At 69.2% G+C, this 114,256-nt stretch carries 97 protein-coding genes and 1 pseudogene (1 of these 98 cut by a window edge); 58 read left to right on the top strand and 40 right to left on the bottom strand.

Annotated elements, in window-relative coordinates:
* The 3 genes in view from ACZ6YV_RS18215 to ACZ6YV_RS18205 are tightly spaced (at most 16 nt apart) and all read right to left on the bottom strand, a layout consistent with a single transcriptional unit that may run on beyond the window.
* Window positions 1–1,323, bottom strand: the beginning of a protein-coding gene (locus tag ACZ6YV_RS18215; RefSeq protein ID WP_465510705.1) for a non-ribosomal peptide synthetase/MFS transporter. Its footprint begins 5,460 nt before the window's first position; the window shows 1,323 of its 6,783 coding nt (coding positions 1–1,323); the start codon lies at window positions 1,321–1,323; its stop codon lies beyond the left edge, outside the window.
* A gap of 16 nt (window positions 1,324–1,339) precedes the next feature.
* Window positions 1,340–2,323, bottom strand: coding sequence for an aldo/keto reductase (locus tag ACZ6YV_RS18210; protein WP_465510704.1), 984 nt, complete (start codon window positions 2,321–2,323; stop codon window positions 1,340–1,342).
* A gap of 16 nt (window positions 2,324–2,339) precedes the next feature.
* A complete protein-coding gene (locus ACZ6YV_RS18205) occupies window positions 2,340–5,579 on the bottom strand; it encodes a non-ribosomal peptide synthetase (protein ID WP_465510703.1) in 3,240 nt (1,079 codons plus the stop codon).
* Between the two features lie 126 nt (window positions 5,580–5,705).
* On the opposite strand from ACZ6YV_RS18205, the gene ACZ6YV_RS18200 reads away from it, so the two are divergent.
* The 4 genes from ACZ6YV_RS18200 (at window position 5,706) to ACZ6YV_RS18185 (ending at window position 9,938) form a co-directional block, all read left to right on the top strand.
* Window positions 5,706–6,545, top strand: coding sequence for a hypothetical protein (locus ACZ6YV_RS18200; RefSeq protein WP_465510702.1), 840 nt, complete (start codon window positions 5,706–5,708; stop codon window positions 6,543–6,545).
* A complete protein-coding gene (gene menC, locus ACZ6YV_RS18195; RefSeq protein WP_465510701.1) occupies window positions 6,542–7,654 on the top strand; it encodes an o-succinylbenzoate synthase in 1,113 nt (370 codons plus the stop codon). Before ACZ6YV_RS18200 ends, menC begins: the two co-directional genes overlap by 4 nt.
* Window positions 7,655–7,748: 94 nt before the next feature.
* A complete protein-coding gene (locus ACZ6YV_RS18190; protein ID WP_465510700.1) occupies window positions 7,749–9,044 on the top strand; it encodes a choice-of-anchor B family protein in 1,296 nt (431 codons plus the stop codon).
* A gap of 12 nt (window positions 9,045–9,056) precedes the next feature.
* Window positions 9,057–9,938, top strand: coding sequence for a hypothetical protein (locus ACZ6YV_RS18185; protein WP_465510699.1), 882 nt, complete (start codon window positions 9,057–9,059; stop codon window positions 9,936–9,938).
* Here ACZ6YV_RS18185 and ACZ6YV_RS18180 read toward each other — a convergent pair.
* A complete protein-coding gene (locus tag ACZ6YV_RS18180; protein WP_465510698.1) occupies window positions 9,919–12,600 on the bottom strand; it encodes a beta-N-acetylglucosaminidase domain-containing protein in 2,682 nt (893 codons plus the stop codon). The genes ACZ6YV_RS18185 and ACZ6YV_RS18180 overlap by 20 nt on opposite strands.
* A 404-nt stretch (window positions 12,601–13,004) precedes the next feature.
* Here ACZ6YV_RS18180 and ACZ6YV_RS18175 point away from each other — a divergent pair, with 404 nt between their 5' ends.
* The 4 genes and pseudogenes from ACZ6YV_RS18175 to ACZ6YV_RS18160 all read left to right on the top strand — a co-directional run.
* On the top strand, window positions 13,005–13,616 hold the full coding sequence (locus tag ACZ6YV_RS18175; protein ID WP_465510697.1) for a SecDF P1 head subdomain-containing protein: 612 nt from the start codon (window positions 13,005–13,007) through the stop codon (window positions 13,614–13,616).
* 67 nt (window positions 13,617–13,683) lie between these two features.
* Complete coding sequence (locus ACZ6YV_RS18170; protein ID WP_465510696.1) at window positions 13,684–14,739, top strand: LLM class flavin-dependent oxidoreductase; 1,056 nt, start codon at window positions 13,684–13,686, stop codon at window positions 14,737–14,739.
* 10 nt (window positions 14,740–14,749) lie between these two features.
* The gene (locus tag ACZ6YV_RS18165; protein ID WP_465510731.1) at window positions 14,750–15,202 is read left to right on the top strand and encodes a hypothetical protein; all 453 of its coding nucleotides are present in this window, start codon (window positions 14,750–14,752) and stop codon (window positions 15,200–15,202) included.
* Window positions 15,192–15,245, top strand: a pseudogene (locus ACZ6YV_RS18160) (hypothetical protein); the annotation flags it as partial. The gene ACZ6YV_RS18165 and the pseudogene ACZ6YV_RS18160, both read left to right, overlap by 11 nt.
* A 17-nt stretch (window positions 15,246–15,262) precedes the next feature.
* Here the strand turns inward: ACZ6YV_RS18160 and ACZ6YV_RS18155 are convergent.
* Entirely contained in the window at window positions 15,263–15,406 is a 144-nt protein-coding gene (locus ACZ6YV_RS18155) for a hypothetical protein (RefSeq protein ID WP_465510730.1), read from the bottom strand.
* Here ACZ6YV_RS18155 and ACZ6YV_RS18150 point away from each other — a divergent pair.
* Complete coding sequence (locus tag ACZ6YV_RS18150) at window positions 15,347–15,709, top strand: SRPBCC family protein (RefSeq protein ID WP_465510728.1); 363 nt, start codon at window positions 15,347–15,349, stop codon at window positions 15,707–15,709. The genes ACZ6YV_RS18155 and ACZ6YV_RS18150 overlap by 60 nt on opposite strands.
* Window positions 15,710–15,722: 13 nt before the next feature.
* Here ACZ6YV_RS18150 and ACZ6YV_RS18145 read toward each other — a convergent pair whose 3' ends face one another.
* Window positions 15,723–16,685, bottom strand: coding sequence for a M64 family metallopeptidase (locus ACZ6YV_RS18145; RefSeq protein WP_465510695.1), 963 nt, complete (start codon window positions 16,683–16,685; stop codon window positions 15,723–15,725).
* A 100-nt stretch (window positions 16,686–16,785) separates the two neighbouring features.
* Here ACZ6YV_RS18145 and ACZ6YV_RS18140 point away from each other — a divergent pair, with 100 nt between their 5' ends.
* The 3 genes from ACZ6YV_RS18140 to ACZ6YV_RS18130 all read left to right on the top strand — a co-directional run bounded on the left by ACZ6YV_RS18140 (window position 16,786) and on the right by ACZ6YV_RS18130 (window position 18,873).
* Window positions 16,786–17,760, top strand: a complete 975-nt coding sequence (locus tag ACZ6YV_RS18140) for a LysR family transcriptional regulator (protein ID WP_465510694.1) — start codon at window positions 16,786–16,788, stop codon at window positions 17,758–17,760.
* Between the two features lie 74 nt (window positions 17,761–17,834).
* Window positions 17,835–18,587: a S1 family peptidase gene (locus tag ACZ6YV_RS18135; protein ID WP_465510693.1), complete on the top strand. Its 753-nt coding sequence runs from the start codon at window positions 17,835–17,837 to the stop codon at window positions 18,585–18,587.
* 55 nt (window positions 18,588–18,642) lie between these two features.
* Window positions 18,643–18,873, top strand: coding sequence for a hypothetical protein (locus tag ACZ6YV_RS18130; protein ID WP_465510692.1), 231 nt, complete (start codon window positions 18,643–18,645; stop codon window positions 18,871–18,873).
* Here the strand turns inward: ACZ6YV_RS18130 and ACZ6YV_RS18125 are convergent.
* From ACZ6YV_RS18125 to ACZ6YV_RS18115, 3 genes are all read right to left on the bottom strand, one after another.
* On the bottom strand, window positions 18,863–18,994 hold the full coding sequence (locus ACZ6YV_RS18125; RefSeq protein WP_378246257.1) for a hypothetical protein: 132 nt from the start codon (window positions 18,992–18,994) through the stop codon (window positions 18,863–18,865). The two genes, ACZ6YV_RS18130 and ACZ6YV_RS18125, sit on opposite strands and share 11 nt — an antisense overlap.
* Window positions 18,995–19,224: 230 nt before the next feature.
* Window positions 19,225–20,214: a helix-turn-helix transcriptional regulator gene (locus tag ACZ6YV_RS18120; protein ID WP_465510691.1), complete on the bottom strand. Its 990-nt coding sequence runs from the start codon at window positions 20,212–20,214 to the stop codon at window positions 19,225–19,227.
* Between the two features lie 2 nt (window positions 20,215–20,216).
* Window positions 20,217–20,870 carry a S1 family peptidase gene (locus ACZ6YV_RS18115; RefSeq protein WP_465510690.1) on the bottom strand — a complete coding sequence of 218 codons (654 nt, stop codon included), beginning with the start codon at window positions 20,868–20,870 and terminating at the stop codon, window positions 20,217–20,219.
* Between the two features lie 429 nt (window positions 20,871–21,299).
* Here ACZ6YV_RS18115 and ACZ6YV_RS18110 point away from each other — a divergent pair, with 429 nt between their 5' ends.
* Window positions 21,300–24,995 (top strand): CARDB domain-containing protein, encoded by a 3,696-nt coding sequence (locus ACZ6YV_RS18110; RefSeq protein ID WP_465510689.1) that lies wholly within the window; start codon window positions 21,300–21,302, stop codon window positions 24,993–24,995.
* A gap of 47 nt (window positions 24,996–25,042) precedes the next feature.
* Here the strand turns inward: ACZ6YV_RS18110 and ACZ6YV_RS18105 are convergent, their stop codons facing one another.
* Window positions 25,043–25,603 (bottom strand): TetR/AcrR family transcriptional regulator, encoded by a 561-nt coding sequence (locus ACZ6YV_RS18105; protein WP_465510688.1) that lies wholly within the window; start codon window positions 25,601–25,603, stop codon window positions 25,043–25,045.
* Window positions 25,604–25,700: 97 nt separating this feature from the next.
* On the opposite strand from ACZ6YV_RS18105, the gene ACZ6YV_RS18100 reads away from it, so the two are divergent.
* Together ACZ6YV_RS18100 and ACZ6YV_RS18095 are read left to right on the top strand one after the other, a co-directional pair.
* The gene (locus ACZ6YV_RS18100) at window positions 25,701–26,603 is read left to right on the top strand and encodes an NmrA family NAD(P)-binding protein (protein WP_465510687.1); all 903 of its coding nucleotides are present in this window, start codon (window positions 25,701–25,703) and stop codon (window positions 26,601–26,603) included.
* Between the two features lie 123 nt (window positions 26,604–26,726).
* On the top strand, window positions 26,727–27,659 hold the full coding sequence (locus ACZ6YV_RS18095; RefSeq protein ID WP_465510686.1) for an alpha/beta hydrolase family protein: 933 nt from the start codon (window positions 26,727–26,729) through the stop codon (window positions 27,657–27,659).
* A 44-nt stretch (window positions 27,660–27,703) separates the two neighbouring features.
* On the opposite strand, the gene ACZ6YV_RS18090 is transcribed toward ACZ6YV_RS18095, so the two are convergent.
* The 3 genes from ACZ6YV_RS18090 to ACZ6YV_RS18080 all read right to left on the bottom strand — a co-directional run bounded on the left by ACZ6YV_RS18090 (window position 27,704) and on the right by ACZ6YV_RS18080 (window position 29,567).
* Entirely contained in the window at window positions 27,704–28,621 is a 918-nt protein-coding gene (locus ACZ6YV_RS18090; RefSeq protein WP_465510685.1) for a S66 peptidase family protein, read from the bottom strand.
* Window positions 28,622–28,633: 12 nt separating this feature from the next.
* Window positions 28,634–29,029: an ATP-binding protein gene (locus ACZ6YV_RS18085; protein WP_465510684.1), complete on the bottom strand. Its 396-nt coding sequence runs from the start codon at window positions 29,027–29,029 to the stop codon at window positions 28,634–28,636.
* A gap of 76 nt (window positions 29,030–29,105) precedes the next feature.
* Window positions 29,106–29,567, bottom strand: a complete 462-nt coding sequence (locus ACZ6YV_RS18080) for a Rid family hydrolase (RefSeq protein WP_465510683.1) — start codon at window positions 29,565–29,567, stop codon at window positions 29,106–29,108.
* A 64-nt stretch (window positions 29,568–29,631) separates the two neighbouring features.
* On the opposite strand from ACZ6YV_RS18080, the gene ACZ6YV_RS18075 reads away from it, so the two are divergent.
* Complete coding sequence (locus tag ACZ6YV_RS18075; RefSeq protein ID WP_465510682.1) at window positions 29,632–30,117, top strand: MarR family winged helix-turn-helix transcriptional regulator; 486 nt, start codon at window positions 29,632–29,634, stop codon at window positions 30,115–30,117.
* Between the two features lie 509 nt (window positions 30,118–30,626).
* Window positions 30,627–32,501 carry a Calx-beta domain-containing protein gene (locus ACZ6YV_RS18070; protein ID WP_465510681.1) on the top strand — a complete coding sequence of 625 codons (1,875 nt, stop codon included), beginning with the start codon at window positions 30,627–30,629 and terminating at the stop codon, window positions 32,499–32,501.
* Between the two features lie 49 nt (window positions 32,502–32,550).
* Here ACZ6YV_RS18070 and bla read toward each other — a convergent pair whose 3' ends face one another.
* Window positions 32,551–33,459, bottom strand: a complete 909-nt coding sequence (gene bla, locus ACZ6YV_RS18065; RefSeq protein ID WP_465510727.1) for a class A beta-lactamase — start codon at window positions 33,457–33,459, stop codon at window positions 32,551–32,553.
* A 95-nt stretch (window positions 33,460–33,554) separates the two neighbouring features.
* Between bla and ACZ6YV_RS18060 the strand changes: the two genes are divergently transcribed.
* From ACZ6YV_RS18060 to ACZ6YV_RS18035, 6 genes are all read left to right on the top strand, one after another.
* Entirely contained in the window at window positions 33,555–34,436 is an 882-nt protein-coding gene (locus ACZ6YV_RS18060) for a LysR family transcriptional regulator (protein WP_465510680.1), read from the top strand.
* Window positions 34,433–35,332 (top strand): serine hydrolase, encoded by a 900-nt coding sequence (locus tag ACZ6YV_RS18055; RefSeq protein ID WP_465510679.1) that lies wholly within the window; start codon window positions 34,433–34,435, stop codon window positions 35,330–35,332. Before ACZ6YV_RS18060 ends, ACZ6YV_RS18055 begins: the two co-directional genes overlap by 4 nt.
* 81 nt (window positions 35,333–35,413) lie before the next feature.
* The gene (locus ACZ6YV_RS18050; RefSeq protein ID WP_465510678.1) at window positions 35,414–35,869 is read left to right on the top strand and encodes a flavodoxin family protein; all 456 of its coding nucleotides are present in this window, start codon (window positions 35,414–35,416) and stop codon (window positions 35,867–35,869) included.
* A gap of 185 nt (window positions 35,870–36,054) precedes the next feature.
* On the top strand, window positions 36,055–36,855 hold the full coding sequence (locus ACZ6YV_RS18045; protein ID WP_465510677.1) for a siderophore-interacting protein: 801 nt from the start codon (window positions 36,055–36,057) through the stop codon (window positions 36,853–36,855).
* Between the two features lie 159 nt (window positions 36,856–37,014).
* The gene (locus tag ACZ6YV_RS18040) at window positions 37,015–38,784 is read left to right on the top strand and encodes an alpha/beta hydrolase (protein ID WP_465510676.1); all 1,770 of its coding nucleotides are present in this window, start codon (window positions 37,015–37,017) and stop codon (window positions 38,782–38,784) included.
* 203 nt (window positions 38,785–38,987) lie between these two features.
* Window positions 38,988–39,905, top strand: coding sequence for a helix-turn-helix transcriptional regulator (locus ACZ6YV_RS18035; protein ID WP_465510675.1), 918 nt, complete (start codon window positions 38,988–38,990; stop codon window positions 39,903–39,905).
* Between the two features lie 106 nt (window positions 39,906–40,011).
* On the opposite strand, the gene ACZ6YV_RS18030 is transcribed toward ACZ6YV_RS18035, so the two are convergent.
* Complete coding sequence (locus tag ACZ6YV_RS18030) at window positions 40,012–41,280, bottom strand: PucR-like N-terminal domain-containing protein (protein WP_465510674.1); 1,269 nt, start codon at window positions 41,278–41,280, stop codon at window positions 40,012–40,014.
* Between the two features lie 206 nt (window positions 41,281–41,486).
* On the opposite strand from ACZ6YV_RS18030, the gene ACZ6YV_RS18025 reads away from it, so the two are divergent.
* The 5 genes from ACZ6YV_RS18025 to ACZ6YV_RS18005 all read left to right on the top strand — a co-directional run bounded on the left by ACZ6YV_RS18025 (window position 41,487) and on the right by ACZ6YV_RS18005 (window position 53,844).
* Window positions 41,487–42,908, top strand: coding sequence for an MFS transporter (locus ACZ6YV_RS18025; RefSeq protein WP_465510673.1), 1,422 nt, complete (start codon window positions 41,487–41,489; stop codon window positions 42,906–42,908).
* A gap of 170 nt (window positions 42,909–43,078) precedes the next feature.
* Window positions 43,079–44,839, top strand: a complete 1,761-nt coding sequence (locus ACZ6YV_RS18020) for a fatty acyl-AMP ligase (RefSeq protein WP_465510672.1) — start codon at window positions 43,079–43,081, stop codon at window positions 44,837–44,839.
* Window positions 44,836–51,273, top strand: a complete 6,438-nt coding sequence (locus tag ACZ6YV_RS18015) for an SDR family NAD(P)-dependent oxidoreductase (RefSeq protein ID WP_465510671.1) — start codon at window positions 44,836–44,838, stop codon at window positions 51,271–51,273. The genes ACZ6YV_RS18020 and ACZ6YV_RS18015 overlap by 4 nt, the downstream gene beginning before the upstream one ends.
* Window positions 51,270–52,853 (top strand): acyl-CoA carboxylase subunit beta, encoded by a 1,584-nt coding sequence (locus tag ACZ6YV_RS18010; protein ID WP_465510670.1) that lies wholly within the window; start codon window positions 51,270–51,272, stop codon window positions 52,851–52,853. Before ACZ6YV_RS18015 ends, ACZ6YV_RS18010 begins: the two co-directional genes overlap by 4 nt.
* A gap of 13 nt (window positions 52,854–52,866) precedes the next feature.
* The gene (locus ACZ6YV_RS18005) at window positions 52,867–53,844 is read left to right on the top strand and encodes an alpha/beta hydrolase (RefSeq protein WP_465510669.1); all 978 of its coding nucleotides are present in this window, start codon (window positions 52,867–52,869) and stop codon (window positions 53,842–53,844) included.
* A gap of 542 nt (window positions 53,845–54,386) precedes the next feature.
* On the opposite strand, the gene ACZ6YV_RS18000 is transcribed toward ACZ6YV_RS18005, so the two are convergent.
* From ACZ6YV_RS18000 to ACZ6YV_RS17990, 3 genes are read right to left on the bottom strand one after another with little or no spacing between them, the layout of a single operon-like run.
* Complete coding sequence (locus ACZ6YV_RS18000; protein WP_465510668.1) at window positions 54,387–55,349, bottom strand: pyridoxal-phosphate dependent enzyme; 963 nt, start codon at window positions 55,347–55,349, stop codon at window positions 54,387–54,389.
* Window positions 55,346–55,990 (bottom strand): helix-turn-helix transcriptional regulator, encoded by a 645-nt coding sequence (locus ACZ6YV_RS17995; RefSeq protein WP_465510667.1) that lies wholly within the window; start codon window positions 55,988–55,990, stop codon window positions 55,346–55,348. Before ACZ6YV_RS17995 ends, ACZ6YV_RS18000 begins: the two co-directional genes overlap by 4 nt.
* Window positions 55,983–56,336, bottom strand: coding sequence for a RidA family protein (locus tag ACZ6YV_RS17990; RefSeq protein ID WP_465510666.1), 354 nt, complete (start codon window positions 56,334–56,336; stop codon window positions 55,983–55,985). The genes ACZ6YV_RS17995 and ACZ6YV_RS17990 overlap by 8 nt, the downstream gene beginning before the upstream one ends.
* Window positions 56,337–56,449: 113 nt before the next feature.
* On the opposite strand from ACZ6YV_RS17990, the gene ACZ6YV_RS17985 reads away from it, so the two are divergent.
* Window positions 56,450–57,196: a GntR family transcriptional regulator gene (locus ACZ6YV_RS17985; RefSeq protein WP_465510665.1), complete on the top strand. Its 747-nt coding sequence runs from the start codon at window positions 56,450–56,452 to the stop codon at window positions 57,194–57,196.
* A 48-nt stretch (window positions 57,197–57,244) separates the two neighbouring features.
* Here ACZ6YV_RS17985 and ACZ6YV_RS17980 read toward each other — a convergent pair whose 3' ends face one another.
* Window positions 57,245–58,600 carry an SLC13 family permease gene (locus tag ACZ6YV_RS17980; protein ID WP_465510664.1) on the bottom strand — a complete coding sequence of 452 codons (1,356 nt, stop codon included), beginning with the start codon at window positions 58,598–58,600 and terminating at the stop codon, window positions 57,245–57,247.
* 153 nt (window positions 58,601–58,753) lie between these two features.
* On the opposite strand from ACZ6YV_RS17980, the gene ACZ6YV_RS17975 reads away from it, so the two are divergent.
* From ACZ6YV_RS17975 to ACZ6YV_RS17965, 3 genes are read left to right on the top strand one after another with little or no spacing between them, the layout of a single operon-like run.
* The gene (locus tag ACZ6YV_RS17975) at window positions 58,754–59,920 is read left to right on the top strand and encodes a pyridoxal-phosphate-dependent aminotransferase family protein (RefSeq protein WP_465510663.1); all 1,167 of its coding nucleotides are present in this window, start codon (window positions 58,754–58,756) and stop codon (window positions 59,918–59,920) included.
* Between the two features lie 10 nt (window positions 59,921–59,930).
* The gene (locus tag ACZ6YV_RS17970) at window positions 59,931–62,858 is read left to right on the top strand and encodes an FAD-binding and (Fe-S)-binding domain-containing protein (RefSeq protein ID WP_465510662.1); all 2,928 of its coding nucleotides are present in this window, start codon (window positions 59,931–59,933) and stop codon (window positions 62,856–62,858) included.
* On the top strand, window positions 62,849–63,598 hold the full coding sequence (locus ACZ6YV_RS17965; protein ID WP_465510661.1) for a fumarylacetoacetate hydrolase family protein: 750 nt from the start codon (window positions 62,849–62,851) through the stop codon (window positions 63,596–63,598). Before ACZ6YV_RS17970 ends, ACZ6YV_RS17965 begins: the two co-directional genes overlap by 10 nt.
* Before the next feature lie 34 nt (window positions 63,599–63,632).
* Here the strand turns inward: ACZ6YV_RS17965 and ACZ6YV_RS17960 are convergent, their stop codons facing one another.
* Together ACZ6YV_RS17960 and ACZ6YV_RS17955 are read right to left on the bottom strand one after the other, a co-directional pair.
* Window positions 63,633–65,201 (bottom strand): multicopper oxidase family protein, encoded by a 1,569-nt coding sequence (locus tag ACZ6YV_RS17960; RefSeq protein WP_465510660.1) that lies wholly within the window; start codon window positions 65,199–65,201, stop codon window positions 63,633–63,635.
* Entirely contained in the window at window positions 65,198–65,605 is a 408-nt protein-coding gene (locus tag ACZ6YV_RS17955) for a hypothetical protein (protein ID WP_465510659.1), read from the bottom strand. Before ACZ6YV_RS17955 ends, ACZ6YV_RS17960 begins: the two co-directional genes overlap by 4 nt.
* An 80-nt stretch (window positions 65,606–65,685) precedes the next feature.
* On the opposite strand from ACZ6YV_RS17955, the gene ACZ6YV_RS17950 reads away from it, so the two are divergent.
* Window positions 65,686–66,588: a LysR family transcriptional regulator gene (locus ACZ6YV_RS17950; protein WP_465510658.1), complete on the top strand. Its 903-nt coding sequence runs from the start codon at window positions 65,686–65,688 to the stop codon at window positions 66,586–66,588.
* 24 nt (window positions 66,589–66,612) lie between these two features.
* Here ACZ6YV_RS17950 and ACZ6YV_RS17945 read toward each other — a convergent pair whose 3' ends face one another.
* From ACZ6YV_RS17945 to ACZ6YV_RS17935, 3 genes are all read right to left on the bottom strand, one after another.
* Entirely contained in the window at window positions 66,613–67,707 is a 1,095-nt protein-coding gene (locus tag ACZ6YV_RS17945) for a S1 family peptidase (RefSeq protein WP_465510657.1), read from the bottom strand.
* A 282-nt stretch (window positions 67,708–67,989) separates the two neighbouring features.
* The gene (locus tag ACZ6YV_RS17940; RefSeq protein ID WP_465510656.1) at window positions 67,990–69,135 is read right to left on the bottom strand and encodes a GDSL-type esterase/lipase family protein; all 1,146 of its coding nucleotides are present in this window, start codon (window positions 69,133–69,135) and stop codon (window positions 67,990–67,992) included.
* 8 nt (window positions 69,136–69,143) lie between these two features.
* Window positions 69,144–69,716 carry a TetR/AcrR family transcriptional regulator gene (locus ACZ6YV_RS17935; protein ID WP_465510655.1) on the bottom strand — a complete coding sequence of 191 codons (573 nt, stop codon included), beginning with the start codon at window positions 69,714–69,716 and terminating at the stop codon, window positions 69,144–69,146.
* A 118-nt stretch (window positions 69,717–69,834) separates the two neighbouring features.
* On the opposite strand from ACZ6YV_RS17935, the gene ACZ6YV_RS17930 reads away from it, so the two are divergent.
* The 3 genes from ACZ6YV_RS17930 to ACZ6YV_RS17920 all read left to right on the top strand — a co-directional run bounded on the left by ACZ6YV_RS17930 (window position 69,835) and on the right by ACZ6YV_RS17920 (window position 72,666).
* Window positions 69,835–70,683 (top strand): hypothetical protein, encoded by an 849-nt coding sequence (locus ACZ6YV_RS17930; protein WP_465510654.1) that lies wholly within the window; start codon window positions 69,835–69,837, stop codon window positions 70,681–70,683.
* Between the two features lie 29 nt (window positions 70,684–70,712).
* Window positions 70,713–71,723 carry a hypothetical protein gene (locus ACZ6YV_RS17925; protein WP_465510653.1) on the top strand — a complete coding sequence of 337 codons (1,011 nt, stop codon included), beginning with the start codon at window positions 70,713–70,715 and terminating at the stop codon, window positions 71,721–71,723.
* Window positions 71,724–71,805: 82 nt separating this feature from the next.
* Window positions 71,806–72,666 carry an endonuclease/exonuclease/phosphatase family protein gene (locus ACZ6YV_RS17920; protein WP_465510652.1) on the top strand — a complete coding sequence of 287 codons (861 nt, stop codon included), beginning with the start codon at window positions 71,806–71,808 and terminating at the stop codon, window positions 72,664–72,666.
* Between the two features lie 84 nt (window positions 72,667–72,750).
* Here ACZ6YV_RS17920 and ACZ6YV_RS17915 read toward each other — a convergent pair whose 3' ends face one another.
* Entirely contained in the window at window positions 72,751–73,167 is a 417-nt protein-coding gene (locus ACZ6YV_RS17915) for a Dabb family protein (protein WP_465510651.1), read from the bottom strand.
* Window positions 73,164–74,345, bottom strand: a complete 1,182-nt coding sequence (locus ACZ6YV_RS17910; protein ID WP_465510650.1) for an MFS transporter — start codon at window positions 74,343–74,345, stop codon at window positions 73,164–73,166. Before ACZ6YV_RS17910 ends, ACZ6YV_RS17915 begins: the two co-directional genes overlap by 4 nt.
* 91 nt (window positions 74,346–74,436) lie before the next feature.
* Here ACZ6YV_RS17910 and ACZ6YV_RS17905 point away from each other — a divergent pair, with 91 nt between their 5' ends.
* A complete protein-coding gene (locus ACZ6YV_RS17905) occupies window positions 74,437–75,204 on the top strand; it encodes an EI24 domain-containing protein (RefSeq protein ID WP_465510649.1) in 768 nt (255 codons plus the stop codon).
* A 67-nt stretch (window positions 75,205–75,271) separates the two neighbouring features.
* Here the strand turns inward: ACZ6YV_RS17905 and ACZ6YV_RS17900 are convergent, their stop codons facing one another.
* On the bottom strand, window positions 75,272–78,256 hold the full coding sequence (locus tag ACZ6YV_RS17900; protein WP_465510648.1) for a 3-keto-alpha-glucoside-1,2-lyase-like domain-containing protein: 2,985 nt from the start codon (window positions 78,254–78,256) through the stop codon (window positions 75,272–75,274).
* 144 nt (window positions 78,257–78,400) lie between these two features.
* Between ACZ6YV_RS17900 and ACZ6YV_RS17895 the strand changes: the two genes are divergently transcribed.
* Genes ACZ6YV_RS17895 through ACZ6YV_RS17865 form a run of 7 tightly spaced genes read left to right on the top strand, consistent with a single transcriptional unit; the run spans window position 78,401 to window position 87,442 of the window.
* Window positions 78,401–79,222, top strand: a complete 822-nt coding sequence (locus tag ACZ6YV_RS17895) for an SMI1/KNR4 family protein (protein ID WP_465510647.1) — start codon at window positions 78,401–78,403, stop codon at window positions 79,220–79,222.
* Window positions 79,223–79,250: 28 nt separating this feature from the next.
* Complete coding sequence (locus tag ACZ6YV_RS17890; protein ID WP_465510646.1) at window positions 79,251–80,564, top strand: hypothetical protein; 1,314 nt, start codon at window positions 79,251–79,253, stop codon at window positions 80,562–80,564.
* Window positions 80,561–81,616 (top strand): hypothetical protein, encoded by a 1,056-nt coding sequence (locus ACZ6YV_RS17885; protein ID WP_465510645.1) that lies wholly within the window; start codon window positions 80,561–80,563, stop codon window positions 81,614–81,616. The genes ACZ6YV_RS17890 and ACZ6YV_RS17885 overlap by 4 nt, the downstream gene beginning before the upstream one ends.
* A gap of 1 nt (window position 81,617) precedes the next feature.
* Window positions 81,618–84,650: a hypothetical protein gene (locus ACZ6YV_RS17880; protein WP_465510644.1), complete on the top strand. Its 3,033-nt coding sequence runs from the start codon at window positions 81,618–81,620 to the stop codon at window positions 84,648–84,650.
* A 59-nt stretch (window positions 84,651–84,709) separates the two neighbouring features.
* The gene (locus ACZ6YV_RS17875) at window positions 84,710–85,237 is read left to right on the top strand and encodes a hypothetical protein (RefSeq protein WP_465510643.1); all 528 of its coding nucleotides are present in this window, start codon (window positions 84,710–84,712) and stop codon (window positions 85,235–85,237) included.
* A 10-nt stretch (window positions 85,238–85,247) separates the two neighbouring features.
* A complete protein-coding gene (locus tag ACZ6YV_RS17870) occupies window positions 85,248–86,108 on the top strand; it encodes a DUF3592 domain-containing protein (RefSeq protein WP_465510642.1) in 861 nt (286 codons plus the stop codon).
* A gap of 20 nt (window positions 86,109–86,128) precedes the next feature.
* Window positions 86,129–87,442: an MFS transporter gene (locus ACZ6YV_RS17865; RefSeq protein ID WP_465510641.1), complete on the top strand. Its 1,314-nt coding sequence runs from the start codon at window positions 86,129–86,131 to the stop codon at window positions 87,440–87,442.
* Here ACZ6YV_RS17865 and ACZ6YV_RS17860 read toward each other — a convergent pair.
* Window positions 87,435–88,250 (bottom strand): MBL fold metallo-hydrolase, encoded by an 816-nt coding sequence (locus tag ACZ6YV_RS17860; RefSeq protein ID WP_465510640.1) that lies wholly within the window; start codon window positions 88,248–88,250, stop codon window positions 87,435–87,437. The two genes, ACZ6YV_RS17865 and ACZ6YV_RS17860, sit on opposite strands and share 8 nt — an antisense overlap.
* 84 nt (window positions 88,251–88,334) lie before the next feature.
* On the bottom strand, window positions 88,335–88,931 hold the full coding sequence (locus tag ACZ6YV_RS17855) for a DUF6801 domain-containing protein (RefSeq protein ID WP_465510639.1): 597 nt from the start codon (window positions 88,929–88,931) through the stop codon (window positions 88,335–88,337).
* Between the two features lie 227 nt (window positions 88,932–89,158).
* On the opposite strand from ACZ6YV_RS17855, the gene ACZ6YV_RS17850 reads away from it, so the two are divergent.
* The 3 genes from ACZ6YV_RS17850 to ACZ6YV_RS17840 are packed head-to-tail and all read left to right on the top strand — an operon-like array spanning window position 89,159 to window position 91,451.
* The gene (locus ACZ6YV_RS17850; protein ID WP_465510638.1) at window positions 89,159–89,962 is read left to right on the top strand and encodes an adenylate/guanylate cyclase domain-containing protein; all 804 of its coding nucleotides are present in this window, start codon (window positions 89,159–89,161) and stop codon (window positions 89,960–89,962) included.
* A 57-nt stretch (window positions 89,963–90,019) separates the two neighbouring features.
* The gene (gene zapE / locus ACZ6YV_RS17845) at window positions 90,020–90,874 is read left to right on the top strand and encodes a cell division protein ZapE (RefSeq protein WP_465510637.1); all 855 of its coding nucleotides are present in this window, start codon (window positions 90,020–90,022) and stop codon (window positions 90,872–90,874) included.
* Complete coding sequence (locus tag ACZ6YV_RS17840) at window positions 90,861–91,451, top strand: TetR/AcrR family transcriptional regulator (RefSeq protein WP_465510636.1); 591 nt, start codon at window positions 90,861–90,863, stop codon at window positions 91,449–91,451. Before zapE ends, ACZ6YV_RS17840 begins: the two co-directional genes overlap by 14 nt.
* On the opposite strand, the gene ACZ6YV_RS17835 is transcribed toward ACZ6YV_RS17840, so the two are convergent.
* Together ACZ6YV_RS17835 and ACZ6YV_RS17830 are read right to left on the bottom strand one after the other, a co-directional pair.
* Window positions 91,448–92,845, bottom strand: a complete 1,398-nt coding sequence (locus tag ACZ6YV_RS17835) for a Gfo/Idh/MocA family protein (protein WP_465510635.1) — start codon at window positions 92,843–92,845, stop codon at window positions 91,448–91,450. The genes ACZ6YV_RS17840 and ACZ6YV_RS17835 overlap by 4 nt on opposite strands.
* A gap of 174 nt (window positions 92,846–93,019) precedes the next feature.
* Window positions 93,020–93,715: a nitroreductase family protein gene (locus ACZ6YV_RS17830; protein WP_465510634.1), complete on the bottom strand. Its 696-nt coding sequence runs from the start codon at window positions 93,713–93,715 to the stop codon at window positions 93,020–93,022.
* 467 nt (window positions 93,716–94,182) lie between these two features.
* On the opposite strand from ACZ6YV_RS17830, the gene ACZ6YV_RS17825 reads away from it, so the two are divergent.
* Window positions 94,183–94,902 carry a S1 family peptidase gene (locus ACZ6YV_RS17825; protein ID WP_378239221.1) on the top strand — a complete coding sequence of 240 codons (720 nt, stop codon included), beginning with the start codon at window positions 94,183–94,185 and terminating at the stop codon, window positions 94,900–94,902.
* Window positions 94,903–95,039: 137 nt separating this feature from the next.
* Entirely contained in the window at window positions 95,040–97,601 is a 2,562-nt protein-coding gene (locus tag ACZ6YV_RS17820) for an ABC transporter substrate-binding protein (protein ID WP_465510633.1), read from the top strand.
* A 20-nt stretch (window positions 97,602–97,621) separates the two neighbouring features.
* On the opposite strand, the gene ACZ6YV_RS17815 is transcribed toward ACZ6YV_RS17820, so the two are convergent.
* Window positions 97,622–98,170, bottom strand: a complete 549-nt coding sequence (locus ACZ6YV_RS17815) for a CGNR zinc finger domain-containing protein (protein WP_465510632.1) — start codon at window positions 98,168–98,170, stop codon at window positions 97,622–97,624.
* A 64-nt stretch (window positions 98,171–98,234) separates the two neighbouring features.
* On the opposite strand from ACZ6YV_RS17815, the gene ACZ6YV_RS17810 reads away from it, so the two are divergent.
* The 6 genes from ACZ6YV_RS17810 (at window position 98,235) to ACZ6YV_RS17785 (ending at window position 106,089) form a co-directional block, all read left to right on the top strand.
* Complete coding sequence (locus ACZ6YV_RS17810; RefSeq protein ID WP_465510631.1) at window positions 98,235–98,873, top strand: haloacid dehalogenase type II; 639 nt, start codon at window positions 98,235–98,237, stop codon at window positions 98,871–98,873.
* 77 nt (window positions 98,874–98,950) lie between these two features.
* On the top strand, window positions 98,951–99,448 hold the full coding sequence (locus ACZ6YV_RS17805) for a hypothetical protein (protein WP_465510630.1): 498 nt from the start codon (window positions 98,951–98,953) through the stop codon (window positions 99,446–99,448).
* Window positions 99,448–100,827, top strand: coding sequence for a hypothetical protein (locus ACZ6YV_RS17800; RefSeq protein WP_465510629.1), 1,380 nt, complete (start codon window positions 99,448–99,450; stop codon window positions 100,825–100,827). Before ACZ6YV_RS17805 ends, ACZ6YV_RS17800 begins: the two co-directional genes overlap by 1 nt.
* Window positions 100,824–102,194, top strand: coding sequence for a VWA domain-containing protein (locus ACZ6YV_RS17795; RefSeq protein ID WP_465510628.1), 1,371 nt, complete (start codon window positions 100,824–100,826; stop codon window positions 102,192–102,194). The genes ACZ6YV_RS17800 and ACZ6YV_RS17795 overlap by 4 nt, the downstream gene beginning before the upstream one ends.
* A 20-nt stretch (window positions 102,195–102,214) precedes the next feature.
* Window positions 102,215–103,327 (top strand): ATP-binding protein, encoded by a 1,113-nt coding sequence (locus ACZ6YV_RS17790; RefSeq protein WP_465510627.1) that lies wholly within the window; start codon window positions 102,215–102,217, stop codon window positions 103,325–103,327.
* Window positions 103,324–106,089: a DUF5682 family protein gene (locus tag ACZ6YV_RS17785; protein ID WP_465510626.1), complete on the top strand. Its 2,766-nt coding sequence runs from the start codon at window positions 103,324–103,326 to the stop codon at window positions 106,087–106,089. The genes ACZ6YV_RS17790 and ACZ6YV_RS17785 overlap by 4 nt, the downstream gene beginning before the upstream one ends.
* A gap of 45 nt (window positions 106,090–106,134) precedes the next feature.
* Here ACZ6YV_RS17785 and ACZ6YV_RS17780 read toward each other — a convergent pair whose 3' ends face one another.
* Window positions 106,135–107,613, bottom strand: a complete 1,479-nt coding sequence (locus tag ACZ6YV_RS17780) for a carotenoid oxygenase family protein (RefSeq protein ID WP_465510625.1) — start codon at window positions 107,611–107,613, stop codon at window positions 106,135–106,137.
* A gap of 83 nt (window positions 107,614–107,696) precedes the next feature.
* Between ACZ6YV_RS17780 and ACZ6YV_RS17775 the strand changes: the two genes are divergently transcribed.
* Window positions 107,697–108,416 carry a TetR/AcrR family transcriptional regulator gene (locus ACZ6YV_RS17775; protein ID WP_465510624.1) on the top strand — a complete coding sequence of 240 codons (720 nt, stop codon included), beginning with the start codon at window positions 107,697–107,699 and terminating at the stop codon, window positions 108,414–108,416.
* On the opposite strand, the gene ACZ6YV_RS17770 is transcribed toward ACZ6YV_RS17775, so the two are convergent.
* The gene (locus tag ACZ6YV_RS17770; RefSeq protein ID WP_465510623.1) at window positions 108,403–109,005 is read right to left on the bottom strand and encodes a TetR/AcrR family transcriptional regulator; all 603 of its coding nucleotides are present in this window, start codon (window positions 109,003–109,005) and stop codon (window positions 108,403–108,405) included. The genes ACZ6YV_RS17775 and ACZ6YV_RS17770 overlap by 14 nt on opposite strands.
* A 25-nt stretch (window positions 109,006–109,030) precedes the next feature.
* Here ACZ6YV_RS17770 and ACZ6YV_RS17765 point away from each other — a divergent pair, with 25 nt between their 5' ends.
* Complete coding sequence (locus ACZ6YV_RS17765) at window positions 109,031–109,660, top strand: alpha/beta fold hydrolase (protein ID WP_465510622.1); 630 nt, start codon at window positions 109,031–109,033, stop codon at window positions 109,658–109,660.
* Here the strand turns inward: ACZ6YV_RS17765 and ACZ6YV_RS17760 are convergent.
* Complete coding sequence (locus ACZ6YV_RS17760; protein ID WP_465510621.1) at window positions 109,644–110,252, bottom strand: TIGR03086 family metal-binding protein; 609 nt, start codon at window positions 110,250–110,252, stop codon at window positions 109,644–109,646. The genes ACZ6YV_RS17765 and ACZ6YV_RS17760 overlap by 17 nt on opposite strands.
* Window positions 110,253–110,322: 70 nt before the next feature.
* Here ACZ6YV_RS17760 and ACZ6YV_RS17755 point away from each other — a divergent pair, with 70 nt between their 5' ends.
* Window positions 110,323–110,751: a MarR family winged helix-turn-helix transcriptional regulator gene (locus tag ACZ6YV_RS17755; RefSeq protein ID WP_378239202.1), complete on the top strand. Its 429-nt coding sequence runs from the start codon at window positions 110,323–110,325 to the stop codon at window positions 110,749–110,751.
* Between the two features lie 3 nt (window positions 110,752–110,754).
* Here ACZ6YV_RS17755 and ACZ6YV_RS17750 read toward each other — a convergent pair whose 3' ends face one another.
* Genes ACZ6YV_RS17750 through ACZ6YV_RS17730 form a run of 5 tightly spaced genes read right to left on the bottom strand, consistent with a single transcriptional unit; the run spans window position 110,755 to window position 114,227 of the window.
* Window positions 110,755–111,192, bottom strand: coding sequence for a hypothetical protein (locus ACZ6YV_RS17750; RefSeq protein ID WP_465510620.1), 438 nt, complete (start codon window positions 111,190–111,192; stop codon window positions 110,755–110,757).
* The gene (locus ACZ6YV_RS17745; protein ID WP_465510619.1) at window positions 111,189–111,794 is read right to left on the bottom strand and encodes a TetR/AcrR family transcriptional regulator; all 606 of its coding nucleotides are present in this window, start codon (window positions 111,792–111,794) and stop codon (window positions 111,189–111,191) included. The genes ACZ6YV_RS17750 and ACZ6YV_RS17745 overlap by 4 nt, the downstream gene beginning before the upstream one ends.
* A gap of 36 nt (window positions 111,795–111,830) precedes the next feature.
* A complete protein-coding gene (locus tag ACZ6YV_RS17740; protein WP_465510618.1) occupies window positions 111,831–112,478 on the bottom strand; it encodes a GIY-YIG domain-containing protein in 648 nt (215 codons plus the stop codon).
* Window positions 112,475–113,098, bottom strand: coding sequence for a YaaA family protein (locus ACZ6YV_RS17735; protein ID WP_465510617.1), 624 nt, complete (start codon window positions 113,096–113,098; stop codon window positions 112,475–112,477). The genes ACZ6YV_RS17740 and ACZ6YV_RS17735 overlap by 4 nt, the downstream gene beginning before the upstream one ends.
* A 13-nt stretch (window positions 113,099–113,111) precedes the next feature.
* On the bottom strand, window positions 113,112–114,227 hold the full coding sequence (locus ACZ6YV_RS17730; protein WP_465510616.1) for a DICT sensory domain-containing protein: 1,116 nt from the start codon (window positions 114,225–114,227) through the stop codon (window positions 113,112–113,114).
* Window positions 114,228–114,256: the final 29 nt, after the last annotated feature.

Raw genomic sequence — 114,256 nt, 5'->3', positions numbered from 1 at the left:
GGGCAGGACGTCGCCCAGTGCGCCCCGCACCGTCGTGAGGTCGGTCGTGTCCGTGATCAGATGCCCGATCAGCCGGGCCCGGCCGGTCCTGTCGTCGACGAGGACGACGGCGTCGGTGATGCCGTCCAGCTCGCGAAGGGCCGCCTCCACCTCCCCGGGCTCCACCCGGTGACCCCGGACCTTGACCTGATCGTCGAGCCGCCCGAGGAACTCCAGCTGCCCGTCCTCGGACCAGCGGACCCGGTCGCCCGTCCGGTACTCGCGGCCCCACTCCGGACTCGTCACGAAACGCTCGGCTGTCAGCTCCGGCCGGTTCAGATAGCCCTCTGCGACGCCGATCCCGCCGATCAGCAGCTCGCCGTCGTCGCCGATCCGGCAGGTCACGCCCGGATGCGGGGTCCCGATCGGCACCACCTCGCCGGACCATTCGGTCACGTCGGTGGCCGTCGCGCCCACCGTGGTCTCGGTCGGCCCGTAGCTGTTGAACAGCCGGGTCGTGCCGCTCACCGCGGCCTGCCACCGGCGGACCGCGTCGGGCCGCGCGGTCTCCCCGCCGATGATCACGCACCGGATGCCCGCCGGAACGCCCGCCTCGCCGCGATCGAGCGCCGCGACCAGCTCGTGCCAGTACGCGGTCGGCAGGTCCAGCACGGTGATCCCGAGCGCGCCGCAGCGTTCGAAGAACAGGTCCGGCCTGCTGATCATGTCGTCGTCGCGCAGGACGAGGGTGGCGCCCCGGATCAGCGTGCTGAAGATCTCCTCGACGCTGGTGTCGAAGCTCAGCGACGCGAACTGCAGGATCCGGTCGCCCTCGGCGAAGGCGAACCTGTCCGCGAAGGCGTCGGTGAAGTCACGCAGCGAGCGGCGGCCGATCAGGACGCCTTTCGGACGGCCCGTCGAACCCGACGTGAAGATGACGTACGCGGGCTCCGTGTGCCGCGAGCCGCCGGACAGTGGGACGACGCCGTCGGCCGTGATCAGCGCGCTGGGCCGCGTCTCCTCGACCATCATGGCCAGCCGCGCCTCCGGATAGACCGGATCCAAGGGCACGTAGCCGGCTCCGGCCCGCAACACCGCGAGCAGGGCCACGATCGCGTCCCGGCCGCGCGGCAGCCGGATCCCGACCAGGTCTCCCGGTCGGACGCCGGCCTCGGCCAGCCTGTCGGCCATCGCGGCGGCCAGGCCGACGAGGGTTTCGTAGTCCAGCTCGCCGTCGGCGTCGGCCAGCGCAGCGGCATGCGGCGTCCGGACGGCTCGGCCCGCCAGGGACGCCCAGACGTCGCCCTCCACTGTGGACAGTGGTGGCTCGTGAGTTCGGGTCACCGGTTCTCCTCGGACTTCACATGGACCAGTGCGTGGGTTTCCGGTCCCAGCGGTGGGCGCGCAACGCGTCGAGCAGCTCTGGCGACAGCGGCGCGGCACCGGAGACCGCGAGGTTCGACCGCACGTGCTCGGGACGGCGCATCCCCGGGATCACCGTGGAGACGGCCTCGTGCCGCAGCACGAAACGCAGCGCCAGTTCCGGCATGGTCATGCCCTCGGGGACCAGTTCCCGGAGCGCGTCGACCCGTTCGACGGTGGGTGGCAGGTTCTCCGGTCCGAAGTAGACGGCACGCCAGTCCTCGGCCGGGAAAGTGGTGCCGGCGTTCAGGGTCCCGGTCAAGGATCCTTCGTCGAACGGGACCCGCGCGATGATCGCGATGTCCTCTTCGAGCGCGCGCGGGAAGAGTTCGTCCTCGGGAGCCTGGTCGAAGACGTTGTAGATGACCTGGATGGCGTCGACCAGCCCGGTGTCGAGGGCGGCGAAGCAGTTCGTCGGCTCCCAGCGGTTGACGCTGATGCCGAAACCGTCGATCAGGCCTTCGTCCTTGAGTCGTGTGACGACCCGCTGCCAGCCGGGTTCGGCGGCCCAGCGGTCCTCCCAGACGTGAAACTGCAGGAGATCGATCCTGTCGACGTCGAGGTTTTCGAGGCTCCGTTTGGTGTATTCGAGGACGTGGTCGACGGGGAAGACGTCTTCGAGCGTGTCCTGCGGCCGCGGCGGCCACTCGCGATTGAGCGGCGGCACCTTGGTGGCGAGCCGCATCTCGGCATCGGGACGGCGGCGGCGCAGTTCGCCGAGCAGGCTTTCGGACTTGCCGCGTCCGTAGACCCAGGCCGTGTCGAAGAAGGTACATCCCAGCTCGACGGCGAGATCGAGGGCATCCGGTGCGATGTCGTAGTTCCACCCGGTGAAGCCGCCGGGACCGCCTCCGATTCCCCACATGCCGTAGCCGACTTCGCCGACCTTCCAGCCGAGCCGTCCCATGGTGCGCTGCCGCATCCGTGTCTCATTTCTCTCAAACACTGGCTGGTTCCTTCGGCCGGGCGGCGGAAGTGGTGAACAGCGCTGGGTTGTCCTGCAAAAGGTTCTCGAGTACCTCGCGGACGGCCGCCTCGTCGGCGGCGCGCCCGTCGGCGCGGTGTTCGATGATCGCCAGCAGCAGGCCCAGTTCGCCGTCACCGGCCGCCGCCGCGGACCGGAGACGCGCGAGGAAACGCAGGCAGGACACGTGATCCGCGCCGACGGTCAGCTCGTCGAACCGCACGGTTCCCGGGCTGTAGACGTGCAGCGCGCGCCCCAGTACCGCCGGATCCTGGACGGCCTCCACGACGGTCCGCGCGACCGTGTCGACAGGGCTGTAGTCCGACCGGATCGCCGCCGCGGGCACCGACCCCAGCCGCTGGAAAGCGGTGAGCAGCAGGTGGGTCAGCGCCGCCGGGTTCGGGACCGCGACGTCGGTCGCGGGCATGACCTCGCCCAGGCGCAGCACCGAAACCGGGAGATCGACGGCGGCGCGCACCAGCCGCTCGCCCGCCCATTTGGACAGGCTGTAGCCGCTCGACGGCGGGGTCACGTCAACGATGTCGACGTCCTCGGTCACCGCGTGCTCGCTGATCAGGGCGTGGTCGTACAGCACGCCGAGCGTCGAGATGTAGTGCAGCGGGATGCCGCCCGCCGCACGGGCGAAGCGGATCACCTCCGCGGTGCCCAGCACGTTGGGCTCGCGGTGCATGCGGTAGTCGTACAACAGGTTGACCAGGGCACCGGCGTGGACGATCAGGTCGCACTCCTCGGCGAGCGAACGCCAGCGCGGCGCCGTCAGCCCGAATCCGGTCCGGGCCAGATCGCCCGCGACCACGGTGATCCGCGCGGCGTGGCGCTCGTGCTCCAGTCGCTGCGCGTCGAGCGCCGCCAGAACCCGTTGCCGCGCATGGGAATCGTCGCGACCGCGGACCAGGCAGCGCACCGTCAGACCGGTGCTTTCGAGCAGTTCGTGCAGCAGCCGTGCCCCCACGAACCCTGTCGCGCCGGTCAGCAGCACCGTGCACGCCGCCCGGTCTCGCTTGTCGCGCAACGGGGTGCGGACCGTGCTGAGGCTGGCGAGGTCGGCGGTGACCAGGTCCGACGAGGCCGGAACGCGGTCTCGCCGCGCGATCAGATCACGCAGGCCGGCCGCCGTCGGATGCTCCGCGAGGTCGCGCACCCCGACGTCCACCCCGAACCGGTCGCTCAGTTCGACCACGGCCGCGACGGCCTGCAGCGAGTTGCCGCCGGTCGCGAAGAAGTCGTCGTCGACCGCGAGATCCGGGCACCGCAGCGCGGTTCGCAACACGGCCAGCACGGGATCGGCGTCCGGGTCCGGCCTTGCTTCGGGCCGTTCGACCAGGCTCGCCAGACGGCGGCGGTCGATCTTGCCCGCCACGGTCAGTGGCAGCTCACCGACGACCACTCCGCGCCGCGGCAGGCTGCCCCGGGGCAACCGGCTTCGCAGATGCGCGAGCACTTCCCGGGAGTTCGCCGTCCCGGTGGTGACGAGCACCAGTTCGCGGTCCACGACGAGCGCGACAGCCCGCAGCACTCCTTCGCAGGACACGGCGGCCGTCTCGATCTCGCCCGGCTCGATCCGTACTCCGCCGATCTTGATCTGGTGGTCGATCCGTCCGCCGAAATGGAACCGGTCTTCGGTGTCGCGGTGTCCGAGGTCGCCGGTGCGGTACATCGGGCCGGACGCGGAAGTGAAGAAACGTTCGGCGGTGCGGCCGGGTTCGCCGTGGTAGCCGGCGCCGACACAGGCGCCGCCGATGACGATCTCGCCGGTCGCGCCCGGCGGCAAGGGCCGTCCGTCGACGTCGACGATGATCGCGACGCAGTTGTCGATCGGCCTCCCCAGCGGCACGATGTCACCGTCGTGAGCCTCCACTTCATGAAAGATCATGCCGATGGAGGCTTCGGACGGGCCGTAGGCATTGCTGATCCGCAGTCCCGGGAGCAGTTCCCGCAGGCGGTGCACGTCTTGCGGGTTGATCTGCTCGCCGCCGACGATGAGGTGACGCAGCGAACGCAGCCTGCCGACCGTGGCGGGCCGTTGCCTCAGCAGGGCCAGCAGCGCGCTCAGTACCGCGGGCACGAAGTCGGTGACGGTCACTTCGTGGGCTTCGATGAGGTCGATCGTGTGCTGCAGGTCGTGATGGTCCCCGGTGGCCGGGACCACCGTCGCGCCGCCGGTGGTCAACGGCCAGAAAAGCTGCCAGAACGCGGAATCGAACGTGTGCCGGGTGTTCTGCAGGACCACTTCGCGGACGGCGGGCTCGCCGAACCAGCGGTCCATGAACGCCAGCCGGTTCGTCAGGCCGCGGTGGAGATTCACCGCGCACAAGGGCGTTCCGGTCGTGCCGGAGGTGTAGACGCCGTAGACGATGTCGTCAGGTCCGGGATCGGGCAGGTCTTCGAGACTTCCGCCCTCGGTGAGGTCGACGAGGATCGCCCGGTCGCGGTGGGCGGCGGGGACGTCCGCGACGTCGGCGCACAGCACGACGGGCGCGTCGAGCAGGTCCAGCACCTGCGCGATCCGCTCCTCGGGCCAGCGGGGATCCACCGGCACGTACCCGATCCCGGCGATCATCGCCGCCGCCCAGGACACCGGCAGTGCGAGACCGTCCGCGACGAGCACCGGGATCAAGGTCCCGCTTTCCATTGCCACGGAACGGATCCGGGTGGCCAGCGCGTCGGCGAGCGAGACGAACCGCTCGTAGGTCAGCGTTCCATCGGCGGCGTACACCGCCACCGTGTCCGGCTTGGCTCGGGCGACCGCGCGGATCCGCGCCGGGACACCGCGATAGGGACCGTGGTCGACCTCGGTCCTGGCGAGCACCGCCGCTTTCGTGGCTTCGGACAGGCCGTCGAGGCTGCCGAGATCCGCCGCCGGATCGGCCAGCACCTCGCCCAGGAGTTCTCCGAGCATCTCCGCGACGGCGGACGCGGCGCGCTCCCACACGTCGCCCGGCGGGCAGCGCAGCTCGATCGACAGCAAGCCGGGGGAGTCGATCCAAGCGTGCGCGACCGGTCCGGCGGCGCCGTCGGAGACGCTGTGGGCGTAGACGGCGACGCCCGTGCGGCCGAACGTCGTGGCGGACAGGACGAGGTCCCGATCCAGACGCCGGGCCACTTCGGCGAGTGCCTGGGCGGCCGCGTCCGTCAACGGGACCTCGGGTCTGCGCGGAGCGTGACGGCGATACTTACCCCATCCGAGGGTCATGTCGCCCAATCAAGTGAGCGCAGGAATCCGTTGCACTGACAGGAGATAACGTTTGCCCGAACTCGATCTGAACGATGATCGCGATGCCTGTTAGGTCACCCTTTCGTTGATCGAAGATGCAGAATCGTGGATCTCAGCGCGCGGACGAGCGCGGCGAAGGCCGCCAAGAAGTCCGGTGTCCGGATAGCGGCACTGGAATCGATGGCGAGTGCGTTCGCCTGCGAGCGGTTCCTGAGCGAGGTGTGGCGGACCGGTCCGGACCATCCGCCGATCGCCGCGGACGTCATCAAGGCGATGGCCGACGCCGGGAGTTACGTGGCGGGCGCGTTCGAGGGGGACCGGCTTCTCGGCGCCTGCGTCGGACTGTGGGGGCCGCCCGGACGCCCGGGGATGCACAGTCACATCGCGGGCGTCGGCTCCGAGGCTCGCGGTCGTGACGTCGGCTTCGCCCTCAAACTGGACCAGCGGGCACACGTCCTCGAGAACGGCGCCGACCGGATCAGCTGGACCTTCGACCCGCTCGTCGCCCGCAACGCCCACTTCAACCTGGGCAAACTCGGTGGCACGGCGGACGAATACCTGACCGACTACTACGGGCCGCTGTCCGACGGGCTGAACAACGAAGACGAGTCGGATCGCCTGATGCTCCGCTGGGATCTGCTCGGCGAGCGGGCCCGGGCCGCGTGCGACGAGGACGCCCGCACCGAATCCGCCGGGCCGGTTCCGGGAGTGCTGCTGGCCATCGAGGACGATCGCCCGGTTTCCCGGCCGTGCGGCGAAGAAACGGTTTTGATCGCGATCCCGCCGGACATCGACCTTCTTCGGACGCGGCAGCCGTCGATCGCGCGGGACTGGCGACTCGCGGTCCGCGAAACCCTGGGTGCGCTGCTGGCCGACGGAGCCCGGCTGACCGGCTTCGACCGAGCCGCTTGCGGCTACGTTCTCACCCGAGGCGAGGGACGATGAAGATCGAGCGCGTCGCACTCCGGCGTATCGCACTGCCGCTGGTCAGCCCGTTCCGTACGTCTCTGGGCATCGAATACGAACGCGTGGCGCTCCTGGTGCAGGTGACCACGCTGGACGCCGAAGGCTGGGGAGAATGCGTCGCGGGGGCCGACGCCAGCTACTCGTCCGAGTACGTCGAGGGGGCCGAAGACGTCCTCCTGCGGCATCTGGTGCCACCGCTGCTGGCGGCCGAGAGCCTGACCGCGCACACCGTGGCGCCGCTCCTCGCCGGGGTCAAAGGTCATCGGATGGCGAAGGCCGCCTTGGAGATGGCCGTGCTGGACGCCGAGCTTCGCGGGCAGGGCCTGTCCTTCGCGGCCGGTCTGGGAGCCGTCGCCGACAGCGTCCCGAGCGGCGTTTCGGTGGGCATCATGGACTCGGTGCCGGAGCTGCTCGACGCCGTCGCGGGCTACCTGGCGCAGGGCTACCGGCGGATCAAGCTCAAGATCGAACCCGGCTGGGACCTCGCGCCGGTGCGGGCGGTCCGCGAGCGTTTCGGTGACGACTTGCTGCTGCAGGTCGACGCGAACGCCGCCTACACGCGCGCGGACACCCGCCACCTGGCCCGCCTCGACGACTTCGAGCTGCTGCTGATCGAGCAACCGCTCGACGAGGAGGACCTGCTCGGCCACGCTGCTCTCGGCCGGAGCCTCCGCACGCCGATCTGCCTCGACGAATCCGTGGTGTCGGCCCGTTCCGCCGCCGACGCCATCGCGCTCGGCGCGTGCCGGATCGTCAACGTCAAACCCGGCCGCGTCGGCGGCTACCTCGAAGCCCGCCGCATCCACGACGTCTGCGCCGCGTCCGGCGTTCCCGTGTGGTGCGGCGGGATGCTCGAAACCGGGCTGGGGCGGGCGGGCAACCTCGCGCTCGCCGCGCTGCCGAACTTCACCCTCCCCGGCGACGTCTCCGCCTCGGACCGGTACTACGAAACCGACATCACCGAACCGTTCGTCCTGCGGGACGGGAACCTGCCCGTGCCGACGGGTCCCGGTCTCGGGGTCGCGCCGATCCCGCACGTGCTGGACGAGGTCACGACGTCGACGAGGGAAGTCCGCGAGCCTTCGTAAAACGGTTAAAAGCCCAAGACCTTCGGAGGGATACGACGGCGGTGGGCGCTCCTATCGTCGGAGATCGATCGAAAACCGGTGAGGAGCGCGTCTGATGAAGCTCGTGCGCATGATGGGGCTGGCCGTGCTGACGGCCTCCGCTCTGGTGTTCTCGATGACGGCGGCGTCCGCGCACGACCCCGAAACGGCGGAGGGGCAGGCAGCGGCCAAGACTTTCATGGCCGACCACGTCCCGGCCGAGCGCCACGCCGTCACCGGCACCGCGGCGGGGGTGCCCTGTGTCAACGGCAAGGCCGACATCTACCCGTGCAAGAACGTCGACCTGCTCAGCGTGCTTCCCCTGTCCGGTCTCGGCGGCGGGAACGGCAACGACATCTGGGGCTGGACCGATCCCGCGTCCGGCAAGGAATACGCCATCGTCGGGCGGACCAACGGCACCGCGTTCGTCGATCTGAGCACACCGACCTCGCCGAAGTTCCTCGGCAACCTGCCGTCCAACGGCGGCAGCAGCTCGTGGCGCGACATGAAGGTGTACAAGAACCACGCGTTCATCGTGGCCGACTTCATCACCGGGCACGGTATGCAGGTGTTCGACCTGACCCGCCTGCGCACGGTCACCACACCGCAGACCTTCACCGCCGACGCGCTGTACAAGGAATTCGGTCCCGCGCACAACATCGCGATCAACGAGGAGACCGGTTTCGCCTACGCGATCGGCTCCAACACCTGCAGCGGCGGACCGCACATCGTCGACATCCGGAACCCGAAGGCCCCGGCCAAAGCGGGCTGCGTGTCGCAGGACGGCTACACCCACGACACCCAATGCGTCGTCTACCGAGGACCGGACACCGCGTACCAGGGCAAGGAGATCTGCTTCAACGCCAACGAAGACACGCTGACCATCGTCGACGTGACCGACAAGGCCAGGCCGGTCCAAATCTCGCGCAAGGGATATTCGGGCGCGCAGTACTCGCACCAGGGCTGGCTGACCGGTGATCAGCGCTACTTCCTGCTCGACGACGAACTGGACGAGTCGCGCGGCACCGACAAGCGCACCAAAACCTACGTCTGGGATCTGGCCAAGCTGTCCGCCCCCGTGCACACCGGCGTCTACAGTTCACCCGCCACCGCGATCGACCACAACCAGTACATCAAGGGCCAGTACTCCTACCAGGCCAACTACCAGGCGGGCCTGCGCATCCTGGACGTCAGCGGCGTCGCTTCGGCGAAACTGTCCGAGGTCGGCTACTTCGACATCTACCCGTCGGGCAACGCGGCGAACTTCAACGGGGCATGGAGCAACTACCCGTACTTCTCCAGCGGCATCGTCATCGTCAACGGCATCGAGCAGGGCTTGGTCGTGGTGAAACCCGCTCTCGCCGGGAAGTGACCGGGACCGATCGTGCGTAAGCCCCGGATCACGGATTGGTTGTTCCTCGCGCTGGCCCTGGTGATCGGAGTGTTCGCGGTGTCCGTGGCACTCCGTCCGACGCCTGGTTCCGCACATTCGGCTCACCAGCAGCCCGTCATGACGGCGGACCTGCTGCCCGCCGCGCACAGCGATGGGCTGTCGGAGGCGGAGAGCGGATACCGGTTCGACCGGGTCACCACACCCGGCAGCCGGGGGTCCGTGGTTCCGGTCGCTTTCCGGATCCTCGGCCCCGACGGGCGGCCGGTCACCCGTTTCTTGGACAACCAGACCAAGCAGATGCACTTCTTCGCCGTGCGCGACGACATGAACGTCTTCCAGCACGTGCATCCGGTGCTGGACGGGGACATCTGGCGCACGAGTCTCGCACTGGCCGACGGTGGCGCCTACCGGATGTTCGCCGAGTTCGTCCCGCTCGACACGAAGGACCCCCGTCATCCGGTGGTGCTCGGTGTCCCGTTTACCGTGCCGGGTGACACCAGCTTCGTCCCGGTGCCCGCTCCCGCCGGGGGCGCCGTGACGAACACGGGCTACCGGGTGGATCGGGCGGACGGAATGGCCTGGATTCCGGTGATGCGGGCGCAGGTTCTCCGCTTCGCCATCCGCGGCCCGGACGGCGCGCCGGTCACCGCTGTCGATCCGCATCTGGGCGCCAACGGGCATATGACCGGTTTCCACACCATGCTGCTGTCGGCGACGCACCTGCATCCGGTGCAGCCGGTCGGTGCGGCGCTGGTGGACGGTGAGCTGACCTTCCACTCCCTGTTCTCGGAGCGTGGCGAGTACCGGTTGTTCCTGGAGTTCTCGCACGGCGGGCGGGTGCACACGGCCGCCGTCACCGTCGCGGTGGGCTGACCGGAACGACCTCGGCGATCTTCGGCGGCGCACCTCCCGGTGCCCAGAGCAGCCGGACGCGATCGGTCACGACGTCAGGGGTGGGCAGTTCCGTGTAGCCGCCCGCCATCCGGCCGATCGTGCGCCAGCCACCCTCCGCGTCCGCGACCTGGACGTCGGCGCCCGCGCCGGCTTCCGCCGCCAGGACGACGACCTTGCCCAGCGGCTTCGGCGCGGCGGCCGCGACGACGAGCGCGTCACCGGGCACTGGCGCCGATGCCGCCGTGTACACCGAATCTGCGTTGTTGTCCGCGGCGGCGGGGAGATTCGAGCCCGCCGGGGTGCCGGTGACCGTGTACTTAGGACTGTCCGGTGTGGACAAAGTGAACTCTCGGACCACGATCCAGAACCCTTGGGCGCCGGTCACGCGCAGCCGGACGAACCGCGCCGAGGCGCCGTCCGGGAGGTCCGCCGAGACCGTCGGCTCGGTGACCGTCTTCACCGTCGTCCACCGCTCGCCGTCGGCGGAGTATTCGAGGACGCCGTTGTGGATGAAGTCGTTCGGACTGGTCGGTTTGCCCATGGTGATGTCCACATGGGACACCCGCTGCGCGGTGCCGAGGTCGACGCCGACGGTGTCGCCGACGCGCGGTGCCCAGTCGCTCCAGTAGTAGGTCTCGGGGTCGCCGTCGACCATCCGGGCGGGCACGTTGTCGGTGTAGGTGCCCATCGAGGTCGTCGGTTGCGGTCGGATCCCGGGCAGCCCGAACCAGCGGTCGGCCGTCGCCAGCGCGCTGTTGAGGAACGGCACACAGACGTCCGTGCAAGTGCTCGGGTTACGCGGCCCCCGCGCGGTCTGGACGCGGATCGCCTGCGCCTTCTTGAGCGCGGTGACGAGTTCCCCGCGTTCCGCCCACGCCTTCGCGCCGTCACCGTCGACCTGCGCGAGCAGCATCTTCACCGCGTGCCTGCCCGCCTGACCGTAGAGGCCGACCTGGTCGAGCCACGGCCCGACCTCGGCGAGGAACTTCGGGTTCGCGGCCATCCCGCGTCGCAGGTCTTCGGGATCGGCGGCCATCGAGGTGAGATAGCGGTCCAGTTTCGCCGCCGCGTCCCACGGGTCCTTCTTCTCCAACGCGGCCCAGAACGCGGCGAGCAGCGGGCGCAGCACCGGTGAGTCCAGATCCGGCTTCCCGGTTTCGAGGCGGACGAGCAGACTCGAATAGTTGTTCTCCGCGAACACCTTCAGCGCCGGCGCGGCGGGACCGCCGAGATCGGCGATGGCGGCGAGCCACGCTTCGTCGGGGTCGTACTTCTCCGGATTCCACAGGAAGTCACCCGAGGTGAATTCGGCGATCTTGGACGCCTCGGCCTGCACCATCGGGTTCGCGGTGATCCCGGACAGGAACTTCGCGACCCCGGGTTCGCGGCCGATGTACGGGCCGAGCAGCAGACGTTCGGTGATGTAGTCGTTGACCGGATAGTTGTCCCAGATCAGGATGTCGTGCCCAAAGACCTCTTTCGCCTGCAGGGCCTGCTTTTCGGTGATCTGCCCGGCGATCACGCCGACGCCCGTCCACTCGATGATCACCGCCTTGTCGAGCTGGGTGCGCAGCGCGGTCTTGTACGGGGAGTCGGCGAGGTCGTAGTACTCGGTCGGGACGGTCTGCAGTCGTTCGACGCCGGGATGCGTGGCGATGAAGTCCTGCTGCACCCGGTTGAGCAGGAACGACTGCGCCGAACCCGCGGCCGCGCCACCGGTGCCGAACTTCGCGGCGTCGGCGTCGCAGTTCCAGCGGGTGTAGGAGATGTCGTCGAGCGGGATCGCGAACGACCGCACGCCGATATCCCACAGGGACTGGAACTTCGCGACCAGTGCGGCCTCGTCCGCGTCCGACGAGTAGCACACCGAAAGACCGGGGGAGAGGGCGTAGGTGAACTCGACGTGGTTCGCGGCGGCGCGGGACACCAGTTGCGAGAGCAGCGCGAGCTGCTCGGGCGGATACTGATCGCGCCAGCGGGCGCGCAGGAACGGGTCGTCCTTGGGGGAATAGACGTACATGTTCTGCTTGGTGCGGCCGTAGAAGTCCAGCTGTGCCAGCCGATCGGCATGCGACCACGGCGCGCCGTAGAAGCCCTCGATCACGCCGCGCAGCGGAGCCGCCGGCCAGTCGCGCATGCTGAACGCGCGGCTCTTGCCGGACGCGAAAAGCTGCCGGAACGACTGTGCGGCGTAGAACGTCCCCGACGTGTCCACTCCGGACAGTGCGACCACCCCGCGATCGGCGGCGAGGACGTATCCGCCGGGGGACAGGCCTTCGGGGCCGTCGACGCGGAGCGCGGCGAGCGCGAGGGCGGTCGCCCTGCTTTCGGTGGGACCACCGACGAAGACGACGAGCCCGCCGTTGCCGCGTTCCCGGTCGACTGCCGCCTGGTCGTTGTCGGTGATCTTGACAAAAGTGCTCGTCCCCGCCGAACGGAGGACCTGCTCCACGACGGCGAGCGCGGACGGATCGGTGTCCGCGCCGACCACCTCGACGACCGTGCGCGGGATGGACACCTCTCCCGGCCGTGGCGTCACCTGCTGAGGCGTCGGCCAGACCCGCGCGAGCGGCGGGGAAGCGGTGGCCGCGCTCGCGGGGGCGGGAACGGCTACCGCCACCGCAGTCACGAGCAGCGTCACCGGAATGAGTCGAAGTACCCATCGGAAGGACATCGGCTGGCCCCCAAACCGTCGAGCGACGACGTTCTGTGAGCAAGGAAACACCCAATGCGATGACGGGGGCTAGGTCGTTCTGGGTGATTTTCCGACAGCGAATGCGTTGGTCGTGAGTGGTGAGTGTCGTTCTAACGCGACTTATCACTCACGAGAACTGGACCGACGCGTCGCCGCCGCTTTGGGCGCCCGAGGTACGTGGGGCGCATGTGGCGATCGCGAAGGTAGTGAAGTAGGTACCGAAGGCACCCCCAACCCCGAATCTCCGCTCACGACCCGCTGAACCCATCGGTCGGCGGGCCGACGCCGTTTCCGCCGGCAGGCGGGGCGTTTCGCTCCCATGAGGACGTCGGACACGTCAGAATGACCTCGTGCGAATCCTCTGTGGTGCGGTCGCCCTGGTCCTGCTCGGCGTCACCGGGTGTCAGTCCGGGGTTTCCGGTCAACCTGAACCCGAAGGCGACAGTTTCGCGGTCAAGGACGGCTCCCGGCTGCGGTTCCGGCCGGTTCTGACCGAACTCCCACCCGGTCCGGCGACAGGCGCGGCGACGAACCGCCAGAGCACGGATCCCGCCGAGCAGCAGGCCGCCGCGGCGGCGCTGGACTGCTCGCCGGGACCGGACCCTTTGGACGGCCGTGACGATCCGGCGCTCCCGTTGGTCGGCTGCGACCGCGTACAGGGCACGAAATACGTGCTGGGCCCGGCGTTCCTCACTGGAGCCGACCTCAGCCGGGCGAACGCTCGGCTCGACGCCCAGACGGGCGGTTCGATCGTGGGTCTCAGCTTCACCGACGCGGGTTCGCGGACGTGGGCCGACTGGACCGCGGGGAACATCGGCAAGCAGGTCGCGATGGTGCTGAAGAGCCGCGTGCTGACCGCGCCGTCGATCCAGGCCGCCATCACCGGCGGGGAAACCCAGATCACCGGCAAGTTCACCCTGCCCGAGGCGCGACAGCTGGCGCGCGACATCGCCGGCGTCTGACCTGAGAGGTGCGGAATACGATCACCGCGCCCGACGTTTGAGCGTTCAACTACTTGAGGAGTTGGACATGGGTTACGAGATCCTGGGCACCCGGCAGGCGCCGACCTTCGGCTTGGACACCTTCGGCGACGTGGAGAACGGCCCGGACGGCCAGCCGGTGAGCCAGGCCGAGGCCATCCGCCAGGTCGTGGCCGAAGGCGTTCTCGCCGATCAGGTGGGCGTGGACTACTTCGGCGTCGGCGAGCACCACCGCGCCGAGATGGCGGTGTCGTCGCCGGACGTCGTCCTGGCGTCGGTCGCCGGTCAGACTGACCGGATCCGGCTGGGCACGGCGGTCACGGTGCTCAGCTCGGACGACCCGGTGCGCGTCTACGAGCGGTTCGCCACGCTGGACGCCGTTTCCCTGGGACGCGCCGAGGTCACGCTCGGCCGGGGTTCGTTCACCGAGTCGTTCCCCCTGTTCGGCTATTCGCTGGACGACTACGAAGCCCTCTTCGCCGAGAAACTCGACCTGTTCACGCATCTGCAGGGGGAGAAGCCGGTCGACTGGTCCGGGACCGTGCGTCCCGCGCTGGAGGGCGCGCAGGCCTACCCGGTCACCGAAGCGGGCAGCCTGCCCGCCTGGGTCGGCGTCGGCGGCACCCCGCAGTCGGTGGTCCGCGCGGCCGCGTACGGTCTGCCGCTGGTGATGGCGGTGATCGGCGGATCTCCGGAGCGCTTCACACCGCTGGCCGACCTGTACCGCCGCGCGCTGAAGGAGGCGGGACACCAGGAGCTGCCGATCTCCATGCACAGCCCCGGCCACATCGCCGAGACCGACGAACTCGCGGTGGCGCAGCACTTCCCGCATCACCAGGCCGCCTTCGCCAAGATCGGCGCCGAACGGGGCTGGGGCCCGATGTCCCGGGCCGACTACGACGGCATGGCCGGGCCGCGCGGCGCGCTGTTCGTCGGCTCACCGGAGACAGTCGCGCAGAAGATCGCCTGGGCGGTACGGACTCTCGGCCTGTCGCGATTCCAGCTCAAGTACGGGGCCGGCGCGCTTCCGCACGAGCAGCGCCTGAACTCGATCCGGCTGTACGGCGAGCAGGTCATCCCTCGGGTGAAGGAGCTGCTCGGCTAGCCTCGAAACCGTGGTGTTCGACTCCGAGCGATTCGACCTTCAGCCGTACACCGGTTTCGACATGTCCCGCTATGTCCGGCGGACGTCTTGCAGCTGGGAGGATTCCGGCTGGGAGTCCCTGCTCGTCCAGCGATTCGACCACGTGCCCGTCGTCGAGGACCTGCGCCTGCCCGCCACGGCGGATCTGCACCTGGTCCTGCCGCTGGCGGGACGCGCGGTGATGGAGACACGCGGCGAAGGCCGGTGGAAACGCCATCACTGGGAGCCGGGGCGGCTCGAACTCGCCGTTCCGGGCAGGCCGGTGTCGCGCCGTTACCGCGGGGGAGAACGACGACCTGTACGCCGAATCCGCGGCCGCCTTCCTCTCCATGCATCTGCTCACCCGGCACGCGCGAAAGCCGGGGCCGCCGGACACGGGCCGGGAGGACAACCGGGTCCGCGCGGCCGTCGCGATGATGCGTGAACGGCTGGCCGATCCGCTCAGCGTCGCCGAAATCGCCGGGGAAGTGCATCTGAGCGTCTATCACTTCATCCGGGTCTTCAAGGAAAGACCGGTGAGACACCACACCGGTACCTCGGCAGGCTCCGGATCGAGGAAGCGCGAAGGCTGCTGCGCGACATCGACTTTCCCGATCGCCCAGATCGCGCGCAGCTGCGGGTTCGCCACTTCTGGAGCCCTGTCGCCGCGATCCGTGCCTTCCGGACCGGCAAGACGGTCACCAAGGAGCGGATCACCGCCCTCGACCCCGAACTCCGGTTCGCCTACGAGGGGGTGGACGTCCCGGTGATGGTCGACTGCCAGGCCGCTGTCGAGCTGTGCGAAACACCCGGCGGCGGGACACGGATCCGTTGGCACGGAACGTATCGCGTAGGCCGGGGCAACGCGTGGATCTTCCAGTGGTATCTCCGCCGCTTCATGCGTGGCATGGCGACCGGGCTCGCCGACAACGCCGGCGGCCCGGCCCGGTGACCATGCCAGGAAATCAGTGCCGGGCAGCGGCTTCGCGGTGGAAGCCGGCGATCATCGCTTCGGTGCTCGGCGGGTTGAAGGGCTGCCCGAGCGTCCGCATGAGCGAGTTCACGCTGGGGCGGTACATCCCGGTCTTGCAGTAGCGGGATCCCTCGAAGGCGCCGACAGTGCCGCCGTCGGGGGAGGGCTTGCCGAGCCAGGTGTGCCACTTGGCCCGGCGGTCCCGCATCTGCGCGGCCGTGAGCGCGGACGCGTTGGGCTCCCGGGGTTCACGGGTTTCGCAGGTGCCGTAGTCGTATTCGTCGGCCAGCCCGCCGATGGAGTGCCCGAGTTCGTGGGCGACGATCTGGCTGGCCTGGATGTTGCCGCCCGAAGAGGTCGCGACGCCGCCGCCCGCTCCGCCGTACTTGGTGGTGTTCGCCAGCATGATGACCTGATCGACGTCCGGGGCGGCCGCGGCGTACTGATTCGCCTTGGTTTCGTTGACGCACAACAGCCGTTCGATACCGCCGCACCAGAAGTACGAGCCCAGCGCGGTGTTGCGCCGCACCCCCTGGGTCGGGTCGTTGGTGACGCCGGACTGGGCGGAGACGACATCGACCTGCCAGAGATTGAACTGTTTGCGATAGCTCTTGTACGGCTCGATCGCGAACAGCGCCGCGATGCTGGAGCGGACGTGCTGCGAGTACGTGCCCAGCTGCGAGGAGGTGTAGCCGTCACCGACGAAGACCAGGTCGAAAGTGGTCTCGCTGGGGCCGTTGGTCTCGATCGGGGTCACCGTGGCGGCGTTCGCGATCAGTTGTGGTGCTGCGGTGCGGTCCGAGGCCGGTCGGCTGACGTCCACCCGGGTGATGGTCCCTCCGGGTTCGAAGGCCTCCATCGACGTCGTGAACCGGGGAGCCGCCGACGCCGTCGCGGGCGTGAATCCGGCGACGAGAACGGCGGTCAGCGCGACCATGAGACATGCGCGTCGCATGCGTACTCCTTGCGGGGAAGGGGAGAAAAGAGGAGTACGAAAAACGATCCCGACTTTCGACGGCTTCCGGCACATCCCAAGTGGCCATAAGGTCCGCGTGATGGACGTCGAGTTACGTCATCTGCGAGTGGTGTGCGCGGTGGCCGACGCGGGCAGCATCACGCGCGCGGCGATCGGCATCGGGAGCAGCCAGCCCGCGCTGACCGCTGCCGTGCAACGGATCGAGCGCGCGTTCGGCGGAACTCTGTTCGTCCGTAGCAGGGACGGGGTCTTCCCCACGGCGTTCGGCGAATGCGTGCTCGTCCGCGCGCGGGCCGTCCTCGCCGCGGCGGACACGCTGCACCGGGACGCGGCGCGCTGGCTGGTGGACGGGGAGGAACGTCCTGTCGCGCTGGGTGGGATCGGCGGTTCGATGGTCGTCGAGCTGGCCGACCGCCTCGGTGATTCCGGCCGGGGGCAAGCGGTTTCGGTGACCACGGAGTTCTCGCCCTTGCGGCTGCTGGATCTCGTGGCAGGCGGGCAACTCGACGCCGCCGTCGTCGCCGACTATCCCGGTCACGTCCTGCCGTCGGCGCCAGGGGTGGCGACGCGGCCACTGGCCACGCAACCGGTGTTCGTGGCGATCGCCGCGGACCATCCGGCCGCCCATCGCGCCGAGATCGACCTCGCCGACCTCGCCGGGGAACGGTGGGTGCTCGGGCCGTCCGACGGTGCGGGCTGGCCGGAGTGCTTCGAAGAAGCCTGCGGGCGGGCGGGATTCCGGCCGCAGGTCGCGCATCGGAGCACGGAACTCCGGCCACTGCAGCGCCTGATCGCCGCGGGCCGGGCGATTTCCCCTTGCCAGGTCACCTTTCCCGCCTCGCCCGGAATCACGATCCGTTGCCTCGCGGGGGATCCGTTGTGGATGCGGTATCTGATCGCCTGGAGCGCCGAAGGAGCCTTCGGCGGGAACAGCGAGGTCTTGATCGCCGCGGCCGAGGCGGCTTACCGGTCCGACACCGACAGCAGCCACACCTATCGGCACTGGCTCGCCCGCCGCGGCGAACCCGTCGACGTCCGTCGTGCCATCGGGTGACACCTGGTCGGGGAATTCCCCTTGTCGGGCGGGGGTCCTAGCCTCGGATCACCTCATCGACGAAGGGTAGAAAATTGCGTCTGCGCGCCCTGCTGGCCGCTGCTGTCCTGACCATCACCACCGCTCCGGTCGCGCTCGCCGCGCCGGACGTCGCCCACGGCACCGATGTCCCACCGGGACAGTTCGGGTTCGTCGCGAAGATCGCGATGACGAAGATCCCTCGCCCGGACGGTTCGACCTACAGCAGTTTCTGCACAGGGGCGCTGATCGCGCCCGGCTGGGTCATCACCACCGGCCACTGCTTCCACGACGCGCACCGCAAGCGGGTCTCGGGCAAGGTGCCGTATCCGACGACCGTGACGTTGGGTCTCGTCGACGAAGCGACCGAATCAGGCGTGGCCCGCAAGGCGACCGAAGTGCAGCAGGCGAAGGAGAACGACGTCGCCCTCATCAGGCTGGACACCCCGGTGACCACGGTTTCGCCGCTGACGGTGAACCGGGCGGTTCCCCAGGTCGGACTGCACCTGACCCTGGCGGGCTGGGGCAGCCTGACCTCGACGAATCCCGCTCCGGCGACGCGGATGCAGCAAGGCACCGTGCAGGTGGCGACGGTGGCCCCGACGACGGTGGGCGTCCGCGGCGCGGCGCCGTCGATCACGACCAGTGCCTGCACGTACGACTCGGGCGCACCGTACTTCGTCCCGGGCGGCAAGAGCGGCGCCTTGGTCTCGCTGGAGGCCACGGGGCCGGATTGCCCGCACGCCGGGGTCGAGACGACGTCCCGCGCGGACGCCATCGCGGACTGGATCGTCACCCAAACGGGGTAGCGGCCCGTTTCGGCCGACGACGGAGCGGGTAGTGGCGTGAGCAGGAGGTACAGCGATGACCAGTGCTGGAATGACCGCCCCTCCGGCGCCACCGAACCCGATGCCGCCGGACCCCGGAGTTCCCGATCCCGGTATCCCCGAGCCGGTGCCGGACCCCGGCAGGCCCGAGCCGCTACCGGACCCCGGGGTGCCCGAGCGGGTCCCCGATCCGGGTCCGGACCGCCCGCTGCCGGAACCCGGAAGCCCGCCGGAAGCTCAGCCCGGTCCGGCCGGGCTCAGAGGGTGAAAGCGAGCCACAGCGCGAGCCAGGCACAGGCCGCGACCGCGACGGCGACCGCGCAAACCCGCAGGCCGGCGGTGGCGATCCGGAGCGACGCGGTGCCGTTGTGCTGTCGGTGATTCCCCATGATGCCGCCCTCCTTTCAAGATCACCTTCCGCTCTTCGCGCGTTCTGCGCAGCGGGGATGAGCTGTCAGGGTGACCCCATCCGAGTGAGGGTGGCAGGAAACAGGCCCGACCGGAGTTTCCGGTTGGGCCTGTTCCATGTCAGTTGGGAGGGCCACGACGCCGTCTTCGGCGACCGAGAGTGTGCAATGACAGTGTGACGTGCCACACATGCGCAACCCGGCCGGCAATGTCAGAGCCAGCTGTTGTGGGCGGCGAAGACCCCCAGCTGGAACCGGCTGGAGACGCCGGCGCGGTCCATCAGGGTTTCGAGATAGCGGAACAGGGTGCGCCTGCTGACCCCGAGTTCGGCGGCGATCTCGTCGTCCTTGCGCCCGGCGGCGAGCAGGATCAGCAGTTCGCGTTCGATCGGCCGGATCGGCTGCTCGGCCGTCCGTCCCTGCCGGTCGAGTGGAAGCGCCGCGGCCCAGGAGGTTTCGAACAACCCTTCCAGCGCGGAGAAAAGGCTGCAAGGGCGCACGATCACGATGGACTGGTTGCGATCGGCCTCCCGGATCGTCAGAGCGATGGTGGCCGCCCGGTCGTCGAAGAGCGTCAGTTTCACCGGGAGCTCGGGCAGTAGCCGTGCCTGCTCACCGGCTCGCAGGCACGGCAGGATGTTCGCGGCGAGGTAGCCGGGATCGCCCATCGACGCTCCACTGTAGACACAGCGGTAGCCGATTCCGCGCCGCAGCTGCTCTTCCTCCAGCAGGTTCCGACGGCCTCCGGTGAAGTAGGGCGGGGAATCGAGACGGCGGACCTGGTGCCGCACCGTGGTCGCGAGGTGCTGGAGCCGGGGGAGAATGGCGTCGCCGGTGACCACTTCGAGCAGATCCTGCGCGTGGGGCATCCCCGAATGTGCTCGCCGGAAGGCGCGGTACGCGGTCTGGACCGCGAGCCGCGCGTCGTGCAGTTCGGCCTGCCGTCGTGTGGTCAGCGCGGCGAGCGCCTCACCGGGGTTCGCGGGGAGGAATTCGGCACCGTCCACTCCGGACGACACCGCCAGCCCCGCGTCCGCCAGTTCCTTCAGTGCCAGATGGACGGTCTCCGCGTCGTCGTCCCGCCAGGCCAGTTCCCCGGCGGTCACGGGCGCGCTTTCGAGCATCCGGCGGTAGATCCGGGCGGCGGTCTCGCCGAGACCCAGTCTGGCCAGCTGCGCGCCGAGCCCGTCCGGGGGAGTCACCGCTAGACGCCCGAAGTGTCGCGGATCCAGGTGCGGTTCGCCACGATGCCGGTGTGCGTCGAGCTGTCCACCTTGTTGCCGGCGATGTGCACGCCGACCTGTTTGCCGCCGACGAAGACCGGTCCGCCCGAGTCGCCGCCATTGGTCAGCCCGTTGCCCCGGCGCGCCTTGATCAGTCCATTCCCGACACTGGTCACCTTCATCTGGGCGACCTTCAGGTAGCGCTGCAGGTCGCCGTCTTCGTTGTAGCCCCAGCCGTAAACGTATTCGGTGTCACCGGTGGCGACGGAAGTACCGAGGGACGCGTACGTCGTGCTGACCGAACGGTCGAGCCGCAGCAGGGCGATGTCGGCACCGCCGGAGGGCGTGTGGATGGCGGCCACTGCGGCGTAGGTTCCGGCCCGGTGGTCGACATCGCCCACACGGACCGAGTATTCGGCGCCGGGTTCGTCGATGCAGTGCCGGGCGGTGAGCACCCAGCGGGCGCTGATGATCGAACCGGAGCACCACTGCGAGCCGTTCTGCTCGATCATGGCCGCCCACGGGCCGGACTGGGCGTATCCACCGTCGATGATGGGGGCCGCGCCGGCGGCGGGCGCGACCGTCATGAGCCCGGCCGCGCACAGCAGTGCGGTGAGGAGACCTCGAATGCGCATGGTGCCTTCCAATGCAGGGAAATACAGAAAAGAAGGGGAAATCGACGGCGTGCCGCTTTCGACCGCGGCGGGATCGCCAGGGGTCGCCCGGCCGGATCCGACGCCGGTTTTCCCATGCTAGGCAAGCGGATACGGCCGTTGATAGCGACTAAAGACGGGAGAAGGCCGCGCCGGGCGGCATGGGACCAGTGCCATCGGCACGGGAGTGCCGATGGCACCGATGTGTCACGGCGGGACCGGAGACGCGACTCAGAGCGGCCAGGCTGCCTTTAAGTGCACGAGCGTGCACTGAAGCCATCGGCCAAGCGCGCTCTGAAAGTAGTCGCAAAATTTCTGAAACATGTCAACTTCTTGCATTCTGTCCACTGGTTGTTGCATGCTCAAACGGCTCTGGCTCCCTCCCCGCTGTCTCAAAGAAGAGAAGACGCCATGACACGTATGCGCCTGTCCCGGATCATCGCCGGTTGCCTGGCCACGGGGCTTTCCGTCGCCGGGCTCTCCCTCGCTTCCGCCGCGAGCGGGCCACCCCCGGGTACCGCCGCCCCACCCGGACAGGCCGCGCTCGCGGAGGTGCCGCTGACCCGGACGGTGTCGGCCAGCAGCGCGCTGCCCGGCTATCCCGTCGCGAACGCCGTCGACGGAAACCAGGACAGCTATTGGGAATCGGTCAACAACGCTTTCCCTCAGTGGATCCAGGCCGACCTCGGGGTGGCCAAATCCCTCTCGCGGATCGTGCTGAAACTGCCGTCGGGCTGGGAGCCCCGCACCCAGACGCTGGCAGTGCGCGGTAGCGCCGACGGCACGGCGTTCACCGACCTCGCCGCCCCGACCGGCTACGCGTTCGCCCCCGGCGCCGACACGGTCACGATCCCGATGACCGCGTCGGCCCGCTATGTGCGGCTGCAGGTCACCGCGAACACGCGATGGCCTGCCGCGCAGCTCTCGGAATTCGAGCTGTACGGACCGGACACCGGCGACACGCAGGCGCCGAGCGCGCCTGCGAATCTCGCGCTGACCGAGCCCGCCGCCGGGCAGGTCCGGCTGACCTGGTCGGCTTCGGTCGACAACGTCGGCGTCACCGGCTACACCGTCTATCGCGACGGCACACCGGTCACCACGATCACCGGCACCTCGTTCACCGAGGCCAGGCCCGCGGGGACGCGAGTCGAGTACTTCGTGCGGGCCAAGGACGCGGCGGGCAACGAATCCGGCGACAGCGACCACGTCGTGCGCTCCGGGACGAGCGCGGGCGCGAACCTGGCGGCGGGCAAGCCGATCGAGGCCACCTCGACGGTCCACTCGTTTGTCGCCGCCAATGCCAACGACAACAACACCGCCACGTACTGGGAATCCGCCGCGGGCTATCCGAACTCGCTGACGGTGAAGCTCGGGGTCGACGCGGAGGTCGACTCGGTCGTGGTGAAGCTCGCCCCGGAGGCCGTCTGGGGTGCGCGGACGCAGAACTTCGAGATCCTCGGCCGCGCGCAGGGCGCCACCGCGTTCACCTCCCTGTCGGCGCGGGCGGACCATCGCTTCGACCCGGCCACGAACCAGAACTCGGTGGTCATCCCGGTCAGCGGACGCGCGTCGGACCTGCGGCTGCAGTTCTTCGCCAACTCCGGCGCTCCTGGTGGCCAGGTCGCGGAGTTTCAGGTCATCGGCACACCGGCGCCGAACCCGGACCTCGTCGTCTCCGGCACGACCTGGACACCGGCGAACCCGACGGAGACCAGTCAGCTCGCCGTGTCCGCCACGGTGAAGAACGCCGGCACCGCGAACGCGGGCGCGACGACCGTGAACGTCAGCCTCGGCGGCACCGTCGTCGGTGAGGCGGCTGTCCCGGCGCTCGCCGCGGGCGCGTCCGCCACGGTGACGGTGAACGCGGGTTCGCGTCCCCAGGGCACGTACAGCGTTGTCGCCTCGGCCGACCCCGCGAACACGGTGGCCGAGCAGAACGAAACCAACAACACGTTCACCTCGCCGACGTCGCTGGTCATCGCACAGTCGCCGGGACCCGACCTCGAAGTCACCGGCATCACCTCCAACCCGCCCAACCCGGCGGTCGGTTCGGCCGTGTCGTTCACCGTCGCGGTGCACAACCGGGGCACGAGCGGCGCGGGCGCTTCGGTGACCCGGCTGGTCGTCGGCGGCGCCACGCTGACCGGCACCACCGGCGCGATCGAAGCGGGCGCCACCGCGAACGTCGCGATCTCGGGCACGTGGACCGCCGCCAACGGGGGCGCGACCCTCTCCGCGACGGCCGACGCGACCGGCACGGTCACGGAGACCAACGAAGCCAACAACAGCCTCTCGCGGGCGATCGTGGTCGGCCGCGGCGCGGCTGTCCCGTACGTCGAGTATGAGGCGGAAAACGCGCAGTACCAAGGACAACTGCTGGAGGCCGACCCGCTGCGCACCTTCGGCCACACGAACTTCGCGACCGAGTCCTCGGGTCGCAAGTCCGTGCGGCTGGCGGACCAGGGCCAGTACGTCGAGTTCACGTCGTCGAACCAGGCGAACTCGATCGTCGTGCGCAACTCCATCCCCGACGCCCCCGGCGGTGGCGGGCAGGACGCGACGATCAGCCTGTACGTCAACGGGACTTTCACGCAGAAGCTGACGCTGTCGTCGAAGCACAGCTGGCTCTACGGCAGCACCGACGACCCCGAAGGCCTGACGAACACCCCGCAGGCCAACGCGCGACGGCTGTTCGACGAGTCGCACGCGCTGCTGTCCCAGTCGTACCCGCCGGGCACGAAGTTCAAGCTGCAGCGGGACAGCGGTGACAACGGGGCGTTCTACGTCGTCGACCTCATCGATCTGGAGCAGGTTGCGCCCGCCACGGAGAAGCCCGCGAACTGCGTGTCGATCACGGAGTACGGCGCGGTGCCGAACGACGGGAACGACGACTCGACCGCGATCCAGCGCGCGGTGACCGACGACCAGAACGGCGTGACCGGCTGCGTCTGGATCCCGGCCGGGCAGTGGCGGCAGGAGAAGAAGATCCTGACCGACGATCCGAACGTGCCCAACGGTGGCGGCCAGTACAACCAGATCGGCATCTCCGACGTGACGATCCGCGGTGCCGGGATGTGGCATTCGCAGCTGTACTCGCAGATCGAGCCGCAGAACGCGGGCGGCATCAACCACCCGCACGAAGGGAACTTCGGCTTCGACATCGACAAGAACACCCAGATCTCCGACATCGCCATCTTCGGTTCCGGCCGGATCCGGGGCGGGGACGGCGGCGCGGAAGGCGGCGTCGGCCTCAACGGCCGGTTCGGGACCGGGACGAAGATCTCGAACGTGTGGATCGAGCACGCCAACGTCGGTGTGTGGGTCGGCCGGGACTACAGCAACCTCCCGGCGCTCTGGGGTCCGGCCGACGGCCTGGAGTTCAGCGGCATGCGCATCCGGAACACCTACGCCGACGGCATCAACTTCACCAACGGCACCAGGAACTCGAAGGTGTCCAACTCGTCGTTCCGCACCACCGGTGACGACTCGCTCGCGGTGTGGGCGAACCAGTACGTGAAGGACACTTCACAGGACATCGCGCACGACAACGTGTTCGCCAACAACACGATCCAGCTTCCGTGGCGTGCCAACGGGATCGCGATCTACGGCGGCTACGGCAACAAGATCGAGAACAACATCGTCCACGACACGATGAACTATCCGGGCATCATGCTGGCGACGGATCACGATCCGCTGCCGTTCTCCGGGCAGACGCTCATCGCGAACAACGCCCTGTACCGCTGCGGCGGGGTGTTCTGGGGCGAGCAGCAGGAGTTCGGCGCGATCACGTTCTTCGCGCAGGGCAAGGACATTCCCGGGGTCGTCCTGCGGGACACGGAGATCCACGACTCGACCTACGACGGCATCCAGTTCAAAACGGGTGGCGGCGTGGTGACGGCGGCCGTCAGAGACGTCAAGATCGACAAGTCGAACAACGGGGCCGGCCTCCTCGCGATGAGCGGCGCCCGCGGCAGCGCGACCTTGACGAACGTGACGATCACGAACTCGGCGGGCGGCGACGTCGTCCGTGAGCCGGGGTCGCAGTTCGTGATCAACGGCGGACCGGTCCCGGCTGTGGTCTCGTCGGGCCGCCGCGGCACGAGGTAACCGCGAGCGCGATCCGGGGCCGGAGCGGGTGACCGCTCCGGCCCCTTTCAAGTCCTGGGGCTCAAGCCCGCCACGGCCAGCCGGAACAGCCTGTCCGCCTGGGCGGCGGGATCCGGGTAGTGCTCGGTCGCCAGGACGATGCCGACGATCAGCGTGATCAGGTCCGCGACGGTGACCTCGGGCGCCACCACTCCGCCCCGCGCGGCCTGCCGCAGAAGCGGTTCTCCGGCTTCTTCGAGGGCGGAGGAGCAGGAGTTCTCGTGCGCGGGATCGGTCTCGTCGTAGGAGAGCGCGGCCGCCAGCCCGCGGGCGGAGACGCAATAGCCGACGACGTCGTCGAGCCAGGTCAGGAGCGCCTTCCGGCTGTCGTCCTCGCCGGTCAGTTCGACGGCGCGAGCGCACAGTGCCGCGATCCGTTTCGCGGAGACCGCTTCCAGCAGGGCCCGGCGGGTGGGGAAGTGGCGGCGCACGGTCGCCGAGCCGACGTTGGCGGTGCGGGCGATCTGCTCCAGCGAAGCACCGGAGCCATGGGTCGCGACCTCTTCCTCGGCCACCCCGAGGATGTGCGCGTAGTTGCGCCGCGCGTCGGCGCGCTGGCCGTCCGACATGCCTTCACCTCGATGTTTGCGTAAGTGGCGGGCCCCGCCATATCGTAGCGGACGATAAGTGGCGGGCCCCGCCGCTTTATCGACCGAAGGAGCGATCATGTCCTCAGCACCCGTTTTGGTCACCGGTGCCACCGGCAGGCAGGGCGGTGCGACCGCCCGGGCGCTGCTCGCGGCGGGCGTTCCCGTCCGCGCGCTCGTACGTGACCCAGCGAGGGCGAAGGCCGTCGAAGCGCTCGGCGCCGAACTCGTCGTCGGCGACCTCCACGACCTCGATTCCGTGACCCGGGCGGCCAAGGGCGCCCGCGCCGTCTTCTCGGTGCAGATGCCCGGCATGAGCGCGGAAGGGTTCGACTTCGCCGGGGAGGTGGCTCAAGGCGTCAATCTCATCGAGGGCGCGAAGGCGGCCGGAGTGCCGCAGTTCGTGCACACCTCCGTCTCCGGGGCTGGTCAGCATGTCGAAGCGCCCGGATGGGCCGAAGGCCGCTGGGCTTCGATGGAACCCACCTTGGGAGCCAAAGCCTCGATCCAGGCCCGCCTCCGCGAGGCGGGCTTTCCGCAATGGACACTCCTCAAGCCCGGCTTCTTCATGGAGAACTTCCTGCCCGACATGAAGTTCCTCTTCCCGCGCGGGGTCGAGGGCGGCCTGGTGAGCGTCGTCAAGCCGTCGTCGAGCCTTTCCCTGGCCGCCGTGGACGACATCGGGGCAGCGGCCGCCGCGGCCATCGCCGAACCGGAGCGGTTCTCGGGTGTCGAACTCGAGCTCGCGAGCGATTTCCTGACCATGGCGGAGATCGCCGAGGTCCTTTCGGAGGTGCTGGGTATGCGGCTGGCGGCTCCGGACATGACCGTGGAGCAGGCTGTCGCCGCCGGGATGCCGCCGATGGGCGCTTCGCACGAGTGGCTGAACGTGATCGGCCAGCCGGGACGGCCGCGGTTCGCGCGGGAGCTCGGCATCCCGCTGACCGGTTTCGCGGCCTGGGCGCGGAAACACCTTGCGTAGTGCGTGATCGTTGAGGCATGCGCATCGAGCCTCTGCAGGTTTGACAAAGCGGAACACTGCTCCGTATGTTTGTGGAACAGTGCTCCGCTTAGTGCGGCGCCTTGACACCAGGGAAGGCTCATCATGAGCGCTACCACCCCGACGCCGGTCCTCTCGATCGCTCCGGTGGTCCTGCCGACGCCGGATCGGGCCGTGGACCTGCGACTGCGGATCTCCGCGCCGACGACCGGAAGCGAACTGCCGGTCATCCTGCTGTCGCACGGCCAGGGCCCTTCGAACCACCTCTCGTCGCTGAACGGCTACGCGCCCCTCGTGAACTTCTGGGCGGCGCACGGCTTCGTCGTCATCCAGCCAACCCACCTGAGCTCGCGGACGCTGAACCTGGCTGCCGGCGACCCGGAAGCGCCGCTGTACCAACGATCCCGGGCCGAGGACATGATCCGGATCCTCGACCGGCTAGACGAGATCGAGGACGCCGTTCCCCACCTGCGCGGCAGGCTGGACCGGGGCAAGGTCGCCGTCGCCGGGCATTCGATGGGCGGGCACACCGCGAGCCTCCTGCTGGGCGCGCGCTACACCGACGCCGATGGTGAGGAAGTGGACCTCGCCGAGCCCCGGATCTCCGCCGGTGTGCTGCTCGCCGCACCCGGTCGCGGTGGTGACGCCGTCACCGGATTCGTGGCCGAGAACTACTCCTTCTTCCTCAGCACGGATTTCTCCACGATGACGACGCCCGCGCTCGTCGTCGCCGGGGACAAGGACTCCTCCACGCATCTGACGGTTCGCGGCCCGGAGTGGCACACCGATCCGTACTTCCTTTCGCCGGGCCGCAAGACGCTGCTCACCCTGTTCGATGCGGAGCACGGCCTCGGCGGGATCTCCGGCTACGACGTCGCCGAGACGACGGACGAGAACCTGGAGCGGGTGGCCGAGGTGCAGCGCCTCACGGTGGCCTACTTACGTTCCGCGCTCTATCCCGGGGACGACTCCTGGCAGTCGGCGTGTGACGAACTGGTCTCCGCGCCGGACCCGCTCGGCCAGGTCGAGGCGAAGTAGGTTCAGGCCGTCGAGAAGCGCCGCATGCCTGGCCGGAGTAGGCCTCAGCACACGGCCGGCGCGACGGTGAGAGTTCCGGCGTCCGTGTCCAGGACAGCGGCCGTCCCCAGCGGCAGGGACAGCGGATCAGGGCCGTGCCCGACGTCGATCCCGCCGAGCACCGGGACTCCCAGCGCGCCCAGCCGATCCTCGAAGACGTCGACGAGGGTCCAGCCGCGGTCGGTGTAGTCCTCGAAACCGGGAAAGCGGCCGAGCGCGACACCGCGTACGCCGCGCAGCGCGCCGGATCGGATCAGCTGGGTCAGCTGCCGATCGATCTGCCCGAGGCCGATGGTCCGCTCGGCTTCGAGGAACAGGATGGTGCCTGCCAACGAAGGAAGTCCTGCGCCGACGGCGTGGGAGACGGTGCCGAGGTTGCCGCCGACGAGGTCCCCGGTGGCGATGCCGGGGACCTCGGCCGCGACGGTCATGGCTCGCGGGTCGCGAAGCAGGACGGCGGGTTCGGTGCTCATCAGCAGGCGCCGGGTCGCGGCCGCGGAACGGGCCCCTGCCAGGAAACCGTGGATTCCCGCCAGCCCGCAGTGGTGCCGGAGCGAGAGGTGCAAAGCGGTGATGTCGCTGAAACCGATCACCGGCTTGGGATCGGCCCGGACCGCGGCGAAATCGAGGTCGTCGGCGATGCGGTACGCGCCCGCGCCGCCGCGGGTGGCGAGCACCGCGCGGACGGCGGGATCACGGAACGCGTCGTCGAGATCGGCCAGCCGGTCTTCGTCCCGGCCCGCCATGTACCCCCACCGGTCGAACGCGTGCGCGCCGACTTCGACCTTCAGCCCCCAGCTTTCAAGTACCGCAGTGGTCTCGGCGACGAGCTCGCGGCTCGGAAAGCTGGCGGGGGACACGAGCCGGACGCGATCACCTGGCCGCAGCATCGGTGCCACCAGAGTGTCTCGCGATGCTGCCACTGGATGATCGTGTCAGAGCACCGGGATCTCCGCCCACACCGTTTTGTATCCCGTGCCGGTGTCCACGCCCCATGCGGTGCTGATCGCCTCGACCAGTGCCAGCCCCCGCCCGTGCGGGCTCGTCGGATCCTGTTTGGTCACCCGGCGCGGTCGCAGATGCGGGCGGCGGTCGTCGACCTCGACGCGGACCACGTCGCGGTCCGAAGTGACGGACACCCTGAGTTCGGCGACGCCGTCCGCGTGTTCGTGCGCGTTGGTGACCAGTTCGGTGGTCAGCAGTTCGGTGTCCGCGATGGTGATGCGGCCGACCTCGCTCAGCTGATCCCGGAGCCAGGCCCGGACCTGTCCCAGTGGCGGGGCGCTGCCAGTGGGGAATTCGTATGCTTGCCGTGTTCCCGTAGTACCCACGCGTGTCTCCTTAGCGGGTTTCCCAGCCGGGCCAAGAGCATGGGCGCACTCGGGTAGTACCCAAGGGGCACGGCGTTCACACGCGGGAGTCCCCGGTGATCGCGGTGACCCTGATCTCCACGCGCATCTTCGGCGCGGCGAGGGCGGGGACGCCGATCTCGGTCCAGATCGGCGTACGGTCGCCCATCCGCTCACGGAACTGCTCGACCATGACGCGGTTGTGGGTCTCGCCGATGAAGCCGGGGGATTCCGGGACGTGGTAGGAGTTCACGGAGATGACGTCCCGCCAGGTGGCACCCGCGGCGGCGAGGGTCCGCTCGATGTTCTCGAAGGTCTGGACGATCTCGGCTTCCAGGTCCTCGGGGAAGGTGGGGAAGGGCAGGTCGCTGGCCCAGCCGCCCTGCCCGGAGATCTCGACGCGATCGCCGACGCGCACCGCCTGGCTGTAGCGCGTCTCGGCCTGGAGCCGCTCGCCGTGGCCGGGGGTGGTGAAGAACTGCGGCTGGGTCGTGGTGGTGTTCTCGTTGACTTCATGCATGAAGTCAACGTAGCACGATTTGACTTCACGTGTGAAGTCGCGCGCTTCTCGGTAGGGTTCCGCCATGGCCACTCATGCGACCCCGGACCCGGACGAAGCGCTGTGGCTGACTCCTGCCGAGAAGGAGGCTTGGACCGGACTGGTCTCCCTGGTCCTCCTGCTGCCGGGGCGGCTGGAGTCGCCGCTGCAGCACGACGCCGGGCTGACGCTGTTCGAGTACCTGACCCTCAGCCATATCTCGGACGCTCCGGAGCGACGGCTGCGGATGAGCGAGCTGGCCTACCTCGCCAACGGCTCGCTTTCCCGGCTGTCCAATGTGGTCAAGCGGTTCGAGCAGCGAGGGTGGGTGGAGCGAACGCCTGATCCCGAGGACGGGCGATACACCCTCGCCGTGCTCACCGACAGCGGCTACGAGGTGGTCGTCAAGGCGGCGCCCACGCACGTCCGTTCGGTGCGGGAGCTCGTCCTCGACCCGTTGAACGCGGAGGACCAGCAGGACCTGGCCCGCATCGCCGCCAAACTGCGGACGCGGCCCGTCGACCTGGCCTAACCGGCGTGCGGTCCCGGCCCTCGTGAATGGTAACGACGGTTAGAACCACCCTTGCCACTCACGAGGCTGGTGATCCCGGTCCGGATCCTCCGTTGATCAAGGTCGTTTCACTCGGCCCTGCGGCCGACAAACGAGCGGTGAGGTTCCGGATGTTGAATGATCTCGCCACGGTCTCGGCCGCCCGTGGCGTTGCGACATTCGGTGCGTGTTCGGCAAGGAAGATCCGCACGAAATCGCCTTTCCCGCCGTGAACCGATCACGGAAAACGTGGAGATTCCCGGTCTTTCTCACGCTCGTGAGTGAGAGCTGCCGGAGATCTTTCCACTTACCGGCCTAACGCGGACATGGTCCGAGTAGCCCGGATTCGCGGTAACAGCCCGTTGAGCACCTTGACATGCGGCGCTATGGGTGACGTTTCCGCCATTCGCTAACGAAATACGGAATGTTCCGTCTTTCTCAGGAAGCCCACAGGAATTCCGGCTTTCGGCCGGGTCTCGAAAGGGAAATCCATGTCGCGAAGACCACTTCTCGTCGTCATGACCGCCGTCACGGCGATGCTCGCGTCCACCGCGGTCGCCGCCGCGGCCCCACCGGGGGTGGACCCGGCCACGGTCGACCTCACGCTCAACGCGGGGCAGAGCACGGTCGTGACCAAGAACGTGACCACCTCGGCGGTGCCGCCGAATCCCGACCTCGTCCTGCTCGCGGACACCACGGGCAGCATGGGCGGGCCGATCGGCAACGTGCGGTCGAACGCCAACGCCATCACCGGTGACGTGCTCGCCGCGCAGCCGACCGCGCAGTTCGGCGTCGCCGAGTACAAGGACTTCACCGACTCGGTGCCCTTCAAGGTCAACCAGGGCATCACCGGCGATACCGCCGCCGTCCAGGCGGGAATCAACCAGTGGGTCGCCTCGGGCGGCGGGGACACGCCGGAAGCGAACCTGAACGCCCTGTACCAGCTGGCCACCGGCGCGGTCGACTTCCGGCCGGACGGCACCCGCATCATCGCGTGGTTCGGCGACGCGCCGTCGCACGATCCGAGCGGCGGGCACGACCTGGCCCAGACCATCGCGGCACTGCAGACGGCGAAGATCCGCGTGGTCGCCGTCAACGTCGGGGCGCTCGATTCCGGCGGGCAGGCCTCCGCGATCACGTCGGCCACGGGTGGGGTGCTGCTGAACAACGTCCCCGCCGGGCAGGTCTCCCAGGCGATCCTGGACGGCATCAAGTCCATCGAGGTCACGGTGACCCCGAAGGTGACCAGTTGCGACCCGCAGCTCACCGTCACCAACGACCCCGGCAGCGTCAAGGTGACCAGCGGCGACGTCGCCTCGTTCACCGAGACGATCAAGGCTTCGGCCAGTGCCGCTCCCGGCACCTATCACTGTGTCGTCGACTATCAGATCGACGGTGTTTCGCGGGGGTACATCGAGACCACGACAGTGCGCGTGCTCGGGTTGAGCATCAATGACGTGTCGGTCGACGAGGGCTCGGGCGGTGCGCAGGTGCCGGCGACCTTCACGGTGTCGCTGCTCGGCGGCGCCAGCCCGAATCCGGTGACGGTCCAGTACTCGACCGCCAACGGCAGCGCGACCGCGCCCGCCGACTACGCGACGGCGAGCGGGATGGTCACGTTCGCCCCGGGCCAGACGGCCAAACCGGTGACCGTGCTGGTCAACCCGGACACCGTCGACGAGCCGAACGAGACGTTCACGGTGAACCTCTCGGCCCCGTCGGGCGCCGGGCTGGTCGATCCGACCGGGGTCGGCACGATCGTCGACGACGACCGTGACGGCGTCTTCTCCTGCACGGGCACCGCGGCGAACGTCCTCGGCGTGACCGCGGCGCAGGCGAACCCGGCGAACCTGCCGTGTGCCGACGACACCCGCACCGTCGTCGCCGCGACGCTCAACGCGGGCCTGATCAAGGTGGACACCAAGGTGCTCACCGCGTCGACCGATCTCACGCCGGACGACCAGTCGGCGGCTCCGGCCGCGGGCGATCGCGCGCTGGCGTCGGCGAAGATCGACAAGACGGTGATCAGCACGCTCGGGCTGAACATCGAGCTCGGCGTGATCCAGTCGCAGGCCACGGCGACCTGTCAGACGGCACCGGGCGGACTCGCCCCGGTCCTGGCGGGCAGTTCGAACGTCGCTTCGCTGAAGATCAACGGTGAGTCGATCACGGTGGGCTCGGCGCCGTTGACCATTCCACTGGTCATCGGCTCGCTGAAGCTCAACGCCCAGACCGTGGCGAACGGCGTCGTGAAGCAGCAGGCCGTCGCGCTGGACACCGCGCTCGCGAAGATCGTGCTCGCGGAATCCCAGGCCGACGTGCACGGCACCGCCGCGCACCCGGCGGGCAACCCCTGCCGGCGCTGATCCGGTGAAACTCGCCGGGCGGACGGGGGATCCCCGTCCGCCCGGTGGGTCAGGGGAGGACCTTGACGGCGGCCGCGGTGGCTTGCGCGAGCAGCTTGTTGTCGATCTTCGCGTCCTTGTCGGCCCGGTCGGTCAGGACGGAGATGACGATCGGAGCCCGGTTCGGCGGCCATACGACCCCGATGTCGTTGCGCGTTCCGTAGCCCGCCGTGCCGGTCTTGTCGGCGACAGGCCAGCCGGGGACCCCGGCGCGGATGTTCTCGTCGCCGGTGGTGTTGGCGCGCATGATGTCGACCAGGATCTTGCGTTTGTCCTCGGGCAGCGCGTTGCCGAGGGCGAAGGCGCGCAGGCTCACGGCGAGGGCGCGCGGCGTGCTGGTGTCCCGGGGGTCGCCGGGGAAGGTGTCGTTGAGTTCGGGTTCGATCCGGTCGGCGTGGCTGGTGGTGTCGCCGATGCCCCGCAGCACGGCGTTGAGGCCCTCGGGCCCGCCGAGTTCGCGGAAGAGCAGGTTGCCGCCGGTGTTGTCGCTGTACCGGAGGGTCGCGTCGATGACGGCGCGCAGCGGCATGCCCGTCGCGACGTGCTTCTCCGTGACCGGCGAGTTGGAAACCAGGTCCTTCTGGGTGTAGGTCACCGTCCGGTCCAGATCGGCGATCGGCGTTCGCTGCAGGACACCGCCGGCGGTGAACGTCTTGTGCGTCGAGGCGTAGGCGAAGCGTTCGTCGGCGCGGAAGGCGACCTCGCGGCCTGTCGCGGTGTCCACCGCGTACACCCCGAGCCGGGCGCCGAAGGTGCGCTCGAGCTGCTCGAAGTCGGTCGTCGCGACCGAGCTCGCGGACGGTGCGGAGGCGGGCGGCTGCGCGGGAGCCGGGGTGGAACACGCGGCGAGTGACACGACCGAGAGCGCCAGCAGAGTGGCTCGGCCTGTCCACCGGCGAGAAGTGACGGACACGGTGATTCCTTTCAAGATCGTTCGATGTCCGCAGTCTGGCCAGCGCCGGTCATGCTGTCCAAGACACGAATGACCCCTTCCATGCGAATCGTGCATAGTATGTGGTCGTGGACCTGATCGGCAGCTGCCGGGCGTTCGTGAGCGTGAGTGAGGCCGGGACCTTCACCGCGGGAGCCGCGATCGCCCGCATCCCCCAACCGGTGGCGAGCCGCCGGATCGCCGCGCTGGAACGGCACTTCGGCGAGCGGCTGTTCGACCGCTCCACCCGCCGCGCGCGACTCACCCCGTTCGGCCGGGACATGCTGCCGTCGGCGAAACGGCTGGTGACCTTGGCCGACGCCATGGAGCACGACGCGCACCGCGCCAAACTGCGGCCGACGAGGCTCGCGATGCCGGGAACCTGCACCACCCGCGAGCTCGCCGAACTCGACGCGGCGGCGCGGGAGCTGGACGTCTTCCTGGAGTTCCGGCAAGCCCCGCCGCGGGAACGGGCGGAACTCGTGCGCACCCAGGAGGTCCGCGCTGCTCTCACGGTCGTCCCCGCCGAAGAGGGAACGTGGAAGGTCACCCTCGGCTTGGCCGGTGTGGGCAAGCCGCGAGCGGGCGCGTTCCACCTGGAGACGTTGCGGGTCGGCCGGTCCGGCGGCACGCCCCGCCGGGTCTGGATCCAGCCCGAGGACGACGTGCCGCATCTGCGTGACCGCCTGTTCCGGGTTCGCGATTCGGTGGGATTGCGGCCCGCGCAGGTCGCTGTCGCCGATTCGCTCACCGCGGCCGCGGCGGCCGTGTTCGGCTCGGACGATCTGCTGCTGTGCTCGACGGCCCAGGCCGCCGAACTCGGGCTGGCGTGGCGGCCCATCGGTGAGATCCAGCCGGCGCGAGGTTACGAGATCACGGCGGGGCTCGGCGAGGACGCGCAGCGGATCCGGGCACGATTGTGGCCGGACATCGCCCGGTGTCTCGGCGCGGAGGAGACGACATGAACACCGAAACGCTGCTCTCGCGGTTGCGTGCCGAACTGGACGACGGCGGCCTGCGGGGTTCGTTCCTGGTGCGGGATCTGCGGACCGGCTACGAGATCGGCATCGATCCCGAGCTGGAGTTCCCGAGCGCCTCGCTGGTGAAGATCCCGCTCGCCACGGCGACCCTGGAGCGGATCCGCCGGGGCGAACTGGACGGCTCGGCGGCGATCGACGTCCAGCCGGGCCGGGCCACCGCGCCGGGGCCGACCGGGCTGACCCGGTTCCGGCATCCGGCGAGGGTGGCGATCGACGATCTGCTGTACCTCACCATGGCCATCAGCGACGAGACAGCGGCGGACACGCTCTTCGCGCTGACGCCGCCCGCCGAGGTCACCAGGATGACGCGCGAATGGGGCGTTTCCGGGATCACCGCACGGCATCCGGTCGCGGACCTCAGCGACACCCCCGCGGAACGCTTCGACCCCGCCGACGTCCACCTCGCGCACGCGCTCGCGATCAACGCGGGTACCGCCGGGCAAGGCCATCCCGTTCCCCAGCTCGACGTCACGCGCGCGAGCTCCGGTTCGGCCCGCGCGTTCGTGAACCTGCTCGAAGCGCTGTGGAAGCCGTCCAAAGTGGACGGCGAGGTGGCGTCGAGGGTGCGCGAATTCATGGGGCTCAACCTGCTGCGTCAACGGCTGAGTCCCGATTTCGTCTCCGACGCCACGAAATGGTCGTCGAAGACGGGCACCGTGCTGAACATGCGGCACGAGGTCGGGGTGGTCGAACACGCCGACGGCGGGGTCTTCGCGATCGCCGCGCTGACCGGTTCCCGGGTACCCGCGGCGATCCAGCCGGAGGCCGAGGTTCTGATGGCCGGCGTGGCACGGGCGCTGCGCGATCACCTGCGGGCGTGACCGGGGTCACCGCGCCCGTTGTCACGATCTCCGTGTCCGCTCGGTTCTGAAGGGAAAGGACCGGCGAAGTGGAGGATTGGCATGAAGGTCGTCATCGTGTGCGTTTCGGTGTCCCACGGCAACACGGCGCGGATCGCCGAAACCATGGCGGGAGTGCTCGAAGCGCGGGTCGTGAGTCCTGAGGAAATCGACCCGGCCGACCTCGATTCCTGTGACCTCGTGGGGTTCGGTTCGGGGATCTTCAACATGGACTTCCATCCGCGCCTGCGCCGGTTCGTCCGGGAACTGCCGGAGAAGCAACGGCGGAAGGCGTTCGTGTTCACTACGAGCGGGCTGCCCGAGCCGCCGTTCCGGCGCTACACCCGCCGTCTGGCGCGGCTTCTCGGGCGGAAGGGGTTCGACGTCGTGGGTACGTTCTCTTGCCGGGGATTCGACACCTGGGCGCCGTTCAAGCTCGTCGGCGGGATTCGCAAGGACCGTCCTGGGGCGGCGGATTTCGAGGCGGCACAACGGTTCGCCGAGGGAATCGGTGGCTGATCGAGTCCGGCGCGGGTACCGAGGTCACGTCCTGATGGCGCGCCTGCAAACGTGAGCAGTCGTGCCCCTGAATCGAACTTCGCCCAGGTCCGGACGTCGTCCGCACGCCGGTGAAAGCGAGTACCCAAGAACTGAGGAAATGCTCATAATAGTGCTATGAGCTGCGAAAACACGAAGGTAGTGCAGTGATCCCGCGCCTCCGGCTGCCGGCGTCACGCAAGATGATCACGCTCGAAGTGCGAGAGCGTGTCCTCCTGAGCCCGAGCTTCGCGTCGGTCACTCTCGGCGGTCCGGCGCTGAAAGATCTCATCGTCGCGGGAACGGACCAGACGGTGCGGCTTTTCTTCCCTCGCGAGGGACAGTCCCGGCTGCGGATGCCCACCTTGTCGAACGAGGCGTGGATGCCCGAGCTGATGTTGCTGCCCAAATCGGTCCGTCCGTGGGTGCGCACGCTCACCATCCGCCGGGCGAGGCCCGCCGATGAGGAGATCGACATCGAGTTCGCCCTTCACGGGAACTCCCCGATGAGCGATTGGGCGCGCGGAGCAGGGCCAGGGGATCCCGTCGGCATCTTCGACATGGGCACGACCTACCGCCCGCCGGACGACGTCGGCTGGCAGCTCATCGTCGCCGACGAAAGCGCGCTTCCCGCGGCGTTGGCGATTCTCGACGACGCGCCGGAGTCGCTTGTCGCGGAAGTCTTCCTGGAAGTGCCGACCATCGCCGATATCCGGCGACACGACACCACCGAAGGTGTCCGAATCCATTGGCTGAGCCGGGACGATCCGGAACGGCGTCCGGGAACGCTCGCCCTCGAGACGGTCCGCCGGGCCGCGCTGCCGCAGGGGCGGTTCCACACCTGGGTCGCGGGGGAGTCCCGGCTGGCGACGTCGTTGCGACGGCACCTGGTTTCCGAACGGGGTGCGGCGAAGGCGGACATCTCCTTCGCCGGATATTGGCGACACGGCTGGTCCAGCCCCGGCTGACCCCTCGCGGTGTCGAGATCCTGCCATGTCGGGTATCCGCCATCTCCGGGCCGTGTGGGAAAGCTGATCACCGGTCTTTACTTCTCGTACGGACGTCGGGGGCTCCTGTCGAAAGGGATCATGGTGATCAGTAGTACGAGAAAGACGCGGAGAGGCACGGTGGCCGTGGTCGCCGGTGCGTTCCTGGCCTCGGGCCTGGTGCTGGCTCCCGCCGCGGGTGCGGCTCCCGCGGTCAAGGCCGACCCGGACACCGCGGCGCTCGCCGGCGCGCTGACCAAACAGGCCGTCGCCTGGGGCGAGTGCTCGTTCCCCTCGGTCGCTCCGGCGACGGAAGCCGAACTGAAGAAGGTCAAGGGCCTCGCCTGCGCCACCGTCCAGGTGCCGCGTGACTGGCACAACCCGCAGGACGGCAACACCATCGGCGTCCGCGTCTCCAAGACCGCGACCGCCTACCCCGGCACCGGCAGGCAGGGCATCGCGCTGGTCAACCCGGGTGGCCCCGGCGGCGAAGGCCTGCCGTGGGGCGCCGCGATGGCGATGCGCAGCCCCGTGTTGGCCTCGCAGTACGACTTCGTCGGCTTCGACCCTCGCGGCGTCGGCCAGAGCACCCCGCTGACCTGCAGCTACACCGTCCCGGACAGCACGGATCAGAACGTGATCAGCCGGGCGAAGGTCGAAGGCTGCCTGAAGAACCCGCTGACGAAGTTCATCACCACCGAGCAGACCGCGTACGACATGGACTTCATCCGGGTGCTGCTCGGCGAGAAGAAGACCAGCTACGTCGGCTACTCGTACGGCACGTGGCTCGGCACCTGGTACGCGACCACTTTCCCGAGCAAGGCTCACCGGTTCCTGCTCGACTCGTCGACCGACGCGAGCCGCTCGACGCTGGAGAAGACCTGGGACCTGCAGCCGCGCAGCCGTGACCGCCAGTTCCAGGAGGCGCTGCTGCCCTACGTCGCGCGCAACGACGCGAAGTACAAGGCGGGCACCGACCCGCTCGAGATCCGCCGCAACTGGGAGAAGGCGGGCGGCACCCGCGAGTTCGCGGGCATGCTCTACGCCGCCTGGTTCATCATCCCGGCGATGTACGACACCACCCAGTACCCGTCGGCGGCCTCGATGGTGGCCGCGCTGGCGAAGGGACCGGCGCCCACCGGGACCGACGCGGAGAAGCTCGACCAGGTCGTCGCGAAGGCCCTGACCACGCCCGGCCTGACCGACGCGAACAAGGCGTTCCTGACCAAGGCCAAGGGCAACGCGCTGGAGGCCATCGCGAAGAAGGACTCGGTCGAGCGCAAGGCCTCGTACCAGGGCGGCGCCGAGGTCGAGACCTGGGACGCGACGTTCGAGGCGATCCGCTGCCAGGACGGCCAGTGGAACCAGGACCTGCACTACTGGAACTACTGGCAGGCCGACCTGACCGTGAACGCGCCGTTCATCGCGCCGATCATGGCCCAGTCGGGCGCGCCGCTGTGCGCGTTCTGGCCGACCGCCAACGCCAAGCCGGCGCCGGATCAGAAGACGTTCCCGAAACTGATGATCGCGCAGACCGAACTCGACGCGGCCACGCCGTACGAAGGTGGGCTCGCCACCGCGAACGGCCTGCCGGGCGCCAAGATGATCAGCGTCGACAACGAAGGCAGCCACGGGATCTTCCCGTACAACACCGACTGCGTCGACGACCCGATCGTCGCCTACTTCCAGACCGGCCTCATGCCGAAGAAGAAGTTCACCGGTTGCCAAGGCCTGCCCCTGCCGGGTGAGGACAAGACGGTCGAGGTCGGCGGCAACCTCGGGCACGACGGGAAGATCAAGATCAAGATGATCACGCCCCAGGTGCGCAAGGCGAACGAGATCGTCCGCGAGCTGCTCGAAGGCACGGCCACCCCGGCTGCCGACGAGAAGGGTATGCCCGCCAACGCGTAGTCCCCGACAGCGGTGAAACCGAAGCTTCCGCGGGCCGATCCGGCCCGCGGGAGCTCTTCGGCGTGATCTGTGATCCTTTCGTTATCGGTTCAGGCGCACGATCCCGCCGCTTTCCCCCTCAAGACCAGTGAGCGGAAACAGTGATTCCGCAAGACCTGACATCGATGTCAGGTTCAATCCTGGGGTGGGGGAGGAGAAGCGTCATGCTCGCCGAGTCGCGAGGCCTGTCGATGGAGGCCGAGCAGCTGTACCGGGCCATGCTGGACGGGCGCCCGATCACGCCCGGTGTCGAGCTGGCCGAGCTGGAGCGGTTCGGTCTGGTCCGCGCCGGTATGTCCGGGGTCGAGGTGTGCCCGCCGCGCGCCGCGTTGTCGGCGTTCGCCGCGCAGCACGAAGCCGCGGCCGTCCGCGCACGGGAGGCGGCTGAGGTGCTCGGTGCCGCCTACTCCCTGCGGACCGGCCGGGACGCGGACTTCGTCGAAGTACTGCGCAGCCGAGACGAGGTCATCGCCACGTTCGAAGCCATGCAGACCCAGGCGGCCGTCGACATCGTCGCGCTGGACCCCGGGTCCTACATGAGCCCGAAACCCGAGGTGAGCACCGTGCAGCCGGGATCGATGTCGCGCGGCATCGGCTACCGCGTCGTCTACGACTCGTCCGTGCTTCAGGACGACGACGGCTTCGCCCAGGTGCAGTCGAGTATCGCCCTCGGCGAGCAGGCCAGGGTGTTCCCCGGGCTGCCCTTGAAGCTCGTGATCGCCGACAGCAGACGGGCGCTCATCGCTGTCCCGAACTCCGACGCCGGCGACGTGCTGGCCCTGCTGATCCATCCGTCGATGCTGCTGAGCGCGTTGATCGAACTGTTCGGCTCGTTCTGGCGGATGGCCGTGCCCGTGCTGGCGGGCGGCCCGGACGACGCCGAAGCCACACAGGAACCGACCGCCGCCACCCGCCGTCTGCTCGCCCTGCTGAGCGGAGGCCTGACCGACGAGGCGATCGCGCGCGAACTCGGCATCAGCGAACGCACGGTGCTCCGGCGGATCAGCCGCCTTCAGCAACTGCTGGGCGCGCAGACGCGGTTCCAGCTGGGAGCTCAGGCGTCGCGCCAAGGCTGGCTCTGAACGGCCGGGGTCCGGTCCGTGAAGGCCTCCTTGCCTACCTTGAGGGTAGGGAAGGGGGCCTTCACGCACTGCAGGCGACCACCGCGCCCCACGCGGTACCAGCCGCTCACTGATCGTCCGAAGTGGACTCCTCCGGCGGTCGCGTGCCCAGCAGCTGGTGTGCCCGCAACGCCATCTGGATCTCCAGGCGCTGCGCGGGATCCGTGAGGCGGTCACCGAACAGGTCGCTCAGCTGGCTGACCCGATATCGCACCGTCTGCGGGTGGATGCCGAGCGCCTGCGCGATGTCCGGCGTGCTCCCGTTGTGCTCCAGCCAGGCCAGCAACGTCTCCGCCAGCCGGATCTGCTGTTTCACCGTCAACCCGGAGAACGGTGCGAGCACCTTGTTCGACACCTCGTCGAGCAGGAACCGGTCGAGCAGGAGCCAATGGGTGGAGAGGTGGTCCGACGTGCGGGTCACCGCGCGGTCCTCGATCACGCCGCGGCTCACCAGATCGAGGGTGCGTCGGGCCCATCGCAGCGACGTCGCCGCGTCGGCCGGATGGACGCGGGGGCCGGTCGCGGCGCGCCAGCCGGGGAGCCTGCCGTCGAGGCCGCGCAGGTCGCGGCCGGGATCCGGGGTGAGCAAACAGGGTTCGTTGCCCTCCAGGTCGAGCAGGACGTCGTCGGGGACGCGCGGTGCGGGGATCTGGTGTTGTTCGGCGCGCGGGTCGAGGGCTACGACGCAGACCCAGTCCGGCATGTCCCACTTCGCGGCCTTCGCCATCGTCGCGATGGTCGCGGGGGACGACGGGGGAGTGGCGAGCAGCAGTTCGAGCAGCCGTCTCCGGCGTCGTTCGAGGGTGCCTGTCGCGGTCGCCTGCGCGAGGGTGTAGCCCTCCACCGAATGGGAGGAGATCTCGTCCACGTAAGCGAAAATCGCTTCCGCGCCGATGCACAGGACAGCCGGGGGAAGACGGTGCGCCTGGCCGAACTTCGCCACGTAACGCAACGCCGCACCGCCGCCCGCGCGATAGGCCGCTTGCAGCGTGTTCAGGCTTCCGCCGTCGCGATGCACCCGTTTGCCGACCTCGACGAACAACCGGACCCAGTCGTCCGGGGGCGAGCCGAGATCGCCGATGCTGTCGATGCAGCTGACCACAGCCTGCTCGATCGCCCGTACGAGGATCTTGCCGAACTCGCCGTCCAAGGGCTTCGCGTATTCGGGGACGGCCTGCTGGATCTCCTCCAGGATCCGCCGCGCGAGTGGGTCGGCGTGCGGCCGGAAGCGGCGGGCCACCTCGGTGGGCAGCGAGCACCAGAGCCGCTGTGCCTGTCCCGCTCCCCGCGGCTGCGGGACCAGTTGGTTTCCGGAGTTCGTGGCCGTTCTGGTCATGGCTACTCCTTGCCGCACGACGACGTACGCGCACGACATGTACTCACACGGGTGAGGAAGTTGGCAACCGTCGCGGGGAGTTCCTGTCGCGGATGCCAAGGGGCGTGGCGGAAATTGTCATGCGAGTAAGGGGTGCGGTTTCGTGAGTGGTAAGGACGGTTCTGACCGGCTGTTCTGACCGGCATTACCACTCACGAGGATGGAAAATGGAACCGACGCTGATCATGATCGCGCTCGGGGCGTTCGTCACCACCCTCGACAACACCATCGTCGCCGCGGGCGCGCCGTCGATCGCCCGCGACCTCGCCCTCGATCTGCCCACCCTGCAATGGGTGAGTATTGGGTACATGCTCCCGTTCGCCGGGCTGTTGCCGGTGGCCGGCACACTGGTCGACCGCTGGGGGCAGGCCGCGACCCTGCGGGCCGGGTTGCTCGCGTTCGGCGCCGGAGCGGCCGTCGGCGGGCTGGCCACGACGGCGTGGCTCGTCATCGCCGCGCGGGTGCTGCAGGGCGCCGCCGCGGCGTTCCTGGTCCCGGCCCTGCTCAGCCTGCTCCGCACCAATCTCGACGAGCGAAGACGGGCCGTCGGCGCGACGGTCTGGACAGCTTGCCTCGCGGTGGCGCTGGCGCTCGGCCCGACACTCGGCGGCGTGCTCAGCGAGTATCTGGGCTGGAGCTGGATCTTCTTCGTCAATCTCCCGTTCGTGGCGGCGATGCTGCTCCTGCTGCGCAAGGTCGTCACCGGCATCGGGAGCACGGCGGGCCGCGATCCGGCGGCGGGGCGGCCAGCCGTGCTCTCGATGCTGGTGGTGACCGCCGGGATGGTCCTGGTGACCGCCGCCGTGGTGGAACTGGGGGAGGGCCGCGCGCTGCTGCCCGCGGTGCTCGGGCTCGGGGGTGCGGTTCTCGCGATCTGGTTCGTGCTCAGGGAAAGACGCGCGCGCGAACGGCTGGTACCCGGGGAACTGACCGGTCAGCGGGTCTTCACCGGCGCGCTCACCGTGCAGTTGCTGTGGGGACTGGGGGTTTCGGGGGTCTTCTTCTTCACCCCGTTGCTGCATCAGGAATCCCTCGGGCTCGGACCGGTGCTCGCCGGATTGCCGCTGGTCGTGGTGGCTGTCGCGGTCGTCGCCGCGACGCCGCTGGTGCCCTGGGCCGTGCCGCGATTCGGTCCACATCGGACTGTCGCGGCGGGGCTGGCCACGGTGGCCGTCGGGCTGCTGGCGGTCGCCGCGGTCAACCAGGTCCCGGAAATCCTTCCGAGGGTTCCGGGGCTGGTGCTGATCGGGGCCGGGTCGGCCCTGACCACTCCGTTGACCTCGTACGCGCTGGAAATCGTGGCGGATCGGCACGCGGGCACCGCCTCCGGATTGCTCACCGCTTCCCGTGAACTGTCGAGCGCTCTGGGTGTCGCGCTGATCGGGGCCGTGCTGGCGGTGGTGCGCACGGCACGGCTCGACGACGGTGCCGCGTACGCGCTGGCGGAGGGGTACACGGCGGGCCTGCTGACCGCGGCGGGGCTGGAACTCACCGGCGCGCTGCTCGCGCTCCGGTTGCTGAACCCCCGGCGGGGACAAAGTCCGTCCCGAAGTGACAAGCGGGGTGCCCCGTTTCTCTCTTCCCGGTGAGCACGGCCGCACCGCCGTCAGCGTTTCACGATCCTTTCATTGACACTCTTCGCGGATGATCCATACAGTTCCGGACAGATAAAGAACGGTCTCCGGAATGGAATCCGCTTTTCGGCAACGGCGCCGTTCCGCATTCACCCGCTCCTGCTCACGTCGTCAAACGAGGGGCCATGGAAACCATTTCGGAAACGGTCGTCGCCGCCCGCGGTCGGGACGGCGCACCCGCCGGGGAGTCGTTCGCGACCCTGCTGGAGTACTGGGCGCGGAGGCTCGGCGACGAGGTCGCTGTGACCTATCTCGACCATCGCACCGGCGCGGACGGCCGGGCGGTCACCCTGTCCTGGCGCGAACTCGACGATCGGGTCGAGGCTCTCGCCACGCGGCTGGTCACCTTCGCCGCCCCGGGGGAACGGGCGGCGATCCTGGCGCGGCAGTCGACCGACTACGTCGTCGCCTTCCTCGGCGCGATCCGGGCCGGGCTGGTCGCGGTCCCGTTGTTCGCCCCGGATCTCCCCGGGCACGCGGGCAGGCTGGCCGCGGTGCTCGGCGACTGCGCGCCGCGGATCGTGCTCACGACCACCGAGGGAATCGACGCCGTCGCCGGTTTCCTCACCTCGACGGAGATCGAGCGGCCCGCCGTGCTCGCCGTCGACACCTCGACTCCGGTCGCGGCCGGTGAACGTCCCTGGCCGCGACCGGAACCGGACGCGCTGGCGTACCTGCAGTACACGTCCGGTTCCACGCGGACCCCGGCGGGCGTGATGCTGACCCATCGCAACGCGCTCACCAACGCCCGCCAGGCCTGCGACGCCTACGCGATCGAAACCGGGACCACGTCCACCGTCAGCTGGCTGCCGCTCTTCCACGACATGGGCCTGATCCTGGGCATCGGCGCGCCGATGGCCGCCGGCGCGGCCTCGGTCCTGATGGACCCGCTCGCGTTCCTCGAACGTCCGTCGCGCTGGCTGCGCGCCCTCTCGGCCAGCCCCGGCGCGATCAGCGCGGCACCCAATTTCGCCTACGCCTACAGCGCTTCCCGCGTGACCGAGGACGAGAAGAGCTACCTCGAACTGAGCCGGGTCGTCTCGCTGATCAACGGCAGCGAGCCGGTCCTGCCCGCGACCATCGCGAGGTTCCACGACGCCTTCGAGGAGTGCGGACTGCGCCCCGAAGTCCACCGGTCTTCCTACGGGCTGGCCGAGGCCACCGTGCTCGTCTCGGTCACCGAGGCGGGCAAGGCACCGCGGCAGGTCACCTTCGACCGCGAGCGGCTCGCCGCCGGGCTGGCGACACCCGCCCTTCCCGGCGCGGCGTCCACCACGCTCGTCTCCTGCGGTTTTCCCGCCGGGCAGCGGATCCGCATCGCCGATCCGGTCACCGGCGCGCTTGTCGAACCGGGGCGGGTGGGGGAGATCCAGGTGAACGGTCCGAACATCGGTGTGGGCTACTGGGGGCTGCCGAGTGCGTCCGCCGCCGTCTTCGGCCTGCCACCGGTCGATCCGGAGTCCGGCGCGGGCTGGCTGGCGACCGGAGACCTGGGCGTGCGCCACGACGGCGAGCTGTTCATGACCGGCAGGCTGAAGGACCTCGTCATCGTCGACGGCCGCAACCACTACCCGCAGGACATCGAGCAGACCGTGGAGACCCACCCCGCGGTCCGGCCGCATTCCACCGCGGCCTTCGCGATCGAGCTCGAAGACGGTGAAGCGGCCGTCGTCGTGCTCGAACAGGCCAAGGGAGCCGAGGCCGACATCGCCGTGGCGACCGCGGAGATCCGTCGAACGGTCTCGGCCACGCACGGCCTGCGCCCGCACGACGTCGTCTTCCTCGCCCCGGGCGAGGTTCCGCGCACCTCCAGCGGCAAGATCAGCCGCGCCCTGTGCCGGAAGTCCTATGTGGATGGTCTGCTGACCGCGCGGCGGCTCGGATGACCGCGGGGATCCGCGCCTGGCTCATCGCGCGCGTGGCGGAGCGGACAGGGCTGCCCGAGTCCCACGTGGATCCGGATCGTCCTCTGCACGAGAGCGGGCTCTCGTCGCGGGAGTCGATGGAGCTGGCCGCGGATCTGGGCCGGTACCTCGGCCGTCCGCTGGCTCCCACCCTGGTCTGGGAGTTCCCGACGATCACCGCTCTCGCCGACCATCTGTCCACTGTGGAACAGTCCGTGACCGCTGCCGGCGAAGGCCGTGAAGAGGAGCCGATCGCGATCGTCGGCGTCGGCTGCCGTCTGCCCGGCGGCACCGATTCGCCCGAGCAGTACTGGCGCTTCCTGGACGCCGGACGCGACGGTATCCGCGACGTGCCCGAAGGTCGCTGGGAAGGTTCCGACGAGGACTTCGGCCGTGGCGGTTTCCTGGACGACATCGCCGGTTTCGACGCCGAGTTCTTCGGCATCGTGCCGGGCGAGGCCGAGGCGATGGATCCCCAGCAGCGGATGCTGCTCGAAGTCACCTGGGCGGCGCTGGAACACGCCGGGATCCCGCCGTCCACCCTGCGGGGAACCCGGACAGGGGTGTTCGTCGGGCTTTCGGCGGGCGAGTACGGCCACCTGACGATGACCGATCCCGCCACCGTCGACGTCTGGTCCGCCACCGGGGCCGCGACGAGCATCGCCGCCAACCGGCTTTCGTACCTGTTCGACCTGCGCGGGCCCAGTCTCACCCTCGACACGGCCTGTTCGTCTTCGCTGGTGGCGGTGCATCAGGCGATGCAGAGCCTGCGCCGCGGCGAATGCGGGACGGCGTTCGCCGCCGGGGTGAACCTGCTGCTCTCGCCCGCCGTCACCGCGAGCTTCCAGCGGGCCGGGGTGCTGGCGCCGGACGGTCACTGCAAACCGTTCGACGCGGCCGCCGACGGTATCGCCCGCGGTGAGGGCTGCGGTGTGGTCGTGCTCAAACCGCTGAAGGCCGCCCGCCGCGCGGGGGACCGGGTGCTCGCGGTGATCCGCGGCAGCGCGGTGAACTCCGACGGCCGGTCCAACGGCCTCGTCGCGCCCAGTCCCGGAGCGCAGGCCGCCTTGTTGCGTGACGCGTACGCGGCGGCGGGCGTTGAACCGTCCTCTGTGGACTACGTGGAGGCGCACGGGACCGGCACCGCGCTGGGGGATCCGATCGAGGCGGGTGCCCTCGGCGAGGTGCTCGGAGCCGGCCGCGAATCCGCCCGCCCGCTCCTGATCGGCTCGGTGAAGGGGAACCTGGGCCATCTCGAAGGGGCGGCGGGGATCGCCGGGCTGATCAAGGTCGTCCTCGCGATGGTCCACCGGCGGCTGCCGCCGACACCGCACTATCGCGACCCCAGCCCGCACATCGATTTCGCCGGTCTCGGCCTGCGGATGGTCGGCACCGGGGCGGACTGGCCGCGATACTCCGGTGTCGCGCGTGCCGGGATCTCCGCGTTCGGCTTCGGCGGCACCAACGCCCACGTCGTCCTCGAAGAGTGGCCCGCCGCGTCGTTCCCCGCCCGGGAGACGGAAACCGAAGGCCCGCAGGTGTTCGCGCTGTCGGCCCGGTCGCCCGAGGTGCTCCGGGCGCGGGCCGCGGACCTGGCGGACTGGCTCGAAGAGCACCGCACGGTACCGCTGGGCGCTGTCGCCGCCACGCTCGCGCGCAGGCGTGACCATCTGCCGGTCCGGGGCGCGGTGGTCGCCGGGGAACGCGGCCGGGCCGCCGCCGCGCTGCGGGAGATGGCCGCCGTGAGGACCGGGCCCGTGCCCGACGTCGTGTTCGTCTTCTCCGGTTACGGCTCCCAGTGGCCCGGGATGGGCCGTCTCCTGCTGCGCACCGAGCCCGCGTTCCGTGCCGAGGTGGAGGCGCTCGATCCGGTGTTCCGCGCGGAGGCCGGATTCTCCCTGCGCGAGGTGTTCTCCGGCGAGCGTGACCTGCCGGATCTCGGCGAGACTCAGCTCGCGCTGTTCGGCATGCAGCTGGCCCTCGCCGGGCTCTGGCGTGCGCACGGCGTCGTCCCGGCCGCGGTGCTCGGGCATTCGATGGGCGAGGTCGCGGCCGCCGTCGTCGCGGGGGCGCTCGACGTCGCCGACGGCCTGCGCGTGATGGCCACGCGGGCCCGGCTGCTCGCGGAGGTCGACGCGACCGGCGAGGGCGCCATGGCCGTCGTCGAACTGTCGCCCGCCGAACTCGCCGGGCTGGAAACGGAATTCCCCGGGATCACCGTCGCGGTTTACGCCTCGCCGGTCCAGTGCACCGTCAGCGGCGGCGCAGAGCAGGTCGAGGCCCTGGTCTCGCACGTCGAGGGCCTCGGCAGGCTGGCGAGACGGCTGCCTGTCGGGGGTGCCGGGCATTCGGAAGCCGTCGACGCCGTCCTCGGCCGGTTCCGCGCCGAACTCGACGGGCTTTCGCCGCGACCATCCAAGATTCCCTGCTACAGCAGTGTTCTCGACGATCCACAGTGGCCACCGGCGTTCGACGTCGAGTACTGGGCGGCGAACCTGCGCCGTCCGGTGCGGTTCAGCCAGGCACTGGCGGCGGCGACCGCCGACGGGTACGGCGTGTTCGTCGAGATCTCGCCGCATCCGGTGGCGCTGGCCGCGATCGAGCAGAGCACCGGCGCCCTCGCACTTCCGTCGGCGAGCCGCAAGATCGACGAGCGCGCCGCGTTCCTGGGCACGCTCGCCCGGCTCCACACCCTCGGACTGCCGGGCGTGCTCGATGCCCGGGGCCCGCGCCCGGTGCCTGTCGAGCTGCCCGGGCCGCGCTGGCGGCACGAACGGTTCTGGCCGCCGCGCCCGGTCTCCCGGCCCGGATCCGGTGGCGCGCATCCGTTGCTGGGTGTCCACATCGAACAGCCGACCGGCGGGCACCTGTGGAGCGCGGACGTCGGGACGGCGGTGCTGCCTTGGCTCGCCGACCACGCGGCGATGGGGGTCCCGCTGTTCCCCGCCGCCGGCTTCCTCGAACTGGCGCTCGCGGCGGCCAAGGCGGTCCTGCGGCCCGGCGGGCAACTGCGCATCGGCGGTCTCGAACTGCACCGGGTGCTCCCGCTCGCCGCGCACACCGAGGTCACGACCAGCCTGAGCACCGGCTCCGGACTGTCCGAAGTGGACGTCTACGCGAGGTCCGCCGACGGCGGGTGGATCCGGCACGCCACCGCCCGCGTCCGCGACGGGGACACCGCGGTGGTGCCGTTCGGCGCCGTCGCCGGGGACGCCCGTCCGGTCGACCTTTACCAGGTGCTGGCGGGGATGGGGCAGAGTTACGGCCCCGCGTTCCGTGGGCTGAGCGGAGTCCTGGCGGTGCCGGGCAAGGCCTCGGCGTCGATCACCCCGCCCGCCGGTCACCCGGCGTATGTGCTGCACCCGGTGATCGCCGACGCCTGCCTGCACGCGCTGGCCGCGGCCGCCGGGGACGCGCTGCGCGAAGCCGACGGCGTCTTCCTGCCGCTGACCTTGGGCGAGGTCGTCCTCACCGGTGATCCGCGCCGCGGTGTCCGGGTCGACGCGGTGCTCGACTCGCTCGACCCGGCCGGCGACGGCTTGGTCGGCGGTGTGCAGCTGGTCGACGCCGACGACGTCGTCCTGGTCGAGTTCCGCGAGGTCTACTGCCGCCGGTTCCAGCGTTCGGCGCTGCCGGTGCCGATGACGGACCTGCTGTTCGAGACGGTCTGGCGGCAGGCCGCGCTGCCGACGCCGGAACCGGGCCCGCGCGGCTGGGTCGTCCTGCACGACGGCCACGAAGGCACGCCGTGGCTGACGGCGTTGCGTGACAGGCTCACCGAATCCGGGGACGAGCTGGCGACGGCTCCGCTCGGAGACCGCGCCGAGCTGACGGGACTCCTGCGATCCCGCGAGGTGACGGGAGTGCTCGTGTGCGCCGCCACCTCGGGCGTGGCCGACCCGATGCGGGCCGCGCGGGCGGTCGCCACGCTTTCCGGTGTCCTCGCCGAACTGGCCGAAGCGGTGTCCGCCCCACGGTTGTGGCTGGTCAGCGCCGGTGCGTCGGCCATCGAACCCGGTGAGCGTGGCGACCCCGGCCAGGCGTGGCTGCGCGGGCTGGTCCGGGTCCTCGCCTTCGAACATCCCGAACTGAGGGCGAGCCAGGTCGACTTCGACGCCGAGCCCGATCCCGCCCGGCTGTGGGTCGGCAGGCTGGTGGCGGAGATCCGCGCGGACGCGCCGGACGACGAGATCGCCTGGCGCGAGGGCGTCCGGTACACGCGGCTGCTGGCCCGTCCCGAACTCGGCGAACCCCGCCGCGAAACCGTTGTGCGAGAAGGCGCGTACGTGATCACCGGTGGTCTGGGCGGCCTCGGCCTGGTCGCGGCGGACTGGCTGGCCAGGCGTGGCGCGACCAGGCTCGTCCTCTCCGGTCGCCGCGGCGCGACCTCCGAGATCGAACCGACGCTGGCGGACCTGCGTGAACTGGGCGCGGACGTCCGCGTGGTGGCGGGTGACATCGCCGCACCGGGGACAGCCGAGGCGCTGGTCGCGGCGGCCACGGAAGGCGGCCTGCCGATGCGAGGTGTGCTGCACGCGGCCGGTGTGCTGTCCGACGGCGCCGCGATCGCCGTCGAAACCGGCGCTGTCGAGGCCGTTTGGCGGGCGAAAGCGCTGGGAGCGTGGCGGATTCATGAGGCGACGGCCGGACACGACCTCGACTGGTGGCTGACGTACTCGTCGGCGGCCACGCTGTTCGGGTCGCCGGGGCAGGCCGCCTACGCCACCGCGAACGCGTGGGTGGACGCCCTCGTCGCGTGGCGCAGGGCCGCCGGATTGCCGGCGGCGACCATCGGCTGGGGAGCCTGGGGCGAGGCGGGAGCGGCCGTCGGCAGCCGCAACCCGGTACTCGAACCGCTCGGCACGGAGGAGGCCCTGGCGGCGATGGACGCCGTGCTGGGGCGTGACCGGGCGGCGACCGGGATCGCCCGCGTCGACGCCGGGACCGTACTGGCCTTGTTCCCTGGTCTGGCCGCAAGGCCGTTCTTCGAGACCCTGGTACCGAAGGAAGAACCGGACACCGGACAGTCCACTTGGGACGGATTGGACACCTTGAGGGCCGTGCTGCCCGAAGCCGCCCGCGAGATGCTGGCCGACTATCTGGCAGGGCTCGTCGCCGGGATGCTCGGCCTCGCGGCGGACGAGATCGACAGGCAGCTGCCGCTCACCCAACTCGGCTTGGACTCGCTCACCGCCATGCGCGCCAAAGGCGTCGTGGAACGCGATTTCGGCCTGCTACTGCCGATCCCGCTGCTGTTGCGCGGTGCCGGTCTCGCCGAACTCGCCGACCATCTGGCCGACCAGGCCGGGTTCGGCGGGGGAGGCTCGCGACAGCCCGGTCCCAGCGTGGTGGTCGGACCCCGTGATCCGGCCGAACGCTGGGTCGCGCGGCTCTGGCAGGCGGAATTGGACGGCGACGAGCCCGGCGTCCACGACGATTTCTTCGCCGCCGGAGGCGATTCCGATGGCGCGGAAAGGCTGCGGTCGGCGTTCGCGGGCCGGCTCGGCGACGTCCCCGGCAGCGATCGGCTCTTCGCCACACCGACGATCGCCGCGATGGCCGACCTGCTGCGTGACCGGCTCGAGGGGCGCGGGGGTTGCCCGGTCCGGCCGCTGCGCGAAGGCGGCACGGATCCGGTGTTCCTGTTCCATCCGGCGGGCGGGCCGACGAGCGTCTACGACGGGCTCGTCCGCCTGCTGCCGGAGGGCAGGTCCGTCTACGGGCTCGAACGGATCGACGACGAGGACACCGTCGAGGGCAAGGCCGAGTGCTATCTCGAGCTGATCCGCGAAATCCAGCCGCAGGGCCCGTACCGGCTGGGCGGCTGGTCGTTCGGCGGCTGCCTCGCCTACGAGACGGCCCGGCGGCTGACCGCGGCGGGGGCGCGGGTCGATCTCGTGGTCATGATCGACAGCATCCTGCCGCTGCCCGCGCCCGGGATACCGGCGCAGGAGATCCTGCTGGACCGGTTCGACCGGTTCGCCGAACACGTCGAGCAGACCTACGGTGTCCCGCTGGACATCCCGCGCGAAGACCTCGTCCTGCTCGGCGACGACGAACAGATCCGGCTGGTGATCAGCAGGCTGGCCGCGCGGGTGCCCGGGATGGGCCAAGGAGTGCTGCGGCACCAGTACGAGTCCTATGTGGACGCACGGGTGGCCGAACGCTACGCCCCGGAACCGTATGCCGGGCCGGTGCTGCTGGTGCGCGCGCGGGAGCCGCATCCGCTGACCACCACCCTCGACCCGCGTTACCTGCGCACCGACGACGCCCTCGGCTGGGACGCGTTCTGCGCGGATCTGGAGATCGTGCGGGTCCCGGGCGATCACCTGTCGATGATCGACCCGCCGCACGTCGAGGTGGTCGCCGAAGCACTCGCGGCGCGGCTCGCGGCACCGAGGGCGGCGCGGCCATGACCGACGTCCCGTTCGCTCCGACGACGGCGTTCCGCATCGCCGATCTCGCCGCTCGCCAGGATGAAGCCGTCCGCATCGCGGAGAAACGGGCCGTCGACCGGCAGCACACCAAGGGCAAGCTGACCGCGCGCGAACGGGTCGAACTGCTGATGGACCCGGGTTCCTTCGTCGAACTCGACCAGTTCGCCCGGCACCGGTGCGCCGAGTTCGGGATGGACGCCAACCGGCCCTACGGCGACGGCGTGGTGACCGGGCACGGCACCGTCGACGGCAGGCAGATCTGCGTGTTCTCCCAGGACTTCACCGTGTTCGGCGGCAGCATGGGCGAGGTCTTCGGCGAAAAGGTCCTCAAGGTGATGGATCTGGCGATGACGCTGGGCTGCCCGGTGGTCGGGATCAACGATTCCGGCGGCGCCCGGATCCAGGAAGGCGTCGTCTCGCTGGCCTACTACGCCGAACTCGGGCGGCGCAACGCGCTGGCCTCCGGCGTCATCCCGCAGATCTCGCTGATCATGGGACCGTGCGCGGGCGGCGCGGTCTACTCCCCGGCGATCACGGACTTCACGGTGATGGTCGACGAGACCGCGCACATGTTCGTCACCGGGCCGGACGTCGTGCACGCCGTCAGCGGCGAGCGGGTCACCGCCCAGCAGCTCGGCGGCGCCGCGGTGAACAGCGAGATCTCCGGGAACGCCCACCACCGGGCCACCGGCGAACAGGACGCGATCGACTGGGTGCAGACCCTGCTCGGCTACCTGCCGTCCAACAACCTCGACGCCGTCCCGGAATATGCCGACGAGACCGCCCCCGAACTCACCGCCGCCGATCTCGAACTCGACCGCCTGGTACCCGATTCGCTGAACCAGGCCTACGACATGACCGAGGTGCTCTCGCGGCTCGTCGACGACGGCGAGTTCACCGAGGTGCACAGCGCCTTCGCGCGCAACATGATCTGCGCGTTCGGCCGGGTGCAGGGCCGCACCGTCGGCGTCGTGGCCAACCAGCCGCGGCATCAGGCGGGCGTGATCGACATCGACGCCTCGGAGAAGGCAGCCCGGTTCGTGCGGTTCTGCGACGCCTTCAACATCCCGATCCTCACCCTCGCCGACGTCCCCGGCTATCTGCCCGGCGCCGCGCAGGAACGGCACGGGATCATCCGCCGCGGCGCCAAACTGATCTACGCCTACGCCGAGGCCACTGTGCCGAAGGTGACCGTGGTGATCCGCAAGGCCTACGGCGGCGGCTACGCGGTGATGGGGTCGAAGCATCTCGGCGCGGACGTCAACATGGCCTGGCCCACCGCGGAGATCGCGGTGATGGGTGCCGAGGGCGCCGTCCGGGTGCTGCACCGGCGCGAACTGGCCGCGATGCCGCCGGAGCAGCGGTCCGCCGAACGAAGACGGCTCACCGAGGCGTACCGCAAACGGCATTCGAACCCGTACCTCGCCGCGGAACGCGGCTACGTCGACCAGGTCATCGCGCCGTCGCAGACCCGCCTGCAGGTGGCGAGGGCCCTGCGCGCGCTGCGGACCAAACGGCAGACCCTCCCGGCCAAGAAGCACGGCAACATCCCTTTGTGAGCAAGGAGAAGCGATGAACCGAACGCGGCGATGGGGCCTGCTGGTGTTGTCCATGGTCGCTCTGCTCGGCAGCTCGATCCCCGCGGTCGCCGCTCCCGCGCAGGTCACCGCCGACAACGGCGCGAAGGTGGTCGAGGAGACCTGGCTGGACGCGCGGACGGTCGACCTCAAGATCAGCTCGCCCGCGCTCGGCACCACCGGCATGGTCCGCCTGCTGGTCCCGACCGGCTGGTCCGCGCAGCCCGCGCGGACCTGGCCCACGCTGTACCTGCTGCACGGCTGCTGCGAACCGGTCGACTACCGCTCGTGGGACCAGTTCACCGACGTCAAGGCGTTCACCGCGGACAAGGACGCCCTCGTCGTCATGCCGACCGGCGGTCCCGCCGGGATGTACACGAAGTGGTGGAACTTCGGCCTCAAGAGCACTCCGGACTGGGACACCTTCCACACCCTGGAAGTACGGCAGATCGTCGAACGCGGCTACCGGGCCGGCACGCGCCGGGCGATCGCTGGACTGTCGATCGGCGGTTACGGCGCGCTCGCGTATTCGTACAAGCACAGGGGCATGTTCGCCGCGGCGGCGTCCTACAGTGGTGTTCCGCACACGCTGTACCAGGGGATTCCCCTGTTCATCCAAGGGATCCTGGCCCGCGCGGGGATCTTCAACTACCTCGAACTCTGGGGCGACAGTTGGGGAATGCGGCCGCTGTGGTCGGCGAACAACCCGTACGACCACGTCGACGACCTGCGCGGCACGGCGCTCTACCTGTCGTGCGGGAACGGCAAGACCGGCCCGCTCGACCCGCCGGGCCAGTCCGACATCCTCGAACCCCAGGCGCTGGGCGCCTCCGTGAGCTTTACGGATCGGTTGAAGTCCAAAGGGATTCCGGTGACCGTCGACTACTACGGCGACGGGACGCACAGCTGGCCTTACTGGCAGCGGGCGCTGCGTAACTCGTGGCCGGTGCTGGCCAGCGGGCTCGGCCTTTGATCCGGCCCTCGTGAGTGGTACGGACGGTTCTAACCTTCCTTACCACTCACGAGGGCCTGGGCCCCACCACGGTTCGGCATCCTGGTCGCCTGAAGTACGTGAAGGCCCCCTTCATTGCGCCTAGCGCTGTGAAGGGGGCCTTCACGTACTTGGGGGAGGTGTGAAGCCGAGGGAAGGGGGCCTTCACGCGCAGCCGCAGGGACTGCTGTTGCGCGTGGGGCGAGTGTGGCGATCGGCAAGTCCGGACCCGCGATCAATTGCACCAGAATCCAGTAGGTACCTAAGATACTTTTGGCCCTAATCGTCGTTACCACTCACGAGTCACCTTGCTTGGCGTCCTGGGGCACTTACGTACTTGGCGCGAACACGGCCATCGGACCTCTGGCCAAGCGCGAGCGGGTGTCCCCAATGCGGCGTTGGGGACACCGAGCGTCCCCAACGCCACATTGGAGACACCCGCTGCCCAGCCTGGCGGATCCCGAACCCGCGACAGCCTCGTGAGTGGCAAGGACGGTTCTAACGCGCCTTACCACTCACGAGGGTTACTCGGCCGCGATCAGTTCGGCGAAGCGTTCCGGGCTGACGTTCCCGCCGCTGATGATCACCCCGACCCGGCCCGAAACGGGAATCCGGCCGCTGAGCAGCGCGGCGAGACCGGTCGCCCCGCTCGGCTCCATGACGAGCTTCAGCCGCTCGAACGCGAACCGCATCGCGTCCCGGACCTGGTCGTCGGTGACCAGGGCGATCTCGTCGACGAGCCGCTGGTTGATCGAGAAGGTCAGTTCGCCGGGAATGGAAGCGGCCTGGCCGTCGGCGATCGTGCGCGGCACCGGGATCGACACGCGTTCCCCGGCTTCCAGGGAACGCTGGGTGTCGTCACCCTCGGCGGGTTCGACACCGACGACCCGGATGCCGGGCCGCACGGCCTTCGCAGCGGTCGAGCTGCCCGCGATCAGGCCGCCACCGCCGACAGGGACGACCAGGGTGTCCAGGGAATCGGTGTCCTCCAGCAGTTCCAGCGCCGCGGTGCCCTGCCCGGCGATCACGTGCGGGTGTTCGTACGGCGGGATGAGTGCGAGGCCGCGTTCGGCCGCGAGCGCTTCACCGATCGCGACACGGTCGCCGGTGTACCGGTCGTAGGTGACGATCTCGGCGCCGTAGCCCGCGGTGGCGTCCTTTTTGGACTGCGGGGTGTCCTCCGGGATCAGGATGACCGCGCTGCTCCCGAGTTCCCGCGCGGCGAGCGCGACGGCTTGGGCGTGGTTGCCCGAAGAGTAGGCGGCGATGCCCTTGGCCAGCTGCTCCGGCGTGAGCCGGGAAGCGGCGTTGTACGCGCCACGGAACTTGAAAGCCCCGACGCGCTGGAGGTTCTCACACTTGATGAAGACCTCGGCGCCGACGCGGTCGTCGAGGGTGCGGGAACGCACGACCGGGGTCCGGTGCGCGACACCGGCCAGGCGGGCGGCGGCGTCGCGGATGTCGTCGATGGTCACGGCGGCGGTCATGATGCTCCTTGATCACGGATTTCGGAGAGATAGTTGTATGCGGAGGCGCGGGAGATCCCGATCCGGGCCGCGACCTGCGGAACGGCCCGTCGGACGGCGAAGACGCCACGCGCGTGCAGGCTGCGGAACAGGTCGAGACGTTCGTCGCGGCTGAGCGCGGCCCACGGCTTGTTCAGCCGGAGCTGGTGTTCGTCGACGATCGCGTCCACCACCGCGTCGACGTCGTCGCCGAAGGTGGTGGTCGGCGTTTCGGCGGTGGTGCCGACGTCGGCGAGTTCTCCGACCAGGGTTTTGAGCTGGCCCAGAGCGGTGACGTCGAGGTTCACGCACAGCGCGCCGAACACCGAGCCGCCGCCGTCACGCAGCAGCATCGTCGAAGACTTCACGAGCTTCCCGGACGCCGTCCGCGTGACGTAGTTCAGCTGGTCTTCGGCGTCGTCGCCGCGGGCGAGCAGACCCATGCCGATCTCGCTCATCGACCCGCCCACGCTGCGGTCGGTGACCGAGCCGGCGATCGCCACCACCGACTGTTCCGGGCGCCGGAAGTCGTGCACCACGACCTCGCAGAACGAGCCGAGCGTCGCCGCGATGCCGTCGGCGACCGGGGCGAGCGCGTCGAGGATCGCGTCCTGCTCAGACATCGCGTACTCGGGCGAGAGCCTCGACTTCGACGACGCCGCCGTAGGGCAGCGACGCGACTCCGACGCAGGTGCGGGCGGGCCGAGGCTCGGAGAAGAACGCTTCGTAGACGCGGTTGAGGCCGTCGCGGTCGGTGATGTCGGTCAGGTAGACGACGACCTTCACCACGTCGGCGCGGCTCGCGCCCACCGAGTTCAGCGCGGCGTCGAGATTGGCGAAGGCCCGCGGGCATTCGGCGTCGAATCCGCCGGGTACCAGTGCTCCGGTCTCGGTCACGCCGAGCCGTCCGGAGACGGAAACCAGATCGCCGCTGCGGAAGGCCGGGGGATACGGATGCTCGTTGGTCACAAGACTGACCGTATAAGCGTTGGACTAAAAGTCCAAGCGGAGGAGAAGTGACATACCGCTCACGCGGGAAGTACGTGACTGATATACCGTATACAGAAAGGAAGGGGGCCTGGATGACCACGAGTTCCGCAGGAGCCGTGCAGTACGAGGACGGCCGGATCATCGTGCCGCCGAGCATGGCCGACCTGGCCACGCAGGCGCTGCGCGCGATGATACTTTCCGGCGAGCTCCCGCCCGGCACGCGTTTGGTCGAGGCCAAGCTCACCGAGCGGCTCGGGGTGTCCCGCCCGCCGTTGCGCGAAGCGTTGCAGGTCCTGGCGTTCGAAGGGCTCGTCGTGCCCCATCCGCGGCGCGGGGTCATCGTCCGTCCCCTGACCCGCCACGACGTCTACGAGATCATCACCTTGCGCGAAGAGCTCGAAGCCTTCGCCGTCCGGATCGGGATCCCGGTCCGCTCGCCGGAGCGGCTGCAAGCCTGCCGGAACGCCTTGGCCGCTTTCGAGCAAGCGGGCCTCGACGGCGACGAAGGCGTCTTCACTCAGCGCAAGTACGACTTCCATCAGTCGATCGTCGCGCTGGCCGGACATGAGCGCGTCACCGAGGCGTATCGCGCGCTTTCGCTGCAGATGCAGCTGTGCATGGCGCTCAACCGCAGCGCTCGCCGCGACGCGGAATCGTTGCTGCAGAACGTCGAGCGGCATCGCGAACTGCTCACGATCATCGAGGGCGGCGATCCCGAAGCGGTGCTGAAGGCGCTGGCCGATCACGGTCACAGCAGCTTCCTCGACGAGGTGGTGGACCAGCTCGACGGCGGCACTCCCGACTCCGAGCGCTGGCTCGCCGAACGCCGGGGCCGATAGCTGAAGGGCGCTTTCCTCGCATCTCATGCGGGGAAAGCGCCCTTCAGCTCAGCCCCAGCCGGGCAGGATGAACAGCAGCCAGGTCGTGACGGGCGCGATCACGCACATGCTGAAGCCCCAGATCATCAAGCCGCGGAACACCTTGTCGTTCTGACCGGCCGGCGCGTTGGCCACGACCAGGGCACCGCTGGTCGAGAACGGCGACGAGTCGACGACCGAAGACGAGATCGCCAGCGCGATGATCATGCTGACCGCGCCGACCTCGCCCGCCAGCAGGAACGGCACGGCCAGGGGGATGAGCGCGCCGAGGATCCCGGTCGTGGACGCGAACGCCGAGACCACCGCGCCGATCGCGCAGATCAGGATCGCGGCCAGCAGGGGCGAGCCGATCTGCGTCACGAGGTTGCCCAGCCAGTCGATCGTGCCGACCCGCTCCATCAGTGACACGAAAGTGACGATCCCGCAGATCAACAGCACGGTCGGCCACGCCACCTCGCCGACGGCCGCCTTCGCCGACCCCGGCGAGACCAGCGACAGCACCGTCGCCACGGTCAGCGCGGTGAAGCCGACGTCGAGCTTGAACACCAGCGCGCCCACCGCGAGCGCCGCCAGTCCGATCAGGGTGAACACGTGGTCGCGGGTGAGCGGAAGGCGCTCCTCGGGCTCGTCGGTTCCGCCGCTGGAAGGCGTGGCTTCGCCGGGATCATCGGTGATCGTCGCGCCCGCCGACGAACCGCTCACCGCCAGCGCGGGCTGCGCCGCCACGGCGGTCACCCGGGTCTTGGCGGCCGATGACCGGCGGATCAGTTCGCGGCCGCCGAAGAGGAAGAACACCACGATGCTCAGCACCAGGTTGAAGGCGAAGGAAGACACGAACAGCAGCCCCGGATTGCTCGGCAGGTTGTCGCGGGCGACGACGCCGTTGACGATGCTGCCGAAGATGCTGATGGGGGAGAAGCCGCCCGCGCTGGCGCCGTTGATGATCAGCAGGCCCATCAGCATCGGGTTGATCGAGTAGCGGCGGGCGAAACCCATGCCGATCGGGGCGATGATCGCCACCGCCGCCGGCACCACCGCGCCGACCGCGGTCAGCGTCGCGGTGACCACGAACATCACCCAGGGGATCAGGGCGATCCGCCCGCCGACGGCGCGCACCACCAGGTGCACGAGCCGGTCGACCGTGCCGTTGCCTTTGGCTATCGCGAACAGCAACGTCACCCCGACCAGGATGACGAAGAGATCTCCGGGAAAGCCCGAGACGATGTCGTCGGTGCTTTCCCCGACGAACGCCGTGCCGATCACGAAAGCCGCGACGAACGCCAGCGCTCCCATGTGGACGGGGAGCACGGTCGCGATCAGGAACACGAGGGCGAGCGCCACGACTGTGACGAGTTGTATGGACATCTGAATCCTCTGCGGTCGGCGCTGACACATCCAGGGACTTGAAGTTGTTTCCGGGTACCCCCTCGACGGAGTTCGGTACACGGTATACCTTTCAAGCAGCGAGACCAAGGTTTCGCTCTGTGGAACATCTCGAAGCCGAGCGTGGAGGCGCACATGACATACGCGGCCGGACGTCACTTCCTGCAGATCCCGGGCCCGACGAACGTCCCGGACGTGGTGCTCCGGGCGATGTCGGCGGCCACCATCGACCACCGCGGGCCCGAGTTCCAAGAGCTGGCGAGCGGGCTGCTGCGCGACATCAAGCCCGTTTTCGGCACCACGAACCCGGTGGTCATCTACCCCGCCACCGGGACCGGCGCGTGGGAGGCGGCCCTGACCAACACCCTCAGCCCGGGCGACACCGTGCTGGCCTTCGAGACCGGTCACTTCGCCACGTTGTGGCAGGAGATGTCGCGGGGTCTCGGGCTGCGCGTCGACTTCGTGGCGGGGGACTGGCGGCACGGCGCGGACCCCGAGGTGGTCGCCGAAAAGCTCGCCGCGGACACCGCGCATCGGATCAAGGCCGTCTGCGTGGTCCACAACGAGACCTCCACCGGCGTCACCAGCCGCGTGCCGGAGATCCGCGCCGCGATCGACGCCACCGGGCATCCCGCGCTGCTGCTGGTCGACACGATCTCGTCGCTGGGTTCGATCGACTACCGGCACGACGAATGGGGTGTCGACGTCACCGTCGCGGGCTCGCAGAAAGGCCTCATGCTCCCGCCGGGCATGAGTTTCAACGCGATCAGCGACAAGGCCCTCGACGCCGCCAAGACGGCCTGCCTGCCGAAGGTCTTCTGGGACTGGGGCCCGATGCTCGCCGCGAACGCGCGCGGATTCTTCCCCTACACCCCCAACACCAACCTCATGTACGGGCTGAGGGAAGCCTTGCGCCTGCTCTACGAAGAGGGTCTCGAGAACGTCTTCGCGCGCCATGCCAGGCATGCCGCCGCCACGCGAGCCGCCGTGCGCGGCTGGGGGCTGGAGGTCCTCTGCCAGGACGAGCGTGAGCATTCCGGCGCGCTGACCGCTGTCCTCGTGCCCGAAGGCGTCGACGCCGACAAGGTCCGCGCGATCATCCTCGACCGGTTCGACATGTCCTTGGGCGCGGGACTGGGCAAACTCGCCGGGAAGATCTTCCGCATCGGGCATCTCGGCGCGTTCAACGACCTCACGCTCGCCGGAACCCTCGCCGGAGTCCAAATGGGACTCACGCTCGCCGGTGTCCCCGCCGATCCACGCGGGCTGCAGGACGCCCTCGAACACCTGCAGAACGACTGAGGGCCCGCCGATGACCACCGAACTGACCCGCACCAGCCCGCTCGAAGACGCGCTGGACGCGCGGATCAAGGGGGAAGTCGCCTTCGACGACTACACGCGACATCTCTTCTCCCGCGACGCGAGCATGTATTCGATCATGCCGCTGGGTGTCGTGTTCCCCCTCGACCACGAGGACGTCGCCGCCGCCGTCGCCACCGCGGCGGAGTTCGGCGTGCCCGTCGTCCCGCGAGGAGCGGGCACCAGCCTGGCCGGGCAGACCGTCGGCCCCGGCCTGGTGCTCGACCTGTCCCGCCATATGAACCGGATCATCGACCTCGATCCGGTCGCGCGCACCGCCGTCGTCGAACCCGGCGTCGTCCAGGACCAGCTGAACAAGGCGGCGGCCGCGCACGGGCTGATGTTCGGGCCCGACACCTCCACCAGCAACCGCGCCACCATCGGCGGTATGGCGGGCAACAACTCGGCGGGTTCCGGTTCGCTGACCTTCGGGATGACCATCGACCACATCCGCGCGCTGGACGTCGTCCTCGCCGATGGTTCCACCGCCCGGCTGGAGCCGGTGAGCGAGACCGAACGCGTGCGCCGCGCCGAGGCGGACACCCTCGAAGGCCGCATCTACCGCGAACTCCCCGCGCTCGTCACCGCGCACGAGGACGTCATCGCCAAGGGGATGCCGGTGTTCTGGCGTCGTGCCTGCGGCTACCGGCTCGACCGCCTCGCCGGGTACGGCGACGACAATCCCTTCGACCTGGCCAAATTCGTCGTCGGCGCGGAAGGCACCCTCGTGCTGGCCACCCGGATCGAAGTCGACCTGGTGCCCAAGCCGAAGAAGACCGTCTACGCGGTCGGGCATTTCGAGACGACGCACGGCGCGATCTCGGCCACGCTCGACGCGCTCAGCTGCGGGCCGCATCAGGTCGAAATGATGGACAAGACCATCCTCGACCTGTCGCGGCAGAAGATCGAGTACGCCGACTTGGGTAACCATCTCATCGGAGATCCGGCGGCATTGCTGTTCGTCTCCTTCTCCGGCGACGACGAGGCGGTACTGGCGGCCAAACTCGACGAGGTCGCCGCGCTCTGGGACCGCAATGGACACGGCTATCACACGCTCAAGCTGGTCACGGCCGCCGAGCAGGCGGCGCTGCTCAAGGTGCGCAAGTCCAGTCTCGGGCTGCTGATGGCCGCCGGCGAAGGCACCAAGCGGCCGCTGGCGTTCATCGAGGACACCGCCGTCGCCCCCGAGCACCTCGCCGACTACACCGCGCGGTTCAAGGAGATCCTCGACGAGCACCATCTCGAAGCCGGGTTCTACGGCCACTGTTCGGTCGGCTGCCTGCACATCCGGCCGTTCGTCGACCTCACCGATCCGGCGCAGGTCGACACGATGCGCGTGGTCGCGGAGAAGATCAAGGACCTCGTGGCCGAATTCGGCGGCGTGAACTCGTCCGAACACGGGGACGGGTTGGCCCGCTCGGAGTTCAACCGCGAGATCTTCGGCGACGAACTGTACGAAGCCATGCGCCAGGTCAAAAACCTGTTCGACCCGGCGGGCACGATGAACCCCGGCAAGATCGTCGACGCGCCTTCGATGACCGAGAACCTGCGCGACCGCGATGCCCTGCCGCCCGCGCCGCCGTTGCGGACCATGCTGTCTTTCGAGGTCATCGGCGGGGGCGGGATGCGCGACGCCGCCGACCGCTGCATGAACATCGGGTTGTGCCGCAAGACGACCGGCGGCGTGATGTGCCCGTCCTATCAGGTCACCCTGCAGGAGGAGCACTCCACGCGGGGCCGCGCGAACGCTCTTGTCAAGGCGCTCTCCGAGCCGGATCCGAAGGCCGCGCTCGGCGGGGAGCGGCTCAACGAAATCCTCGATCTGTGCCTGATGTGCAAGGCCTGCAAGAGCGAATGCCCGATGAGTGTCGACATGGCCTCGCTCAAGGCCGAAACCCTGCACCAGCACCACGAGGAACACGGCACGCCGCTGCGGTCGCGGATCTTCGGCTCGATCCGGGCCCTCAACCGGCTGGGTTCGGCCACCGCGCCGCTGTCCAATGTGCCCGGCCGGATCGGGGTGCTCCGCAAACTCATGGAACGGGCCGTCGGGATCAAGGCCGAACGGCCGCTGCCGAAGTTCGTGCGGGACAACCTCGTGCGCTGGAACCGCCGCCGTACCGCGGTGCCGGGAACGGCGGGCACGGTGAACTGGCTGGCGGATTCCTTCACCACCTTCACCGAACCGCAGATCGGCAAGGCGGCCATCGAGCTGCTCGAAAGCGCGGGCTGGGCGGTGGAACTCGCTTCCGGTGGCTGCTGCGGGCGGTCGAGCCTGTCCAAGGGCCTGCTCGACGATGCCAAGAAGAAGGCGACCGGACTGGTCACTTCCTTGGCCCGTGACACCGAACCGGGATCGCCGATCGTCGGGTGCGAGCCGTCGTGCGTGTTCACCCTGCGGGACGAGACGCTGGCGCTGCTGCCGGAGCTTCCCGAGGCGCAGCAGATCAAAGAGCGGGTCCGCCAGGTCGAGGAACTACTCGTCGAGGCCATCGACGACGGCAGGCTGAAACTCCCGGAGCGATCCTGGCTCAGCGGGCGGCGAGTGGTCTTCCACGGCCACTGTCACCAGAAGGCGGAGGTCGGCACCGCGGCCACCATGGCGCTCCTGCGCCGGATCCCGGGGCTGGAGGTCGCCGAGATCGACTCCGGCTGCTGTGGGATGGCGGGCTCGTTCGGCTTCGAGGCCGAACACTACGAAACCTCGATGGCCGTCGGTCGCGACAGGCTTTTCCCAGCCCTGGAACAGGAACCTGACGAAACACTGGTCGCCGCCACCGGGGTTTCATGCCGCCAGCAGATCTTCCACGGCGCGGGCCGGACCGCGTGGCATCCGCTCGAACTCGTCCGCGAAGCGCTGGGTGGCTCGACATGCGCCTGATCCGCTTCGACGTCGAGGGAACCGCCCGGACGGGATGCGTCGACGGTGATCTCGTGCTTGCCTACGACCCGGTCACCGGGCCCGGCGAGGTCGTCGGCCCGCTGTCCGGTGTCCGGCTGCTCGCGCCGTGCGATCCGCGCACGATCGTCTGCGTGGGCAGTAACTATCCCTGTCAGCTAAAGGAAAAGGGTCGCCCCTGGCCGGAGCGGCCCGCCCTGTTCCTCAAGGCGCCCAACGCCGTCACCGGTCCCGGGCAGCCGATCCTGCATCCGCCCGAGGTCGAACGCCTGGAGTACGAAGGGGAACTGGCCGTCGTCATCGGCAGGACCGCGCGGAACGTGAGCGTCGAGGACGCTTTGGCGCACGTTCTCGGCTACACCTGCGCCAACGATGTCACCGCGCACGACTGGCGGTCCGACGGACAGTGGGCGCGGGCCAAGAGCACCGACACGTTCCTGCCGCTCGGCCCTTGGATCACCACCGACATCGAGAACGGAGACCTCGAGGTGACCACCCGGATCAACGATCGGACCGTCCAGCGGTCCACCACCGGCGAGATGATCTTCGGCGTGCCCGAGATCCTCGCGTGGGTGACCCGCTGGTTCACCCTGCGGCCCGGCGACGTCGTGCTCACCGGCAGTCCTGCCGGGGTCGGGCCGATGAAGCCGGGGGACGAGGTGACCGTGGCGATCGAGGGCGTCGGCGAACTCACCAACCCCGTCCGGTCCCGTGAGTGCTAAGTGTCGTTCTAACCGTCATTACCACTCACGAGCGTCAGAGCACCTCGAAGTTCGCCATCATCGCCATGTCCTCGTGTTCGGCGTTGTGGCAATGAAAGACGTAGCGGCCGCGATAGCCGTCGAACCGGGCGATGACCTCGACCGACTCGCCAGGGGCCAGGTCCACGGTGTCCTTGATGCCACCGTCGAACGGCCCCGGTTCGCGTCCGCCGCGCGAGAGGATCCGGAATCCCACCAGGTGCAGATGGACGGGGTGGTGGATGTCGGCGACGAACCGCCAGATCTCGGTGTCGCCGAGGCGCGGGCTCGCCGACATCAGGTTGGGAGAGAACGGTTCCCCGCCGATCACCCAGCCCTCGCGGCCGTGGACGGTGCCGGCGCGGAACGAGAAGTCACGGGTGGTCGTGGCCTGGTCCCGGGTGAGCGGCGTGATCGCGGAGAGCTTCGCCGGAACCCGGCTTTCGTCCGGCGCTCGGCGGGCGACGACGAATCGCATGACCTGCGCTGTCGAGCCGGTGCCGAGCCGGTTCACGAGGGTGACCTCGGTGCCGACCGGATACCGCCCGAAGTCGACGACGACGTCGTAGCGTTCCGCGGGGGCGATCGGAAGATGGTCGTGCTCGCGTGGCGCGTCGAGAAGGCCCTGATCGGCACCGATCTGGACGAAACCGCCTCCGCCGGGCGGCGGCGGATCGAGCGCCAGGTCGTAGCGGCGGGCGTTGGAGCCGTTGAGGAAACGCAGCCGGTACCGCACGGCCGCGACTTCGTGTACCGGCCACGGCGCGCCGTTGACGAGGATGACGTCCCCGAAAACGCCTTCTATGTAAGCACTTTCCACACCCGGCGTGGTTCGGAGCGTCCGATCGAGCGAGGGGTAGGCGAAGGCGCCGTGCTCGTCGAAGGCGCGGTCGGCGATCATCAGCGGTAGTTCGCGCTCCCCGGACGGGAGCCCCAGGGAGTCTTCCTCGTCGTCGCGGATCAGATGGAAACCGGCCAGGCCCCGGTACACGGCAGGACCGGTGAAGTCCATCCGGTGATCGTGGTACCAGAGGGTCGCGGCCCGTTGCCGAAGCGGGAAGACGTAGTCGCGCTCACCGTCGGAGATCCGGGCGCGCGCGTCGGCCATGCCGTGCCCGGTGTGCCCGGCGTCCCAGCCGGACTTCGGCAGGACGAGGTCGGTCGGGTAACCGTCGGAGTCGGCGGGCGTGTGCCCGCCGTGCAGGTGGACCACGGTCGGGACGGGAAGTTCGTTGCGGTGGTGCACCACCGCCGTCCGGTCCCGCCGCGATTCGATCGTCGGACCAGGGAAGATCCCGTCATAGCCCCAGATCGGCGTCTGGACACCGGGCAGGATCTCGGCGGTCGCGGCCCGCTGGGTGATCGTGTAGTGATCGGCGTCCGCCGTCCTTTGTGGACGCAGCACGGGCGGGATCGGCAGCGGGACCCGGAACGGCTCGGGCAACGGGAGCCCGCTGCGCAGCAACTCGCCGGTGCCCGGCGCGCCCTGCGCGATCAGCCGGGGCGCGGCGATTCCGGCGGCGACGAGGACACCGGCCCCGCCGGCGAGCCCGAGGAACGTCCGGCGGGGAAGCCGGCGGCTCATCGGCCGGCCCGCCAGGTCTGGGGCCGCCAGGCGGCGATGGTCGTCAGCACCATCCCGGTGACCAGGGCGACGCCGAGCGGGATGTGCAGATCGAGCGCGCCGGCGAGTCCGGCGAAGTACTGCGCGGTCTCGCCCGCCGCGAGCAGCAGGCTGACCCAGAACAGCCAGCGTGGGCCGCGGACCAGCCAGAGGGCCAGTGCCGCGAAGATCTGCGCGTACGCCACGAAAGACACGGCGTCGGCACCCCAGCGATGCAGCCAGAGCATGTCGTAGTCGCCGCCGAGGTAGCCGCCGGCGAACACCGGCTGGCCGATGATCGCGACGGCGTGGGCGCTCACGAGCACCCGGTTCACCACCAGCGTCCCGTTCGCCTTCCGGCTCGGGCTGGTCAGGGTTTCACTCACGTGATCGAACGTAGGAGCCGACGCCTTATGCTGTCCAAGACAAGATCGGTTATCTGTTCATAACAAGTGAGGTATCAGCGGTGGATCTTCTGGCCCTTCGGTACTTCCAGACGGTCGCCCGGCTCGAACACGTCGGCCGCGCCGCCGAGAAACTGCGTGTCGCGCAGCCCTCGCTCAGCCGGACCCTGGCCAGACTGGAAAACGACCTCGGCGTACCCCTGTTCGACAGGCATGGCCGACGGATCCGGCTCAACCGGTTCGGCGCCGCGTTCCTTCGTCGCGTCGACAGGGCACTGGCCGAACTCGACGACGCCCGGCAGGAACTCGACGACGCCGCCGGGCTGGAACGCGGCACTGTCACCGTCGCGGCCGAAAGCCTGCTCGTCCTCACCGAACCGCTGCGCACCTTCGTCCCCGGCCATCCGCTGGTGGACGTGCGGCTGTCCCAGGCCTCGGGGGAGGGGATGGCGGAGAAACTGCGGTCCGGCGACCTCGACCTGTGCATCACGTCGCAACCGTTGTCCGGCGACGACATCCGGAGTCGCGTGCTGCTCGACGAACAGGTGATGCTCTGCGTTCCGGCCGGTCACCGGCTCGCCGGACGCGGCCGCGTCGCACTCGCGGACCTCGCGGGCGAGCCGTTCCTCACCACGCGGCCCGGCTACTGGCAGCGCGCGCTCGTCGAGCGCCTCTTCGCGAAGGCCGGCCTCGATCTTCAGATCGTCTGTGAGGGTGACGAGGCCGCTGTGCTCTTCCAGCTCATCGACGCGGGTCTCGGCATCGCGTTCGTGCCGTCACTCGGGCTGCGGGCCGACACAAGCACGACGGTGGTCTGGCTCGAGGTCGACGATCCGGAATGCCGCCGCGTGCTCAGCGTCGCGTGGCGCGAGGACACCTACCTTTCCGTCGCCGCCCAGCGCTTTCGCGACCACGCCGTCGAACACTTCCACGCGCAGGCCGAAGCCGGGTCCCGGTCGGAATGACCAGGACCCGGCCTCGGGGAGGCGTTACTGGTTGAGCGCGACGCCGTAGGCGCTCATCGCCTCGCCGATCGGCTGGAAGTACGAGGTCCCGCTGCCCTTGCCCGAGGTGATGCCCAGGCCGGCGCTGCCGGAGAACAGGCAGCCGCCCGAGTCGCCGGGGTTGACCAGCGCGCTGGTCTGGATCAGCTGGTGCACCGAGCCTTCGGAGTAGTTCACGGTGACGTTCAGCCGCTGAACCGAGCCCGAGGTGAGGCGGGTGGTGCTGCCGCTCTTGCTGATCCGCTGCCCGACGGTGGCGGATCCGGCGGAGGCGATCTTCTGGGTGGAGCCGTTCCACAGGGTGACCGCGCCGGGTCCGCTGCCGCTGGTGTTGCGGATCAGGCCGTAGTCGTTGGTCGGGAAGCTGGCGCCCTGCGACGGGCCGACGTTCCACTGCGACACCGCGCGGGTGCAGTGACCGGCGTCGAGGATGTAGTTCTGGCCGCCCTTGTTGGTGTTGAACCCGACCGAGCAGCGGGTGCCGCCGCCGGTGATGGCCTCGCCGTTGTAGATCGCGGTGTGCATCTCGCCGGTGGTCCGCTCCACCCGGACCCGGTCGCCGAGCGCTTCGGCGGCCTTGACGAGGGCTTCGGAGCCCTTGGCCGCGTCGGACACGGTCAGCACGACCTGGTTGGTCTTCGGGTCGAGGCCGATCGACGTGTGCGTGACCGTCGGCAACGCCTGCAGGGCGTTCTGCGCCCCGGCCAGCGCCGCGCTGGAGTGCTTGACCACGCGGGCCTGGGCGCCGGTCGCCGTCACCTGGTCCGCGGCGGCCTGGTCGAGTACGTTCACCACCGGCTTGGCGGCGTCGTCGAGGTAGCCGTCGGCGGCACGCGCGCCGAGGGACGCGGTGACCTTCCGCAGCGTTTCGACGCCGGCCGTCTGCGCCTTGAGGAACTCGACGGCGGCGGCCTTGCTGATCCCGGCTTCCGACGCGAGGGACGCCACCGCCTCGTTCTGCACGGTGGGGGAGTAGCCCTCGATCGTCGTGGCGGTGGCCGTCGACGGGGCGAGGAAGCCGATGGCCGCGGCCGCGGCCACCAAGGTGGTGGCGGTACGGGCTAAGGGGTTTGTGCGCATACCGGTGACTCACTTTCGCGAGGGAGGATCCAGCGCGAGGGGTGGCCGCACTGGACACAGTGGGGTCGCCGGGCACGGCCAAGGTGGCCCGGCACCGATGATCCGGTGCCGATCATGGTGATCCGCGCCGCCGACGGCGGATACCGACTTTCGTTGGACAGGAAGAAAGATAGGTACCCCGCCGTTCGGCCTACCGACCTATTCGCGCACAGCAAACGGAGTTCGTCACGGTCGCGTTCACACGCCTGGCCTAGCCTCGTGAAACCGCCCGGCAGTAGGTGCCTAAAACGCGCCGTCGAAGGCCAGCCGCGCGAAGCGCTCGCCCATGAGCCGGTGCGTGGCCGCGTCGGGATGGAGGTCGTCGGGCAGCGGCAGGTCGGCGTGATCCGCTTCGCCGTACAGTTCGAGGCCGTCGAGGTAGCTCAGGTTCGGGTCGGTCGTGCTGCGTTCCTTGACGATGCGGGCGAGTTCGCCGCGGATCGTGGTGAGCGTCAGCTTCCCCGCCCTGGCCTCCGCGGGATCACCGGTGGCCCTGAACCTGATCTTTCCTTCGCGCAGGCCGTCCGGGTCGAACTCGCAGGGCCCCGGGGTGTGCTCGTGGATGGGGCAGAGGATCGGCGAGACGACCAGCAACGGCGTGGTGGGATGCCCTTCCCGGATGGTGTCGAGGAAACCGTGCACGGCGGGGCCGAACACGCGCAGCCGCATCCCGTCCGAGTTGACGAGGTTGATGCCGATCTTGACGCTGATCAGGTCGGCGGCGGTGTCCCGCATCGCGCGGGCGGTGAACGGGTCGAGCAGCGCGCTGCCGCCGAAGCCCAGGTTGACCAGGTCGACTCCGGCGAGGGCGGCGGCCGTGGCGGGCCATGTCCCGGTCGGGGTCGCCGCGTTGGAGCCGTGACTGATGGAACTGCCGTGGTGAAGCCAGGTCTTGCGACCGCCGGACTGTGCACTGTGGACTGCCGCGTCGGTGCGCAAGGCGACCAGCAGCGTGGTTTCGTCGTGGGGCAGCCAGATCTCGACGGCCTTGTCGTCGCCCGGCAGATCGGTGAAACGCAGGGTGCGCACCGGGCCCGGCTTGGACTCGACGGTGCCGGTGGACATGTCGATGGTGAACGTGTCGCCTTCGGTCACGCTCGCCTGTCCCGCGAGCTTGCCGTCGACGAGCAGCTCGTGGACGCCGTCGGGCCGGGCCGGGAACCCGGCGTAGACCCGTTTGGTGGCGATGACGTCCAGTTCGACGATCGTGGCCGCGGTGCGGAAGGCCAGCCGGACGCCGGACGGCTGCGATTCCGTCATGGTCAGCTGGCCGTCGGGGATCTGCTGCCTGGCACGCGCGGGCAGCCGGTGGGGGAGTACGCCGCGTTCGGTGTACTCGAGGTCAAGTGCGCCACGGACGAGGGCGGCGGTGATCGGGGTCGTGAGCATTTCCTCGTTCATTTCGTTCGGGGCCAAGCGCGCATCAGGACGTCGAGCGCGTCGAGGATTTCGGTCCAGCTCTCCTGCGAGCCGGGGGTGCTGTGGCTGAAGCCGCCGGCGGCCTCCAGGCCGATGAAACCGCTGAAGACACTGCCCAGCAGTCGGACCGCGTGTGTGCGGTGCGGTTCGGCCAGGTCGTAGCCGCGAAGGATGGCGCGCGTCAATTCGGCGTGCCGTCGCCCGGCGCTGGTGGCGGCCTTCTCCGGGGTGAGCCGGAACCTCGCGGCGGTGAATCTGCCGGGATGTGCGAGGGCGTAGTCGCGGTGGACGTTCGCCAAGGCGATCAGCGCGTCCTTGCCCGCCAGACCCGCCACCGCGGCGGCGGCGAGATCGGCCAGTTCCGCCAAGGCCAGCAGGGCGATCTCGGTCTTCAGCTCGTGGGCGTTCTTCACATGCGAATACAGGCTCGCCGTCTTGACGCCGCACCGCTTCGCGAGCTCAGTCGGGGTCACCTGCTCGAAGCCGATCTCGTCGGCCATCTCGGCTCCCGCCAGGACCACGCGTTCCGTGGTCAGTCCCGCTCGTGCCATGGCCGCCACGTTACCATAGTCCATTCTGGATTTGCCTAAGGCTCTTAGGAAACAAAACCTGGGTTCGGTAGCGCCTGGCTCGCCGCAAACTGGACGCAGCCGAACGGAGGTGAGCGTGATGAACACAGTGGACCCGGAGCGGGCCCGGCACGACCGCATCGAACGCCTGCGGGGAGACCGCCGCCTGCTCGTGGGCGCGATCCTGGCTTCGGTGGTCGCCCTGGCCTGTGGTTTCCTGGCCGGACACGGCTTCGGCGAGCTCTTCGAGCAGTTCCGGACCATGGCGATCGACAGCATTTTCGACGACCGCGGTGATGCCGAACCGCCGTACGGGCCCGTGTGGGGGACGTTCGGCTTCCTCGGTTGCCTCGCCGCGGCCAGCCTCGCGGGGGCCGCCACGCGGCGCTATCAGGGGCGGCCGTCGGGATCGGCGTTGCCTGCCGTGCTGGTCCTCGCGGCCAGTACGCTCGGCGTCTGGGAATCGTCGCGATCCTGGCTTCCGCCGCTCGCCGTCGGCACCGCGGTCGACCCCGTCTTCCACGAGGACGAAAAGTGGGGGTTCTGGGCGTGGCTGATGTACTACGCCGACCGATGGGTGCCCGCGTTCCTGTTCGTCCTCACGTTGCTGGCTTCGCGGTACGCCGTCCAGGTCTCGCGCCGGTACGCGGAGATGGTCCGGACCAGGGATCGGCTGCTGCGGTCCGGGCGACGGGTGCCCGCCGAGATCGTCGAGGTGAAGCTGCGCCTGGCAGGCGACGAGTCGGGTACCCGCGTCGTGGGCGCGGACGTGACGGTGTCGTTCGCCGACCTCGCGGGCATCCGGCGCTGGGCGACCCGCCGCACCCGGGAGACCACGATCGCGACCGCCGAAGTGCTGTTCGATCCGGCCGAGCCCGCCGACGACAAGAAGATCTTCGTGGCGCTGCGGCGCCATCCCGCCCTCAGTGACTGGCTGCCCGCGGCCTGAGCCCGCCCCGAAAGTCTGGAGAAACGTTCATGTCGGCTGCCACGAGACCGCTCGCTCTCGTCCGCGGGTTTCTGACGGGGATCGTCAGCGGGACCACCCTGTCCGCCTTCGTCGTGGGCATCGTCATCGAGTACGTCCCCCTGATCATCACCGGCTTGGGACTCCCTGTCGTCTATGGGATCCTGCTCTACCTCGCCGGGGCGCCGCGACGAGCCCGCGAGGCGGTGGTCGCCCCGGTGGTCGCGCTGGCGAAGATCGAAACCCTCCGGGCGAGTGGCACCGAGACCGGCGACATCCCGGTCGATTTCGTCCTCACCGTCGCGCCCGACGGCGCGGCGACGCACCGCGTGCGGATCACCCACGGCGTCAACCTGGTCGACATCCCGGACTACCGGCCGGGCGGGATCCTCGTCGTCCAGTACCCGCCGGACCGGCCGTGGAAGGCGCAGATCGCGGAACGGGTGTCGCCGGAATGGGAGCGCCGCGTTTCCGACGCGGTGATCGAATCCGCCCCGGAGTCCAGCCTGATCCAAGAGTCGCCGGAGGGCTGCGCGTTCGGCGCGCTCGCGTTCCTCGGCCTGCTGCTCGGCGCGGCGCTCGTGCTGTTCCTGTTCCGCGGTGAACTGTTCGCGCCGGATGCGCCCGAACGAGCGGAAGAAACCCAGTCCAGCGTGACCACTTCTTCGTCGGGATCCGCGACCGTGAACGTCGACAGGTCCCTGCTGGGCGAGGGGGAGTTGCGCCGGGCGATCGACTCGCTCGCGCAGGCCGCGGACGTCTCCCAGGTGATCACCGTCGTCGTCGAGGAACAGCGGCTGACCGTGGTGTTCGCGCCGACGGGCGCCCAGGTTCCGCGGTTCGACCTCCGTGCGCTGGCTGTCGACAGGATCCCGGCCCTGGTCAAGAGGGGAACGAGCACGATCGACGTCGGGTCGCCGCAGACGTGGCAGGTCACGATCGTCCCGTTCGGGACGGCGGTGAGCAGCCGCGTCATCGTGACCGGCCCCGACGGCAGCGGCTCCCTCGCGGACGGCGGCTGAAAGTGGCCGGTGCCTGGCCCGTCGTTGAACACTCGCCTGACGGCTGGACTTTCCCCCTGTCCCACCGGTAGACCAGACTCCTGTGACCTTCGTCCAACGCCGCCTCGCGGGCGTCCTCGCCGTCCTCCTGCTCACGATGACCGGTGTCGCCGCTCCGGCCGCCGCGGCCACGAACCTGACCGTGCTGAGCTTCAACATCTGGATGCAGGGCTCGCATGGAGGGATCGGTTCGGTGGTGAACCAGATCCGCGCCTCGGGCGCGAACGTGGTCGCGCTTTCGGAGACCGGCGGCGGCGCCACCGAAGCCATCGCCGACGCGCTGGGCTGGCAGCACACCGAACCCGGCTGGGACATCGACGTGATCAGCGCGCTGCCGATCCAGGACACCGACTGGAAATCCTGGAACGACACGGGCGCGCGGGCCATCACGGCGAAGATCGCCGGCGTCTGGGTCTACGCGATCCACCTGGACTACACGAAATACGGTCCGTACAACGCGTGCTTCGACAAGGACAGCGCCGGCACGATCCTCGCCGACGAGACGAACCGCCGTCGCCAGGCCGAGCAGATCGCCGAGTGGACGGGCAGCAGCCCCGGCATCGTCGCGGGCGACCTCAACAGCCCGTCCCATCAGGACTGGACGGCGGCCGCCAAGTCCCGGCACTGCGGCTACGAGGTGGCCTGGCCGACCACGAAGGCGTTCACCGCCCGCGGTTTCACCGACTCGTACCGGAAGCTGCGGCCCGACCCCGTCGCCGACCCGGGCGACACCTGGTCCCCGGTGGTCAAGGACAACCAGGGCAGGCCGGAACCGCAGGACCGGATCGACTTCGTCTTCTACCGCGGCGGGTCGATCACGCCCAAGAGCGCCCGCACCTTCGGCGGCGGGACCGGCTGGCCGTCGGACCACCTGGCGGTGCTGAGCTCGTTCACGGTGTCCTGACCGGGAGTTCGCGCACACCCAGGTTCCCTCGGCGAGCCGGCGCAGGACGATGACGTCCCCGTCGACGATGGGTCCGATGTGGACTCAGTCACCGTGCTTTCCGGGCGCGGCGCTGCCGGAGTATTCGCCGAGGTCGGAGACCAGTTTGGTCAGCTCGGCGTCGTTGTCGTAGCGGCGCTGGTGCAGTTCGGCGATCTTCGCGGCCATCTCCGGGTCCGGGTCGTCGGTGATGTCGAAGGACACGAACTTGTCCACCAGCGGCAGCCCGACCCGGTCGGTGTTCCGGTGCGCCGGATGGATGAGGTACTCCCAGTAGCCTTCGAGATCCTCGAGCGCGAAGACAGCACCCCATTCGTAGTCGCCGCCGAAATCGCGGCCGACGACGAACGACTTCACCGACGGGATGACCCGGCCCTGATTGCGGAGGCTTTCCAAGGCTTCCTCGACCTGGTCCGGGGAGGCGCCGGGCCGCAGGGTGAAACGGTTGCCGTGGTAGATCATCGTGTTTCCTTTCCGTTGTTTCGGTTCGAGTGGAGAGCGGCGAGCGCCGCTCCGGCTCCCATGGCGATGCCGGTCCAGGTGAAGGTGTCGGCGATGCCGATGGCCTGGACGAGTGGCTGGACGACGAGCGGGGACAGGAACTGCCCGAGGAAGATCCCGGTGACCAGGCCGCTGAGCACCCGGCCGCGCTGCGCTGGCTGGGCGAACTCGGCCAGGCGCAGGTTGAGATTCGGGACGACGAACCCGACACCGAACCCGCCGACGAGCAGTCCCGCCACGATCTGGGCGACGGTTCCCGCCGTACCGATCACCAGCCAGCCCACGCCCAGGAGCGCGACGCTGACGGTGGTGATCGCCGTGGGGCTCAGGCGCTTGCGCAGGCGAGGGAAGGCCAGCGCGCCCGCGACGCTGGTCAGCGTGCTCCCGGCGACCACGGCACCGATGACGGCGGGGCCGCTGCCGAACCCTTCGAGCAGGAACGGCAACTGCGTCGGCGCCATGTAGAAGATCAGCGTCGCGACCAGTGCAAGGACGTACACGCCGAGGATGCGGCCAGGCAGCCGGGCTCGGCTGCTGTCACTCGCCGCCGGTTCGCTCCTTTGCGGTTCGCTCAGGGAGAAGACCGCGAAGACGGCCACGATCGTCGAGGCCGAGTAGATCCAGAACGGCGCCTTCCAGTCCACCGTGGCCAGCAGCCCGGCCAGCGGCAGGAAGACGACGCCGCCCAGACTCGCGAAAGCCTGCTGCAGCCCGAGGAACGAGGCGCGGCTCGAGCCCGAGAACCAGTCGGTGATCAGGGTGCTGACCGCGGTCATGATCCCGCCGACGGCGATCCCGAGCCCGGCGCGGGTGACCAGCAGCAGGGAGAGGTCGTCCACGAAGAACCCGGCAGTGCCGGCGACCGCGTAGAGCGCGAGCCCGGCCAGGAGCAGCGGGCGGCGCCCGACGCGGTCGGCGACGATCCCGGACAGGGGAGCGCTGATCGCGATCGCGAGCGAGGTCACGGTCAGCGCCAGCTTCACGAGAAGGCCGGAGCCGGGGGTACCGGCGAAGACCTCCCGCATCGCGGGCAGGCTGGGCGCGATGATCGCCGCGGCCATGATGGTCAGCGGCGCCGCGGCCAGCACGGTGCCGCGGGCCAGGCGCGTCGGCGTCGCGGCGTCTGCTCGGTTCGTCACGCCACCAATCTCGCAACGGAGCCCTGGTGTTCGCGTCGGTGAAAATCGCCTATGTCCGAAGTGGCCGGACGCTCACTGGTAGAAATGTCCGATGCGGGATTTCTTCAAGGGGTTCGGGATGTTCTGGCAAGGTCTGGGCATCCTGTTGCGGTCGCCGAAGCTGCTGTTGATCGGGGCGCTGCCCGCGGTGCTGACCACGCTGCTGTTGCTCGGCGGAGTCGTCGCCCTGGCGTTCTGGATCGACGATCTCTCCCTGGTGCTCACTCCCTTCGCCGACGAGTGGTCGCCGCGGTGGCAGGTGCTGATCCGGGTGGCCGTCGGGATCGGGGTGTTCGGAGCGGTACTGGCGATCTGCCTGATCGGGTTCACCGCGCTCACGATCGCCGTCGGCGGCCCGTTCTACGAGCACATCGCGGAGAAGGTCGAGGACGACCTGGGCGGCGTGCCCGGCGCGGTGGAACTGTCGTGGTGGCGGCTGCTGGTGATGGGGCTGAAGGACGGCCTTTCGCTGGTCCTGCGCTCGCTGATGTTCACGATCCCGTTGATGATCGCGGGCTTCGTCCCGGTGGTGGGGCAGACCGTCGTTCCGGTCCTGCTGGCCCTGGTCACGGCGTGGTTCCTGGCGCTGGAACTGATCGCGGTGCCGTTCTACCGGCGCGGAATGGGCCTGAAGGAGCGGCGTCCGCTGCTGCGCCGTCGCCGCGCGCTCGCGCTGGGTCTCGGGCTTCCCACCTCGCTGTTGTGCTTGATCCCCTTCGCCGCGCTGATCGTGATGCCGGTGGCGTTCGTCGGCGGTGTGCTCGTCGCGCGCGAAGTCCTCGCCGCGGACACCGTGGATCAGCCGCTCCGCGTGGCCTAGGGCGGAAATCCTTGAAGGCCTCCTTGAGGGACCCTGGGTCCCTCAAGGAGGCCTTCAAGGATCGCGCTTAGCCGATCGGTTCGATCCAGATGTTGCGGAACCGCGGGTTCTCGCCGGGATCGCCGTGATCCTGCAGGCGGATCGCGCCCGGCCCGGCGTTCTCCGGGTTGCTGTCACCCGTCCCGCCGTCGATCTCCACGTCGTTGTGGACCACGACACCGTTCCAGACCACGGTCACGCGGGCGTTGTCGGTCTTGTTCCCGGAACCGTCGAACCGCGCGGCGCGGAAGGTGACGTCGTAGGTCTGCCAGGTCCCGGGAGCCGTCGCCATGTTCCGGTCAGGCGCCCGCTTCGAGTAGATCGCGCCCGCCTCGTTGTCGGCGAGCGTGGTGTCCCCGAACGATTCCAGGACCTGCAGTTCGTAGCGTTCCTGGAGATAGATCCCGCTGTTGCCCCTTTGCTGTCCGGTGACCTCCGGCGGATAGTTGGGCTCGTTCCACTCGGCGTGCAGCCGGAAGTCGCCGAACTGCTGCTTCGTGCGGATGTCGCCGCCGTTCGACTCCATCGCGCCGCCGGACACCGGCCAGGTCGCGGCGCCGCCCGCGCGTTTCTCCCAGGCGTTCAGATCGGTGCCCTTGAACAGTTGGACGCGCTGGGACTCGGTGAGGGTGAGGCTGTCGAGATTGACATTGCCCGCGTCGCCAGTGTCGTAGCGATAGGAGATCGTGTTCGACCCGGCTTTGAGGTTGAGCGTTTCGGGTTGCGTGTTCCACGTGTCCCAGTTGCCGGTACTGGCGAGCCTGACCTGTTCGGCCTTGGTGCCGTTGACGTAGACGGTCACGGATTTGGTCCCGGGAGCCGGATCCGGGCCGTTCGAGTACCGCAGCGCCGCGTTGTAGGCACCGGCCTTCGGCGCGTTCACGGTGAACGTCGTCGCGGCGCCCTGGTTCCAGTAGCCGTCGACGAACCCGGTGCCCGCGTAGCCCTTGTGGTTCGTGTTCGTCGCCGCGCCACCGCTCAGCGCGGCCCGCTCGGCCTCGTAGGTCGTGCTCGCGGGCGGCCCGCCGACCAGGGAGTTCAGCGTGTACCAGGCCTCCGTGCTCCACAGCGCCGCACCGGAGTCCGACGCGAACGGACGCGGGGACCGGACGTGCACCACAAAGCCGGCCTTCAGGCCCGCCACCTGCAGTGTGACCTTCTTGCGGTCGGGCGAGAGGCTCGCGGAGGTGACGGACAGGGTCTGCTCGTCGACCTTCGGCCCGCCGTACGCGGGAGTGGGTTGGTAACGCCACTGCTGTGCCTGGTACTTCGCCGCGAGGTTCTGCGCGGTCTCGGCCGACAGCGGCTGGGTGTATTCGAGTTCGAAGCCGCCCGCCACGGCCCGCATCGCGCGGATGTCGAAGGCGTTCGTGCCGTTGGGTGTCACCTTCTGGAGGCCGTAGGCGAGCTTGCCCGGCTGGCCCCAGTTGCCCCCGCCGTCGATTCCGCCGGTGTAGATCGCGCCGTCGGGGCCGAGACTGATCCGGCTGACACCCGATTCGAGACCCTGGGTGAGCCGGAAAACGGCACCCTGATATTCGCCGTTGACCTTCTCCAGGAAGGCACGCTGAAGCCCGCCGTACGTCACGTCGCCGTACACCATCTGCCCGGCGAAGGGACCCTGCGACAGCATGACCATGTTGCTCGGCGAGTTCGCGATCTCGTTGTGCGGCAACCACAACACGGGTGCGGTGACCGGCTTCGAGTCGAACGGTCCCGGCGGATTGGTGTAGTGGTTGAAGAAGCGGTCCTGCTTGACCCGCACCAGCTTGTTCGCCGGCAGCCAGCCGCCCTGGTTGTCCGTGACGAAGACGTCGCCTTCCGGTCCCCAGCCGATACCGTGCGGTGTGCGCAGCCCGCCGGCGATGTAGGACACCTGACCAGTGGCCTTGTTGACCTTGATCGTCGTCCCGCGATTCGCGGCGGGCTGCGGATCGGTCGTGGCGCCGCCGTAGTTGATGGCGACGGAAAGGTTGGCGTAGAAGAAGCCGTCCTTGTACAGCAGGCCGAACGCGAACTCGTGGAAGTTGCCGCCGAACGGCCAGGTGGCGACGGTGCGGTAGTCGTCGGTCACGCCGTCACCGTTGGTGTCGTTCAGTTCGACGAGCCGCGTCTTCTCCGACACGTACAGCTTGCCGTCGACGTACTTGACGCCCATCGGTTCCTTCAACCCGCTGGCGACCCGCTTGGTCTGGACCTTGCTCGGGTCGGTGTTCCCGCTGACGTTGCTCAGCAGATGGACCTCACCGAGGACCTTGTCGGACCCGCCCCACGTGGCGATGGCGAGCCGCCCGTCCGGCAGCCAGTCCATCCCGGTGACCTGCGGCTGGAAACCGTCGGGACGCAGGTTCGTCAGCGTGAAGCCGGGGTGGACGGCGTTCAGCGGCAGGCCGTCACCGGGCGAGTCCGCGGCGCCCTCGCATTCCTTGCGCCCCGGCGCGGTCACCCGGACGACGTCGGCGTCGGTGCTGAGCACCGAATTCGGCACGAGCGCGAAGTCGGCCGCGCCCGGCGGCCGCCATTCGAGGGTGACCTGCTGGTCGTTGGTGTTGTCGAAATGGTCGATCCGCAGCGCGTGATACCCGGTGCTCAGCTGGACCGAGCCCGTCGCCGGTGTCGCCCCGTGCAGGCCGTCGTGGTTGATCACGGTCTGGCCGTCGATGCTGAGCCGGGAGCCGTCGTCGCTGGTGAGCCGGAATTCGTGTTGGCCCGCCGTGGCGATGGTGATGTTCCCGATGACCTCGGAGACGAACTGCTCGTTGAGCCCGAAGTCGGCTGTGCTGGTCCAGTTGATCGTCGGCATGAGCTTGTCGACGTTGGGAGTCTGGCCGGATTTGATCGTGCAGAGCTTGGTGATCTCGCGCTGCAGGTCGTACGTGCGGAGCGTGACGCCCGGTTGCTGGGGTGGGATGGCCGCTTCGGCCGGGGCTGTCACCAGCCCGGACAGAGCCGTGACCAGCGCCAACGAAGCGACGATGGACCGGTTGAAGCGCTTGCGGACAGACGGAAGCATCGTTGCTCCTCGGGTCGGCGGCGGAGCACCTCTGTGACGACGCTGAACCTAAGAGGACTTTCGCACTAAGTCAACGAAAGTATGTACAACTCGGACGAAAGTTACCCCGAACGGTCGCGCAGGCTGTACAGCTAGAGTCGCGACGTGGGGAACCTTGATGATCTGATCCGGCTGGTGCCGCCGCCGGAGAAGCCGGTCGCTCTCGACGGGGATTGGCAGTCGGTCGAGAAAGAGCTCGGGCTCGTACTGCCGCTCGAATTCAAAGCGCTCGCCGCGCGCTATGGAGCGGGAGAATTCGACGACATCTACCTGCTGAGCCCCGACGAACTGGTCGTGAGTGCGCGCGATCTCCTCAGGTTGGCAGGGGCGGTTCGTGACGACTTGCCGGAAATGGTGCCCTTCGCGCTGTGGCCCGAGCCCGGTGGCTTGCTGGAATGGGCTCGCACCGGCAACGGCGATTCGCTGTACTGGCTCACCGAAGGCGAACCCGAAGACTGGACGACCGTGGTCTGGAACCCTCGGGACAGTTCAGGTCGCTACGCCCTGGGCGCGGTGGCCTTCCTCCACGCCTACTTCGGCGGACGGCTCGACGTTCCGTTGCTCGGTCCACCGCCGCCGGAGCCGTGGTTCGATCCTCACCGCGACAGCTCCCATGTGTACGTCAAGCTTTCCGAGGGCGAGCTGCCTTACGAGCAGCGCCTCGGGATCCTTCGCGACATCCTGAGTCCCACCTCGGACCGCGGATTTCACGACGAGGGCGAAGGCAACCGCCAGTATCACTTCAAAGCCATCGACCGAGACTGGTTCCTGACCTACGAAGAGTGCTACGGACACCAGATCCGGGTCGCGTTCCCGCCGGAAGACGACGACGAGGCGCGTGCTGTGATCCTCGGCGCCGCGGAGGCGATGGGGTGTCAGGTGCTCAGAGCCATCACGATCGAAGGGAAACCCGCCTGGCTCGGATAGAGTCGTGATCAGCGCGAAGGGAGAGCGAGTGACGACGGGATCGGGCGAGCCCCGGCTGCGTTCGGCCGTCCTCGCGCAGGCGTGGGCGAACGTCCCCGGCGTGGAGGTCCTGTCGTCGGCCGACGGCGGACCGCTGACCCGGACGATCAAGAAGATCATCGACCCGCTGGTGATCCGCACGGCGGCGCGCCCCCGGCTGGGCCGTCCCGTGCTGGACGCGGTCGCGGCGGCGGAGCTGACGGAACTGCTGCTGGCCGACGCCGACAGGCTGCGCGCGACGGCCGCGTGGTTCACCCACCTCAAACGGCAGCGCCGCGCCTTGCGCATCACGGCGGGCAACGTCCAGGACGTGTGCTTCCCGCTCGCGTACGAGCTGGCGACGGGATTCGGCACGCCGGGTCCGGACGCGACGGTGACGGCCGAGGCGGCGTTGCGCGACCTGCACGGTGAGGGCGGCCCGGCAGGCGTCGATCAGCTCACCGGGTATCTCGCGGATCCTCGCCTCTCGGCGGAACTGACCGCGGAGCTGCATCGCCGCTGGCAGGCCGAACCCGCCGTGCCGCAGGACATCACCGCGCTCCAGGCGTTCGTCGAGAGTCTTTCCGACGCGGCCTGGAGCGCCCTCGCCGATTCGGCCACCGGTCACGCCCTCGGGCTCGCGCTGCGACGGCCCGGTGGGGCACACGCCTTGAGCGAGGCCGTGCAAGAGATTTCCGGGTTGCCCGCACCGGATCTCGGCCTGCAGCGCGGGGATCGCACCGCCGTCCCGCCGTTGAACCGGCGCGACGAGACCGGCGCCGAACTCCTCGAACGCAGTGTCGAACGGCGAGTCCGCGCGACCTTGCGCCGCGTTCCTCCGGACGAGCGGGCACCCGTCGCCGATCTCGTCGACGACGAACTGGCGCGGGTCGCCGCCGGGTTCGGGCTCGGTGTGCCCGCGCTGGCAGCCTGCTTCGCGCTCGGTGTCGTCCTCGCGCCCGCGCTGCGGCCACTCGACGGCGCGGCGCCCGCGGGCGTCCCCGAATTCGCGCGGCAGCTCAACGCCCAGGTCGCGCGGGAGGGCTACGTCCTGCACGCCCGCCGCGCCCTGGCCGGGGCCACGCCGCTCACCCCGCGGCCCGACGCCGAACTCCTGCGCGATCTGCGCGAGTTCGCGAAGCAGTTCCTCAGCAGGCTGTGGGTTCGATTGCACGGCTTCGACGTCCGCGGCGACTCGCCCGCCGATGCCGCAGACGTCCGTGACCTCGTCACCGGAGTGGTCCGTTCGACCTCGCTGGATCTGCGGACGAAGGTGCGCCGCGCGCTCGTGGCCCGGCTGCCGGATCTGGAGGCCGTGTCGTGACGCATCCGGTCCACACTCCCGTTCTCGCCGCCGACGGCGGTCTCCTTCGCTTCGCCCTCGCCGATCTGCTCGCCGGCCGGACGACCTCGATGCGCATCGAGCTCAGCGACGCCGGAGCCGCCGAACCGTGGCTGACCCGGCTCGTGGGCGCGGAAACCAGCCTCACCGCGCTGAGCCAGGGGCAGGCGGACCTCCCCGCCCGGCCGGAACTGGGCAGACTCGCCTTGCTGCTTTGGCTGAGGCGCTGGTGGCCTGCCAGCCCGTCGCTCGGGGTCCCTTCGCTCGACACGGCGTTGCTGGACCTCGAAACGGCGGTCGCGACGGCCGACGTGGAAGACCTGGCAGAAGGCCTCCTCGACGGCTTCGAAGCTTCCCCGGCCGAGCTGTTCGACACGGCGATCGCGGACGACGCCCTCCTGGCCGCCGCGCCTCCCGTAGCCGCCGAAGTCCGAGGTCTGTGTGCCCGTCTCGCGGCCTGGTTCGACGACCAGGACGACGTCGTGCGCGCCGAAGCCGCGGCGCAAGTGTTGGCGCGCTTGGAAACGGCGCCACTGGGCCGACGTTCGTACGCGCTGGCCGCGGGCACCGATCCCGCCGCGTCCGGCGAAGGTGTATTGGCGGGCGGACGGGCGAGTGTCGACTGGGCGCGGGTGCCACCGGGCATCCTGGACGCCGCCGAAGACACGGTGACCTGGCGGATCGTCACGGCCGCCGCCGTCACCAGGCTCGAAGTCGAAGTCGCGGGCGCGTTCGCCGACGCGGCCATCACCGCGGTCGCGGTCCACGACGGCGAGCCGTTCGCGGAGGCGCCGCTCGCGCTCGGTGCCGGACGGTTCGTCGGGACCGCAGACCTGGACGAAGTCGCGACCCGGCTGGCGGCGGGCGTCCACAATGGACGTATCGCGCTCGTCGTCGGCGTGGCGGGCGAAGGCGTCGCCGGGACCACACCCGAGGACCGGGCGGAAGTGGTCGCGCTCGTGCGGGCACGCCCGGCGGAAGCCAGGACACTCGCCGAACGGGCGGCGGCCGCTTCCGACGACGAGGAGTTCTGACGTGCTCGTCGGCATGCCACCACCCCAGCATCCGCCGGATCGCCCGCTCCCGCCCGAACTGAGTGCCGCGACCTCGCACGGCTATAACTGTCGTTGTGTCGCAAGGCATTTCGACCTCGATCCGGCCCCGTACGGCGAGGTGCCCGCGTGCTCGCTCTCCGAGAGCAAGTACCGCAAACTGCTCATCGAAGCCGCCAAGGTCCAGGACCAGGCCAAACAGCTCGCCGCGGTGCGGAACGTCGCCGGCGCGCACCGCAAGTACGCCCGGATGCGGGAGATCGCGCAGCGGCTCGACCGGACCGATCTCGACCTCGCCGCTGTCAGTGATCTGGCCACGGTCTGCTATTCCGCGGGCGACCTGCGCAACGCGAGGCAGTGCGCGGAGGCCGTGCTCCAGGTCTTCAAGGTGAGCACCGCCGCCATCGTCCACTTCGGACAGTACGCCGAGGCGCGGATGATCGAGGGCTCCCGGGAGGTCGCCGATCGCGTGCTCATCTCCCTGGCCACGGAGGAAGGCGACGTCGCCAAGGCACGTGAGCTGATCGCCGGTCAGCGCCGCCGGGCAGCCTTCCGCAAGGAAGCGGGGCCGGAGCAGTATCCGCCCGAACTGCTCGACGTCCACGGTTCCGACGAGCTGGAACTGCGGATCCTCGACGTGCGCGTCCAGATCGCCGCCGGAGATCTGGCAGGAGCACGGGTCGCGCTCGAGGAGATCCTGGCGGCGCTGGACGTTCTCGCGGAGATCGACGAGGTCCGCGAGCGGGCCATCCAGCAGCAGGCCATGGCCAGGGCCGAACGCGCTCGGATCCGCCACGCGGGCGGTGAGGACGCGGACGCGCGGGCGGACCTGCTACGGCTGAACGCTCAGCACGCGGGCGGCCCACTGGCCGCGAAAGCCGGCATCGGGCTGGCGGAGGCCCGCGCCCTGGCGGGCGATCTCCCCGGCGCGGTCGCCGCGATCGTCGCCGCCCGCGACGAACTCGCGGCGGCGGGCCTGACCGGCGACGTCGCGGAGGCGAGTCACGCGCTGGGCACGTTGCTGCTGTACACCGGTGACGTCGCGCAGGCCAGGGACCAGTTCGAGCACGCGAAAACGATCCGGACGGCCAACGGTGACGTTCCGGGCCTGCGCCTCCTCGACACGGCTTTGGCCCGCTGTGCCGCGGCGGAAGGCGACTGGGCGACGGCCGAGGACCACGCGACTCGCGCCAGGGAATCGGCGCGGGCGTCGGGGGACTGGTCGGATCACCTGCACACGGACTTCGTGGCGGCCACGATCGGGTTCGCCCGCGGGGAAGACCCGCGGGCCGTGCTGGATCTGCTGCTTCCGCTCACGCTCGCGGCGGCGGAGTACCGGTTCGAGTTCCTCTCGCCACAGGCACGCACGGCCTGGGCGCGTGACATCGCGGCTCCGACGCTGGGGCTGGCGCTGGCGTTGCTGTCCCAGCTGAAAGAGCCGAGGCTGGCGGCCGAACTGATCGAGCGCACCTGCGCGGTCGGGGCGTACACGGGAGTCGAGGGGCCGTCGCTCGACCTGACCGGAACACTGCCGACCCTCGAAGTGCTTCCGTCCACTGAGGATGATCGGCTTCCCTTGGCGGCACTGGGTTCTGTCACGTCGTCGCTTCCGCTCCGGCTCGCCCCGCCGCCCGCCCTGCGCTGGTCGCCGTCCTCGCCCATGGAGCTGGATCGGTGGCACAGCCTCGCCACCGAGCGGTATCGCCTGCCGCGGCTCGCCACCGAAACCGTCGAGACCTGGCCCGCCACCCGGCCCGGACGTGAGACCTTCCTCCTGCGTTTCGCCGACGCCGGGCACACGTTCCTCACCTGGCGGACTACCGAGGACCTCGACACCGTCCACACCCACCCGATCGACTTCGCCCTGGTCGGGACGGCTCGCCAGTGCCTGGACGCCGCCTCCCCGACACCGCACGAAGGCGAGAGCGTGGCCGACGCCGTCCGGCGCTCGCTGGGCGAAGACGCCTTCGGCAGCTTCGCCGGTGAACAACGCCTGGCGCGTGTCCTCTCCCTCAACCTCCTGCCCGCGGACCTGGTCGGACGGCTCCGGCGTGCCGCGGCCGACGGAAACCGCCCGCTGCTGCGGATCCAGCCGTCCCCGAGCCTCGCCGGTGTCCCGTGGGGACTGCTGGCGCTGCCCGACAGGCGGGCCGATCACGTGCTCGAGATCGGCGAGATCGGCACCTGTTTCGACAGCGACGAGCGCGTCCTCGACGTCGCCGACGTCTCTCTGCTCGCCCCGGCCGCGATCCCGCGCCGTCCCTCCTCGGCCGACGGTCCGCCGGTGTACCTGCTCGACCCGCGTATCCCCGGGCAGAGTGCTTTCGGCGAACTGGGTTCCGTGCTGGGCAAACAAGAGTCGACGTCGCCGCTGATCCGCCACCTGGACGCGCGGCTCGCCGACGGCCCGGTCCTTCCCGCCGCCGCACGCGGGCTCGACCTGGTCCGCCGCACCGACACCGACCGCCGTCTGCTCACCGATCTCCTGGCGCGGCCCTGTTCGCGGCTGGTGTTCGTGGGACACGTCAGCCGCGTGCGCGACGAGTACGGCGCGCAGACCGCGCTGCACCTGTCCTGTTCGGCCGATCTCCCCGGTACGGCCGCGCCGATCGGGACGCACCGGCCGTTCACCGCCGCCGACCTCGCACTGTCCGGAGTGGACACCCTGCCCGCGCGGGTGGCGCTGATCGGCTGCGCCAGCGCGAGCGATTTCGGCCTGGCCGAACCGTTCGGCGTGCTGCTCGCCGCCGTCGCGGCCGGGGCGGGCCTGGTCGCCGCCACGGTCTGGGCGCTGCCGACGTCGGCCGCCGTGCCCGGTTCGGACCCGATGTCCGAACTGGTCATCGCCGTCGACACCGCGCTCGCCGGTGAAGACCCGGTCGGCGAGCTGTGCGCGTGGCAGCGGACCCGGCTCGCGCGTTGGCGCGAGAAGCCCGAACCGGTGTCCTCACCGGTCTTCTGGGCGCCCCTGACCTGCCTCGACGCGACCGACGACGGGAAAACCTGGGTTCGGTAGCAGCCCGCGCCGCCGAAGCTGTGTCCATCGAGAACGACGCAGCGAAAGGCGGCACCCCGATGTTCAAGAAGATCCGCGACAAGATCAACGACGCGACGCAGCAGGGCATGGCCCGGGGTCAGCAGGACTTCCAGCAACACGCCGAGCAGTTCCGGCGGGCCGCCGCCGCGCAGGGGCACGACATCACCCCGCAGCTGCCGACTCCGCAGCTGGCCGCGCAGGCTTTCCGGAACCTCAACGCCGACCCGGACATGGCGGCGTTCCTGGCGCTGCCGATGGACGAGCAGCTGCGTCAGCAGCAGGAACTGCAGGCCTACGGCACCGAACTGCGGCGGCTCTACGACACCTGCGAGCCCGCCACCCTGGTGATCCGTGCGCTGGAGCCGACCGGCCGGAAGATCGCCGGGCAGGCGCAGTACACCGCGACGCTCGAGGTCACCCGCGCCGACGGCACCACCTACCGGACGGTGACCCCGCTGATCACGCCGCTGGCGACGATCCAGCAGTACGCGCCCGGCACCCGCCACGAGGCCCGCGTCGACCCCGCCGACCCGGCGAAGGTCGCCGTGTTCGGCCCGATCGCGTAGGCGGGTCGCCATGTTCGGATCCTTCGAGTTCGGCCTGCCGGGTGACCCCCGGCAGGCCCGCCGTCCCAGCCTCCGCCTGTGGTTGCTCGGCGTGCCCACGACGCTCGCCTGGGCGGTCGCGGGCTGGTCGGGCACCCTCGGGCTACTGGACGGCTTCCGGCTGATGTCGCTGAACCGCGTCGGCGCGTGGGGGGCCGACGCGGGCCCGGCGGTTTCCCTCGTCCTGCTCTTCAGCATCGCGATCACGGTCGCTTCGTCGCTCGGGTTCGCGATGCTCTGGAGCGGCGGGATGTCGCTGAGCGGGATGGGCGTCGGCTTCCGGGCGAGCAGCCTGGCCGCGTCCCTCGGCATCGCGCTGGGCAGTGGCGCCGCGATCCCGTCGTGGACGCCGCCCGAGTCGGTGGGGCAGCGGCTGCCGTTCGCCGGCGGCGCGGCCGAACCGTGGACCGACGTCGACTGGATCGTCTACTACGAACCGTATCTCGTGCCGGCGGTGGCCGGGGTGACGGCGCTGGTCATGATCATGGTGCTGGGGCGGGCGTTCGTCACCAGGGCGGAGAAGGACGACCGCGCGCAGGCGCTGGCCCAGACCGGCCGCCAGGTGGTCGGGCACGTGATCGGCGTCGAGTTCACGAACGTCTGGGTGATGGGGAACCCGCGGTTCACCGTGCAGGTCCGGTTCGCCACGGAAACGGGGGAGCGGACGGTCATCGCGACGATGATCACCCCGCCGCTGCAGGCCCCGGCCCGCGGTTCGACGGTGAAGGTCACCTACGACCCGCACAACCCCGACTCGGTCCAGGTGGATCCCGATCCGGCCGATCGGGCCGCGGGCGGGAACCTCGGTGCCTTCCTGCCACCACTGTTCTGACCCCCTCTACACTCCCGCGGATGGACGAACAGACGGCAGAGGTGTCCACCGCGCAAGCGGTCCGTAAGGCGATGATCCGGCTGGTCCCGTTCCTCGGGCTGCTCTATCTGCTCAACTATCTCGACCGGGTCAACGTCGGGTTCGCGGCGCTCACCATGAACGCCGATCTCGGCATCAGCTCGGCCGCCTACGGCCTCGGCGCCGGCCTGTTCTTCGTCGGGTACTTCTTCTTCGAGGTGCCCAGCAACGTCATCCTGCACAAGGTCGGCGCCCGGATCTGGATCGCGCGGATCATGGTCACCTGGGGCATCGTCGCCTCGGCCACCGCGTTCATCCAGGGCGAGGTCAGCTTCTACATCGTCCGGGTGCTGCTCGGGATCGCCGAGGCCGGGTTCTTCCCCGGCATCATCCTGTACCTGACCTACTGGTTCCCGCGGAAGGTGCGGGCCAAGATCGTCGCGCTGTTCTTCCTCGCGGTGCCGCTGTCGTCGGTTCTCGGCAGCCCGATCTCCGCCCTGCTCATCCAGAACGGCGAAGGCGTCCTCGGCTTCGAATCGGGCTGGCGCTTCATGTTCTTCGCCGAAGGCCTGCCTTCGATCCTGCTCGGCGTGGTGGTGCTGTTCCTGCTGCCGAACCGCCCGAAGAACGCGAAGTGGCTGACACCGGAACAGAGCACGGCGTTGCAGTCGACGCTGGACTCGGAAGACACCGCCGCGGTCGGCCAAGAGGTGAGCACCCGATCGGCGCTGACCGATCCGCGCGTGCTCGCGCTGAGCGCCGTCTACTTCGGAATCATCTTCGGGCTCTACGTCCTGGCGTTCTTCCTCCCGCAGGTGATCAAGGACTTCCAGCAGCAGTTCCAGACCAAATACACCATCGTCGAGATCGGGCTCATCACGGCGGTTCCCTACGCGATCGCCGCCGTCGCCATGGTGCTGTGGGCCAGGCATTCGGACCGCACCGGCGAACGGGCCGGGCATGTCGCCCTCTCCGCGTTCGTCGGCGCGGTCTCGATCGCCGCCGCGCTGTACCTGGGTTCGCCGCTGTTGGTGATGGCCGCGGTGACCCTCTGCGCGATCGGCGTCTTCACCGCCGTCCCGGTGTTCTGGCAGCTGCCCAACGCCTTCCTCACCGGGGTCGGCGCCGCCGCCGGGATCGGCCTGATCAACTCGTTCGGCAACCTGTCGGGTTTCGTCGGCCCCTATCTCGTCGGCTGGCTGCAGGGGCTGACCGGCAGCTTCCGCCCCGGGATGTGGTCCGTCGCGTTCTTCATGGCGATGGCGGGAGTCATCGCGTTGTTCTTCCGCCGCAAGGAGAAGAACGCCGTCAAGTGAGGTGGTCGAAGTCGCCGCTGGCCCATCGGATGTGGGTCTCGGCGCTTCGGCGCACGACGGTGCGGGCGTCCTGGTCGATGGTGTCGCCGCCGAGGGTGTAGAGCCGGTCGTAGGTGAAGTCGTCGAGCCGGTCGACGATGCGGCGGACCACGGCCGCGGACATCGGGATGTGCTTGGGAAAGCTGCGCTGGAACGACACCCAGTCCGGCGCGAGCCCGCCGGTGATCGTGTCGCCCGCGAGGATGCTGCCGTCCGGCGTCCTGGCCACGGCGCTGCCGCGCATATGCCCGCCGAGCCGGACGAGGTCGAGGCCCGGCAAGGGTTCGGCGTGCTCGTCCCAGAATTCGAACGCCGGGTCGGGCGCGGGCAGCCACTCGCGGTTGCGCTCGTTGACCAGCACCGGGATCCCGCCCAGCGCGCGGCTCCAGCTGAGCTGGGCGCCGAACATGTGCGGATGGCTGGTGGCGATCGCGACGACGTCGCCGAGACCGCGCACGACATCGAGCACTTCGGCGTCCAACCAGGACGGCGGGTCCCACAGCAGAGTGCCCGCGGGGGTCACCGCGAGGAACGACCAGTGCCCGATCGCGAAATGCGGCTCCCGCTTGATGCTGTGCAGGCCGCGGCCGTGTTCTCGGTGCAGGGTCCGGTGCGGCGCGGCGGTCAGTTCCTCGTGTGTCCACCAGCGTCCGGTGTGCGCGCCGAGGTCACCGGCTTCCTCGATGCCGACCTCGCCGCGGTCGAGAACGCAGCGGGGTGATTCCGGGCTCGCCGGGTGTTCGATACCGCACCTGTCGCAGATCCACATGATCGGCAGCCTGCAACCTCCACCGCGCTGGAGGTCAAGACGCGTCTTCCCCCGGCTCGGGCGAGCCGGGGGAAGACGGATGAATCAGCTGACGGTCGTCTTGCCGAGAACGGCGTCCTGGTCGGGCGGGTCGAGCGTGAGCTGCACGTCGAACTCGCCGAGTGAGCTGTCGGTGATGATGTGCGAGGTCGCCGCGGCGTCCACGCTGCTGGTCGCCTCACCGGCGGGTGTCCCGGCCGGGATGGTGAAGTCGACCTTGCCCGAAGCGGTGAACTTCAGCGGCCCTTCGGCGGGCACCTCGGTGTCCGGGATCGGCAGCTCGATGGGGATCGCCACCTTCTGCTCGCCGAGTGCGACGTTCACCTTCGAGCTGATCGTGCCGGAGAGCTTCTTGGCGCCGACCAGCCGGAGTCCGTCTCCGGCTGCCTGGCCGGAATCGACGTCGAGGGTGAACGGCACCGAAATCGGCGTGCCTGCTTGTGCGGTCGCCGGGATTTCCGCCTTCACTACCACCGCGACCTGCTGGTCGCCGATGATGGGGAAGCCGCCCTTGTACGTGAGATTCTTTTCGACGGCGGCCGCGGTCCCCGCCGCGGTGAGCATCACGGTTCCGGCGACCGCGGCCGCGATCCCGGCGGCGCAGAACCGGCGAACACCCTTTCGCACCAGGGTTTCCGTCATGTCAGGTCCTTTCGTCGTTGAATGGGCTCGGTGCCGAATCTAGGTGGAAAGTCACCAACGAGGAAAGGGAAAGAGCTCTCGCCTTTTCTTTACGCGTTGATCTTGTCACGCGTATGCGGAATTGCTTCTTCGTCAATTGTCATGGGAAGGCGGAAAGGGGAAACGCGGTCCGCTTTCTTGTCACACCGGTGACAGGTGCTTCGAGCGCGGGGTGACCGGCTAGGGTCTTGATCGTGACCGAACGACCCGAGCCGTGGCACCTCCGGACCCGCAAGTTCCTGCGGGCGACGGATCAGCGTGGCGAACTGGTGCGCGGCGCGCGGTTCCTCCGCAGGCTCGTCCCGGGGGAGGGAGCGCCCGGTGATCCGCTCGCGCCGTCGGCGGGCCGTTCGTCCGACAGGCTCGCCCGGCTGCTCACCGCGGCCGGCGCCGACAGGCCCAGCGCCAGTCGTGAGCTGGGACTGGCCGCGGTCCAGGCCTGGCAGGCCGTCCGCCGGAACGGCAAACAGCCGTCGGCCGCGAACGGCATCACGGTGCTCTTCACCGACCTCGTCGGGTTCTCGACCTGGGCGCTGGAGGCCGGTGACGACCGCGTGCTGGAGTTGCTGCGTTCGGTCTCCGAGGTGACCGAGTCGATCGTCACCGGGCATCGCGGCAGTGTCGTCAAAGGGCTCGGCGACGGTGTGATGGCCGTGTTCGCCGATCCGGACGAGGCGGTGAACGCCGCCTACGAGACCTGCTCCGCCGTGAGCGTGATCAAGGCCGAGGGCTACCTTCCGCATCTGCGCGCGGGGCTTCATCGAGGGAATCCGCAGCGGGTCGGCAACGATTACCTCGGCGTCGACGTGAACATCGCGGCCAGGATCATGGCCGCCGCGGACGGCGACGAGGTGCTGGCCAGCGCCAGCGTCGTCGAAGAACTCGACCAGGACGCCTTCACCGTGCGGCCGCGCCGGAGCTTCCGGGCCAAGGGCACGCCGAAGGACCTCCGGGTGTTCCGGGTCGTTCCCCGCTACACGGCCGGCGGCTGACTGTCCTCTGGATCACCTTCGCTTGCCCGGCCCTCTATGTCCATAGAGGCTGCCTCTATGGACATAGAGCTGGACGCCGGTCAGGTCGCCGTCGCGGCCAGGCTGGACGAGGTGACGCGCCGACGGCGTGGTGTCTACCTGTGGGGTCCGGTCGGACGTGGCAAGACCATGCTGCTCGACGCCTGCTATTCCGCCGCGTCGGTCCGCAAGAGCAGATGGCATCTGCATCACCTGCTCGCGCATCTGCAGGCCACCGCGCACGACCTGGGCAGGATCGACAGAGCCGTCGACAAGGTGCTGGACCGGCTGTCGCTGGTGTGTATCGACGAGTTCCACCTGCACGACATCGGCGACGCCAGGCTCCTGGAACGACTGCTGAACGCGGTGTTCGCCCGCAAGATCACGCTGGTCGCGACGTCGAACTACCCGCCGGAGGGCCTGCTGCCGGATCCGCTCTTCCACGACAAGATCGAGGCCGTCGTGACGGCTCTTCGAGCGCACGTCGACGTGGTGCGCCTCGACGGCGAGAGCGACTACCGCCGTCCAGGAACCAGGCCGGGCCGGTTCGTCGTCGGCAGGCATGAGGAGACGACGGCAGGCGTCACGTTCGACTTCGACAGGCTCTGTGCCACCACGGAAATGTCCACCCGGGACTACCTCGACCTGGCCGCGCGCCACCACCGGTGGACCATCACCGACGTGCCACCGCTGCGGACGGCGGGCGCCGACGCCACGATGCGGTTCCGCGTCCTGATCGACGTCCTCGTCGACGCGGGCGTGGACCTGACCGTCTACGCGCGGGCGTCGGTGGACGAACTTTTCCGTGATCCGCCGGAAGTCCCGGATCTGGACCGGATCCGGAGCAGGCTCACCGCGCTGTCCGAGGGGAAGGTCCACTGTGGAGCAACCTGACCGGCGGACCCTCATCGCCGAAGCCGCGACGGAAGTCCTCGCGTCCCAAGGAATCCGCGGCCTGACGCACAGCGCCGTCGACGTCCGGCTGGACCTGCCGCGCGGCTCGACGTCGTACTACTTCCGCACGCGCCAGGCGTTGCTGGAAGCGGTGGTCCGGCGTATCGCGGACACGTCGGCACACCGCTTCCAGCTGACCGGCCTGGCGCACGCCGCTGTCGCCGGCCCCGCCGCCGCGGCGAACGCGATGGCGGCCTGGCTCGACGATCTCCTGGTCAGCCGCCGCCATCACGTCACCGCCCGCTACGCGCTGGCGATCGAACTCGCCGGCTTCCCCGACCTTCACACACTCCTCGCGCGGGCTCTGTTCTCTCGCGAACACGCGACGCGGCTGTGCGAAGCCCTCGGCGCGTCCGATCCCGGCGCCGCGAGCGCGGACCTCATCAGCCTGATCGAAGGCCTGCTGTTCGACCGGTTCGCCGGCGCACGCTCGCTCGACGGCATCGAAGCGGGCACTCCGGCCAGCGTCGAACAGTTCGCCAGGCCGCTGGAGGCCTACCTGCGGGGAATGCCTTAGCCAGGCATGTCCGAAGGCTGCGAGTCGAGGCCCGCCCGGGGCTTCGACCAGCCGCCGCGCGTGAAGTCCGGCATCGCGACCGGTTTCCCGCCGCGCGCCAGCGAGACCACGCTCAACGGTACGGGGGAGCACCAGGCCGCCGAGTCGTAGACGTCGATGTCCGGCACCAGCCCGGCGCGCATCTGCTGCACGATCCGCCACTGCAGCACGTAGTCCATGCCGCCGTGACCACCGAGGTTCGGGTCGTCCTTGAGCTTCTTCCACAGCCAGTGGTCGTGGCGCTCGCGGTACGGCTTGAAGTCCTTCCACGCGTGCCCGGTGTGATCCGGCTCGACGTAGATCCGCTCGGGGTAGTCCTCCACGATGCCGCGGCTGCCCGCGAGGCTGTTGATGCGGCTGTACGGGCGCGGCGAGCTGACGTCGTGCTCCGCGCGGATGATCCGGCCCTGCTCGGTCTCGATCAGACAGCTGACCAGGTCGCCGTTGATGTAGGTCTCTTTCCACGACGGGTGACCCGGCGGCATGTGCCGTTTCCGGTAGTCGGCGAGCCCCTTCGGCTCGGTCGCCGTGGCGCGCAGCGTGGCGAACCGGTCGCCGCGGTTGACGTCCATGCAGGCCGCGATCGGGGCGAGACCGTGCATCGGGTAGAAACTCGCGGTGCTGCGGGTGTGCCACTTCCGGCGCCACGCGTCGGTGTAATAGGTGTCGGAGAACAGCAGTTCGCGCAGGTCGTGCAGGTAGCCGCCGTGCCCGTTGGTGACCTCGCCGAAGACACCTTCGTGCGCCATCTTGAGGATCGCGAGTTCGTTGCGGCCGTAGCTGCAGTTCTCGGCGAGGAACAGGTGCTTGCGGGTCTGCTCGCTGGTGTTGACGAGGTCCCACAGCTGGTCGAGCTCGGTGGCGATGGGCAGTTCGATGCCGACGTGCTTGCCGGACAGCAGCGCGGCCTTGCCCTGCGGGTAGTGGAACTCCCACGGGGTGGCGATGTAGACGAGGTCGATGTCGTCGCGGGACAGCATCTTCTTGTAGGCGTCGGCGGATCCGCCGTACTCGGCCGGACGCGGACGCCCGTCGGCGGCGAGTTTGTCCGCGGCGGCCTTCGCGCGCTCGGCGCGGATGTCGCAGACCGCGGTGACCACGGAGCCCGGCACGGCGCTCCATCCGCCGATCATGGACATACCGCGGTTGCCGAGGCCGATCATCGCGACGCGGACGGTCTGGTGCCGCTCGAACGGCACCCCGATCATGCTGCGCTGACCAGGACGGCGGGGCGCGCTTTCCGCTCCGGTGGCCTCTTCCGCGGCGGTGGCGCTCGTCGGGATCGCGGCGAGCGCCCCGGCGGCGAGCGCGCCGCCGAACAGGGTCCGCCGGGAGACAGAGGGCAGGTCGGCCATGAAGAACACTCCTTCGTGTCGCCTTCGGTTGCCCGACTGTGTCCAATCGCCGCCAGATATGTCAAGAGATGCGTCAAAGTGAGCACTAAACTGCACTTATGCGCAGTTTGACTGCTTGCTTGCGGGCGCTTCGCGCAACCCGGGTGCGCGTACACACCCGGGTCGCGCTTGGCGTCAGCGGCGGATCAGCACCTGGTCGATCGACTTGCGCACCAGGTTCGGCACCACGCAGTCGTCCGCCGGATAGCCGACCGGGATGACGGCGAACGCCTTCTCGTTCTGGGGCCGCTCGAGCAGCTCGCCGAGGAACCGCATCGGCGACGGCGTATGCGTCAACGCGGCCAGCCCGGACAGATGCAACGCCGTGATCAGCATGCCGACCGCGATGCCCACCGACTCGTCGACGTAGTAGTGCTTGTGTTTGGTGCCGTCCTCGTCGAGGAAGTAGCGCTGCTGGAAGACGACGATGAGGTAGGGCGCGTCGGTGAGGTGGGTCTTGACGGCGTCGGTGCCCAGCGGGCGCAAGGCGGAGAGCCATTCCTCGCCGAGCCTGCCCTCGTAGGAGACGCGTTCCTCTTCCTCGGCGGCCTCGCGGATCCGCTGTTTGGTCGCGTCGTCCTTGATGAGCACGAAGGTCCACGGCTGCTGATGCGCGCCGCTGGGCGCGGTGGAGGCCACCGCGATGGCGTCCACCAGGACCTCCTCGGGTACCGGGTCGGTCGAGAACATCCGCACCGTGCGGCGGGTGTCCATGCGGCGGCGCAGATCGGCGGCGGTGGCCAGCGATTCTTCCTCGGACATGCGGGCCGGTCGGTAGGGCACCGGCTCGAAGGGGTCGCCGTAGGTCGGGGTCCACTGTGCTGTGGTCATGATGGTCATTCTGGGGTGACCGTGGCCTGGTTCGAAACCCCTCAGGCGCAGGCGAGTTCGGGTAGTCGTGAGTGGTAAGTCGCGTTAGAACGACACTTGCCACTCACGACCATCTGCACCGACCCCTCGCCGCCACGTCGGGTGTCGCGAAAGCCACTTTCGCGACACCCGAAGCCGGCACGCAGCAAAGCGACCCGACACCTCCGCCTCACCCTCGATATGTCCCTAGGGTTATGCCACCATTCGTCTCAAATGGACGGACGCCGATCGGGCCATTCGGCTTGGGTCGACGTCGACGGCATGGTCCGGATACCCGGAGCAAACACCTAACGGTGGCCGAAACGGAAAGATAGGTACCTTCTACACGACTTTCGTCGGTGTCCGATTTCGCGGGCCGCGTCACAGAATCAGGCCATCCTGCCCTCGGTACGCGGCCGTGTCCCTCGCCGCAGAAATGAGTCGGAACCATGCGACTGCGCTCCTTCGCCCTGATCGCCGGCACCGCCTTCGCGGCGCTGCTCGGCGTGACCGCCCCCGTGGCGTCGGCCACGGAACCGTCCTCCGATGTCCAGCCGATGATCATCGGCGGCCAGAACGCGTCGAGTGGCCCGTGGGCCGCCAGACTCTTCGCCAACGGCCGGCAAACGTGTACCTCGACGATCATCGCGCCGCAGTACATCCTGACCGCGAAGCACTGTGTCGCCGGCGGTGGCACGTTCACCTTCCGGATCGGCAGCCTCGACCAGCAGACCGGCGGCACCATGGCCACCGGCTCGACCGTGACCCGCCACGCGAGCGCGGACCTCGCGATCGTGAAGCTGACCACCTCGGTCAACGCCACCTACTCGCCGCTGGGCACCACCGCCAGCGTCTCGAACGGGCAGACCGTGCAGGTCTACGGCTGGGGCGCCACCAGCCAGTGCGGCTCGGAGATCAACTGCCAGTCGCGGTACCTGAAGGTCGCGAACGTCCGGGTCACGTCGGTGTCCTGCCGTGACTACAACGGTGGCGTCGCGGTGTGCGCGAGCCGCGGCGACGGCATCACCGCCGGTGGGGACTCGGGTGGCCCGATGTTCGCCTCCGGCAAGCAGGTCGGCGTCGCGTCGACGAGTGACCGGCAGACGACCACGGCGTACACGAACATCACGCGGTACCGGCCCTGGATCCAGCAGGTAGCCGGCGTCTGATCTTTTGGTTCTCGCGGAGCCCTTCTCGGTGGTTACCGGGGAGGGCTTCGTGCTGTGTTCGGTGGTCTCTCGATCGGGTAGCCGTCGGCTGCCTAGAGTCGGCGTCCCAGTGAAACCGACATCCCGGAGGCCGTTCCGTGCCGGAGAACCCTGCCACCGCGGCCGCCCTCACGCACCGGGCGATCAGGCTCAGCGAGTCGGATCCTTTGCGTGCCCGCGAACTCCTGGGTGCCGCGCTCGCGAAGGACTACGACTACGAACCGGCGTGGCGCTGGCTCGCCGACCTGGTCACCGATGACGGAGAGCGGCGCTTCTGCCTCGACCGCGCGTACGCGATCAAGATCGATTCGGTGACCGCGGGCGCCCGCAAGGCATTGGCCGCTGTGCCGCCCACACCGCCCGCCGAGGTCGCCGACCTGATCGACCCGTCGCCGCCCGCCGCGGCCACGGAGGCGCCCGGCCGACGCCGAGCCATGCGGTGGGCCGTGGTGGGGGCTTCCGTGGCCGTCCTGCTCTCGGTGCTCGGGGTGTGGTCGGTCTCGGGGGACGATCGGGGCGAGCCGGTGCACATCGCGCTGGTGGCGGGGATGACCGGGGACAACGCGGTCGCCGCGTCGCATATGGAACGCGCGGTGCGCATGCACCTCGAAACCGTGAACGCCGCGGGTGGTGTCAACGGGCACCCGGTGGAACTGCTCGTCTACAACGACGAGGACATCGTGGACAAGGCGGTCGACATCGCCCGGCGAATCGTCCGCGAGAACAAGGTGATGTACGTGATCGGGCACGCCCGCAGCGACACCGCGCTCGCGGCGGCGCCGATCTACCAACGGGCTGGGATCCCGGCCATCACGCCGTCGGCGGGCGCCTCGAAGATCACCGACGGCAGCGATTGGTACTTCCGCAGCATGTACGGAAACCGGACCCAGAGCGACTTCCTCTCCGTCTACATCTCGCGAGTGCTGGGTTCGACGACCGCGGCCGTCGTCCACGAGCAGGACGAGGGCGGCCGATCCAACCAGGAGACGTTCCTGGAGTCGTTCGGGGAGTTCGGCCGGGTGACCGCGGATCTGCCGATCGCCATGGGGCCGGACTCGCACACGGCGTCGGTTCAGGCCGCGGTCACCGAACTCCGGACGCACGATCCGCGTGAGCCGATCCTGCTCGCAGTCGAGGAAAAAAGCGGTCTGGAGTTGATCGAGGGGCTGCGCTCGGCGGGTGTCACGGCGCCCATCGTCGGGGTCTCGTCGCTGAGTTCGCGGGCCTTCCACGCCTCGCTGGTCGAAGCAGAACGGAAGCGAAGCCAGCCGGGTTCCTTCACCAGGAACCTGTTCATGGCGACGCCGATGGCCCATGACTCACTGTCCGGCACCGCCCAGGTCTGGGCCGACGCCTACGAGCGGCGCTATGGGGAACGCCCGCAGTGGCAGGCCGCGACCGCACGGCAGGCCGTCAACGTCGGCCTGCACGCGATGCAGACAAGTGGTCTCGACTTCGACGAGGGGCACCTCGCACAGGACCGCGGGCGAGTGCGCGACACGATGGCGTCGTTGAAGGACAAGAAGAACTCCTTCCCCGCACTGCTGGGACCGCTGTACTTCACCGCGAACGGATCGGCCCAGATGGCGGTGTCCGTCGTGACCAGCGACGGCTCCCGGTTCGTCTCGGCACCGACCCAGTTCACGATCCACGAACCGCTGACCGAAGAAGCGTTGAAGGCCGATGTGGCGGACGGGAGCGTCATCGCGGTCAAGAACCGGTACCTCAGCCGCCGTCAAGTCGTGGCCACCGGGATCAACTTCAACGAGGTCCGCGAGCTGGACACCGCGGCGGGCACCTATTTCGTCGACTTCTTCGTCTGGTTGAAGTACACCGGCAGCCATGTCGCGGCCGACGTGCAGTTCGTCAACGCGGTCCGGCCCGATCTGACCCTCGGGGAGCCGCTTCGCGACGTCACCGAGAACGGAAGCACCTACCGCCTCTATCGGGTCGCCGACCGTTTCAAGAGCGGTCTGGAATTCCGCGACTTCCCGTTCGACCGCCAGCGGCTCACCGTCCTGCTGCAGAACCGGACCCAGACCGCCGATCAGGTCTCCTACGTGACCGACAAGGAGATCCTCGATCAAGACCCCGACGTCTACCTGCGCAGTGGTGCCGACACCACCGCGAACATCAACCAGGTGCCGAACTGGGTCGCCTCGTCGGTCCGGTTCTACCGGCAGACCGTCGGCAGCAGCGACGCGCTGGGCGACAGCCAGTCCGCCGGGACCGCGACAGGCATCTACTACAGCCAGTACTCGGGCGAGATCGAGCTGAAGCGGGACACGCTGCCGTTCCTGATCAAGAACCTGTTGCCGCTGGTCTTGCTGATCAGCGTCACGTTCCTGTGCCTGTTCTTCAAACCGGCCGATGACAGAGCGGCCGTGTCGATGGGCGTCACCGCGATTCTGAGTACCGCTGTCCTGCTCAACAACGTGACGTCCCAGCTCCCGTCGGTCAGCTACATCGTGGCGCTGGAATGGGGCTATTACTCGTTCATCCTGCTCGCCGGGATCTGCGTTTTGATCACCATGGTGCGCAAACGTCTCGCCGTGACGAAACGCGATGGCGCCGAACAAGTCCTGAGCCGGGCCGCTCGCATCGGTTATCCCGTCTATCTCTTCACGGTCGTGGCTTGGTTCTCGATCGTCTACGGGTGAGGTGAATCAGTCCGGCGGTTTCAAGAGTCGCGACGCTTGAGGCGGGCACGGTGGTTGGCGACGTTGACGCGGTTCCCGCACAGTCCCGGCATGCAATAGCGACGCCGCCCGGGTCTTGTCGTGTCGATGAAGGCGCCACGGCAAGTGGGCGCCCCGCACGCGCGGAAGCGTTCCGCGCCGAGAGTCCGGACGACGCCGAGTATTCCGACGCCACAGATCAGGGAGAGCGCGTCGGTGACTGTCGCGCCTGATCGAAGTGAAACGGCCCATCGTGAGCTGTCGGTCAGGAGGGTGACGTGAGCGGCAGGTGATGTGAGGGCGGAAGCGCCGGAGATGAGGTGCTCCCCGTCCGGATGGTCGATCAGGCCCCGCACCGTGGTGCGCAGCCGATGGACAGCCCGGAGGTCGGCGGCTTGGGTGGGCTCGGCGAGTGAGTGAAGCTTGGCGAAGGTGGCGAGAGACGCCAGGTCGGGCAGGTGCTCTTCGCCGTGCCAGACCTCAGGGGCGGTGTTGACGAGTTCGGTAGCGATGCCCGCCGCCCAGACGTAATCGTCTAATGCTACTTGCATCCCTTACCAACCTCTCGTACGTTCACGGTTAACCGCTACTTTAACCCTTACCGGGAGGTTGCCCGTGGAGATCGATGCCTTGGTGTTCGACATACTCGGCACGCTCGTCGACGAACCGGCCGGGATCCGCGCGGCCATCCGGCAGGCCACGCCGGACGCCGACGCGGACGAGCTGGTCAAGCAGTGGCTAGGCCACCTCGAAACCGAGCAGCGACGCATCGTCGAGGGGGAGAGGCCGTACGCCCCGAGTGACGTTCTCGACCGCGAAGCAGCTCAAACAGACGCACTCGCGACAGCGGGCCGCAGGATGCCGCCCTGGCCCGACACTGTCGAAGGGCTGGCCCGGCTCGCCGAGCACTACCCGCTGATCGGCCTCTCCAACGCCAGCCGGACGACGCTGCTCCGGATGAACGCCTACGCGGGCCTCCGCTGGCATCAGGCCCTTTCCGCCGAGGAGGTGCAGTCCTACAAGCCCGACCCGGCGGTCTACGAGCTGGCCGTCAAGGTGTCCGGAACACCGCCGGAGCGCCTGCTGATGGTCGCCGCCCACGCGTGGGACCTGAGGGGTGCGCAGAGCGTCGGTCTCCGGACCGCCTACGTCGCCAGGCCCGTCGGGGACCCGCCGTCGGCGACGGATCGGTTCGACTTCCACGCCGAAGACCTCGCCGATCTGGCAGCTCAGCTCGCCGGATCGCGGGCCTGATCGAAAACTGTCGGTGCCTCTCGCTAGGTTCTTCCCAGTCCCCACCGAGGCACCCCCCCCCGCAAGGAGAAGATGCGTTGTCAGACTGGGAAAGAGCGAGCACGGCCCGGGTGTTGCCACCTGCCCGCCCGCGCAAGCTCGCGAAGGTTCCGTTCGTCGAACTGGCCGACGGGCGGGTGCAGGGCGTGGTGTCCAGCGGATCGGACATCGGGCGGGTGTACGTCTCGTCGGTCGCGGCGAGCACGTACGAATTCGCCTGTAGTACCAACAACAATCGGCCTTGCGGCGGGGCGCGTGGCATGTTCTGCAACCACATCCTCGCTCTGCTCAACGAATCCACCCTTCAGTACGGTGCCGAGCGTGTCGCGCGGTACTTGCGTGTTGAGGTCGCGGAGCCGACAGCGCAGGCCATTTCGCAGACCATGAGCGCGACGCGGCCGTCGCAGGGCGACAACACCGCCGCCGCGTCCGTGTTCAGCCAGTTCTTGCGGCACTTGGCATACCTGGAGTTCGAAGCGTCGACGGTGCCGGTGCCGGAACTGCAGTGGTTCCCGCCGACCAGGGCGGTGGTGTGATGCGTACCGATCTGCTCACCGATCCCATCGCCGGTCTCGACGAGGCGTTGGCGGCTGTCGACGCGTTCGATGACGTGCTCATCGCGGGGCTGCTTCGGCCTCAGAAGATCACCGGCTTGACCGAGCTGGCCGATGCCGTCGCGGGCTCCCCGCTGGCGGCGCGAGTCGCCGAGGCGGCCGAGAAGACCGCGGCCGGAGCGGCAGGGGAGGAGCACCTCGTTTCCCTTGCCGCGGCGAGGATCGCGGTGTTCGGCTCGGTGCATGACGCGGCTCTCTCGCGCATCGCCGAGGCGACTGGCCGGCCATCGGGCGAGGAGGCCGTCCGAGAGGCTTCCGAGACGGAGATGCCCAATCTGCTGGCCGCCGCTCGGTCCTGGCTGTCCGATCTGGCCCGTGCCGGCTGGCAGGGCATCGATCACGACCTGATTTCGGCTTCGGCACCGGTGATCTCCGCGTTGCTCGCGGAGCCGAGTTTGCGGCGGTTGGCTGTCCTGCTCGACGGGTTCGCGGCGGAACTCGCGGCGTCCTGTCCAGGGGCGGCGTTGGAGCGCGTTCCGGTCCGGCGCTGGGGTGACCTGTGGTCGCGCGGGATGCTGCTGACCTTGCCCGGTGTGGCGGCGACGCCTGCGATCGGCACCGTCACCGGCCGCCTGCTGCCGCTCGGCGTCGACCTGCTGGAACACTCGACGGCCGCGCAGGCTCAGGTCCACGCGGTGATCGAACCCGACGACGGCACCGCGCCGCGTCTCGTGCGTGCGAGCGTGACGGTCCCGAAGCCGGACACGATCATCGGCGCCGGGATCTGGCAGTTGCTGCGCCCGCATCTGTCCCTGCTCACGGCGGTCAGCGAGGGCCGCTCGATGGTCCTCGCGGACATGCCGGTCACCGCTGAGGGTGACCTCCTCTGGCAGGACGAACATGCCCGTCTCGGCGAGCCCGCGGACGCGTTCTCCACGGCGCGGGTGGCTCTGCCGAAAGCCATCGCGTCGGCGGTCGCGCCGCTGGACCGGCATCCGGCGCGCATCGCCGTACCCGTCTTCCTTGAGGGCTATGGCGTCGAAGGCGAGGAAGAGGCGCTCTCGTTCACGTTCGCCGGGAATCACCTTTCCGTCGAAACCGACCGCATCCCGGCCGCCGGGCCGCTGACTCCGAAGGCGGTCGCGGGTTCCAGCGCGTGCATCGGCCTGCTCCGGTGGGACGGCGGCTTCCGGCTCCAGCCGCTCGCCGTCGAGACCACCGTGCGCAAGAAGACCACCGAAGTGCACGCCGGAGCGTGGGCCGGAGGCACCACTGACAAGGCCGGGGTGAAAGCCGAGAAGGCGGCCACCGACGCCGCGGCCGTGCTACGCGAGCGCGCCGGAAGGTTGTTGCGGAAATGACCGACTCCGACGACAACCGCCGCCAGGTCCTGTACTGGCGACTGCTCGCCCGGCTCTTCGACAACGACGAGCAGGCCACGCTCGAATCGGCGAGTGTGGCCGTGGTCGAGGACATCGGCCTGCCGTCCGCGTTGCTGGACCCGAACGTCGCCGTCGACTCGGTCGTCCAGCGGCATCCGGAGCTGGCCGCCGAGTTCGACGGGCTGATGGTCCCCGAAGCCGAGGACAGCCGGGACAAGGCCGCCGAAGTACGGCGCGCGGCCCTGGTGTCGAAGGTGCTCCTCAACGTCTTCGCCCCGGCACCCCACACGGTGACCGCCGGTCAGCTGTCCTGCTGGCAGGCCGACGCGGGCTGGCTGGAGCGCGCACTGGGGTGCCGTCCGGGCGAACTGCGCGGCGGTCGCCCCGGTGGTGCCCCGACCGGTCTCGGTGGCACCGGTGGGGGCGGGGCTCCCGACCTGACCACGCTGCTCCCGGCGATCGGGCCGAACCTCGCCGACATCGAGGCGGATCTCGTCAAGCGGATGCATTTGCGCGAGGTGCTCGCCGATCCCGCGCTCGCGGCGAAGCTGAGCCCGAGCATGTCCCTCATCGAGCAGTTGTTGCGGGACAAGGACAACCTGTCCGGAGTGGCGCTGGCCAACGCCAAGTCGCTGATCCGCCGCTACGTCGACGAGATCGCCGAAGTCCTGCGGACCCAGGTCGAGAAGGCCTCGACGGGCAAGGTGGACCGCTCCGTCCCGCCCAAGCGCGTCTTCCGCAACCTCGATCTCGATCGCACCATCTGGAAGAACCTCACCAACTGGAGCCCGGAAGAGGAAAGGCTCTACGTCGATCGCCTCTACTACAAGCAGACCGCGAAGAAGACCACCCCACAGCGGCTCATCGCGGTGGTCGACCAGTCCGGTTCCATGGTCGACTCGATGGTCAACTGTGCCGTGCTGGCCTCGATCTTCGCCGGACTGCCCAAAGTGGACGTCCATCTGATCGCCTACGACACGCAGGCACTCGACCTCACGCCATGGGTGCACGATCCGTTCGAGACCCTGCTGCGCACCAATCTCGGCGGCGGTAACGACGGCATGGTCGCGATGGGGTTGACCCAGCCGAAGATCGCCGAACCCACCAACACCGTGGTGGTGTGGATCTCCGACTTCTACGAGACTCGTGTCGAGCAGCTCTTCGAAAGCATGGCCGCGATCCACCGGTCCGGGGCGAAGTTCATCCCCGTCGGCTCGGTCACCAGCGCCGGCCGGGGCAGCGTCAACCCGTGGTTCCGAGAGCGCTTCAAAGACCTCGGCACACCGGTGATCTCCGGCCACATCACCAAGCTCGTCCACGAACTCAAGACTTTTCTCACCTCCTGAACCTTCCCGAAAGGCAAGACATGTCCGACGTGTTGCGCGCCCCCGCCGAACTCAAGTACGCCGAAGAGCTGGACTGGCTGGAATCGGTCGACGACAGCCCCAAGCCGTTCGCCTGGCGCCTGTCCCCGAAGATGCTGCGCCTGTTCGTCCTCGGTTCCGAGCGAGCCGACGGCCTCGACCGTGAGATCTCGCAGAAGTGGTTCGGTGACCGGAGCATCGTCGAGCGAGCCATCGTCACGCTCGCCTCCGACCGCGGCCTGCTGCTGATCGGTGACCCCGGCACCGGCAAGAGCTGGCTCGCCGAACTGCTGGCCGCGGCGATCTCCCGCAACTCCACGCTCGTCGTGCAGGGAACCGCCGGCACCACCGAAGACCACATCAAGTACTCGTGGAACGTCTCCATGGTCATCGCCAAGGGCCAGTCCCGCGAGTCGATGATCCCGTCACCGATCATGACGGCGATGGAGGCGGGCTCGATCGGCCGCTTCGAGGAGCTGACCCGGTCCACCAGCGACGTCCAGGACGCGCTGATCTCGATCCTGTCGGAGAAGTACATCTCGGTGCCGGAACTGGACAGTGACGGCATCGTCTTCGCCAAGCCCGGCTTCTCGGTGATCGCCACCGCCAACAGCCGCGACCGCGGCGTCAACGACCTGTCCTCCGCGCTCAAGCGCCGCTTCAACTTCGTCCGCATCCCGGTGGTGACGAACAAGAAGAGCGAAGCGGAGATCGTCCGCTTCCGCACCGAGGAGCTCCTGCGCCGTCACCAGATCGAGCTGGACGTGCCGCCGACGCTGCTCGACGTGCTGCTGCGCAGTTTCGGCGACCTGCGCGCCGCGGCGGCGTCGGCGGGCAGCGACGACGAAAAGCTGGAGTCCGCGCTGTCCACCGCCGAGCAGATCGGCGTACTCGAAGACGCGGTCCTGCACAGCAACTTCTTCGGGGAACGCGCGCTGACCGCCCGCGCGCTCGCGTCCTCGCTCGTCGGCTCGCTCGCCCGTCGTGAGCCGGAGGACCTGGCGATCCTCAACAAGTACCTGCACGGCGTCGTCGAGCCGCGCAGCAAGGACGAGGGCGGGGACTGGCCGGAGTTCCTCGACGGCGGCCGCGACGCGATCGCCACCCTCTCGTGAGCGGCGCCTTCGAGGCGTTGCGAGGCCAGCTGCAGGAGGCCGCGGCCGTCTTCGCCGACGGGCCCGGCGCACTGGAGGGCATCTTGCTCGGGCTCGTCGACGACGTCGACCGCGCGGTGCGGGAGCCGCTGGAGATCTTCCCGGTCTGCCACCATTCCCCGGCTTCGGCCGTGGCGATGGCGCGGCGGCTGCGGGAGAAGCAACCGAAGGTGGTCTTCCTCGAACTGTGCGAGGACATGGCGCCGCTGCTGACCGAGCTGCGCAACTGCCGTCTTCCCGTGGCGGTGCAGGCCTTCGCGACCGACGTGAAGGGGTTCCCCGCCGAGTGGGCGCCGTTGTCGGTGGTCGCGCCGATCACCGAGGCCTCGGCGGAGTACCAGGCGATCGCGTACGCCCTCGATACTCCCGGTGTCGAACTCGTGCTCGTCGACAGGTCGGCGGACCACGTCTTCCAGTGGAACGAACGCGAGCCGTCGCCTGAGCCGGAAGCGCCGCCCGCCGAGGAAGAGGCCGCGCTGCACGGTGACGCGGTGGGTGTCGAGATCGGTGACCTGCGGCCCCGGTTCGCCGAACTCGAGGAACACCTGCTGCGGCACGGACGGGTGCGGCACTGGTCGGAGTGGTGGCACCAATACGTCGAACTGCCGCTCGGCGACAGCGACCACGACACCTACCGCCAGGTCATGTTCCTGATCGGCAGCCTGTTCCGACGGCTCGCGCCGGGGGACACCCGCCGCGTGCGGGTGGACGAAGACCGCGAGCGCTACATGTGGACCCGGATGCGGGAGCACCTCGCCGCGTCGGGCGCCGATCCGGCGGACTGCCTCTACATCTGCGGCGCGTTCCACGCGGCCAGCCGGGTCGCGGAGTTCGGCGTCGAGGGTACGGACGGGTTCGTGATCAGCCCGCGCAGTGCGAGCACCTGGCAGTACGGGCTGATCCCGTCGAGCCACGCCTCGATCGAGGCGCAGTTCGGGCTCGCCGGGGGATCGGTGTCGATCGCGGCGACCGAGTGGGCGAAGAACCTCAAACGCACCAAGGTGAAGCAGTTCCAGCTGGAAGGGCAGGTGGGCGGGCCGAAGCGGAAGAAGGCCGCGGAGCTGCCCGCGCCCACGGCTGATCCGGTGGCAGTGGATCCATCGGATCAGCTTTCCGGCTTCCTGCAACGACCCCCGGTCCTCGACAGGCTGGACGAGGCCGAGTTGCTGGGCTGGTCGGTCGAGGTCGTGCGGGCGGCCCGTCGCAATGGCTACCTGTCTTCGACGGCCGACGCCATCGCGGTGTTCGAGACCTCGATCCTGCTGGCGGGCCTGCGCGATCGGGCCAAGCCGACGCCGTACGACTTCCAGGACGCGGCGGTCACCTGCATCGAGAAGGACATCGTGCCCGGCAGGCGCGACGTCCGCCGCATCGTCGAGATCATGATGGGCGGCGACCGGATCGGCCAGGTCGGGTACGACGCGTTGCCGCCGCTGGCGCGCGACGTGCACGACAGGCTCGAACCCCTGAACCTCAAGTTGCAGCAACGAGGTGTGCAGCGGGCGCTGCTCGACATCGCTTCGCGGCCGGAGCTGGAGCCGTGCTCGGATCTGTTGTGGATGCTGCGGTACCTGATGCCGCACGGCGCTGCGCGGCCGATCATGGGGGAGCGACGGCTCGGCGAACGGCCGATCCAGGAGTCGTGGGATCTGGCGCTGGGCACCCACCAACGAGCCCTGATCGAGCTGGGATATGAGGGCGTCAGCATCGAACAGGTGCTGGAACAGCGGCTCCGGCGAGCGGCCTATCACCCACAGGCCACCGCGGCGAAGGTGCTCGAAGCCGTCGAGGACGCGACGCTCTACTTGCGCAGCGCCAGGTTGGCGGGGGAGCTGGGCACGCGTGCCCAGGAGTTGCTGGCCACCGAACGGACTGTCGACGGCGCTCCGGAAGTGCTGCGGCGGGTGCGGAGACTGCTGGCGCACTACCGGACCAGCGAGCCGGTGCTGCCCCGGTGGATCGAGGACTTCGTCAGGACGGGGTACGCGCACTACTGCACCTTGCTGCCGGCGGCGTTCGCCGACGAAGAGGCCGGTGTCGAGCAGGTCGCCGCGATGCTGGGCTTCCTGTTCAGCATGGAGGCGCTGGCCCTGTCGCTGGGCTGCGATCGCACCCAGCTGGAGCTGTCGATCGCCGGAGCGCATCCGCAGGAGCCGTCGAAGGTGGCGCTTCTGTGGGCGGCACAGGTCCAGCTCGGAACCCTCTCGCGTGCGGAACTGCGCGAGCGGTGCGCCGAACTCCTGGCCAACCCGATGGTGCTGCCTGCCTATCCGCGCTACCTCAGCGGATTCGTCCACGCGCTGGAACCCGCCCCGGGACTGGCCGACTTCGTCGTCGAGGCGATGTCCAACGCCTTCGCCGAGCTCCCGGACAGGCTGCTGCTGCCATGGCTGCCGACCTTGATCACCACGCTGAGGTCTCGGGGCGCGGAGCTGGTGCCGTTGATCGTGCGTGAAGCCGGGCGAGTCTTCCCCGGTCGGCTCGCGGCGCTCGACGCATGGGTCCCGCCCTGGAAAGCCCAGCCGGAACCGCTCACGGTGACCAGGAAGACCGGTGGGAGCGGTCTCGCGTTGCTCGTGGCGCATCCGGTGACCTGTGACGCCGTGGCGGGTCTGCTGGGCTGCGACGAACCGTGGGGGAGCACCGTGCCCGCCGGCTTGGCGCTGCTGGAGCGGTATCCGGACACCGCCGTCGCAGTGGAGGAGGTGCTCACCGGGGTGTGAACCGAGGGGCGGTCGCCGGGGGCACCCGGCGACCGCCCGGGGCGCTCAGTCGGCGACCCAGCTGCCGTGGAATCCCAGCGGTACCGGCCTCGGCAAGTGGATACGTGCCAACGGTTTCGCGGTGAAGTCCTGTGCCGAGAGGATCACCAGATCCGAGGCGCCGCGGTCAGGGTTGTTCACGTAGGCGAGGGCGTAACCGTCGTCCTCCGACTTGCTGCGCGCCGATGGCACGAAGACCGCCTCGCTCGCGTCGGCATCCCGGCCGAAACGGTGCACCTCCGAGCGCCCGCTCTGCAGATCGTGCTTGATCAACGCGTTGCCGAAGGAGTTGGCGGGCTTGTCCAGGTAGACGTCGAACAGTTCACCCGGCGAGGCCGAATAGCCGTACCGGTGCCGTCGTGACACCAGGCTTTCGTTGACCCGGGGGAACTCCTGCGGCCGGTCGTCGAGGACGCGGCGCCGCACCTGTCCCTGCGCGAGATCGATCGTCCAGCGCTCCAGGACCGGCGGGCCCGACGCCGACGGGCCGCCGAAGCCCTGCTTACCCGCCACCTCGAAGGGCGCCGGCATCGTGGTCAGGTCGACCACCACCGTGGAGCCCTGCTCGTAGGCGTTGAGCGTATGCGAGTAGAAGACCGGATCCACGCCGAACCAGCGGACCGGACCGCCTTCGCGTTTCATCACGCCCACCCTGGCCGGGTGCTCCGTGTTCCACTTGTAGGGCACGACCTTGCCCGGCTGCGGATCGAAGGTGACGGGCACGTCGAAGACGACCACGTAGTTCTTGGTGAGCCCGAAGTCGTGCATCATCGGGCTGTCGGTGACCGGGATCCGGGTGGTTCGCACCACGCGGCCGGTCCGGTCGACCAGCAGATGCCGCACGTGGTCCCAAGTCGGGTGATACGTCACCGCGTGCAGTTCGTCGGCGTAGGCGTCGAACTTGGTGTGCGCGGTGTAGGAACCGTCCAGTGAGCCGCTGAAATCGAACGGCCCCACCGTGTTCAGCTCGCCGTCGAGTTCGTACGGCGGCGCACCCGACTCCTGCAAGGTGAGGATGCGGCCGTGGTGGCTGATCACGTGCGTGTTCGGCGCGAAGTCCTCGGCGGGCACCGGCCACGGGTACCGCTCGCCCAGCTTCGCCGCGACACCGGACGAACGCACCCAGCGGTTGCGGTACCACTCGGCCTTCCCGTCGCGCAGCCGGACGCCGTGCACCATCCCTTCACCCGCCATCCAGTGGTGAGCGCGCGGATCCTCGAGCCCGAGGACGTTCGGCCCGGTGCGCAGGTACCGCCCGCAGAGATCCTTCGGGATGCGGCCGGTGACGGGCAGGCCGAAGGCGGTCACCTCCTCCTTCGTCGGCGCGAAAGCACCTTCGATGAAAGGAAAGTGCTCCTTCGCCGCAGTGGGCGAAAGAGGCTGGGCGGCGACAGCGGATCCGGTGCTGCCGTAGGTCGCGGCGACTCCGCCGATGGCCAGCGCGGCCGCTCCGCGGAGCACGTTCCGCCTGTTCGGTTCGGTCATGGTCGATCCCCCAACTCGTCACTTAACTGTGCATGCCATGAACAGTGTATGCCTTTACCTGTTTTGGATGCAACAATGCCCCGATGGACGACGTCAAGATCGAGTTGCTGCCGCCGGGCACCGCGCTGGCCTGGGGGCACGCCCCGGCGCCCCGGCGCGGGCCGAAACCGGGATACAGCCTCGAGCAGATCGTCGACGCGGCCATCGCGCAGGCCGACGCGGAGGGCTATGCGGCGCTGTCCATGCCGTCGATCGCGAAACGCCTCGGCATCACCGCGAACGCGCTCTACCGCTACCTGAGCTCCAAAGAGGAACTGCTCGTCCTGGTCGCCGAAGCGGCCTGGGGCCCGCCGCCGGAACCGCCGTCCGGCGACTGGCGGGCCGCGGTCACCGCCTGGGCCCGCGCGCTCCTCGAACGCAGCCGCCGCCATCCGTGGCTGATCGACCTGCCGGTGCGCGGCGCGCCGAGCACGCCGAATCTGCTGGGGTGGCTGGAGAACTTCCTGGAAGGGATGGCGAGCTCAGGGCTGAGCACCCAAGACGTGATGGGGTGCACCGTGTTGGTCGACGGCTGGGTGCGCAGCACCGCTTCCCTGCTCCGGGACGTGAACGCGAGCACTCCCGAGCAGGTCCACGCGCTGAGCGGGTTTCTGCGACCGCACCTCCAAGGGCGCGGCTACACGCGCGTCGCCGCCGTGATCTCCGGCGAGGCCTACGGCGAAGAAGGTATCGAGGACGCCGACGTCGAGTTCGGGCTCGGCCGCATCCTGGACGGCATCGAGATGCTCATCAATCGCGAGTGAACACCCCGCCGAGTCGGTAGTCGACGATCTCCGCCGCCCGCTCCGCCGTGTAGGCGTCGACCAGGATCGCGGTGACGAGGCCGGCCGACATCGTCGCGAGCGAGTCTGCCTCCAGCTGAGGATCGAGGTGGGCCGGGATGCCGCCCTTCTTCTGGGCACTCCGGAGCAGTTCGGTGACGGCGTGGACCAGGTGGGGCAGCAGCGGTTCCTGGTCGGGATCCTGGCTTCCGCGCGTGACGTCCACGGCGAAGTAGGCGATCTGGACGGCGGCCAGCATGCGGCCGCGTTCACCCTCCGGCAGGACCGCGGTGAGGTAGGCGCGCACGATGGTGCGCTCGTCCTCGGTCTTCATCGCCTCGCCGATGGTCTTCCCGGCGTTCTCCACGGTCAGTTCGACGATCCGCCGCCAGGCGAAGCGCGACATCTCTTCCTTGGTCGGGAAGTAGTACTGGACCAGGTTCATCGAGATGCCCGCCTCCGCGGCGACCGCGCGCAGCGTGACCGCCTGCAGGCCCTGGGCGGCGGCGATCCGGAAAAGCGCTTCCGCGATCTCGCGCCTGCGCTCTTGGTGATCGACACGTTTCGGCACGCCGTCACTCTGCCGAGGAGGACCGATGCTGGGGGAGTTCACCGACAAGAAGGCGGCCGCGCGTTTCTCTGCCACCTATGACGCGATCCTGCGGAAATGGCCGGTTCCCGCCGAGGAACTGAACATTGAGACGAGATTCGGCCCGACCCGGGTCCGGCTTTGTGGTCCCGAGGACGGTCCGCCGGTTGTGTTGCTTTCCGGCACCGGATCCACGCCGTCTATCGCCGGCCTTGTCATCATCGAAGCCGCGGGGTTCGGCACGATCGGCCGGAGCTTCATCTGGTGGAGCTTCCGGGAGATCTTCCGCTGGTTCCTGCCGAAATGGCTTCTCCGGCTGGTGGCGTCCGGGGATCCGGAGGTGCGGCACACCGTGCGGCCCCTGCTTTTCAGTGCTCTCAAGTACAAACAGCACTTCCCCGAGATGCACCTGTTCAGCGACGACGAGTTGCGCTCGATCGACGTCCCCGCCCGGATCGTCGTCGCCGAACGCAGTGTCATCCACGACGCTCGAGCGGTGGCGGCCCGGCTCGAATCCCTGAGTCCGCACATCCGCGTCGAGGTCGTGCCCAAAACCACTCACGGACTCTCGCTGGAGAAGCCGGAACTGGTCACCGCCCGGGTGCTCGAAGCGGTGCCGGTCAAGCCTGGGGTGTGACGTCCGGCCACGACGGCGAGCGGCCGAGCAGCGCGACGATGGTGTCCAAATCGGACGGCCCCGTCGCGTCCACGGCCGGGCCGAAGGCCGCGCCCGGCGCCTTCCGGTTCCGCCCGTTCGGGATCGACTCGGCGAACTTCAGCCCGGCGTCGAGCACCTCTTGCTCGAACTTCACCGGCAGGCCGAGGGTTTTGGCCACGTCCCAGGAGTGCACGAGGTAGTCCACGAAATGGAAACCGAGCGCCTGCTCCGCGGTGAAGGTGACTTCGGTGGAGAACTCGGGAAGCGCGAACTTCCGGTCGGCGAGGTCGTGGGGGACGAAGGCGTTCAGTACCCGGTTGACCGAGTCGCGGTAGGTGGCGATGGGGTCGTCGCCCAGCGGGAGCAGGCGCCAGTGGTCGAGATGGCTCTCGCCCTCGGCCGCGGCGGCGAAGCCGTGGTGCTGGGTTGTCATATGCGCCAGCAAGCCGTGCAGGGTCCAGGCGGTGCACGGGGTCGGCTTGGTCAGATCGGTAGGGGCGATCCTGGTGACGAGGTCCAGGCTGGTCCGGGTCACGAGGGCGTCGAGGATGCGTAGTTCATCAATAGGCATACGCATATCATCTACATATGCATACGAGTTCGTCAACCGGTTTCGCGACACCGGTCGGTATGGTCTGCGCATGGCGGAGCAAGGGAGGCCGGATCTCGCGGCGATGCTCGGTGGGCTGATGCGAAGGCTGATGAACGCCGAGACGCCGGTGCTGGCCGAGCACGGGTTGACGATGTGGGGCTATGTGGTGCTGAGTGCCCTCGACGACGGGCCTGTCCGTACGCAGGCCGCGCTCGCCAAGGCGATCGGCGCGGACAAGACCCGGATCATCGGCACCCTCGACGCGCTCCAGGAGGACGGCCTGATCACCCGCGAGCCGGATCCGAAGGACCGCCGGGTCCGGCTGCTGGGGATCACCGACGCCGGTCGCGCCGCGCGGAGGTCGGCGCAGTCGCGGATCCAGGAGCAGGAGGAACGGCTGCTCGGACAGCTTCCCGCCGCCGACCGCAAGACGTTCCTCCGTGCCGCGCTGGCGCTTTCCGAAGCCCGCTGGCCGTAAGAGTCACCCAGTGGCGGGACGGCGAGCGAACCAGCCGGCGTAGGTCAGCAGCAGACCCATCACGGCCAGAGCTCCGAAGAAGACGCGGGCGGCGGTCATCGCGACGGGGGAGAGCATGGTCGCGTCGACCCCGGACCGGATCGTCGCGGGCGTCGCGATGAGCAGGAAGCCGCGGATGGCGACGAACCAGCCGAACAGCGACACGGTGACCGCGAGAGGCCCGCGCCAGCTGCGATGTCCGCCGATGATGACGAGCCCCGCCGCGAGCATCATCGCGCCCAGCAACAACATCAGGCCGGGCTGGCCGAACAGATCGCCGGTGAGACTCTGGAGCTCAGGCAGGCGGATCGCGTAAATGGTGGTGAACGTGGCGACATAGGGGCCGATCACGCGGGCGAACGCCCGGGTTCGCCGCTGTGCTTCTGGGCTCGCCGTGGTCATGGCACTGTTCCTTCCTCTGGGTGCGGCCGATAGCCGACTTGGCGGAGCACGGCGCGGAGGAAGTCCTCGGTCTCCACCGGCGTGCAGGTGTCCGGGCGAGTGGCCAGGTGCTGCCAGATCGCGCCGGTGAGCAGGTCGAGCAGGACTTCCAGGTCGACGTCCGCGGGGAGGTGCCCGCTGTCGCGGGCGCGGGCGAACACGTCCCGCCGGGCCTGATCCCGATCCCGGCCGAACAGGTCCTGATACGCCTTGGCGAGCTCCGGCAGGTCCTCGATCGCGCCGTAGACACGGCGGAGGAGACGGCGTTGCCGCGGATCGGCGACGACGGTGGCCCAGCCTTTCAGCAACTGCTCGACGTCGGCGATTTCCGGGATCGGCGGGGGATCGCCGTAGGCGGCTTCGAGTGCGGCGATCAAGAGGCGGGTCTTGTCCGGGAAACGGCGGTACACGGTCGCGCGGGTGACTCCGGCACGGCGCGCCACCTGTTCGATGCTGGCCGCGGTGGCGCCGGATTCGATCAGCAACTCGAGCGCGGCCTCGAGAATCGCCGCGTCCGCTTCCCTGCTGCGCGGCCTGCCGGGCGCGCGGTCTTCTGAAGTCACCTCATTAAGATACAGTGCAGACCTGTATTTTAATAGTCAGATGAGTCCCTGGAGCGAGGTGAGGAAGCCGGGGTCGTAATCCTGATCGACGTGGTTCACGTTCCACAGTCCCGAGTCTCGGACCTTGCCGCTGAGCGCATGATGGCCGAGCCAGGTGGAACTCGGCCGATCGGGGGCCCCGCGGAGGTTGGAGAGCAACGCGATGCTGTTCCGTTCGAGGTGGGCGCGCAGATCGGCGGCGGGGACCGCGAGCCAGAGAAACGGCATCCTGCCCAGGTGGTCGCTGACTTCGCGTTCGATCTCGGACTCGGCAGCGGCCCATTCCGGAAGCCGAGGCCGCGCGGTCCACGCGGTCAGCAAGGGTTCGGATGCGTGATCGCGCCTGATCAACGCTGTCCCGATGTGGCGTCGGAAGATCGACGCACGATGGTTTCCGCCGCCCTTCAGCGTCCCGCGATGCTGCGCGAGGCGCTGCCATAACTTCGTCCGGCTGGTGGCGCTGAGGCCGTGGGTGCCGACGCGGACCACCCTCGGTGTGCCGTCGGCGCGCAGTTCGCCGTCCTCGAAGAAGAAGTAGACGCCGTGACTCGGCCAGCCATCCCGGCCGGTCGCCTCACGCAGCCGCCGAGGAGTGCCGAGCCGATCGAGCAGGGTGTAGAACTCGGCGAGATCCGTGTCCCTCATCCCAGCTTCTCCACGACCAGGCCCGGCGGGTAGTCCGACGGCGACCGGTGCCACCACGCGCCGAAAGCCTGAGCCAGCCGCCGCGGCACCTCGACCTGCGCCCCGCCGCCGTGGAAGTCGATCGTCGCCAGCACGCCCTCGATCTCCGTGGAGCTCCAAGGGATCCGCCGGACCAGCTTCGCGTAGTCGGCGCTCGCGGACACGAACGTGACCACCTTCGTCGCGCCGATCCGGCGGGCTTCTTCGATGACGGCGTCTTCGAGCACGCCGGACGGCCAGTCGCCGAGCCTGAGTTTCCGGTCGTAGTAGGGGATCGGCTCGTCCGCGCGCAGGAGTCCGTAGCCGCCGCTGAGGATCAGCAGGCGTCCGCTCCCGGCGGCTTCGCCCAGTGCACTGCCGACGTTCCGGTAGAAGTTTCCGTTGTAACGGAGCCAGGCGGGCCGCAGCCCGCCACTGTCGACCTTGGACCGGGCCAGGACGTCGTCCCGTGCGCGAAGCATCTGCTCCGGCCAGACCGCGCCGGCTTCCCCGGACGCGTCACCGCCACGGATCTTGGCTTTCGAAGGGCCGAGGATCGTCAGCGCCGTGCGCGGATCGATCGCGTCCAGGACGGTTTTCACCGGAGAGACCGTATCAGCGGAACCAGGGCGACCCGTTGCCGTTCGGCGTCGGGAGCATGCCGTGACTGGGCGGCCACAGCGCCGAGGTCGGCACCTTCTTCAGCTGCGAACGCAGGGAATTCACGGGCAGCGGCCGCTTCCGGGTGAGCATGGTCGTCGTCCGCGGATGCAGATCCACGAACGGGTAAGTGGTGTGGAGCGCGCCGAGCCGCCGTTCGAGGCGCAGGCTGCGTTCGGTCAGGTCGGCCGATTCGAGCGCGGGCTGGACGAGCAGGAATTCGGCGTTGCCGAGCCGGACCGCCCGGTCGAGCGGGCGGAGATCCTCGCGGATCAGATCCGCGATGTTCTGTTCGGTGTGCATCTTGACCCGGTTGCCGTGGCGCCGCCCGACCTCGTCGAGGTCGTCGACGGTGATCAGGATCAGGCCGAGCGGGACGGTGTCTGTCGACGCGCCCAGCCAGCCCGAGATCCCGGCCATGGTCGCCAGCCCGGTGTCGGGATCGGTCGCGAGGGCCGGTTCCTCCGGCTTCGACGGCGCCCGCCGCTCCAGCCGCCCGGCGAGATGGCGCAAAGCCGCTTCCGCGCGGTTCTCCACCGGCGCCGCGGCGGGGGTCGTCACACTCTTCAGGACCTCGTCGATCTTGATCCGCGCGGTGGGCGGAAGGCGATCGCCGAGCGCGTCGCGCAGCCGGACGACCTCGGCGTACGCCTCGTCGCGGCGGAAACCCCAGCGGCCCTGGAACCGCCGTGCCGCTTCGACGGACGTCGCCGACGGGTCGACGTCGTCGAGGTCCTGGGCGACGACCGAGCCCCCGAAGGTCGGGGTGAGCACCGCGACCGACCACTCGCGGGCGAGGTTCTCGTCGGAGCGCAGCAGCACCGGGGTCACGCCGTGCGGCAGATCGGGGCGCCCGGAGTCGACCATGCCGACGACGGTCACGGCCGCGCGCCGGGCGATCCTGGCGTAGACCTCGCGTTCCCGTTCGAAGTAGGGCAGGCGCTGGAAGAGCGCGAGAACGACCATGTTCTCGTCGGTGCCTTCGGCGAGTGCGGCTCTTTCCACGGCGTGTGAAGCGATCACCAGCGCGCGTTTGGACAGCACGCCGGCGCGTGCTTCTCCGTCGGTCATCGAATGGTCGCTTCCGTGTGGGGACTAGC

The organism is Amycolatopsis sp. NPDC102522 (genome assembly GCF_055584485.1).
The sequence above is the reverse complement of the archived record's forward strand: the minus strand, read 5'-3'. Positions and strand labels throughout refer to the sequence as shown.

What these genes read in the sequence shown, in the direction of transcription:
- ACZ6YV_RS18210 (WP_465510704.1), bottom strand. Translation starts at nt 2,323, where the DNA reads ATGCGGCAGCGCACCATGGGACGGCTCGGCTGGAAGGTCGGCGAAGTC.
- ACZ6YV_RS18205 (WP_465510703.1), bottom strand. Translation starts at nt 5,579, where the DNA reads ATGACCCTCGGATGGGGTAAGTATCGCCGTCACGCTCCGCGCAGACCC.
- menC (WP_465510701.1), top strand. Translation starts at nt 6,542, where the DNA reads ATGAAGATCGAGCGCGTCGCACTCCGGCGTATCGCACTGCCGCTGGTC.
- ACZ6YV_RS18190 (WP_465510700.1), top strand. Translation starts at nt 7,749, where the DNA reads ATGAAGCTCGTGCGCATGATGGGGCTGGCCGTGCTGACGGCCTCCGCT.
- ACZ6YV_RS18170 (WP_465510696.1), top strand. Translation starts at nt 13,684, where the DNA reads ATGGGTTACGAGATCCTGGGCACCCGGCAGGCGCCGACCTTCGGCTTG.
- ACZ6YV_RS18145 (WP_465510695.1), bottom strand. Translation starts at nt 16,685, where the DNA reads ATGCGACGCGCATGTCTCATGGTCGCGCTGACCGCCGTTCTCGTCGCC.
- ACZ6YV_RS18140 (WP_465510694.1), top strand. Translation starts at nt 16,786, where the DNA reads ATGGACGTCGAGTTACGTCATCTGCGAGTGGTGTGCGCGGTGGCCGAC.
- ACZ6YV_RS18130 (WP_465510692.1), top strand. Translation starts at nt 18,643, where the DNA reads ATGACCAGTGCTGGAATGACCGCCCCTCCGGCGCCACCGAACCCGATG.
- ACZ6YV_RS18125 (WP_378246257.1), bottom strand. Translation starts at nt 18,994, where the DNA reads ATGGGGAATCACCGACAGCACAACGGCACCGCGTCGCTCCGGATCGCC.
- ACZ6YV_RS18115 (WP_465510690.1), bottom strand. Translation starts at nt 20,870, where the DNA reads ATGCGCATTCGAGGTCTCCTCACCGCACTGCTGTGCGCGGCCGGGCTC.
- ACZ6YV_RS18110 (WP_465510689.1), top strand. Translation starts at nt 21,300, where the DNA reads ATGACACGTATGCGCCTGTCCCGGATCATCGCCGGTTGCCTGGCCACG.
- ACZ6YV_RS18105 (WP_465510688.1), bottom strand. Translation starts at nt 25,603, where the DNA reads ATGTCGGACGGCCAGCGCGCCGACGCGCGGCGCAACTACGCGCACATC.
- ACZ6YV_RS18100 (WP_465510687.1), top strand. Translation starts at nt 25,701, where the DNA reads ATGTCCTCAGCACCCGTTTTGGTCACCGGTGCCACCGGCAGGCAGGGC.
- ACZ6YV_RS18095 (WP_465510686.1), top strand. Translation starts at nt 26,727, where the DNA reads ATGAGCGCTACCACCCCGACGCCGGTCCTCTCGATCGCTCCGGTGGTC.
- ACZ6YV_RS18080 (WP_465510683.1), bottom strand. Translation starts at nt 29,567, where the DNA reads ATGCATGAAGTCAACGAGAACACCACCACGACCCAGCCGCAGTTCTTC.
- ACZ6YV_RS18075 (WP_465510682.1), top strand. Translation starts at nt 29,632, where the DNA reads ATGGCCACTCATGCGACCCCGGACCCGGACGAAGCGCTGTGGCTGACT.
- ACZ6YV_RS18070 (WP_465510681.1), top strand. Translation starts at nt 30,627, where the DNA reads ATGTCGCGAAGACCACTTCTCGTCGTCATGACCGCCGTCACGGCGATG.
- ACZ6YV_RS18055 (WP_465510679.1), top strand. Translation starts at nt 34,433, where the DNA reads ATGAACACCGAAACGCTGCTCTCGCGGTTGCGTGCCGAACTGGACGAC.
- ACZ6YV_RS18050 (WP_465510678.1), top strand. Translation starts at nt 35,414, where the DNA reads ATGAAGGTCGTCATCGTGTGCGTTTCGGTGTCCCACGGCAACACGGCG.
- ACZ6YV_RS18035 (WP_465510675.1), top strand. Translation starts at nt 38,988, where the DNA reads ATGCTCGCCGAGTCGCGAGGCCTGTCGATGGAGGCCGAGCAGCTGTAC.
- ACZ6YV_RS18030 (WP_465510674.1), bottom strand. Translation starts at nt 41,280, where the DNA reads ATGACCAGAACGGCCACGAACTCCGGAAACCAACTGGTCCCGCAGCCG.
- ACZ6YV_RS18025 (WP_465510673.1), top strand. Translation starts at nt 41,487, where the DNA reads ATGGAACCGACGCTGATCATGATCGCGCTCGGGGCGTTCGTCACCACC.
- ACZ6YV_RS18020 (WP_465510672.1), top strand. Translation starts at nt 43,079, where the DNA reads ATGGAAACCATTTCGGAAACGGTCGTCGCCGCCCGCGGTCGGGACGGC.
- ACZ6YV_RS18015 (WP_465510671.1), top strand. Translation starts at nt 44,836, where the DNA reads ATGACCGCGGGGATCCGCGCCTGGCTCATCGCGCGCGTGGCGGAGCGG.
- ACZ6YV_RS18010 (WP_465510670.1), top strand. Translation starts at nt 51,270, where the DNA reads ATGACCGACGTCCCGTTCGCTCCGACGACGGCGTTCCGCATCGCCGAT.
- ACZ6YV_RS18005 (WP_465510669.1), top strand. Translation starts at nt 52,867, where the DNA reads ATGAACCGAACGCGGCGATGGGGCCTGCTGGTGTTGTCCATGGTCGCT.
- ACZ6YV_RS18000 (WP_465510668.1), bottom strand. Translation starts at nt 55,349, where the DNA reads ATGACCGCCGCCGTGACCATCGACGACATCCGCGACGCCGCCGCCCGC.
- ACZ6YV_RS17995 (WP_465510667.1), bottom strand. Translation starts at nt 55,990, where the DNA reads ATGTCTGAGCAGGACGCGATCCTCGACGCGCTCGCCCCGGTCGCCGAC.
- ACZ6YV_RS17985 (WP_465510665.1), top strand. Translation starts at nt 56,450, where the DNA reads ATGACCACGAGTTCCGCAGGAGCCGTGCAGTACGAGGACGGCCGGATC.
- ACZ6YV_RS17980 (WP_465510664.1), bottom strand. Translation starts at nt 58,600, where the DNA reads ATGTCCATACAACTCGTCACAGTCGTGGCGCTCGCCCTCGTGTTCCTG.
- ACZ6YV_RS17975 (WP_465510663.1), top strand. Translation starts at nt 58,754, where the DNA reads ATGACATACGCGGCCGGACGTCACTTCCTGCAGATCCCGGGCCCGACG.
- ACZ6YV_RS17970 (WP_465510662.1), top strand. Translation starts at nt 59,931, where the DNA reads ATGACCACCGAACTGACCCGCACCAGCCCGCTCGAAGACGCGCTGGAC.
- ACZ6YV_RS17965 (WP_465510661.1), top strand. Translation starts at nt 62,849, where the DNA reads ATGCGCCTGATCCGCTTCGACGTCGAGGGAACCGCCCGGACGGGATGC.
- ACZ6YV_RS17960 (WP_465510660.1), bottom strand. Translation starts at nt 65,201, where the DNA reads ATGAGCCGCCGGCTTCCCCGCCGGACGTTCCTCGGGCTCGCCGGCGGG.
- ACZ6YV_RS17945 (WP_465510657.1), bottom strand. Translation starts at nt 67,707, where the DNA reads ATGCGCACAAACCCCTTAGCCCGTACCGCCACCACCTTGGTGGCCGCG.
- ACZ6YV_RS17940 (WP_465510656.1), bottom strand. Translation starts at nt 69,135, where the DNA reads ATGCTCACGACCCCGATCACCGCCGCCCTCGTCCGTGGCGCACTTGAC.
- ACZ6YV_RS17935 (WP_465510655.1), bottom strand. Translation starts at nt 69,716, where the DNA reads ATGGCACGAGCGGGACTGACCACGGAACGCGTGGTCCTGGCGGGAGCC.
- ACZ6YV_RS17930 (WP_465510654.1), top strand. Translation starts at nt 69,835, where the DNA reads ATGAACACAGTGGACCCGGAGCGGGCCCGGCACGACCGCATCGAACGC.
- ACZ6YV_RS17925 (WP_465510653.1), top strand. Translation starts at nt 70,713, where the DNA reads ATGTCGGCTGCCACGAGACCGCTCGCTCTCGTCCGCGGGTTTCTGACG.
- ACZ6YV_RS17915 (WP_465510651.1), bottom strand. Translation starts at nt 73,167, where the DNA reads ATGATCTACCACGGCAACCGTTTCACCCTGCGGCCCGGCGCCTCCCCG.
- ACZ6YV_RS17905 (WP_465510649.1), top strand. Translation starts at nt 74,437, where the DNA reads ATGCGGGATTTCTTCAAGGGGTTCGGGATGTTCTGGCAAGGTCTGGGC.
- ACZ6YV_RS17900 (WP_465510648.1), bottom strand. Translation starts at nt 78,256, where the DNA reads ATGCTTCCGTCTGTCCGCAAGCGCTTCAACCGGTCCATCGTCGCTTCG.
- ACZ6YV_RS17875 (WP_465510643.1), top strand. Translation starts at nt 84,710, where the DNA reads ATGTTCAAGAAGATCCGCGACAAGATCAACGACGCGACGCAGCAGGGC.
- ACZ6YV_RS17870 (WP_465510642.1), top strand. Translation starts at nt 85,248, where the DNA reads ATGTTCGGATCCTTCGAGTTCGGCCTGCCGGGTGACCCCCGGCAGGCC.
- ACZ6YV_RS17865 (WP_465510641.1), top strand. Translation starts at nt 86,129, where the DNA reads ATGGACGAACAGACGGCAGAGGTGTCCACCGCGCAAGCGGTCCGTAAG.
- ACZ6YV_RS17860 (WP_465510640.1), bottom strand. Translation starts at nt 88,250, where the DNA reads ATGTGGATCTGCGACAGGTGCGGTATCGAACACCCGGCGAGCCCGGAA.
- ACZ6YV_RS17855 (WP_465510639.1), bottom strand. Translation starts at nt 88,931, where the DNA reads ATGACGGAAACCCTGGTGCGAAAGGGTGTTCGCCGGTTCTGCGCCGCC.
- zapE (WP_465510637.1), top strand. Translation starts at nt 90,020, where the DNA reads ATGGACATAGAGCTGGACGCCGGTCAGGTCGCCGTCGCGGCCAGGCTG.
- ACZ6YV_RS17835 (WP_465510635.1), bottom strand. Translation starts at nt 92,845, where the DNA reads ATGGCCGACCTGCCCTCTGTCTCCCGGCGGACCCTGTTCGGCGGCGCG.
- ACZ6YV_RS17830 (WP_465510634.1), bottom strand. Translation starts at nt 93,715, where the DNA reads ATGACCACAGCACAGTGGACCCCGACCTACGGCGACCCCTTCGAGCCG.
- ACZ6YV_RS17825 (WP_378239221.1), top strand. Translation starts at nt 94,183, where the DNA reads ATGCGACTGCGCTCCTTCGCCCTGATCGCCGGCACCGCCTTCGCGGCG.
- ACZ6YV_RS17815 (WP_465510632.1), bottom strand. Translation starts at nt 98,170, where the DNA reads ATGCAAGTAGCATTAGACGATTACGTCTGGGCGGCGGGCATCGCTACC.
- ACZ6YV_RS17800 (WP_465510629.1), top strand. Translation starts at nt 99,448, where the DNA reads ATGCGTACCGATCTGCTCACCGATCCCATCGCCGGTCTCGACGAGGCG.
- ACZ6YV_RS17795 (WP_465510628.1), top strand. Translation starts at nt 100,824, where the DNA reads ATGACCGACTCCGACGACAACCGCCGCCAGGTCCTGTACTGGCGACTG.
- ACZ6YV_RS17790 (WP_465510627.1), top strand. Translation starts at nt 102,215, where the DNA reads ATGTCCGACGTGTTGCGCGCCCCCGCCGAACTCAAGTACGCCGAAGAG.
- ACZ6YV_RS17780 (WP_465510625.1), bottom strand. Translation starts at nt 107,613, where the DNA reads ATGACCGAACCGAACAGGCGGAACGTGCTCCGCGGAGCGGCCGCGCTG.
- ACZ6YV_RS17775 (WP_465510624.1), top strand. Translation starts at nt 107,697, where the DNA reads ATGGACGACGTCAAGATCGAGTTGCTGCCGCCGGGCACCGCGCTGGCC.
- ACZ6YV_RS17765 (WP_465510622.1), top strand. Translation starts at nt 109,031, where the DNA reads ATGCTGGGGGAGTTCACCGACAAGAAGGCGGCCGCGCGTTTCTCTGCC.
- ACZ6YV_RS17760 (WP_465510621.1), bottom strand. Translation starts at nt 110,252, where the DNA reads ATGCCTATTGATGAACTACGCATCCTCGACGCCCTCGTGACCCGGACC.
- ACZ6YV_RS17755 (WP_378239202.1), top strand. Translation starts at nt 110,323, where the DNA reads ATGGCGGAGCAAGGGAGGCCGGATCTCGCGGCGATGCTCGGTGGGCTG.
- ACZ6YV_RS17750 (WP_465510620.1), bottom strand. Translation starts at nt 111,192, where the DNA reads ATGACCACGGCGAGCCCAGAAGCACAGCGGCGAACCCGGGCGTTCGCC.
- ACZ6YV_RS17740 (WP_465510618.1), bottom strand. Translation starts at nt 112,478, where the DNA reads ATGAGGGACACGGATCTCGCCGAGTTCTACACCCTGCTCGATCGGCTC.
- ACZ6YV_RS17730 (WP_465510616.1), bottom strand. Translation starts at nt 114,227, where the DNA reads ATGACCGACGGAGAAGCACGCGCCGGCGTGCTGTCCAAACGCGCGCTG.